Below are 96,734 nucleotides of genomic sequence, written 5' to 3'. Positions count from 1 at the left end.
GTCTATTGTTCCGTGCTGGGCGGCATAATGTTGCAGTCCAGAACGGAGAAACATGACGGCAAAGAGAGACAATGGGATGAAGGCTGACGAAGGTGGAAATAGCTGCCTGTGCCCTGTCTGCGGTTATGCCAACAATGAACCGCCTTGGAATGGCGAGCGTCCGTCATTCGAAATTTGCCCACGCTGTGGAATTCAATTTGGCTACGACGATTTTTGCGGGGGGAACGCACATCTTCGACCGTCCCTATACGAAAAATGGCGCGTAGCAGCTAAAAACCCACCCACCGGATAGGCCCCGGCCCTCTTACAGAGACACCGGGCGGCCTTTTAGTACCCGCACACCAGCCCCAGGCGGACCTGCTGCGTTTGACCCACAAGTCTGAAGTGGGGGTCTAAAACACCGGACGCTTCCGTGCTGCTAGGCTTAAAGCGGATTTAACCCAGCCGCGAGATCGCGGAGCTGACCGGGAAGCGCCACGACCATGTCATGCGTGACATCCGCCAAATGCTGGTGGAACTGTACGGGGAAACCGACCTCCCCAAATTTGGGGGCGTCTATCCAGGCGGAAACGGCGAGGTGCGCCCCTGTTTCCTCCTACCCAAGCGCGAGACCTTGATCCTCGTCTCCGGCTACAGCGTAGAACTCCGCGCCCGGATCATCGACCGCTGGCAAGAACTTGAAGCCCGGCAGGCCCCGGCCATCCGTAAGGACGGCGAGGTCAGCACTGTTACTGCGGTTCGTAAATTACACCCCGACGAGAAAGCCACAAAGCCGATTTGCGGCTATTCAGGACGCCGCGCGGCAATCGACCTACAGCACCGCCATGCGCCAGCTCTCGTCCTATGGGATGCCCGAAGCCGCCCAGGCGGTGTCCGACGCCCGGCACGTAAGCAACGCCGAGACGCGGGCCGCGATCCTCGACGCCCTCGCCCCAGTGCAACGGGCCAAGGTGCGCGCGCTACTCGGGGCGCAGCTGTACGGGCGATAAGGCTGCAAGCCGCTGCTATTGGTGCCCTTGGACGCTGCTAGTGGCGGCTGTTTTTTGGCCTGCTACAGGCGCTTAAAACCTGTGTGGAAGCTGTATGAGCAACTGTATGGGCATTCCATAATCAGATTGAATATTCCCTTGTCTTTTCAACAGCTTAATCATACATATGTGGATTGGTGTCCCCGGCGGGATTCGAACCCACGGCCCCAGGATTAGGAATCCTGTGCTCTATCCTGCTGAGCTACGGAGACAGTCCATGCGCGTGATTTAACCTATCCCAGGCCCGGGGCAAAGGCTAGGCGCGGCGCGGCCAGCGCGGCAACAGGGCCGAGGTGCGGGCTTGATAGGCGCGATAGGTCTCGCCCCGGCGCGCCAGCATCGCCGCTTCAACCGGCGGCACGCCGGTGAGGTAGCGCAGCACCAGAAACATCAGCACCGGCGCCACCAGCGCCAAGGCGGTTGCCGGTTGCGATGGCACGAAAGCGATCACCGGGTAGGCCAGCCAGCCAAGCGCCTCGAAGAAATAATTCGGGTGCCGGCACAGCGCCCACAGCCCGGCCTCGCAGATGCCCCCGGCATTGGCCGGGTTGGCCCGCCAAACCCGTAATTGGTTATCGGCCAAGGCCTCCCCGGCCAGGGCAGCCAGCAACACCGCCGCGCCCAGCACATCAGCCACCCGCAAACCCGGCGCCGGCTGCGCTGCGGCCAGATAAACCGATACCGCCAAAACACCCGAGACCGGCCCCTGCCCGATGATCAGCTTCAGCATCCGGCGCTGGAAGTCGGCACCGGCCTCCTGGCGCATCATGGCGTAGCGCGTATCCTCGGGGCCGGTGGCGACGCGCCAAACAACATACCCGCCCAGCCGCCCGGCCCAAATCAGTATCAGCGCCGCCAGTAGCACATGCCGCCAGAGCGCCCCAGGCGCGGCCAGCGCCACCCCGGCCAGGGCCAACCCGGTGGAAAACGTCCAGAACACATCCACCCACCCGGCATTGCCGACGGCGCGCTGCACCTTCCAGGCGACCAGCATCGCCAGCGTCACCACCACCGCGGCCGCCAGACAAAGGCTCACGGCACCGGCGCCAAGCGGTAATGGCTCACGCCCCAAGACTCCCCGCCGGCATGGCCGAACAACCCCGCCGTCGCCAGAAAGAATAACCGCCAGCGCCGCTCCCACACCGCCGCCTCCGGCCCGTACACATCGGCCAAAATCGTCCTGACCGCCCCGGCATTGGCGTCGTAATTGCGCAGCCAGCCGCGCGCCGTGCGTTGATAATGCGTACCGCTCCAGCGCCATTCGCGCTCCAGCGTGAACAGGTCGGGGAATTCTCCGATCAGCCCATGGCTGGGCATGATGCCGCCGGTGAAGAAATGCCGCGCGATCCAGTCGCCCTGGGCGGTATGGTCGAAGCGGTAGGGTCGAGTGGCATGCGCGAACACATGGATAAACAGCCGGCCATCCGGGCGCAGCCAAGTGCGCACACGCTCCAGCAAGCCGCGCCAATTCGCCATGTGCTCAAACATCTCCACCGACACCACGCGGTCGAAGCGCTGCTCAGGCGTGAAGCGGTTCATATCGGCGGTGATCACGCGCAGGTTTTGCAGCCCAAGCGCCGCCGCCCGTGCCTCGATATAGCGCCGCTGCGGCGCGGAGTTGGACACCGCGACGATCCGCGCGCGCGGGAAGCGCTCGGCCATGAACAGCGTCAGCGAGCCCCAGCCGCAGCCAAGCTCCAGAATCTCCTGCCCATCGGCAAGCTCCGCATGCGCCACACTCTCCTCCAGCGCGTGCAGCTCGGCCTCCTCCAAGGTTTCGGCCCCGGTTGGGTACAGGCAGCAGGAATATTTGCGGCGCGGCCCGAGGATCAGGCCAAAAAATTCGGGAGGCAGCTCGTAATGCTGGCGGTTGGCCTCGTCGGTATGCACGGCAATCGGGTGCGTCACCATGCCGCGCGCGAATTCCGTCTGCCCCGCCCCGCCACGGGACAATTGGCGGCGCGTGCGCGCCACCATGCGGTTGATCCCGAGGCTCAACAGCGCATCGGGCACGGGCAGGCGCTCCGCCGCCTGGGCCAGAGCGAGTCGTGTGTCAGCCATCAGCCATGCCTCCTGGTTGTGCGCCAGCCGCGCCAGGGCAGGCGCAACCCGCCCTCCAGCGCCGCCAGACAAATGCAGCCCTCGGGGTCGGCGGCGGGCTGATGCGCCAGATCATGATCGGCCTCGGCCATGTCGCCAGGGCCGTAATGGCCGGTGCTGTCGGTGAACCCGCCATGCAAAACCTGCGTGAACTCCGCCCCGCCATGGCTGTGCGGAATCACCCGCCGGCTGCCCCCCACGCGCAGCAGCATCACGTTTTCATTGGGGGCCCAAGGCAGGCGCACGCGGCTGTAGCGTATGCCCGGGCCGACCCACAGCCAGCGCCCGATTTCCGCTCCGTGCAGCGCGGCAGGCAGGCGGAGCCCGGCGGGCAAGCCGAGATCGGCTTGGCGCGGCGGCGCGGGCGGCTTCGGCGCCGGGGCGTCCAGCCGGTCCAGCACAGCGGCGAAGGCTTCAGCGGCCAGCGGCTCGGGTGCGAGCTCATCCAGCACCGCGCCGCCCAGCGCTTCCAGCCGGGCGAGTTCGGCGCGGCAGGCGCCGCAGCCCTGCACATGCGCGGCCACCACCAGGGCCTGCCCCGCGGGCAGGGTTCCGGCGGCATGGGCGAGCAAGGTCTCGGCGGATGGGTGATGGCGGATCATCGCACCTCCTCCAGCGCGGCGCGCAGCTTGGCCAAGGCCAAACGAATGCGCGATTTCACGGTGCCCAGCGGCAGGTTGAGCTCGCTGGCGATGGCGGCATGGGGCGTGTCGGAGAAAAACGAAAGTTTCACGATCTTTTGCTGTTCAGGGGCAAGTTGGCCGAGCGCGCCGCGCACGCGCGCCTCCCGCTCGGCGGTCAGGGTCAGGGTTTCGGCGCTGGGGGCAAGCTCATCCTCCGCCTCCTCGGGCTCCGGCGCGCCGGGCAGGCCGTGATTGCGGCGGGCGCGGTCGATGCGCGCATTGCGGGCGATGGCGAACACCCAGGTCGCCGGCGCGGCGCGGGCCGGGTCGAAACTCTCGGCCTTGCGCCAAAGCGAGAGCAACACCTCCTGCGCCACCTCCTCCGCCTCGCCCGGCTCCAACCCGGCGCGGCGCAGATACGCCTTCACCCTCGGCGCGAAATATTTGAACAGCGCGGCAAAGGCCTGCCTGTCGCGCGCGGTGGCCACGCGGCGGATCAGCATGGCCTGCGCCTCGGCATCGGGCGCCGGAGTATCCAGCGCCGTCACCGGCGGGGCGAGCGCCCGGCGCGCGGCCAGGCGTGGAAGGGGGGCATCTGGTGCATTCACGTTCCACTATACGCGGCGCCAGTTATTTTGGATCACCGGTTGATCCAATTCCCGCATGGCCTCGTATCAGAAATATGCCATTTTCGCCCGACACACCGCCCCGCCCCGCCTCCGCCCCGCTGCGCATCGCCGTGATCGGCGCCGGCATCTCCGGCCTCGCCTGCGCCTGGCTGCTGAGCACGCGCCACGAGGTGACGCTGTTTGAGGCCGCGCCGCGCCTGGGCGGGCACAGCCATACGGTGGCGGTCGATGGCGTGCCGGTCGATACAGGCTTCATCGTTTACAACGAGCCCGCCTACCCCAACCTCACGGCGCTGTTCGCGCATCTTAACGTCCCCACCCAGGCCAGCGAGATGTCGTTCGCCGTGTCGCTGCGCGGCGGCGATCTCGAATATGCCGGGTCGAACAAGCTGCGCGGCGTGTTCGCGCAGCCCGCCAACGCGCTGCGCCCGCGCTTCTGGTCGATGCTGCGCGACATGCTCCGCTTCTACCGCGAGGCGCCGAACGCGGCGGCGCGGCTGGGCGAGATCAGCCTGGGCGAATATCTGCGCGCGGGCCGCTATGGCGCGGCATTCCTCGAGGACCATCTCTACCCAATGATCGCGGCTGTCTGGTCCTGCCCGGCCGGGGCGGCGGGTGAGCTGCCCGCGGCGGCCTTCATCCGGTTTTGCGAAAATCACGGCCTGCTGAAACTCGCCGGGCGGCCGGTGTGGCGCACGGTCACGGGCGGCTCGCGCGAATATGTGGCGCGGCTGCGCGCGGCCTTCAAAGGCGAGGCGCGGCAGGCCACGCCGGTGAGCGCCCTGCGCCGCCTGCCCGGCGGGGTGGAGCTGCGCACCGCCAGCGGCGAGACCGCGCGGTTCGACCATGCGGTGCTGGCCTGCCATGCCGATCAGGCCTTCCGCCTGCTCGCCGACCCGAGCACCGCCGAGCGCGAGATCATCGGCGCCTTCCGCACCACGCGCAACGAGGCGCTGCTGCACACCGACGCCAGCGCCATGCCGCGCCGCCGCGCCGCCTGGGCCGCCTGGAACTATACGGGCGGTGAGGACAGCGTGTCCGTCACCTATTGGATGAACCGGTTGCAGCGCCTGCCCACGGCGCGGGACTGGTTCGTCACCCTCAACCCGGCGCGGGAGCCGCGCGGCGTGGCGTTGCGCCAAAGCTTCAACCATCCGGTATTCGACATCCCGGCCCTGCGCGCGCAATCGCGGCTCTGGGAGGTGCAGGGCGCCAGCCGCACCTGGTTCTGCGGCGCCTGGTGGGGAGCGGGGTTTCACGAGGATGGTTTGCAGGCCGGGCTGGCGGTAGCCGAGGCGCTGGGCGGGGTGCGCCGCCCGTGGCGTGTGCCCGGCGAGTCGGCGCGCATTCCCACCCCGCCGCCGGTCTGGCAGCGTGCGGCATGAGCGCGCTCTACCCCGTGCGGGTGACCCATACCCGCCTCCGCCCCCGCCACCACGCCTTGGCCTACCGCGTGCCCTACGTGCTGCTCGACCTCGACGAAACGCCCCGCCTGCGCTTGTTTTCGCGCGAGCGCTTCAACCTGTTCAGCCTGCCCGCGCGCGACCACGGCGCGGGCAGCGCGGATCTGCGCGGCTGGGTGGAGCAGCAACTGGCCGCCGCCGGGTTGGCCGAGGCGGGCGCGCGCATCACGCTGCTCGCCATGCCGCGCTGCCTCGGCCTTGGCTTCAACCCGCTCAGCCTGTTCTTCTGCCATGAGGCCAGCGGCGCGCTGCGCGCCGTGCTGTACGAGGTGAACAACACTTTCGGCCAGCGCCACACCTATCTCTGCCCTGTGGCGGCGGGCGCGGCCGCGCCGCTGCGCCAGGGGGCCGAGAAAATCTTCTACGTCTCGCCGTTCATGGACATGCAACTGCGTTACAGCTTCAGCCTGCAGCCCCCCGGCGCCGGGGTGGGGCTGCATATCGCGGTGGAGGATGCCGAAGGCGTGGTGCTGCACGCCACCCTGGCCGGCAAGCGCCAAGAGCTGACCGACGCCGCCCTGCTGCGCCTGGCGCTGACGCAGCCTTTTCTGGGGGTCAAAGTACTGGCCGCCATCCATTGGCAGGCCGTGAAGATCTGGCTGAAGGGCATCGCGCTGCGCCCGCGCCCGCCCGCCCCGGCGGCGCCGGTCAGCCTTGGCTATGCGGGAGAGAGGAAAGCCTGATGCACGAGATCGCCGAAGCCCTGCCTCTCGCCCCCACCGCCCGCACCGGGCTGCGCGAGGCCATGCTCCGCCGTGCCTTGGCCACGCTGCGCCACGGGCGGCTGCGCTGCACCACGCCCGAGGGGCGGCTGATCGAACAGCGCGGCCAGTTGCCCGGACCGGAGGCGGAACTCACCCTGCATGATTGGCGCATGCCCTGGGCGTTGCTGCTGCAAGGCCAGCCCGGCTTCGCCGAGGCCTATATCGACGGCGCCTGGAGCACCCCCGACCTCACCGCCCTGCTCACGCTGGGGGCGCTCAATTTCGCCGGCCCGGCCGCGCGCAGCCCGCTCTCCGCCCCGCTGCGCGCCCTGGGGCGCCTGCGCCACGCCGCCAACGCCAACACCCGCGCCGGGGCGCGGCGCAACATCATGGCGCATTACGATCTGGGCAACGAATTCTACCGCCTCTGGCTGGACCCGGAGATGCTGTATTCCTCGGCCCTTTATGAAACGCCGGAGGACACGCTGGAAACCGCCCAGGCGCGCAAGCTGGCGCTGATCGCGGACTGGCTGGCCGTGCCGCCGGAGGGGCGGGTGCTCGAAATCGGCTGCGGCTGGGGCGCGTTGGCACGGCATCTGGCGGCGGCGGGGGCGGATGTCACCGGCCTCACCATCTCCCCGGCCCAGCTCGCCCATGCGCGCCAAGTGATCCGCACAGCCGGGCTGGATGACCGCGCTAACCTCGCCCTGCGCGACTACCGCGACGAGACCGGCCACTATGACCGCATCGTCTCCATCGAGATGCTGGAGGCGGTGGGCGAGGCTTATTGGCCAAGCTATTTCCGCACCCTGCGCGCGCGCCTCAACCCCGGCGGGCGGGCGGTGCTGCAGGTCATCACCATCGCCGCCGAGCAATTCGCCGATTACCGGCGCAACGCCGATTTCATCCAGCGCCGCATCTTCCCCGGCGGCATGCTGCCGACCAAGGCGGGCCTCGCCGCGCAGGCCAGCCTGGCGGGGCTCAAACCCGGGCGCGTGCATCATTTCGGCGCCAGCTACGCCCGCACCCTGGCCGAGTGGCGCGCACGCTTCACCGCCGCCTGGCCAACGCTGGAGACGCTCGGCTTCGACACCCGCTTCCGCCGTCTGTGGAATTACTACCTCTGCTATTGCGAGGCGGGGTTCGCCACTGGGCGCGTCGATGTCGGGCTTTATGAATTTCTCGGCTGACGGAAACACCACATGACAACTTGGATCACCGCTTACATCGCCACCGCCCTGGCCTTTTTGGGGCTGGACGCCGTCTGGCTCGGCACCATGACTTCCCGGCTCTACAAGCCGCAACTGCAAGGGCTGCTGGCGGGACATTTCCGCCCCGGCCCGGCGCTGCTGTTTTACGCGCTGTATATCGCGGGCGTCGTCGGCTTCACCGTGCTGCCCGCCGGGCGGCCCAGCGAGGCGCTGCTGCGCGGCGGCGCGTTTGGCCTGGTGGCCTATGCCACTTACGACCTCACCAACCTCGCCACGCTGCGCGGCTGGCCGCTGGCGGTCACGGCGGCTGATCTCGTCTGGGGCACGCTGGCCACCGGCACCGCAGCGGCGCTCGGCTGCCTCGTGTGCCGCTGGCTGCTGCGGTGAGCGCGCCCCTGCCCTGGCGGCGCGTGGCGGTGCTGGGCGCGCGCGGCGCCATTGGCGGCGCGCTGGTGGCGCAACTCGCGGCGGGCGGGGCGGAGCGCGTCTATGCCCTGGCCCGCGGCACGCCCTGGCGCGAGGACGGCCCGCTCTGCCATGGCCCGGTGGATGTACTGGACGAAACCGCCCTGGCCGCCGCCGCCGCGCGGCTGGCGGACGAGGGGACACTGGACGCTGTGATCGTCGCCACCGGCGCGCTGCACGCGCCCGGCATGATGCCCGAGAAATCGCTGCGCGACCTCAACCTCGCCGCCCTGCAACAAGCTTTCACCATAAACTGCGCGGGGCCGGCGCTGGCCTTCAAACACTTCCTGCCGCTGCTGCCACGCCAGACGCCCGGCGTGATGGCCTCGCTCTCGGCCCGCGTTGGCAGCATCGGCGATAATCGCAAGGGCGGCTGGTACGGCTACCGCGCGGCCAAAGCGGCGCTCAACATGGTGGTCCGCTGCACGGCCATCGAGGCGGCGCGGCGCTACCCGCAAGCGGTAATCGCGGGCCTGCATCCGGGTACGGTGGACAGCCCGCTCTCGCAGCCATTCCAAGGGTTTGTCCCCGCCGGACAGCTCTTCACGCCGCAGCAATCCGCTGCGCGGCTGCTCGCCGTGCTGGCGCGGCTGAGGCCAGAGGATAGCGGCAAATGCTTCGCGCATGACGGCGCGGAAATTCCGCCCTGAGCGGATCGGATGGATGCGAAACGCTGGCGCGCCCTGATGGATTCGAACCATCGGCCCCGAGATTAGAAGTCTCGTGCTCTATCCAGCTGAGCTAAGGGCGCTTGGCCAAGCCCGCCCGTGGTAACGCGGGCGTTTTAATGCGTCCAGTTTTCCTTGCGGTCGGCGCGGAAATTATCGGCGTAAGCCTTGGGCTTGCGGGTGCGCGCCGGGGGGATCTCCAAATCGTACGGAATGCCATGGGCCTCGGCATACGCGATGGCGGCTTCCTGCGTCTCAAAGCTTAGGCGGATCTGCTGGCGCATATCGTCGGAGCCGGTCCAGCCCATCAACGGGTCGAGCACTTTGCGGCTCTCCGGCTCATATTCCAGCATCCAGCGATGCGTGCGCGCCATGCCGGACTGCATGGCGGATTTTGGCGGCAGATAAATACGTGCCCGCATATGATCGTCCTTCCAACTGGTCGGGGCGCCCGGATTCGAACCGGGGGCCTCTTGTACCCAAAACAAGCGCGCTACCAGGCTGCGCCACGCCCCGAACTTGTGCGCCGGGATTACCCGCCGCCAAACTGCTTGGCAATCACCTTATCGCCAACATTGATATCATCCGCCGCCGTGGCGCCCCCGGCCAGCTCCAGCACCGCCGCCACCGGCACATTGCTGGAGATGTTGCGCAGGCTATACGGCACCGTGTTTTCAGCAATGGTCTTCACCGTGCCGTCGGCGCCAATAAACACCATGTCCAGCGGCACGATGGTGTTCTTCATCCAGAATTCCTGCACCGATGGCGGGTCCACCGGAAACAGCATGCCCGTGCCCGCCGGCACCGCCGGACGGAACATCAGCCCATAGGCTTGCTCCTGCGGGGTCGCGGCGACCTCGACCGTGAAATCATAGGTCTTGCCATTATCCGCCTGTATGCTGAGCTTTTCAGTCGGCAATTGCGGCTGCGGGCCGGTCGGGTCGTCGTTCACCTGGGCCATCGCGGCGCCGCCAAGCAGCAGGCTGGCAGCCAGAACCGGAGCAAAAATCCTCATGCACCCCTCCATGCTGGCGCCTCTCTTGCCCGGCTGCGCGCGCCCTGGCAAGCATCGCCCTCGTGAACCGCGCCTTCCCCGCCCTGGTCCTGCTCGCCGCCTCGGTGCTCACGCGCCTGCCGGTCCTGCACCGCTCGGTGCTGGACTGGGATGAAAGCCTGTATTTCCTGATGGCGCAGCAATGGCGCCTCGGCCACCTGCCCTACACCACCATCTGGGACAACAAGCCCATCGGCATCTACGCCATTTTCGCGGCGTTCCAGGCGGTCATCCCCGGCGTGGCGGCGATGCGCGTGGCGAGCATGGCGTTCGTCGGGCTGCTGGCGGCCACCGTTTACGGCATCACCGCGCGCCTCACCGCCAGCCGCGCCGCTGCCTGGGTGGCTGGCGCGGCGCTGGTGCTGGGCTCGCTCTCCAATGACGGCCTCTCGGCCAATACCGAACTGTTCATGGCCAGCTTCACCGCGCTCGCCGTGCTGGCGGTGCTGGCCGAGGCGCCGGCCTGGGCCGCCGGACTGGCGCTGGGCTGCGCGGTGATGGTGAAGGAAGTTGCGGTGACCGAAGCCCCCTGCATCCTGCTTCTGCTGCTCTACCAGCGGCGGGACTGGCGGCTCGCCTTCCCCTTCGCCCTCGGCGTTGCGGCGCCTTTGGCGGCCATCCTCGCCCTGTATGCCGCCAATGGCGAACTGCCTCTGTGGTGGGCCTGCAACGTGCAGGCCAATCTGCGCCGGGCCGGGAGCACGTTCACGGCCAGCACCCTGCGCTGGGCGGCACAGACCCAGGCGGCGCGCTGGGGCGGGCTCTACGCTGCTTCCCTCGCATTGGCGGCGCTGGGGGCGCGGCGGCGGCGTCTGGCCCTTGTCTTCCCGCCGCTCTGGCTGCTTTGCGCCCTGGCCGGCGCCGCCGCCGCCAAGAGCTTCTACGACCATTACTTCCTGCAAGCCCTGCCGCCGCTCTGCGTCTGCCTCGGCGCGCTGTATGCGGCGCTGCCGCCGCGCCCAGTTTGGCGCGCAGCGCTGCTGCTGGCCGCGCTCGCCCTGCCCCTGCGCGCCGCCCAGCACGCGCTGCGCGACGCCACCGTGCCCGACACCGTCGCCACCGCGGGGGCCGACCTCGAAGCCCGACATCCCGCCAGCCTGTATGTGTTCGACAGCCAGCCAATCCTCTACGCGCTCACCGGCACCGCGCCGCCGACGCGCTATGTGCTGCCCTCGGTGCTGACCCGCAAATTGCTGCCTGGCGTGGCCGGGGTCGACGCCGTTGCTGAAATCACCCGCATCCTGGCCAGCCAACCTCAATTCATCGTCCGCCGCGCGCCAGCACCGCAGGACCCACTAACCAACCCCGCCGCCTATGCCTTGCTCGACGCGGCTCTGGCGCAAAATTACACGCTCTGGCGCAGCTATCCGGGTATTGCGGTCTATGCCCGCAAATAGAGCCTACCCCGCCAGCAGCCGCTCCAACCGCAGATAAGCCGCCTCAGCCTCCTCCGCGACGCGGCGCAGCTCGGCATGGCCAAAGTAGCGGTGCTCGCGCAACTCCTCCAGCGCCACGGGCAACCCCATGGCCCGCATGGTGCGCCCAATCTCGGCCATGCGCGCCGCCGTGGCCGCGCTCACCAGCTCCTCGCCGACAAATTCCAGCCCCATTTTGCTGCCCGCCGCCCAGCGCCGGCGGGCGTTGTAGGACGGACCAGAATTCATGTGCAGCACCAGCTCCTCGGGCAGGGTGAAGGCCGACCCGAGATCGACCATCGCGCCATTGGCGGATTCGTCGAGCACCAGACAATTAAACACGCTTTGGCTGATGCGGCCGCCGACCACCAGCTTGGCGCTCTTGATCACGGGTGAGCGCGGCGCCGCACGCCGTTCCGCCGGAACGCGGCGTGCAGCCGCCGCACCATCCTGCGTGCGCGAGTTCTGGAAGTTTTGTTCGAGCATATCCGTTCACCTTACCGAAATGTAAGGTAATGATCGCCTGAATTGATTAAGGGTCTCTTGCGATCGCGCCCCGGCCCGCCCGAACTGCACCTCCCTTGATCCACATCAATGCCCGGCGCGCGCCAAAGCGCCTAACCGCTGCGGAGTTTCGCATTCCGGACCCGGACCACCTACATGTCATATCTCGACCTTGAGGCCTTCCTGCAAGCGCCGATGGCCACTGAGCCGTTCCAATACAGCATTACCCAGGGCTTCATCCGCCCGGCAACGGCGCAGCTCGTGCGTGCCGATTTTCCCGAGATCGAACATTCCGGCCTGCTGCCGGTGGAGGCCACGCAGCCCGGCCCGCATTTCCGCGCCCTGATCAGCGAACTCACCGGCCCGGCCGTGACCGCCGCCTTCTCGCGCAAATTCGGCCTCGACCTCACCGGCCGCCCGACCATGGTAACCCTGCGCGGGCGCTGCGCCGAAAAGGACGGGCGCATCCATACCGACAGCGAGGCCAAGCTCGTCACCGCGCTGCTCTATTTCAACGAAAGCTGGGAAGCCCAGGGCGGCCGCCTGCGCCTGTTGCGCGGGCCGGATGACATCAACGACGCCATCGCCGAAGTCCCGCCTGATCTCGGCACGCTGGTCGCCTTCCGCCGGTCGGAGAAATCCTTCCACGGACATGAGCCCTTCGTCGGCGTGCGCCGCTACGTGATGATCAACTGGATGGCCTCGGGCCTCGCCGCCCAGCGCGAGCTGATGCGCCACAAGATCTCCGCCCAAGCCAAGAAGATGATGCATTATGCTTGATGCCACGCCCACGGCCGCGCATTTTCTGGCCAGCCTGGACGCCGCGCGCGAGGAACCCGCCCCCTACCGCCATTGGCTGCTGGACAACATGCTGCCCGACCGCATGGTGGAGCAAGTCGTCGCGCTGCCCCTCGCCCCGCCGCGGATTGAGGACACCCAAGGCCGGCGCGAAACCAACAACTCCACCCGCTGGTTCTTCGGCGCCGCGCAGCAGCGGGACTACCCGGTCTGCGCCGAACTCGCCGCCGCGCTGCAAAGCCCGGCGGTGGTGCAGAGGCTGGCGCAACGCTGCGCGGTCAACCTCAAGGGCAGCTATCTGCGCATCGAATACTGCCTGGATACGGACGGCTTCTGGCTGGAGCCGCACACCGATATCGGTGCCAAATTCTTCACCATGCTCATCTACCTCACCGACTCGGCGCCGGGCGAGAATTGGGGCACGGACATCTTCGCCTCGCCCGCCGCGCATGTCGGCGCCGCGCCCTTCCTGCGCAATCACGGGCTGATCTTCATCCCCGGCAGCGACACCTGGCACGGCTTCGTCAAGCGCAAGATCACCGGCATCCGCCGCTCGCTGATCGTGAATTACGTGACGCCGGAATGGCGCTCGCGCCACGAGCTGGCCTTTCCCGAAACGCCGATCGGCTAACCCCGCCGCTCAGACCGGAAGGGCGTGGGCAACCTCGTGCCACCCCTCCCAGATCATCTTCAGCGCCACATAAAAGATGATGGCGATGCCCACCCAGGCCAGCCAATGGAAGCGGGTGAGCAGCCGCGCCACCAGATTCGCCGCCAGCCCCATCAACCCGATCGAGAGCACCAGCCCCACCGCCAGCAGCACCGGATGCGCGCGCGCCACCCCGGCCACGCCCAAAACATTGTCGAGGCTCATCGAGACATCCGCCACGATGATGCGCCAGACCGCGCCGCGCAACGTCTGCACCGGGGCGTCGCTCAGCGTACCCGCCTCGCCGCCCTTCAGCTCGCGCGCGGTCTTCCAGGCCACCCAGAGCAGCAGCACGCCGCCCGCGAGCGTCAGCCCGATCACCGCCAGCAGCTGCACCACCACCAGCGCGAACAGGATACGGATCACCGTGGCCCCGATCGTTCCTGCCAGGATCGCCTTGCGCCGCTGCGCCGGAGCCAGCCGCGCCACCGCCAGCCCGATGACGATGGCATTATCCCCCGCCAGCACCAAGTCGATGAGTAGAATCTGCGCCAGCGGCACCAGCAGGGACAAAATATCCATGCCCTGCGCATAGGCGCGGGCTGCCCTGCCTTGTCAATGCCGGGGGACGGGGCTAGGGCGTGCCTGAATTTCCGCCGCTGAGGAGCCCGCCGATGATCCCCCGCTATACCCGCCCGCAAGCCGCCGCCATCTGGACCCAGGAGAACAAGTACAAAATCTGGTTCGAGATCGAAGCCCTGGCCTGCGAGGCGATGGCGCAATACGGCTCGATCCCCGAGGCCGCGGCCAGGACCATCCGCGAGAAGGGCGACGCCGCCATGGCCGTGTTCACGCCCGACGACACCGCCGAGATCGACGCCATCGAGGCCGAAACCCGCCATGACGTGATCGCCTTCCTCACCTGGCTGGCCAAGCGCGTGGGCGAGGATAGCCGCTTCGTGCATCAGGGTCTCACCTCGTCCGACGTGCTGGACACCTGCCTCGCCGTGCAGCTCACCCAGGCCGCCGACCTGCTGCTGGCCGATCTCGACCTCGTGCTGGCGGCGCTGAGGAAGCGCGCCATCGAGCATAAATACACCCTCACCATCGGCCGTTCGCACGGCATTCATGCTGAACCGACCAGTTTCGGCCTGAAGCTCGCTGGGCATTACGCCGAGTTCGCCCGCAACAAGCAGCGCCTGATCGCCGCGCGCGCCGAAATCGCCACCTGCGCCATCTCCGGTGCCGTCGGCACCTTCGCGCATGTCGATCCGCGGGTGGAGGAATACGTGGCCGAGAAGCTCGGCCTCGCCGCCGAGCCGGTCTCCACCCAGGTGATCCCGCGCGACCGCCACGCCGCCTTCTTCGCCACACTGGGCGTGATCGCCTCGGGCGTCGAACGTCTGGCCACCGAGGTGCGCCACCTGCAGCGCTCCGAGGTGCGCGAGGCCGAGGAATTCTTCCATGCCGGGCAGAAGGGCAGCTCGGCCATGCCGCATAAGCGCAACCCGGTGCTCTCCGAAAACCTCTGCGGCCTCGCCCGCCTCGTGCGCGCCGCCGTCATCCCCGCCATGGAGAACGTGGCGCTGTGGCATGAGCGCGACATCTCGCACTCCTCGGTCGAGCGCGGTATCGCCCCGGACGCCACGGTGACGCTGGATTTCGCCCTGGTGCGGATGGCCGGGATGATCGACAAGCTGACCGTCTACCCCGAGCAGATGGCCGCCAACGTCGAGAGCCTGGGCGGGGTGGTGCATTCCGGCGAGGTGCTGCTGGCGCTGACCAAGGCGGGCATATTGCGCGAGGACGCCTACCGGATCGTGCAGCGCAACGCCATGGCCACCTGGACGAAGCTCGGCCAGCCGGAGGCGAAGACATTCCGCGAAAACCTGCTGGCCGACCCTGAGGTGGCGGGCCGCGTCTCCGCCGCCGCGATCGACGCCGCGATGAGCGCCGAGATGCACCACGCGCATGTGGACACCATCTTCAAGCGCGTGTTCGGCTGAGCCGGCGATGCTGGTCGCGTTCCTGTTCGGCGGCGTGTTCGGTGCCTTCTTGCTAGCCCTGCTCATCGGCGGGATGGTCGGGATGGCCCGCAACGCCCCGCCACGCCGCCGCAAGCCGGCCAAAGCCGCGCACGCTGCCCCGCCCCAGGCGCAGCCGCAAGCCATCTGACGCCCCGTGACCGAGATCATCCATGACCACATGCTCGTCGATCCGGCACTGAAGGCCGAGATCGCGGCGCGTTGCCGGGCTGGGCAATTTGGCGATGACCCCGCCCAGGCGGTGCATGAGCTGGGCAGCCTCACCCTGCCCGACGGCACCACGCGGCGCGCGCATCTGCGCCACGCCGCCGATGCCGTGCTGCTCGACGATCACGGCCAGGTCGCGCTCATCACCCGTCTGCATAATCCCGGGCGCGGCAAGCTCGCCGTGCCGGGCGGGTTCATCGACGAGGTCAATGGCAAGGTGGAATCCTCGCGCGCCGCGGCGCTGCGCGAGGCGGTGGAGGAGACCGGCATCGCCCCCGCCCTGCTGGCCCAGGCCGAGATCCGCCAGATCGGCCACCGCCTCTTCGACCGCCCCTTCGACATACGCTGCGCCTGGAACAACATGCCCGGCACCGATATCCGCCAAGGCGAGTTCTTCACCGTCTCCACCCTGGGTTTCCGGGTGAAGCTGCGCGGCGATCTGCGCGAAATGGATTTGCAGGCGGGCGACGACGCGGGCGCGGTGCGGGTGCTGCCCATCGCCGCGCTGCGGCGCGAAGACTTCGCCGTGCCCGATCATCTGGACATGATCCTCGCCGCCGCGCGAGACTAAGCCATGTGCTCGATCATCCTGCGCCTCGCCCCCGAGGGCGTGTTCATCGCCGCCAACCGCGACGAGATGGGCAGCCGTCCCTGGGAGCCGCCGGCCGAATACTGGCCCGGCATCTGCGGCGGGCGGGATACGCTGGCCGGCGGCACCTGGCTGGCCGTCAACCGCGCCGGGGTCGCCGCGGCGGTGCTCAACCGCGAGGGCACGCTCGGCCCCGCGCCGGGCAAGCGCAGCCGGGGCGAGCTGCCGCTGCTGGCGCTGCGCGAGGCCAGCGCCGCGCACGCCGCCGCGGCCATCACGGGCCTGGATGCCGGGCAATACCGCGCCTTCAACATGGTGCTGGCCGATGCCGGCGCGGCCTATTTCATGCGCGGCCTTGGCGCCGGGCGACCCGAGGCGCTGCCCCTGCCGCAAGGGGTAAGCATGATCACCTCCGGCGAACCCAACGACATCACGATGCCCCGCATCGCCCGGCATCTGCCGCGCTTTGCGGCCGCGCCGGTCGCCGAGTGGGGGGCGCTGCTCGCCGATTCCTCCGGCGAGCGCGCGGCGCAGCTCAACATCCTGCCCCCCGATCCGGGCGGTTTCGGCACGGTGAGCGCCACGCTGCTCGCGCTGCCGGGCGGTGGCGTGCCCGCGCATCATTTCGCCGCCGGGCCGCCGCATCTCGCGCCATTCGTTCCGGTCTGCCGCTAACCCGCCCGGCTTGCCAAGCCCGGCACGCTGCTCCATGTCTGCCGCCAGGGGGGCGAAAATGATACGAATTCTGCTGTTGCTCATCTTTGTGCTGGCGCTGGCGGTGCCGTTCTTCAACCGCGCCGCGCCCAGCCTGTTCGGCTTTCCGTTCTTCTACTGGTATCAGCTGCTGGTCGTGCCCCTGGGCTCGGCGCTGATCTACATCGTCTACCGGGTGGAAGACCGCCAGCCCCGCAAGGAGGCCGAGTGATGCAGAACGCCACCGCCTCCATCGTATTTTTCGCGCTCGTCGCCGCGGTGTTGGTGCTCGGCTTCGCCGCCAGCCGCTGGCAGGCGGGCGGCAATCTCGGCCATATCGAGGAATGGGGCTTGGGCGGCCGGCGCTTCGGCACCTGGGTCTCCTGGTTCCTGATCGGCGGCGACGCCTATACCGCCTACACCTTCATCGCCATTCCGGCGCTGATGTTCGGCGCCGGGGCGGTCGGCTTCTTCGCCATGCCCTATACGGTGCTGATCTACCCGATCCTCTACGTCGTCTTCCCCCGGCTGTGGCGGGTGGCCAAGATCCGCGGCTACATCACCGGCCCGGAATTCGTACGTGGGCGCTACGGCAATCGCTGGCTGGCGCTGGCCATCGGGCTCACCGGCATCGTCGCCACCATGCCCTATATCGCGCTGCAGCTCGTCGGTATGCAGACAGTGATCGGCGCGCTCGGCCTGCCGGGGCATCTGCCGCTCATCGCAGCCTTCGCCGTGCTCGCCGCCTTCACCTGGACCGCCGGGCTGCGCGCCCCGGCGATGATCTCCATCGTCAAGGATCTGCTGATCTACCTCACCGTGATCGCGGCGGTCATCGTCATCCCGGCCGAGCTTGGCGGGTTTAGCGCCATCTTCGCCAAGGTGCCGGCGCAGAAATTGCTGCTCGCCGCGCCGCCGCCGGGCTCGGGCGGGGCCTATACGGGCTACGCCACGCTGGCGCTGGGCAGCGCCATGGCGCTGTTCCTCTACCCGCATACCATGACGGGCATCCTCTCCGCCGCCGGGCCGCGCGTGATCAAGCGCAATGCCGTGCTGCTGCCCGCCTATTCGCTGCTGCTCGGCCTGCTGGCGACGATGGGCTTCATGGCCATCGCCGCCGGGGTGAAGGCGATGCCGCAATTCGCCGGGGGCTTCGCAAAATACGGCGCCAGCTTCGCGGTGCCGGCGCTGCTGCTCAACGCCTTCCCGGCCTGGTTCGTGGGCGTGGCCTTCGGCGCCATCGCCATTGGCGCGCTGGTTCCCGCCGCGATCATGGCCATCGCCTCGGCCAACATCTTCACCCGTGACATCTGGACGCAATTCGTCCACGCCCCCTCGCAACAGGGCGAAACGCTGGTCGCCAAGCTGTTCGCCATCGTCACGGTGGTCGGGGCGCTGGCCTTCATCCTGGCCATCCCCGCCACTTACGCCGTGCAGTTGCAGTTGCTCGGCGGCATGTGGATCATCCAGACCTTCCCGGCCATCGTGCTCTCGGTGTTCACCCGCTTCTTCAACGGCTGGGCGCTGCTCGCAGGCTGGGTCGCGGGCATCGCCAGCGCCACCTGGCTGGCGGCGGCGAACCATTTCACCGGCTCCATCTGGGCCTTCCATGTGCTCGGCTTCACCCTGCCGAGCTACATCGCCTTCGCCACCGTGCTGCTCAATATCGTGGTCGCGGTGGTGCTCAGCCCGGCCTTCCACGCCATCGCCGATGACCGCGCCCGGGACGAAACCACCGCGCTCGATTATCTGTAACCGGCCCGGCGGCGGGGATCAGTCCACGATCCCCTCGCGCCCCTCGATCACCATCATGGTCGCGGTCAGAAACGCGACCAGCCGCTTACCGCCATTGCTGTCGGCGAACACCTCGGCCTGGGTGAGAATCAGTGGCCGGCGCGGCATAGGAATGACCAGCCCGGCCGCGCGGTGTATGCTGGGGTCCAACCCGGAGGAACGGCATGTCAGGCTACGCCACGCATGAAGTCCGCAACCAGCCGCCGCCGCTGGAGAATTTCAATGGCTGGGAAAGCGATGCGCCCCTGCGCGACGCGGTGGCTGCGTTTGGCGCGGGTTGGGCGGCGGAGCGCCTTGGCGCGTGCGGGGCGCGCATCGGCGCGGCGCATGTGCAGGAGCTGGCACGGCTGGCCAACCGCTACCCGCCGGAACTGCGCACATATGACCGCTACGGCCACCGCATAGACGAGGTCGCCTTCCACCCCGCCTGGCACGAATTGCTCAGGCTATTGCGGTCCGACGAGGTGCATGCGCTGGGCTGGACGGAGCCACGCCCCGGCGCGCAACTGGCCCGCGCCGCGCTTTCCTATCTCTGGGCGCAGGGCGAGGCCGGGGTGGGCTGCCCGGCGGCGATGACCTTCGCCGCGCTGGCGGCGCTGCGCCACGCCCCCGCCCTGCTGGCGGCGTTTCAGGACAAAATCCTCTCACCGCTTTACGACCCGCGCCCGCTACCGCCCGGGCAAAAGCGCGCGCTCACCGTGGCCATGGCGATGACCGAGAAGCAAGGCGGCTCGGATCTGCGGCAGATCAGCACCGAAGCCCGGCCACTCGGCGGTGGCTGGTATGCGCTTACCGGGCATAAATGGTTCTTCTCAGTGCCGGTGGCCGATCTGTTCCTCACCCTGGCGCGCACCGCGGCCGGGCCGACCTGCTTTCTGGCGCAAGGCTGGCGCGATGATGGCAGCCGCAACTTCCTGCGCCTGCAACGGCTGAAGGAGAAAGCCGGTAACCGCTCCAACGCATCGTCCGAGGTGGAGTTCAGGGGACTGGAGGCGCGCATCGTCGGCGAGGAAGGGCGCGGCATCGCCATCATGCTTGAGATGGCGCATCTCACCCGGCTGGAATGCGCGCTGGGCAGCGCCGGGCAAATGCGCCAGGCGCTGCGTCTGGCCCTGCACCATACCTGGTATCGGACCGCCTTTGGCCGCCGGCTGGTGGAGCAGCCCGCCATGGCCAATGTGCTGGCCGATCTGGCGCTGGAGAGCGAGGCCGCCACCTGGCTGGCGATGCGCGCGGCCGCCGCGCTCGATGCCGCGCCGCGCGATGAGGGCGAGCTGGCCCTGAGCCGCATCCTGGCGCCGCTGGCCAAATACTGGGTGTGCAAGCGCGCCCCGGTGATGATCGCCGAGGCGCTGGAATGCCATGGCGGCAACGGCTTCATCGAAGAGTTCGACATCGCCCGGCTGTATCGCGACGCGCCGCTGAACGGGCTGTGGGAAGGCTCGGGCAATGTCATCTGCCTGGATGTGATGCGCGCCCTCGCCCGCATGCCGCAAGGCGCGGCACTGCTGCGCGGCGAGATCGCCCGCGCCCAGGGCCTGCATCCGGCGCTGGACGCATGGCTGGCCACCCCGCCCCCCGCCGCCGAGGAGCGCGATGCCCGCCGCCTGACCGAAGAGCTTGCCCTGGCTCTGGCGGCGAGCCTGTTACTACGCCACGCGCCGCCCGCCATCGCCGCGGCCTATTGCGCCACACGGCTGGGGCGCAGGGGCGGGTCTGCGCTGGGCACGCTGCCCGGCGAGATCGACCCGGCGCCGATCATCCTGCGCGCCGCCGCCCGCGCGGGTTATTGATCCCGCCCCGCGGTTGCGCCTAGGGTGCGCCGCCGGCCGCCCGGCGCTCTCCATCGCCTTCGCCGGCCCTCCCGGGGGCTGGGTCTTTGCCGGAATACGCATGAAAATCCTCTTCGCCTTCGAGAATGTCCTGCCCAATGCCGAGGCGGATGCGGAAGTGTTCATCACCACGGCCCGCTACCTGGGCGCGCATTTGGAGACAAGCTGGCTGCATGTGCCGGTGGCGCGGGAAAATTTGGGCACCGCTACGGCGCTGGCGGGCATGCCCATTTTGCGCGCCTTCGCCCCGCTGCGCCCCGCCGCGCTGCGGCACTTCATGAGCGGGCTGACGATCGGGCTGCGCCGGGCGTTCCGGCAGGCCGATCTCGTTTACACGCGCAATCTCTGGGTCGCGTGGATGTCCATCCTCTGCGGCCAGCGCGTGGTGTTCGACCATTACCGCCCCTGGCCGGACCAGATTCCGCCGCTGCAACGCTGGCTCTACAAGCTGTTCTGCCACCCGCGCTTTCTCGGCAGCATCTGCCACTCGGAGTACACGCGCCGCAAATATATCGAGCTGGGCGTGCCGGCGGCGAAGCTGCGCTGTGTGCATAACGGCTTCGAGCCGCGGCGCTTCGCGGCGCCAATTCCGCTGGACGAAGCGAAGCGGCTGATCGGGGTGCCGGAGGACGCGAAAACCGTGGTCTACACCGGCCGCGTAAACCACAAGAAGGGGCTGGAGCTGGTGATCGAGGCGGCGAAGCGCCTGCCGCAGCTCACCTTCCTGTTCGTCGGCTCCTATGGCGAGGGGCCGGTCGAGGCCCTGGCCCGCGCCGTGCCGAATATCATCATCGTGCCCTGGCAAAGCGAGGCGACGCTCGGGCGCTATATCTACGCCGCCGATGTGCTGCTGATCCCACCCTCGTTGCAGCCTCTGGCCAAGTTCGGCTCCACCGTGCTGCCGCTGAAGCTGTTCTTCTATCTCGGCTCCGGTCGCCCCATTCTGGCAGGCAACACGCCGGATGTGGCGGAGGTGCTGAAAAGCGGCGAAACCGCCTTGCTCTGCCCACCAGATTCGCTGGACGCGCTGGTGGCCGGGCTGAAGGCGCTGACCGAGGATGACGCCCTGGCGGCGCGGCTGGCCGCGGGCGCGCGCGAGGACAACAAGAACTACACCTGGAGCGCCAGGGCGGAGAAAATCCTCGCCACCATCCAGGCCTGGCGGGCGGATGAGGCGACGCCCAAGCCCGGCCATTGGGGCGATGCTCAGGCCGGAATCTGGAAACGCGAATCGCGGCGCTGGTTCGCGCATTTCGCGCGCACGCGCTCGATCATCCTGCCGCCGGGGGGTTAACCAAGCACCCGCCGCGCGGCGCGGGCGGGCTTCCACCAGCGCAGCGCCGTGGCATCCAGCAGCGTCTCGCCGCGCAGCGTGCGCCAGCCCTCGCGCGGGCCGGGCGGCTGGGCGTAGAGCGTCTCTGCGGTCGGCCAGCGATGCAGGCGCGGCCAAGTCCAGACCCCATGGCGCAGGTAAACCCCGCGTAGCCGCCGGGCCAGCGGCAGATCCGGCGCCACGGCGCGCTTCTCCGCCCAGAGTGGCGCGGCGCCCAGGGTTTGCGCCAATGGCCAGGTGAGCGGCGCGGCATAGTTGGAGAACCACAGCCTGAACCCAAGCTCCCCCTGCAGGGCGGCGACGGCGCGATAGACCTGGATATGCTCGGGATGGCCGTATTCGCCCCAGGGATTATGGGTGTAAACCTCATCCGCCCCGGCCAGAAGCGGCCGCAGCCGCGCCACCAGGGCGACGAAATTCGCGTCATACCGCGTCTGCCCTTCGGCGCTGGAAATCGCAATGCCCGTCGGCGTGAGCGCGGGGTTTCGCCAATCCACCAGCTTGCGCGTGCCGCTCTCCGGCAGCGCCAGATACGCCAACGCCTTCAGCCCCAGCGCCGCCACCGCCCGCGCCCGCGCCGCCGCCATCCTGGGCTTGCCCAGCGCCGCGCCGAAGCACAGCACCACCAGATCGGCCCCGGCGAGCGCCGAACTCAGCCAGAGGATTTCATCATCCGGGTGCGCGGCGACGAGCACGGCGCGGCTCATGCCCCGCCCTCCAGGATTTCGTCGTAGAGATCCTCCAGCGCCGCGGTCTGGAGGCGGATGTCGAAACACGCTGCCGCCCGCGCCCGCGCCGCCGCGCCCATGCGCTGGCGCAGCACCGGATCGGCGAGCAGCGTGGCGAGGGCGGCGGCCAGCGCCTCCGGGTCGCGTTCAGGTGCCAGCAGCCCGGTCTCGCCCTCCGCGATGCCTTCCGGGATGCCGCCGACGCGCGAGCCCACACCCGGCACGCCGGTCGCGGCGGCTTCCAGCATCACCATGCCCAGCCCCTCCTCGCGCCCCGAATCCGTCCGCACGCTAGGCAGCGCCAGCACGGCGGCGCGGCGCATCCAGGCCAACACCTCGCCATGCGCCCGCGCCCCCAGAAACGCGACGCGCGGCGCGATGCCGGCCTCCCGCGCCAGCCGCTCCAGCGCGGGGCGCAGCTTGCCGTCACCGATGATCACCAGCCGAACGGCGGGGAATTGCGCGGCGATCCGGGCGAAGGCGCGGATCAAAAACGCCGTGCCCTTCACCTCCTCCAGCCGCGCCACATGCAGGATGACCGGTTCCTCCTCCGCCAAATCGCGCGGGGTGATGGCGCCGGTATCCACGCCGATATAATGCACGCGCACGCGCTCAGGCGGAAACCCCAGCGCCAGCAGCCGCCCGCGCAGAAAGCCCGAGGCGGCGAGGAACAGCGCTCCCCGCCGCGCCAATGCCCCGCGCCCCAGCGCGTAACGCGCCCAGGCCGGGTTGGCGAGCAGGCCGGGGGTGGAGAGCGTGGCGTCGAACCCATGAAAGGTAGTGAGCAGTGGCACGTCGAGCCTGGCGGCCAGCTTCAGGGCATACACGCCCTCAACGCCAAAATGGGCGTGGATCAGGGCCGGTTCGCGCCCCGCCAACAGGGTTAGATAGGGGCGCGGATCAGCGGAGAGCATGTGCCATGCGGCGGGCAGCAGCCGGGCGCGGGGCGTCCGGTCCTCCAGCGCCAGCACCTCCGCCCCGGCCGGGGCGGCGCCATAGCGCAGCCGGCCGAGATAAAGCGGCTGGTAGCGGCTAAGGCGCTGCGCCTGCTGGGCGATAAACGGTTCCGACAGCTTGAAGAGATTATGGCGGAAGATCCCGACCCTGCGCATCCGCCCTCCTTCGGCCTGGGGCGTGGCTACCGCGCCGCCGCCAAGCCCGGCGCCCCCGCCAGCAGCCCGAGCGCCTGCCCGACCTCGGCGAACAAAGCCACGGCGCGGTCGATCTGCGCCGGGGTATGCGCGGCGCTGACGCTGGAGCGCAGCAGCGCCAGCCCTTTCGGCGTGGCGGGCGGCAGGCTGACATTGGTGTATAGCCCGGCCTCCAGCAGCGCCGCCCAGAAGCCGAACGCGGCCTCCGGCGAGGGCATGATGGCGGAGACCACCGGGCTCGGCTCCGGCCCCAGCGCGAAGCCCAAAGCCTCCAGCCCGCGATACAGCCGCAGCGCGTTGGCGTTCAGCCGCGCCTGCAATTCGGGCTGGGCGCGCAGCTCGTGCAGGGCGGCCTCGGTGGCGGCGATCACGCCGGGCGGCAGCGAGGCGGTGAACATATACGGGCGGCTGACGACGCGCAGGATATCCGCGCCCTCCATGTCGGTGACGCAGAAGCCGCCGACCCCGCCCAGGCTCTTCGAGAAGGTGCCGACGATGAAATCGACATCCGCTTCCACCCCCTCCCGCTCCGCCAGCCCGCGCCCGGTCTCGCCCAGAACGCCGAGCGAATGCGCCTCGTCCACCACCAGATAAGCACCGTATTCGCGCTTCACCGCGGCGAATTCGCGCAAGGGGGCGGTGTCGCCCAGCATCGAATAAATGCCCTCGACGATGATCACCTTGTCGCCCGGCTCGTCCGCGAGGCGGCGCAACCGGTTGGCGAGATCATCGGGGCTGTTATGCCGAAAGCGCGTGACCTGCGCATAGCCGAGGCGCGAACCATCATAGATGGAGGCGTGGGAATCGGCATCGAGCAGCAGATGATCGCCCTTACCCGCCAGCGCCGAGATGATGCCGAGATTGGCTTGATAGCCGGTGGAGAAGACGAGGCCATGCCGCCGGCCGTAGAATTCGGCCAGCGCCGCCTCCAGCCGCTTATGCCCGCCATAGCTGCCATTGGCGATGCGCGAGCCTGTGGTGCCGGTGCCCGCGGCGCGCGTGGCCGCCACGGCCGCCTCCACCACCGCCGGGTCATAGGTCAGCCCCAGATAATTATTTGTGCCGAGCAGCAGCGTCTTGCGCCCGGCGATCAGCGCCTCGGTGGGTGAGAGCACCTCATCGAAAGTCACGTTGAACGGATTCGCGCCAGCCAGTTCCAGCTGGCGGTACTGCTCCGCCACCGGCGCGTATTTATCAAGCAGCGCCATGAGGTTACGCGGCTTGCTTGAGGCGCTGCACGGTGGCGATCAGATCCCCCAGCGTGACCACCTCGGCGATCTTGTCCAGCGGTACGGTGATGTCCAGCTTGTCCTCGATCTCCATCACGAAATCCATCACCGCGACGGAGTCGAGCCCCAGATCCTCGATGATATGGGTGGAGTCGGAGAGCGGACGGTCCTGAGGCAGGGCCGCGCGCAGCGTGCTGAAGATGGTCTCCCGGATTTCATTGGCCTGGTCAGACATGTGGCCCCGCGCAGCTCCTTTGCTGGTTCCTGCATGCCCATTTGGCGAAAGCCGCCCGGTGGCGGGCGCTGATGACAGTCATGCAAGAAAAACTATACAATTCATCTGCCTCTCTATTAAAGAGCGGGCACCGCGTTGTCACGGGCCTAATGGGCGGCTGAGCTCCTTGGCGCCTTGGGGGTGGCCGGCCATCTCAGACAGGCCGGAGAGAATTGGTTTGGCGTCTTGAATATAGACAGATATCTGCTTCGTGAGATCGCGCGGCCCTTCATCGTGATCTTGGCCATCCTGGCCACGTTGTTTGGCGGCTATGGCTTAGCGGGAATCCTGTCTGACGCCGTGAACGGCTTGCTGCCAATACATGTCATTGCCGCTCTCACCGGGCTGAAACTCCTGATCGCACTCGATGTGCTGATCCCGATCTCGCTGTTCATCGCCGTGGTGGCGGGGTTTGGGCGGTTGCAGGCCGATGGCGAGATCACCGCCATGCTGGCGCTGGGCATCGGGCCGCCCAGGCTCGTGCGCCCGGTGCTGGCGCTGGCCTTGGGGCTGGCGCTCGGGGTGGCTTGCCTCTCGGTATTCGCCCGCCCCTGGGCCTATGCCACCTCGCACGACATCTCCCGCCGCGCGGCCATCATGCTCAACGTGAACGCGATGGAGGCGGGCACCTTCTATGCCAGCGCCGATGGCTCGCGCGTCATCTTTCTCAGCCAGCGCGCCGGGCCGCACAGCCAGGCGCGGGGCGTGTTCGTGGCGCGGCGCAGCGGCGGGCATATCGAGGTGATCTTCGCCGACAACGCCGCCCCCGCAGCCCCCGATGCCAGCGGGCAGCGCAAGGTGCATCTCACCGGCGTGCATGTTTATGAATTCGACCGCGACAACCCGGGCAACGACCAGTCTCTGGAAGCCGCGGCATTGAACGTGACCCCCGATGGCACCGTTCCCGCCGCGCCCGGCTATAGCCCGGTGGCGGCAAGCACCGCGCATCTCATCGCCTCCGACCTGCCCGCCGATGTCGCCGAACGGCAATGGCGGTTCTCCACCGGCATTTCCACCCTGCTGCTGGCGCTGCTGGGCGCCCTGCTCAGCCGCGGCCGCCCGCGCCAAAACCGCCACGCGAAATTCGGCCCCGCCATTTTTGCCTATTCGGCCTATTACCTGCTCAGCACCACGGCACGAACCTGGGTGCAGCACGGCGCGGTCGGGCGGTTCCCCGGGCTATGGTGGGCGCCCGCCCTGCTGGCGCTGATTGTCGCGCTGCTCTGGTATGGTCCGGCGCTGCGCCGGCGCTGGCTCGCCCCGCCTGCCAACCCGCCCCGCCCCCGCCTTGCCCAGCCCGCCGGGAGCCGCGATGCTGCTTGACCGCTATATCGGCTGGACGGTAGGCCGCGCCTTCCTGCTCATCACCACCGGCCTGACGGCGCTGTTCAGCCTGCTCAGCTTCGTCGAGCAGCTGGGGCTCATCGGTCAGGGGCGCTACACGCTGCGCGACGCGCTGCTCTACACCCTGCTCACCGCGCCGGCCCGGCTGCTGCCAATCGCGCCCGTCTCCATGCTGCTGGCCACGCTGCTGGGGCTGGGCGGGCTTGCCAGACACTCCGAACTCACCGCCTTCCGCAGCTTCGGCGTGTCGCAGGCGCGCCTCATCGGCGCCGTGGTGCGCCTATGCCTGCCCATCATCCTGGCCCTGTTCATAATCGCGCAATTCATCATTCCGCCCGCGCAGCAGGCGGCCCAGCGCCAACAGGCGGCGGCGCTGGGCGACGCGCTCTCCGGCCTCTCCAATGGCGGCTTCTGGGCCCAGAAAAACGGCGTGTTCCTCAACGTGCAGAGCTTCGCGGGCGGGGCCGACCTGCGCGGCGTGGCGATCTTCACCTTCGGGCCGGATGGCGGGCTGCAAAGCCTGATCGAGGCCGACACCGCCGCCCCGCAACCCGACGGCACATGGGCGCTCAGCGGCATCACCCGCGATACCATCACCAACGGCCAGCCGGTGGCCGACAAACCAGCCAGCCTGATCTGGCAGCCTTTTCTCTCCAGCAAGCAGTTGCAGCTCCTGGCGATCCCGCCCCAAACCATGCCGCCGCTCGCCCTCTACGCCTATGTGCGGCAGTTGAAACACCTGCATCAGGCGGCGCTGCTCTATGAGCAAGCCTTCTGGAGCATGGTGGCGGTTCCGCTATCGCTGATCGGCATGGCGCTGATCGCGGGGCCTTTCGTGTTTGGGCCGCAGCGCGCGGGCGGGGCGGGGCGGCAGCTCGTGATCGGTGCGCTGCTCGGCATGGTGTTTCTCCTGGCACAGGAGATCACCGGCTATGCGGGGCTGCTGCTGGCGCTGAACCCGGCGGTGTCGGCACTGGCGCCGTCTTTGCTGCTCTTGGCGCTGGGCGGCTGGCGGCTGACGCGCGAACTTAACTGACGCGCACGCGCGCCAAAAAGGCGCGGTATTGCGCCCGCTGCGCCTTGAGCAACAGGAGCAGAAGGGCGCTGAAGCCGAAGATTTCGAACAGGAAATACAACGCCGGCAGCTTCAATAGCGCCGCGATGCAGATCCCGAGCGTACGGTAATTGGCGCAGAGCACGCCCCAGCGGCGCACCAGCGGCGCGAAAGCTTCGCGGTAGGCGGCGCGCAACCCGGCCTCGCGCGCCGGCTGAGCCGCCAGCACGGCGCTGAACGCCGCGTGGAATTCCGCCGCCCCGCCAGCGGCCCAAAGCTGCACCCGCGCATAGAGGTGATGCAGATGCCCGGCGACTCCCTGGGGCATGGCGTCCAATTTGGGCAAGGCGGCGGATTGCCGCCCCCAGCCCCAGAAATTGTAATCCTGCCGCTGCATCTCATACGCCGCCGACTGCACCGCATGCGCCACGCCCGACACCGCCACCAGCACCCAGGCCCAGCCGCCCAGCGTGGCGCTCATCGCCACCGCCAGCCCGGCATAAACCGCGGTGAAGGTCACGTAGTCGCAGATACCGTCCAGCACCTTGCCGAGTTCGGAGTAACTCTTGGTCAGCCGCGCGAGTTGGCCATCGGCGCCATCCATCACATGCCAGGCGAGCATCAGCAGAAAGCCGAGGCCCGCGCTCCATGTCTGCCCATAAAACCGGTAGGCGAGCCCGGCCAGAATGCCGCAGCCCATGCCGATCAGCGATACGGCATTGGGCGTAACCCCGAGCTTGGCGAAAACCGGCACCAGCCGCGCCGAAATCGGATGGATGAAATAGAGGTTGGTCGGGTCCTCGATCTCATAGGTGCGCCGCACCGGGTCGGCCCCGGCCAGCCCGGCGGCGTCGCTCATGGTCAGAGGCGGCCTTCGTCCAGCAGCGCCTCGGCCTTGCCGAAGGCGATCGGGTCGTCCACATCCACCCAGAGCCGGTCGCCGATGTCGAACACCCGCGCCTTGCCCCATTCGGCCAGCACGTTCATCGCGCCGGAGATGCTGTCATCGCCGCGCGCCTGAGATTCCTCCAGCGCCTCGAACATCACGGGCGTGCAGCGGAACACCCCGGTGTCGAAGCAATTAAAGTCCCGGATGACCTTACCGATATGCATGAGGCGCTCGCCCTCGCATTTCACGCGGGTTACGTCCTCGGGGTCGTTCAGCGGGTTGGTAATGTTGAAATCCACGCCCAGCGTCACCGTGTCCGGCTCCTGCGGGGCCTCGATCAGGCGGCGCAAAATCTCCGGGTCGACCAGATGGTCGCACATGGTGAGCAGAAACGGCTCATCCAGATATTGCTTGGCGGAGAGCACGGACACACCGTTCGCCCGGTCCCAGGCGCGGTTGAAGATACGGGTGATATGGATACCGGCGCGGCGGGAGAATTCCCCCAGCCGCTCCTGCAACTGCTCCGCGCGATAGCCGGTGACGACGATGAACTCGTCAATCCCCGCGCGCGCACCGTTGGCGATGACGCGCTCAATCAACGGCACACCGCGAATGGGGATCAGCGGCTTCAGCTCGCCCTTCTCACGCAGGCGTGTGCCCTGCCCGGCGGCGACGATCAGGCACTTCATTCGGCGGCGGTCACCGCCAGCGCCGGACGGGTGCGGATGAACGCCTCCGTCATCTCATAGGCCACGTCGTCGGTGTATTGCACCGGCGGATGCTTGCAGAAATACGCGCTCGGCCCGGCCAGCACGCCGCCAATGCCGTTCTCCAGCGCCAGCTTGCAGCAGCGGATCATGTCGATCACCACGCCAGCGGAGTTCGGGCTGTCCTGCACCGAGAGGCGCAGTTCCAGATCCATCGGCACGTCGCCGAACAGCAGCCCTTCCATGCGGATGAAGCAGATCTTGTTGTCGTTCTGCCAGGGCACGTAATCGGACGGGCCGATATGGATATTCTCGTTCTCCATCCGCGTCTTGGCCACCGACTGCACCGCCTCGGTCTTCGACTTCTTCTTGGAGGCCAGACGGTCCTGGTTCTTCATGTTCAGGAAGTCGGTATTGCCGCCGGTGTTGAGCTGGTAGGTGCGCAGCAGTTTCACGCCGCGCTTGGCGAAAATATCGGTCAGCACGCGGTGGGTGATGGTGGCGCCAAGTTGGGATTTGATGTCATCGCCGATGATCGGCAGCCCGGCCGCGGCGAAGCGGTCGGCGAACGCCTTATCGCTGGCGATGAACACCGGCATGTTGTTGATGAAGCCGCACCCGGCCTCCAGCGCGCATTCGGCATAGAAGCGCGCCGCCTGCTCGGAGCCGACCGGCATGTAATTCAGCAGCACATCGGCCTTGCTGTCCTTCAGCAGGGCGACGATCTCGGCCTTGCTCAGCTCGCGGGCGTCGGCGCGGACGAAGGTGCGGTCCTCGTCGTAATTCGCCATATGCTCGGAGATGCCGTCCAGCACCTGGCCCATCTGCACGGTCACGCCGCAATCGGGGATGTCGGCCTGGAACACCTTGGTGCAGTTCGGCTTGGCGAAGATGGCGCGGTTCACGTCCTGGCCGACCTTGCGGGCATCCACGTCAAACGCCGCCACCACCCGGATGTGGTTCGGCTGATAACCGCCGATCTCGGTGTGCATGAGGCCGACCACGCCATCGGCGCAACGCTCCGGCGTGTAATAATAGAGCCCCTGAATCAGGGAGCTGGCGCAATTGCCGATCCCTGCGATCGCAATGCGGATGCCGCCGTTCTTCGCCATCTTCAACCTCGTCTATCTCAAAATTCTGCCCGCGGGCAGCATGTCCTCACAGCCCCTGGCCCTAGAGAAAGCTACACGTCACGGCTCTCGACGGACTGCGGGAAAATCGGGGTGAATCCGAACTCTGCGCGGTAAGTTAAGTCAGCGTGGTACCGCTTTCCGCCATGTGTCGCAAGTGTTACACGCTGGCGAGGTCCGGCAGCAGCTCGCAGACCAGCGCGCTGTAAAGCTGGGTTTGCCGGTGGGCGCGCACATAATCAGGGCTGATCTGCGCCACATAAGGCTTGGTGCGGACCGAGCCATACCAATGCACGATCCGCGTCTCGGGCCGCAGCGCCTGGCGCAGGGCGGCGGCGGCATTGCGGCAGGAGCGGAACCAGTGCTCCGAGATTTCCGGGGCGAAGGGGTAGAAACAGGGCGGCGCATGGATGGCGAGGTCCGGCATTGGCGAGGCGGCCAGCAACGCCTGATAAAGATCCGGCCCCAAAGCATAGGCCCCATGCGCTTGCTGCTCAGGCAATGCAGCCATCTCGCGTAGAGCGGCGACGATCAGAGGGGCGCCGGCCTCTGCGCCCATCACCGCATTATTCACGGCCGGTACATACCAGCCCTCCACTTTACGGAATGCACGCCATCCGCCGGGAGTCAGACGCAATAGCTTGCGCAGCACGTCGAGCCCCAAATGCCGCCCCCAGACCAGCGGCGAGCGGGAATGATAGACCCAGTGCGGCCACACGATCCGCTCTGCGCCCATGAACTGCCGCGCCACCAATAAAGGCATCAGGGGGGCAACGGTGAGAGTATCGACATCCAGATAAATGCCGCCTTGCTGGTGGAGAATCGCGGCCCGCAAAATATCGGCTTTTTGAGCCGGACTTTGCGCACGCCCATACAACCCGCTCAACGCCTCGCCCAGCCCCAACTCAGCCCCCACCGGCCCAAGCAGCGCCGCGGGGTCCAGCCGCGCCAGCCGCACGCCGGGCGCGGCGCGCAAGGCTTGCGTTTCCGGCCCGTCCGCCAGCTCGTCCGTATGGTGCAGGATCACCTCATCCACTCCGGCATGGCGGGCGGCGGAGAGCACGGCGAACACATATGCCCAGGGAAAATGCTGACCAATCCAGCAGAAATGCACGCGCTTCGGAATGGCCATGACAGGGTGCCCAAATGTTACGTTGCGCGGCTGCTAGGCGGCGGCGCGCGGCACTGTCAAGCACCCATGCGGGCAAGCCATTGCCATTCCACCGCGACTCTGTTAGCGGCGGCGGATGGCTGCCATTGTAACTTCCAGGCAATATGACTGAGCCGACCCCGACTCGTCACGCGGGGCTGGTGAAGCGTCTCGCCGATTTCGGCACCATCGCCGAGGCCCTGGACTATGCCGCCCAAGGCCCAACCGGGCTTAATTTCTACTCCGGCAAGGGGGTGCTGACCGAGGCATTGCCCTACGCCACGCTGCGCACCCAGGCCAAAACCCTGGCGCGCCGCCTGCTCGGCGCGGGGCTGAAGCCTGGCCAGCGCGTCGGCCTGCTGGCCGAGAGCGACGGTGATTTCGCCCGCGCCTTCTTCGCCTGCCAATATGCCGGGCTGGTGCCCGCGCCGCTGCCCCTGCCCGCGGCCTTTGGCGGCAAGGCGGGGTATATCTCCTTCCTGCGCCGGATGATCCAGGCGGCCGACGCGCATGCCGTGTTCGGCCCCGCGGTGCTGGCCGAATGGCTGGCCGAGGCGGTGGACGGGCTGGACCTGCGCTGCTCCGGCACCATCGCGGCGCTTGATGCCGCGCCGATGGTGCCCGAGGCCGATCTGCCCGCGCCTGAGTCGCTGGCTTATCTGCAATTTTCCTCCGGCAGCACGCGGTTTCCGCTGGGCGTGGCGGTCACACAACCGGCCTTCATGGCCAACGCCCATTACATGGCCAAATACGGGCTGCAGGTGAATGATGACGACCGCTGCACCACCTGGCTGCCTTATTATCACGATATGGGGCTGGTCGGCTTCCTGCTGATGCCGATGGCGTGCCAGCTCTCGGTCGATATCCTGCCGACGCGCGAATTCGCGCGCCGCCCGCTGCTCTGGCTCTCGCTCATCACGCGCAACAAGGGCAGCATCTCGTTCAGCCCGTCCTTCGGCTACGAGCTTTGCACCCGCCGTGCGAAAACCGCCTCGACCGAGGGCATCGACCTCGCCTCCTGGCGCCGGGCAGGCATTGGCGGAGACATGATCCGCCCCGCCGTGCTCACCCGCTTCGCCGCGCGGTTTGCCGAAAACGGCTTCAACGCCGCCGCCTTCATCCCCTGCTACGGCATGGCGGAGGCAACCCTCGCCCTCAGCTTCAGCCCGGACGGCCAGGGCGCGAAGGAAGACGCGGTGGACGGGCTGGCGCTGGAACACGAGCACATCGCCGTGCCCGCCGATGAGCACAGCGAGCGCGTGCGCCATTTCGTGGTCTGCGGGCGAATGCTGCCGGCGCACGAAATCGAGGTGCGCGGCGATGATGGCGCGTTGCTGCCTGAGCGCGCGGTTGGCCGCATCTTCGTGCGCGGGCCCAGCCTGATGCTCGGCTATTTCGGCGCCCCGGAGGAGACCGCGCGCGTGCTCTCCCAGGATGGCTGGCTGGATACCGGGGATCTCGGCTACCTCACCAACGGGCAGATCGTGATCACCGGGCGGGCGAAAGACCTTATCATCGTCCATGGCCGCAATGTCTGGCCGCAGGACCTGGAATGGGCCGCCGAGGCGGAAATCCCGTCGCTGCGCAGCGGCGATGTCGCGGTGTTTTCCGTCGATACCGGCGAGGAGGAGGAGGTCGTCGTGCTCGTCGAATGCCGCCTCACCGCCCCCGCCGCGCGCGAGGCACTGGCCATGGAACTCACCAATTTCTTCCGTGGCCGCCAGGGTCTGGAGACGCGCGTGGTGCTGGTGCCGCCGCATAGCCTGCCGCAAACCTCCTCGGGCAAGCTCAGCCGCTCGCGCGCCCGGCTGATGTATCTGGAGGGCGCCTTCGAGCCCCGCGCTGCCGCCACCGCGGCGGAATGAGCCAAGCACCGCTCGCCGCCGTCACGGGCGGCACGGGGTTTCTGGGGGTTCATCTCGTTACCGCCCTGGCGCAAGCCGGGTTCCGCCTGCGCCTGCTGGCGCGGCGCGCCCCTGCGCATCCCGCGTTCACGGGCCTCACCTTCGCGACATTGCGCGGCAGCCTGGAGGATGAAGCCGCCCTGGCCGAGCTGGTGCGCGGCGCGGATGTGGTGATCCACGCGGCGGGGGTGATCAAGGCGCATCACCACGCCGCCTTCCTACGCGCCAACCGCGACGGCACGGCGGCCATGGCGCGGATGGCGACACAGATTGCGCCAGAGGCGAAATTCATCCTGATCTCCTCGCTAGCGGCGCGGGAACCGGAACTCTCCGGCTACGCCTTCAGCAAGCAGGCGGCGGAGGCGGAGGCGCGGCAGGGCCTCCAAGCCGCGCGGCTGGCGATCATCCGCCCACCCGCCATCTATGGGCCATGGGACAAGGAAACCCTGGCACTGTTCAAGGCCAGCCTGCGCCCGGTGGCGCCGCTGCTGGGCAACGGCAAGGCCGCCGTGATCCACGCGCAGGACGCGGCGGGCGCCATCGCCGCCCTGGCAGGCGAAAAATTTCGCCCCGGCCTGTTCAGCCTCGCGGATGAACACCCGGAGGGCTACACCCTGCGCGCCCTGCTGGAGGAAGCCGCCCGCGCCACGGGCGGAAAACCGCGCTTTCTGCGCCTGCCCGCCGGGCTGGTGATGGCGGCCGGGCTCGCATCCGAATTATGGGGCAGGACACGCGCCACGCCACCGATCTTCACACGCGGCAAGGCGCGGGAGATTTTGCACCCGGACTGGTCGGTGCGGCCCGATGAGCTGCTGCCGCGCGAGATTTACACGCCGCGCTTCGGGCTGGCCGAGGGGTTTGCGCACACCGCCGCGTGGTACCGGGCGGCGGGCTGGCTGCGCTAGCTCAGACCGCCGTCTCGTACACCCGGTAGGTTTTGTACGCCTTGGCGTCGAGGCTCTCGATCATCCGGCGCATCGGCATGTTGTCCTCGAGGATCCAGGACAGCTCGATATGGGTAAAGCCCATCTGCAGCCCCTCGCGGCGGACCATGTCGATCATCAGATAGGGCAGCAGGCTGCCGATCATGTCCTTGGCGGCGGCGCGGCGCACGCCCATCAGCGGCACGCGCGCGGTCTTCACCCCCGCCACCTTCAGCCGCCAGAGCAGCTTGGCCCAGCCGAAGGGCAGCAGCTTGCCGTCCAGCCCCTTGATCGCCTCGTTTAGATTCGGCAGCGCGATCATGAACGCCACCGGCTCGCCATCGCGCTCGACCAGGCTGGTCATGCGCGGGTTGAGCAGCGGCTTCAGCGATTTGGCGAGGTAATCGGTCTCCGCCTCGGTAAGCGGGACAAAGCCCCAATTATTCGCCCATGCATCGTTGAAGATGGCGGTGACGTTGCGGATTTCCTCCTTGATCCGCTTGAGGTCGAGCGGGCGCACCGTGACCCCCGGCGGCAACGGGCGAGAGAGCAGGCGGCGCACGCTGGCGGGCAGCTCCACCCGCGTGTCGTACAGATAAGCGAAGACATCCTTGGCCTTGACCAGCCCCAGCCCTTCGAGCCGCGCGCCGACATAGGGCCGGTCATGCGGCATCAGCAGCATTGGCGGCGTGTCGAAGCCATCCACCAGGGCGCCGGTTTCCTCGTTGATATTGAGGTTGAACGGCCCCTGCATGCGCGTCATGCCGCGTTCGCGCAGCCAGGCGCGCGCGGTGTCGAGCAATGCCGTGAAAATCTCGGGATCATCCTCGGCCGCCAACATGCCGAACATGCCCGGCGCGTCGGGCCTGAGCGAAAGCGCCAGCTTGTCGATCTGCGCGCTGATGCGCCCAACATCGCGCCCATCGCGCACCGCCAGCCAAAACTGCGCCTCGGCATGGCCGAAAAACGGGTTCTTCGGCCCCAGCGCCTCCTCGCGCTCCATATGCAGCGGCGCGATATAGGCCGGGTCGCCGCAGTGCAGCCGCTCGGGTAGCAGGATGAAGCGCTTCAGTTCTTTCTTGCCGGAAACCGGGATGATCTCGATCTTGCTCATCAGGCCGCGCGCCCCCTCTGCTCCGTCATGGCGCCGGGGGGCTTGTCGCGCGGCGGGGCGCCGGTCAGTTCCATCACCCAGGGGAAACGTGCCGCCTCATCGAGGTCATAGCCCAGGTTGAACACGGTCGGGCTTTTCGGGCAGTCCTTGGCGTTCGGGTGATACGTGCCAAGCATCTTGTCGGGCAAAAAGCTGACGATGCCGTAATTCACCGTCTCGCTGTGGAAATGGTGCAGCAGATGGTCGCGCTTGAGCCGCTGCACGAAGGCGTTTTTCGGCTTGTAGTTGAGGTGCTGGATGCAGTGAAAGAATTCATATACGCAGGTGGTGATGAGCGCCGTGGCGAAGGCCGCCGCCGCGCCGGTCCAGCCCGCCAGGGCGTAGCCGATTGGGCCGGTGATGAGCGCCATGGTCGGGATGGTGTTGAGCGGATCGCCAAACAGCACTTCCAGCTTATGCGGGTCCTGGTGATGGTCGAAATGGATGCGCTTCCACAGCCCCGCGCTCCAGCGCATGCGGTAGAGCCAGCGCCCATGCAGCACATAGCGGTGCAGCCCATACCAGACCAGCGGATAGACGATCAGTACCGCGAGCGCCGGCATCGCGATCTCCAGCCCGCGCCGGGCCTCCAGCACCGCATAAGCGCCAGCAAGCAGCGCCAGTGCCACGTAAAGATTGATGGCGGGATAGGTGAGATACGCCACCCAGAGTTCGGGCAGCGTCATCCGCCCCAGATCATAGCTGCGGCCATGCCAGGCCCGGCCCCAAACGAATTTCTTTGCCATCGCCTTATTTCGCCCAGGCCCCTGAAAATTTTGAAGAATCTCGGGAAAATGCCAGCCAGTGCCAGCCCGCTTTGCATAGCATGCGGGGTCCGGCCAAGGCAAACCACCCCCCGGCGCGCCTGGGCCTCTGGCGGCTGGCGCGCGAACAGCGGTATAGCGAAACCCGGCCACGGGCCGGTTTGTAAGGAGTATCATTCTGGACAGCGAGGTTCCCTCGATCATCCGCACGGTCTGGCGGGCGCTGTATCTGCGCCCGCGCCACCCCCGCCCCCGCGGACGCCCGGCCGATCCGCGCCGGATTTTGGTGGCGCCGCATCTGCGGCTTGGCGACGCGCTGATGGTGACGCCGCTGCTGGCCAAGCTGCGCGCACGCTACCCCGCGGCGGAGATCGTACTCATCACCCCGCTGCCGATGATGCCGCTCTACGAGACGCGCCCTTACGGCGTGATCGCCTGGCCCTATCATCCGCGCCAGTTCGAGACCGTGGCGGCGATGCTGCGCCAGGACGGCTTCGACCTCGCCATTCTGCCCGGCGACAACCGGCATAGCTGGCTGGCACGGGCCTTGCGGGCGAAATGGATCGTCGCCCATGCGGGGGACAGCCCAGTGGTGAAGAGCTGGCCGATCGATGAATTGGTCGAATACCCCCAGACGCCAACCGCCACCGGCGAAATCTTCTCGGCCCTGGTGCCGGGGCCGGAGCCGGAAGCCTTCACGCCGGGGGACTGGCCAAAGCCAGCCTGCACGCCCTTTGCGCTGCCCGCCCGCCCCTATGCGGTGCTGCATGCCGGCGCCAGCACCCCGTTGAAATTCTGGCCCGCGCAAAACTGGCGGCAATTGGCGCAATGGCTTGGCGCGCAGGGGCTGGACGTGGTGTGGAGCGGCGGGCCGGGCGAAGACGGGCTGGTGCGCGAGATCGACCCGGAGGGGCAACACCAATCCTATGCCGGGCGGCTTGATCTCGCCCAAATCTGGCACCTGATGGCGCAAGCGCGCCTGTTCGTCTCGCCCGATACCGGGGTCGCGCATCTGGCCCGTCTGACCGGCGTGCCCGCCGTGGCGCTATTCGGGCCGGGCGCCCCTGCCCTGTTCGGCCGGGGCAAATTCTGGCGGAACACGCCCTGCGCCGAGGTGATGGTCGAGGATATGCCCTGCCGCGATCAGGACGATCTGTTCAAGCGCCGCCGCCCTTGGATCCGCCGCTGCGGCCGCGCGCCCCGGCAGTGCCACTATAACGCGCGCTGCATGGCCGGGCTCGGCGTGGCGCAGGTCATCACGGCCATCGGGCGGCTCTGGGCCGCTCACGAGACCTTGGCGGCGGCTGAGGGGCGCTGAATGGACGCGCCCCCTCCGGCACAGCCCGGCGCCGATGCCACGGCGCATCACCGCCGGCATCTGGCGCGCGGCTTCAACTGGCTGGGCGGCGCCACGCTCGTCGCCAAAATCACCGATTTTTCCACGATCATCGTCGTCCTGCTGTATCTCACGCAGCAGCAGGTCGGCATCGGCTCGCTGGTCATCTCCTTCGGCATGATGATCGAGGCCTTTGACGGGCTGGGCACGGGCGACGCCATCGTGCAGGCGCAAGAGCTTAGCCATCGCCATCTGCAATCGCTGTTCTGGTACATTCTCGGGATCGCGGTGATCGTCTCCGGCCTCACCCTGGCCGCCGCGCCGCTGGTGCAGATGTTCTACAACGTGCCGGGCATGGCGGCGTATTTCATCGTCATCGCGCTCAAGCAGCCGATCGTCGGCGGCGCCGTGATCCCGATGGCGCTGCTGAACCGTGAATTGCGCTACGAGCGCATCGCCGCCATCAACGTCGCCTCAACCTTCGGCGCCGCGCTCACGCGCCTGGTCATCGCATTGCTGGGCGGCGGCGCCTGGGCACTGGTTGGCAGCTTTTTGGCCAGCGGCGTGTTCATCCTGGCTGGCAGCTTATGGGCCAGGCCGTTCCGCCCATCGCTGCGCTTCTCCCTGGCCGAGATCCGGCCGCTCGCGCATTTCGGCCTGCGCTCGGCCACAGCCCATATTTCCGACCAGATCTTCAAGAATATCGACTATCTGCTGGTCGGCTGGTTCTACGGGCCGACCCCGCTGGCGCTGTATCGCGTGGTGTTCGATCTGGCGATGGAACCGGCGATGGCCGTGGGCACGCTCGTCAACCGCACGGCGCTGCCAGTCTTTGCCCGCGTGGCCGCGGTGCCCGCGCATCTGCGCGAGGCGCTCTTATGGTCGCTGCAACGGCTGACCACGCTGGTCGCGCCATTCATGGCCGCGCTGATGCTGGTGGCGCTGCCGCTGACCTCGCTGCTGCATGACAGCCAGGGCCATAGCTACGCCGCGGGCGCCTTGCCTTTGCAGATCCTGGCCGCAGCGGCCATCCTGCGCGTGACCTCGCAATTACTGCCGCCGGTGCTGCTCGCCTCCGGCAAGCCGGGCACCGCCGCCAGCCTCTCCACCATCACGCTGACAATGCTCACCCTCGGCATTCTGGCGGTCGGGTTCAGCTGCCATACGCAGATCGGGCTGATCGCCGTGGCCAGCATCTGGTTCGCCGTCTATCCGCCGCTGCTGGCCTGGGGGGCGCATTATCTGTGGCGGCATTGGCAGATCACGCTCGCCCAGCTGCTGCGCCCATTCCTGCCGCCCGCCATCGGCATCGCCGCCATGGTGGCGATGGCCTCGGCGCTGCGGCTGCTGCCCTGGGGCGATGCGCCCGTGTTCCGTATCGCCAGCGTGGTGATGGCCACCGGCCTGACCTATGCGGGGCTGCTGCTGCGCAACCGCCACCCGCCAGCCCTGGCCAAAGCCGCCGCCAGCTTGGCGGGAACCTGGTCGGCGCTCCGGCGCGGGGTGAAATCGGGCCCGCGCTGAGCCGCGCCCAGCATGGTCCGGGGGGCTTTCGCCCTCCCGCCGCGCTCAGAAGATTTTATTGATGATGTCTTCGCCGATGCCAAACCCGGCGCCCATTTCCAGCGCCCGGCCGAAGCCGGAATTGAGGAACGCGCCCAGCAGCCCGCCTTGCTGCGGCTGCGCGTAACCCTGCGGCGGATAACCGCCCTGCTGCGGATAACCTTGCGGCGCGCCCCAAGGCGATTGCGGCATGGCCTGCGGCACTGATTGCGGCACAGGCTGCGCGGCCAACATGTTGTGAATCGCCTGCAACAGATTGGCCACCTGATCCTGCTCAGCCTTGATCGCCAGCGCGACGCCACGCAGATCGAGCAGCCATTCCCGCGCGTCCATGTTCCCGGCCTGCGCCGCGGCTTGCAGCTTCTGGGCCAGCCCCTGCAACTCGCCCACCGTCTGCTGTGAGCGCGTCTGCAACTGGCCGTACTGATTGTCGATGGTCTGGATATCCATTGATGACCCTCCTTTTCGAGGGTCATTATGTACCCGATTGCGGCGGGATTCCGGCGCGAAGATGTGTTTCGTTCGGTAACGCCGGACTTACTTGCGCTTCGCCGCGAACTCCCGGCAGGCCTCGCCAAAGGCGTTGAACAGGCGCAGCCGGTCGGGGAAATGGGTCACTTCCCACTCGGGATGCCATTGCACGGCGATGGCGAAGGCTTTCGCGCCTTCCACGCGCACGGCCTCGATGGTCCCGTCCGGCGCCATCGCCTCCACCGCCAAGCCGGGGGCGAGCTGGTCGATCGCCTGGCCGTGCAGCGAGTTCACCTGGATTTCCGCCGCGCCGAGCAGATGCGCCAGCTCGCCGGTGAGCGACACGCCGTGCTTGAGATCGAAGCGGTGCTCGCCCTCGGGTGAGCGGTGGTCGAGGCGGCCGGGGATCTTGTGGACCTCCTGATACAGCGTGCCGCCCAGGGCCACGTTCAGCTCCTGCAGGCCGCGGCAGATGCACAGGATCGGCATGCCCATATCCAGCGCCGCGCGGATCATCGGCAGCGTAGTGGCGTCGCGGTCGGGGTCGTGGTCGTCGGGGGTGGCGTCGAAATCCGCGCCGTAGCGCATCGGCGCCACGTTGGAGGGCGAGCCGTTGAACATGATGCCGTCGAGGCGCTCCAGCAACGGCAGCATCGCCTCGCCCTCGGGCGGGATCAGCACCGGCATGGCGTTGGAGGCCGCCACCAGCGCGGCGCCATAACGGGCCGGGGTGGCATGCTGGACATAGCCCGACACGAATTTGGTGCAGGCGGGAATTCCGATGAGATTGGGTCTGGACATGTTTTCTTGATCACTCCGCAGGACTGAAGCTTAAGCTGGGGCGCCTGCGCGCCGCAAGCAGCGCCACGACGGCGCAACCCAGCATCGCGAATGCCATGGGGCGGGAGGTGCCATCGGCCAGCACGCCCACGGCCAGGCCGGCGATGGCGCCGCCCGTATATTGCATGGTGCCGAGCAGGGCCGCCGCGCTGCCCGCATGGGCCTGGTGCCGCGACAGCGCCCCCACCATGGCGCAGGGTGTGAGCAGCCCGAACCCGATCTCCGCGATCAGCAACCCGCCCGCGATGGGCAGCGCCCCGAACGGATGCAGCGCCAACCCGGACAAATAGAGCGACGCGGCAAGCTGCACCGCCACGCTGGCGGTGATCACCGGCGCCAGGCCGAAGCGGTTCACCAGGAGCGGGTTGATCTGGCTGTAGGCGATATAGGCGGTGGAGTTGACGCCGAACAGCAGCGCGTAGCCGGCGCTGCTCCAATCATATTCACCGATGAAGATCTGCGGCGTGGCGGCCAGATAGGCGAACAGGCAGGCCGAGGTGGCGGCGCCGATCATCGCGTGGCTGAGGAACGCGGGCTCGCGGAAAATATGCACATAGCGCAGCAGCACCGCCCCGGCGCCGATGAGCGTGCGCCGCTCGCGCGGCAGCGTATCGGGCAGATAGCGCCAGGCCAGCACCACCGCCACCACGCCATAGAGCGCGCAAACGGCGAAGATCACCCGCCAGGAAAGCCAGCCCACCACCGCCGCGCCCAGCATTGGCGCGGTGATCGGCGCCACGCCCATCACCAGCATCAGCTTGGAGAACAACTTCGCCGCCTCCGGCCCGTCGGCCAAGTCGCGCACCATGGCGCGCGGGATCACCGTGCCCGCCGAAGCCCCGAGCGCGGTGAGAAAGCGGAACACCACCAGCGAGGACACGCTCCAGCTCAGCCAGCAGCCAATGGTGGCGAAGGTGTAGAGCACCAGCCCGGCGAGCAGCGGCACGCGCCGCCCCAGCCGGTCGGAGAGCGCGCCCTGCGTCATCTGGCCGATGGCAAGGCCGACGAAATAGGCCGCCAGCGAATATTGCGGGGCAGCCGCGTTGTGGAACTCGCGTGCGATCTGCGGAAAGGCCGGCAGATACATGTCGGTCGAGACCGGCCCGATCGCGATCAGAAACCCGAGCAGCAGCGGCAATCTGGTGGTAACGCGGCGGACCATGAGCCAGCTTTACCGGGGCGCCACGCCCGCGGCCAGAGCGCAAAACCGCAACCGAGCCTTGCCCGCGCCGCCACCTCGCGCCAATCCGGTTTAACTTCGCGCGCCTTTGTTGTAGGCGTGAGACATGACACGCACATCCGAACTCAGCCGCAAAACCTCCGAGACCGACATCCTGATCCGGCTCAACCTCGACGGCACGGGCAAGGCCGATATCAACACCGGCATCGGCTATTTCGACCACATGCTGAGCGCCTTCGCCCGGCATGGTCTGTTCGACCTCACGGTGCAGGCCAAGGGCGATTTGCATATCGACGCGCATCACACAGTCGAGGATGTCGGCATCGTGTTCGGCCAGGCGCTGTGCAACGCGCTGGGCGCCAAGCGCGGCATCCAGCGCTTCGGCCATGCCGTGGTGCCGATGGACGAGGCGCTGGTGGAAGCGGCGCTCGACCTCTCTGGCCGCGCCTTCGTCGTCTGGAATGTGAGCTTCGAGCGCCCGATGCTGGGGCAGATGGACACCCAGCTCGTCGAGGAATTCTTCCGCGCCCTGGCCGGCAACGGGCTGTTCAACCTGCATGTCATCCAGCGCGCTGGGCATAACGCGCACCACGTGGCCGAGGCCTCGTTCAAGGCCGTCGGCCGGGCGCTGCGCGCGGCCGTGGCCATCGAGCCGCGCGTGGCCGGTGAGATCCCCTCGACCAAGGGCGTGATCTAACCCCATGCTCGTCACCGTCATCGATTACCAGAGCGGCAATCTCGCCTCCGCCGCGCGCGGGCTGGCGCTCGCCGCCACGCTGCGCGGCATTGCCGCCGATGTGCGCATCACCGCCGACCCCGATCTCGTGGCCAAGGCCGACCGCATCGTGCTGCCCGGCCAGGGCGCCTTCCCCGATTGCGCGCGCGGGCTCGCCAGCGTTAGCGGGCTGGAGGAGGCGATGCTCGGCCGTGTCGCCCAGGGCGCGCCGTTTCTGGGCATCTGCGTCGGCATGCAGCTGATGGCCGAGCGCGGGCTGGAGCATGGTGTCACCCAGGGCTTCGGCTGGGTCCGGGGCGAGATCGCGCCGATGCAAGTCGGCAATGCCCGGCTGCCGCATATGGGCTGGAACGAGCTGCGCTTCACCCCCGGCGCGCATAAGCTGTTGGAGGGGCTGCAACCCGGCGACCACGCCTATTTCGTGCATTCCTACGCGCTCACCGGCGGGCGGGCCGATCAGATCATCGCCACCACCGATTATGAGGGCGATGTCGTCGCCATGGTCGCCACCGGCAACATGGCGGGCACGCAATTCCATGCCGAGAAGAGCCAGCAGGTGGGGCTGCGCATCCTCGGCAACTTCCTCACCTGGGAGCCCTGAACGGGCCGCAGCCCCGGGGGGAAACGCCATGATCAAAAAGACGCTCCTGAGCCTGGGGTTCCTGGCCGCGCTAGTCTATGCCAGCATCTGCGGCTACCTGCTGCTCAACCAGAACCGGCTGCTCTATGTGGGCACCGCCCTGGCGCCGCATGACGCCCCCATCGCCCTGCCCCCGCTCACCGACGCCGCCGGGCACACGATCGGCTGGATCGACGCCCCCGCTGGCACGCCGGTGGGCACGGTGCTGTATTTCCACGGCAATAACGAGGAAGCCTGGGCCGCCGCCAAGAATTACGGCCCGTTCTTCACCGCCCGCGGCTGGCGCGTGGTGTTCGTCGAATATCCCGGCTACGACATCCGCGCCGGTAAAATCCCGCGCCATGACACCGTGATCGCCGAGGCACGGGCCCTGGCGCGGCGCATCCAGCAGGCCTATCCCGGCACGCCTTTCTTCATCGCCGGCAATTCGCTGGGCGCGGGCATCGCCGCCCAGGCCGCGTCGGCGGCCGATCCGGCGCGGGTGATCCTGTTCGTGCCGTGGGACCGGATGAGCGCCGTGGCGCAGGAGCGCTACCCCTATGTGCCGGTGCGCCTGCTGCTCGATGCCGATGGCACCGACTATGATTCCTGCGCCGCCCTGGCCAAGCTGAGCGCGCGCGTGTTCATCGTCTATGCCGGGCAGGATCATACGATCCCCCCGCATCACGCGCAGGCGCTGGCGGCCTGCCTGTCGCTGCCACCGGCGCAGGTCGTCGCCCTGCCCGAAGCCGGGCATGACGACTGGGACACCCAGCTCTCCGCCGCGCAATGGACCGCCCTGCTCGCCCCGCCGCAAAATGCGCCGGGCGGCTTGATCGCGGGCGGAGATGAGGCCAAGAGGCAACCGTGAGCCAAGCTTTACCCCCACCCACCACCCTGGTTGCCGAACGCCTCGAACGCTTCGAGGACGAGACCGATCTGCACGCTTTGGCCGAGGCCGCCACGGCGGCGATCCTCGATGGCGGCGGCTTTGGCTGGGTGCGCCCGCCCAAGGCCGCGGTGGTCGAGCAATATTACCGCGGCGTGCTGCTGGTGCCCGAGCGCGAGCTGATCGTTGGGCGCATGGACGGCATGGTATATGGCGCCGCGCAGCTGCAGAAACCGTCGCGCAACAACGAGGCCCAGGCCTTCGCCGCGCAGATGATGCACCATTTCGTCGCCCCCTATGCGCGCGGCCATGGCTTGGCGCGGATCATTCTGCGCAAGGCCGAGGAACGGGCGCGCGCGCTCGGCTTCGCGGTGCTCAACCTGGATGTGCGCGACACGCAAAAAGGCGCGATCTCGCTCTACGAATCGGAAGGCTTCATCCGCTGGGGCACGCACCCGGCCTATGCGCGCATCCGTGGGGCGATCGTGCCCGGCCATTTTTATTATAAGTTCCTGAAATGACCCTCACCCTTTACCCCGCCATCGACCTCAAAGACGGCCATTGCGTGCGCCTGCTGCGCGGCGAGATGGACCAGGCCACCGTGTTCGGCACCGATCCGGGCGCGCAGGCCGCCGCCTGGCAGCGCGCCGGGTTCGCCTGGGTGCATGTGGTGGACCTCAACGGCGCCTTCGCCGGCAAAACGGTGAACGAGGACGCGGTGAAGTCGATCCTCGCCCATGTCTCAATCCCGGTGCAGCTCGGCGGCGGCATCCGCGACATCGCGGGGGTCGAGCGCTGGCTGGCGGCGGGCATCACCCGCGTCATCCTGGGCAGCGCCGCGGCCAAAAACCCGGCCCTGGTGCGCGAGGCGGCGAAGCTGTTTCCCGGCCGCGTGGTGGTGGGCATCGACGCCAAGGGCGGCATGGTGGCCACCGAGGGCTGGGCCGAGACCTCGGACATCCCCGCCCCCGAACTGGCCAAGCGCTTCGAGGATGCCGGCATCGCCGCCATCATCTACACCGATATCGCGCGCGACGGCATGAAGACCGGGCTGAACCTCGGCGAGACCAAGGCACTGGCGCGGGCGGTGAACATCCCCATCATCGCCTCGGGCGGCGTCGCCTCGGTGGCGGATATCGTGGCGCTGAAGGCCGCCGCGGCAGAGCAGCCCAACCTCAACGGCACCATCCTCGGCCGCGCGCTGTACGATGGCTCCCTCACCCCGGCGGAGGCCCTGGCCGCATGCTGAAACTGCGCGTCATCCCCTGCCTCGACGTGAAGGATGGCCGCGTCGTCAAAGGCGTGAATTTCGTCTCGCTGCGCGACGCCGGAGACCCGGTGGAGCAGGCCGTGGTCTACGACGCCGCCGGGGCGGATGAGCTGACCTTCCTCGACATCACCGCCTCCTCCGACAACCGCGACACGATTCTCGACGTGGTGCACCGCACGGCGGAGAAGGTGTTCCTGCCGCTCACCGTGGGCGGGGGCATCCGCTCGGTGGCCGATATGCGCCGCCTGCTGTTGGCCGGGGCGGATAAATGCTCGATCAACTCCGCCGCCATCGCGCGGCCCGAGTTGGTGAAGGAAGCCGCCGAGAAATTTGGCAGCCAATGCGTGGTCGTGGCCATCGATGCCCGCCAGAGCGCCCCCGGCAAGTGGGAGGTGTTCTCGCATGGTGGGCGCACCAATACCGGGCTCGACGTGCTGGAATGGGCCAAGCGGATGGAGGCCTACGGCGCGGGCGAGATCCTGCTCACCTCGATGGACCGCGACGGCACCGGCAAGGGCTTCGACCTCGAATTACTGCGCCGGGTGTGCGATGCGATTCGCCTGCCGGTGATCGCCTCGGGCGGAGTCGGCACACTGCAGCATTTCGTCGAGGGCGCGCAGGCCGGGGCCACCGGGCTGCTGGCGGCGAGCGTGTTCCATTTCGGCCAGTTCACCATCGCCCAGGTGAAGCAGGCTTTGGCGGCGGCTGGCTTGCCGGTGCGCCAGCCCCGCGCGATACTGCCCGCGTAAGGAGTCTGTTATCCGCCATGGCCAAAAAAGCCGCCAAAACCACCCAGACCACGCCGAAGAAGAAGCTCGCGGCCAAACCCGCGCCGGTGAAGCGCGCGGTGCGGGTGCCACCGCCGTTCGACGCCCCGGATGCGCGGGTGCTGGACCGGCTCTGGGCCACCGTGCTCTCACGCAAGGACGCCGACCCCAATCAGAGCCATTCCGCCCGCCTGCTCTCGCGCGGCACCGAGAAGGTGGCGCAGAAATTTGGCGAGGAGGCTGTGGAATGCGTGATCGAGGCCGTCGCTGGCAAGACCACGGCGCTGATCGGTGAGAGCGCCGATGTGCTGTATCACCTGATGGTTCTGTGGGTGAATGCCGGGCTGCGCCCCGAGCAGGTCTGGGCCGAACTCACCCGGCGCGAGGGCATGAGCGGCATCGCCGAAAAAGCGGCGCGCAAGCCGCTGGCGCTCGGCCTCCCCACCAAGAAGATCCCCTGAGGAGACTCCGCATGGCCTATGACGAGAACAACATCTTCGCCAAGATCCTGCGCGGCGAGATCCCCTGCACGAAGCTCTACGAGGACGAATACGCCCTCGCCTTCCCCGATATCCGCCCGCAGGCGCCGACCCATGTGCTGGTGATCCCCAAAGGCAAATACATCTCCATCGCCGATTTTGGCGCCAAGGCCAGCCCCGCGGAGATGACCGGCTTCTTCCGCGCCGTCAGCCTGGTGGCGAAGCAGCTGGGCGTCGAGGATACCGGCTACCGGCTGATCTGCAATGCCGGGCCTGACAGCCTGCAGGAAGTGCCGCATTTCCACGCTCATATCCTGGGCGGGCGGGCGCTCGGACATCTGCTCGTTCCCGGCTGATGGCCAAAGGCTCGCCCTTCGAGGTCTTCCGGACGTTCCTCGTCCTGGGCCTAACCTCGTTTGGGGGGCCGATCGCGCATCTCGGCTATTTCCGCCGCGAATTCGTGGAAAAGCGCGGCTGGATGAGCACCGAGGAGTACGGCGCGCTGCTGGCGCTCTGCCAGTTCTTGCCCGGCCCAGCCTCATCACAGACCGGGTTCTGCATCGGGCTGAACCGGGCCGGACTGCTCGGCGGCGTGGCCGCTTGGCTCGGCTTCACCCTGCCCTCGGCGCTGCTGATGGCGGCTCTGGCCCATTACGCGGCACTGTTCCAGGGCCATCCCTTGCTGCATGGCGTGCTGCACGGGTTGCAGCTGGCGGCGGTGGCGGTGGTGGCGCAGGCGGTGTGGCTGATGGCCCGGAGCCTCTGCCCGGACACACCACGGCGCGCCCTGGCGCTGTTGGCCACGGCGATTCTGGCCATCTTTCCCGATACGGGCGGGCAGGTGCTGGTGCTGGTCATCGGCGGTGTCATCGGCTGGCTGGCGCTCGACGACTCCAGCCTCGTGCGGCACCGCGAGACGCGCCGCCTCGCCCGCGAATGGCCTGACGCGCAACGTGAATTACGGTTGCACGGCCCCGCTTTGCTGGCTGTGGCGCTGTTCGGCCTCTTGCTGCTGGCCGCGTTCATCGTCCCGGCCTCGGGGCCGTGGGCGCTGGCCGGGGCGTTTTACCGCTCCGGCGCGCTGGTGTTTGGCGGCGGCCATGTGGTGCTGCCGCTGCTGCGCGATGCCGTGGTGGTGCCCGGCTGGGTCTCGCCGCCGGTGTTTCTGGCCGGATACGGCGCCGCCCAGGCCGTGCCGGGGCCGCTCTTCACCGTCGCCGCGTTTCTCGGCGCCGTCAGCGCCGGCTACAAAGGCGCCGCCATCGCCACGGTGGCGATCTTCCTGCCTGGATTGCTCATCGTCTCCGGCGCTTTGCCCTATTGGCAGCAACTGCGCACACGCCCGCATATCGCCGCGGTGATGAAGGGGCTGAACGCCGCCGTCGTCGGGCTATTGGGCGCGGCCTTCATCAACCTGCTGACCCTGAGCACCGTGCGCAGCCTTTGGGATTTGCCGATCGCGGCCGGGGCGCTGCTGCTGCTCACCGCCGGACAGGCGAGGCCAATCCTGGTCGTGGCATTCTGCGCCGCGGCGGGAGCCGCGCTTTAAGCGGCGAACTGGATGACCTCGCGCACCAGCGGGTAAATCTCATTCTGCCAACGCTTGCCTGAGAACACGCCATAATGGCCGACGCCGGTCTGCACGTGGTGGCGCTTGAGGGTGGGGCGCAGCCCCTTGCACAGATCGAGCGCCGCCATGGTCTGGCCGAGGCCGCAAATATCGTCGCGCTCGCCCTCGACGGTGAACACGAAGGTCTTCTTGATCAGCTCCGGCCGTACCCGGCGGCCGCGATAATACAGCTCCCCGGTGGCCAGCTCGTGCCTCATGAAGATGCGCTCCACGGTCTCCAGGAAGAATTCCGCCGGCAGATCCATCACCGCCAGATATTCATCATAGAATTCGCGGTGATTGGTGGCGGTTTCGTAGTCCTCGGTGGCCAGGGAGCGGAATTGCCGGACATGCGCGCCGATATGCTTGTCGAGATTCATCGACATGAAGGCGGTGAGCTGCATGAAGCCCGGATACACCCGCCGCCCGGCGCCACGGTAGCGCCACGGCACGATGCCGATCATCTTGTCCTCGAACCAGCGTATATCCTTGCTCTTGGCCAGCACGTTGACACGGGTGGGGTTGCGGCGCGTGTCGATCGGCCCGGCCATCAGCGTCATGCTGCGCGGGGTGGCGGGGTTGTTATCCTCCGCCATCACCGCCACAGCGGCCAGCACCGCCACGGTCGGCTGACAAACGCCCACCACATGGGCGCGCGGCCCAAGCTGCTCAAGAAAGCGGATCACATGCTCGACATATTCATCGAACCCAAACCGCCCGGCGGAGAGAGGAATGTCCCGCGCATTGTGCCAGTCGGTAATGTACACGTCATGGTCGCGCAGCAGGGTCTCCACCGTGTTGCGCAGCAAGGTGGCGAAATGCCCGGAGAGCGGCGCCACCACCAGCACCTTGGGCTGCTGGCGGGCGCAATCCTTCTTGAAGTGCAGCAGCGTGCCGAACGGCGTGGAGAACACCGACTCCTCGCGCACCGCCACTTCCTCGTTACCGATCAGGACGTTGCGGAACCCGAAATGCGGACGGTCATGGGTGGTGCCGGCGTAGCCGAAGACCTCAAGCGCGGCAGTGACATGGCGCAGCATCAGCCCGTAGGGCGATTTTGGCGTCACCGCACGCAACAAACGGCCCGTATGCCGCGCCACCTTGCGCCACGGATCCACAAAATCGGCTTGCGCCTGATAAAGCTGGTAAATCATACTTTTAATCTTACCCCAAAGCGGTATCCTGCCGCTTAACGGGGGATAACTCCCATTGTACGGCGGAATCCGGTTTGTTAATCATGGGTTCATTTGAGCAAAAAAGAAAGGGCGAACATGGCTGAGGCGACTTTGCTGATTAGCAGCAAGAACTATTCCTCCTGGTCGCTGCGCGGGTTCCTGCTGGCCAAGCTCTCCGGCCTTTCCTTTACGGAAGAACGGGTTTCGCCCGATGACCCACGCGCCCGCGAGGAGCTGCTGATGCGCTCTTCGTCCATTTTGGTGCCCTGCCTCATTCATGGCGATGTCACGGTTTGGGACACTATCGCCATCGCCGAATACCTCAACGAGCTTTACCCCGAAGCGCATATGCTGCCCGCCGATACGGTGGCGCGCGCTCGTTGCCGCTCCATCTCGGGCGAGATGCATTCCGGCTTCGCGGCGCTGCGCTCCTCGCTGCCGATGAATCTGCGCTTCCGCAAGCCGGGCTTTACCGTCTGGTCCTCGGCGCAGTCGGATATCGACCGCATCACCGCGATCTGGCGCGATTGCCTGACCACCTGGAAAGGTCCGTTCCTGTTCGGCCATCAGCCGACCATCGCCGATTGCATGTATGCCCCCGTGGTCACCCGGTTTCAGTCCTACGACGTCAATGTCGGCCCGCTTTGTCAGGAATATTGCGACACCATCCTGTCATGGTCGCCCCTGAAGGAGTGGATCGCCGACGCCAAGGACGAGCCGCAGGAAATCATCGAACTCGACCTGGATTTCTGACCCGGACACCTCTTTGATCTACGCAAAACGAGGTTTTTTCAAGGCCTCGTTTTCAAGATTTCGTCACAATCTGGTGTGCTGGCTACACGTCTTCGCGCTCGGCCCGCACCAGCACCTCGCGCTTGCCGACATGGTTGGCCGGGCTGACGATGCCGTCGCGCTCCATCTGCTCGATCAGCTTCGCGGCGCGGTTATAGCCGATGGTCAGGCAGCGCTGCAGATAAGAGGTGCTCGCCTTGCGGTCGCGCGCCACGATGGCCACGGCCTGGTCGTAGAGCGCGTTTTCTGAGCTGGTGTTGCCACCCACCGCCCCGGCGGGCATTGCCGGGCCTTCCTCGTCCTCGGCCGGCTCCGTCACCTCGTCGAGATAGGCCGGCTCGCCCTGCTCGCGCAGATACTCCACCACCGCCTCCACCTCCTGGTCGGAGACAAACGGCCCGTGCACGCGGGTAATGCGCCCGCCGCCCTGCATGTAGAGCAGGTCGCCCTGCCCCAGCAGCTGCTCCGCCCCCTGCTCGCCCAGGATGGTGCGACTGTCGAATTTCGAGATCACCTGGAACGAGATACGGGTGGGGAAATTCGCCTTGATGGTGCCGGTGATCACGTCCACCGAGGGGCGCTGCGTGGCCATGATCACGTGAATGCCCGCCGCGCGCGCCTTCTGCGCCAGGCGCTGCACGCAGATCTCGATCTCCTTGCCCGCGACCAGCATCAGATCGGCCATTTCATCGATGAACACGACGATGAAGGGCAGCGGCTCGAGCGCCAGCGGCTGCTCCTCGAACACCGGCTTGCCGGTCTCCGAGTCGAAGCCGGTCTGCACCCGGCGCGTCACCACCTCGCCGCGGGCGCGGGCTTCGTTCACCCGCTCATTGTATCCGGCGATGTTGCGCACCGCGAGCTGGCTCATGGCGCGGTAGCGGCGGTCCATCTCGCGCACCACCCATTTCAGCGCCGCCACCGCCTTTGGCGGCTCGGTCACCACCGGGGTGAGCAGATGGGGGATGCCGTCATAGACCGAGAGTTCGAGGATTTTCGGGTCGATCAGGATCAGCCGGCATTGCTCGGGCGAGAGCCGGTAAAGCAGGCTGATGATCATCGCGTTCACACCCACCGACTTGCCGGAGCCGGTGGTGCCCGCGATCAGCAGATGCGGCATGCGGGCGAGATCGGCGACCACGGGCGCGCCCGAGATATCCTTGCCCAGCGCCAGGGAGAGCGCGCCGTGCTGCGTCTCCCACAGCGAACTGCCGAGCAGTTCGGAGAGATACACGGTCTCGCGCTTAGCGTTCGGCACTTCGATGCCGATGACATTGCGCCCCGCCACCACGGCGATACGCACGGCGATGACCGAGAGCGAGCGGGCGATATCCTCGGCCAGCCCAACCACGCGGGCGGAACGGATGCCGGGGGCGGGCTCCAGCTCATACAGCGTGACCACGGGGCCGGGGCGAATTTCCACGATCTTGCCCTGCACGCCGTAATCCTGGAGCACGGTTTCGAGCAGACGGGCATTGTTCTCCAGCGCTTCCTCCGAGGGGCCGGTGCCTGAGCGTTGCGGCGCCGGGCGCAGCAGGTCGAGAGAGGGCAGCGCCCAGCTTTCGGGCAGAGGCAGGCGCTCCTGCCGCAAGGCCGGGCGGACCGGGGCCACCGGCTTCACCGCCACCGGCCGGGCCTGCGGCTGCGGCGCCACGGGGGCGGAAACGGGCAGCATCGGCGCGGCGAAATCGGAATCGTCGTCATCATCCTGCGGCGCGGGCACCCAGGCGCTATGCGATGCGCTCTGCTGCTCGGCCGCGCTCTGTAGCACGCTCAACCAGGAGGACACAGCCTCCGCCCCGCGCCGCCCCTGCTCCACCGAAGCCGCCGCCGCGCGTGCCGCGCGCTGCCCGCCCGCGCGCCATTCGCCGGGGCTGATACCCAGCGCGTAGCCAAGGCACCCCAGCCCGAGCACGAGCGAAACCGCCATGGCAATGGCGACGAACAGATGGCCGCTGGCGGCGCGCAGCAGCAGCCCAGCGAGGATATCACCCGCCGCGCCCCCCGGCCCGGCCGCGGTCGGCCAGGCTGTGGCGGGGCCGGGAATCGTCTTGATCGCCAGCGCCAGGGCCATCGCCAGCAATGGCATGCCCAGCGCGCCGAAAGCGAGGCGCGTCTTCAGCCGCCCAATGCCGCCACCCGCGCCAAGCCGGTAGGCCCAGGCCAGCAGCATGAGCGCCGGCATCGCCCCCGCCGCGCCGAAGCCCTGCAGCAGCAGATCGGCCAGGAACGCCCCTGGCGGCCCGGCGAGATTGGTGGTCGACGCGCCGCTCGCGGTGTCAAACGACGGATCAGCCGGATTATAAGTAAACAGCGCCAGCAGTAGCGCGAGCGCGAGCAGGGCCAGAAACAAGCCCGAGAATTCAGCCATGCGCCGGCGCAACTGCGCGCGCATGGCCGGAGAGATCAGCCGCTGGGCCCCAAGATCAACCGCCATGTCTGCGATTATACTTGGCAGGCGCTGATTCTGAAAGTTTTTTGCTGGCGCGCGCCACCTCCCGCCTCACCCGGCATGGAGGGCGGTGAAGGCGTATAGCGCAAAATCGCGGGCATGCAGACGCTCGATGCGCTGGCGAACAGCGGCCGACACCTCGCTCACCTCGCGCTTTCCGGTCTTGTTCTCCCACGGGAAGGCGAGCGGCTTGCCCATTTTCTCCGACAACCCGGCGGCGAATCGCTCCTTCCGCTCCAGCACCCCGGCATGGAACACATGATCGGCGAAGAAGGCTGCCAGCGGCTGCGCGCCATCCCAGCCGAGAAAAGTGCTGGCGATGTTGCCATAGACATCCGCATGCTCCAGGAGCCAGTCGAGATACCCCTCCAGGCTGTAGCGCCCTGCCATCTTCGCGCTCAGCCCGGAATCGAAGCGCCGCCAGGGCAAACGGCGCAGATAGCCCTCGCGCGCGTAATTATAGTCGGACACCGCCCGCGCCACCGGATCGCGCAGCAAGGTGATGATCCGGCCCGGCTGGTGGATGAGGCGCTGGATCTCCGGGTAGGAGAAATGCCCGCCGTCGATCAGATCGCCCGGCTTCGCCTCGCGGTTGATCAGCGCAATGGCCCGCGCCAGATCGGGCTGGCCGTAGAGCCGCCGCGTCACGCGCCTTTGCGAGCGGCGCAGGCGCCAAGCCTGGAAGCGCGAGAGGCTGGCATCCAATTCGGTGAGCTTCGGCACCTCGAACACGCGGTGCCCGGCAAAGGCGGCATCCAGCAACTGCCTCAGGCTGGAGCTGCCGCTCTTGGGCACACGGATACAAAACACCACGAAATCCAGTACACTTTCCTCCCCTTCGCCACCTCCCGGCGCGCCGCTGGCGGCGGCGCAGCAAGGAAAAAGCTGGTTCGGACCGGGATAGGGGATGGTTCGCGGGTTGTCGACCCAAACGCCGGCGCCTACGGCGCGGCCTTGGCCAGCAGCGTGAAATTCACGGTGACGTTGAGCCCGACATAATCGCCGCTCGTCCATTGCCCCTGCCCCACGCCGTAATCAGTGCGGGTCAGGCTGATCTGCCCCTTGGCGGTGGCGGTGGCGCCCGACACGTCGAGGGTGAAGGGCAGCGTCACCGTCTGGCGCACGCCGCGAATGTCGAGCGTGCCGGTGGCGGTGAATTTATCGCCACCCAGGCTGGTGAAGCCGGTGGCCTCGAACACCGCCTGCGGGAAGGCGCCGGCATCAAACCAATCGGCGCTGGGCATGGCTTCGTCGCGCTGCGTGTCGCCCGAGGCGGCGCTGGCGGTGTCGATGACGATGCGCACATGGGCGGCTTGCGGATGCGCCGGATCGTAGCTGATGGCGGCGTTCCACTTGGCGAAATGGCCGGTGAAGGCAGCGCCGGTCTCGGTGCCGGAGAAGCTCAGCGTGGAGCCGGGCTGCATCGTCCAGGTCGCGGCGGCGGCGGGTGAGGCCGCCAGCAGCAGGGCAGGAAGCAGGAAACGGCGCATAGGGTTACTCCTTGAATAGCGGCAGCATGCGGCGCAGCATGCCGTCACGCAGCAGGAAGTGGTGGCGCAGGGCCGCCAGCGCATGCAGCCCCACCAGCCCAAGCGCGCCATAGGCCAGCCAGGCATGCGCATCCTCGGCCCAGGGCTCGATGGCCGCCTTGTCGGCCAGGGCGGAGAGCCAGGGCAGATCCGGCCAGGGGAGCAGCCCATACAGCACGGTGGGGATGTTGTAGGGCGAGAGCGAAACCACGGCCCACCCGGTGAATGGGATGGCCAGCATCGCCAAATAAAGCAGGTGATGCGCACCCGTGGCGGCCTTGCGCTCCAGCGCGGGCATGGTGGCGGGCAGCGGCGGCGGCCTATGCGTGAGCCGCCAGAGCACCCGCGCCGCCACCGCGAACAGGATGGTGATGCCGACGGATTTATGCAGCTGGTAGATCACGAATTTCAGATGGATGGGCAGATGAAAGCTCGCCATCCACCAGCCCACGCCGATCTGCGCCAGGATGCCCAGCGCGATCACCCAATGCAGGGTGATCGCCACGGCATCGTAACGCGCCTTGTTCACTGCACGAAGGCGGCGCTGATCGTCAGCGTCACCTCATCGCCGATCAGCGGCACATAGGTCGTCTGGTTGAAATCCGAGCGCTTCAGCGTGCCGGTGGCATTGAAGCCGACCGTGTACTGCTTCGACAGCGGGTTGATGCCCGCGGCGTTGAAGCTCACCTTCAGCGTCTCCGGCTTGGTCACGCCGTGGAAGCTCAGCTCGCCGGTCACCAGCGCGGTGTCCTTGCCGGTGCGCACCACCTTCTCCGACTTGAACTCGATGGTCGGGTATTTGGCGGTGTCGAACCATTCCGGCGAGTTCAGCTCACCGTCCAGCTTGGTGTTGGTGGTGCTCACCGAATTGGCCGGGATGGTGATATCAAACGCGGTCTTGGCCAGATCCTTGGGGTCCAGGGTGAGCGAGCCGGTGACGCCGGTGAAATTGCCGTACCAGGTGGTGAAACCCATGTGGGAGACCGCGAACAGCACGCGGGTATGGGTGGGCTCAACCGTATAGGCGCCGGGCTTCACATCGGCCGGGTTGGTGTCGGGCGCGGTGGCTTGGGCGAAGGCGGCGGCGGGGGCCAGGCTCAGGGCCAGGGCCAGGGCGGTACGCTTCATGTGCTTATGTCCTTTGGGGTGAGGGTGATCAGGCCAGGGCCGCGATCGCGGCTTCGGCGGTGGCGATGGCGGCGGGCTTGAGGTCCGGCACGGCCACGCCCTCGGCGCGGACAACGGTGATGTCGGTCAGGCCGATGAAGTTGAGCGCCGCGATCAGGTGCGATTCCTGGTGCTCCATCGCCGCCGCCGGATTACCAGGGCTGTAGAGCCCGCCGCGCGAGGAGGCGATGATCACCTTCTTGCCCGCCGGCACCAGCCCGATTGGGGCGCCGTTTTCGCCGTATTTGAAGGTCTTGCCCGCGACCAGGATGCGGTCGATCCACGCCTTGAGCTGGCTGGGGATGCCGAAATTATACATCGGCGCGCCGATCACGATGACATCGGCGGCAAACAGCTCGTCGAGGAACGTGGCGCCGGTGGCGATGTCGGCCTGCACCGCGGCGTCGGCGGGCGGATGCCCGAACATGGCGCCGATATGCGCGGGCGAAAGATGGCGCACCGGCGAAGCCGCGAGGTCCAGGTGACGCACCTCCAGCCCCGAATGCAGGGCGCGCTGGCGCGCCACGATCTCGGCGGTGAGTTTGCGGGAGACGGAATTTTCGCCCAGCACGGACGAGTCGATATGCCAAAGCCTCATGGGATCACTCCTGTTAAGCGCCGTTTTCCGGCGTGACGGCGTGTAATTAAGGCTGTGCGTCCCCCTAAAGAAGCCTATATAAAAATATGGATACCATCTGTTTTACCGATAGGACGCTCCGATGCTCGAAGGTGTGACCGTTGACCAGCTCCGCATGTTCATCGCCGCGGCGGAATTGCAGAGCTTCTCCGCCGCTGGGCGGCGCCTCAACCGTGCGCAATCGGTCATCAGCCAGGCCATCGCCACGCTGGAGGGGCAGTTGGGCGTGACGCTGTTCACCCGAACCGGGCGGTTTCCGGAGTTGACCGAGCAGGGCAAGCTGCTGCTGGCCGATGCCAAGGCGGTGACCGCCAGCCTCGCGGCGCTAAAGGCGCGGGCCAAGGGCATGGCGGCCGGGCTAGAGCCGGAGCTGGCCGTGGCGATCGACGTGATGTTTCCGATGAGCCTGCTCACCCGCGCCGCCGCCGCGTTTGGCGAGCATTTCCCCACCACCCCGCTGCGGCTTTATGTCGAGGCGCTGGGCGGCGTGGCCAAGGCGGTGCTGGAGGGCCAATGCGGGCTGGGCATCATGGGCTCGCTGCCGCTCAGCTCGCCCTCGCTGGTCACTGAGCGGCTACTGCCGGTGCAGATCGTGTTCGTCGCCGCCCCCGGCCACCCGCTGGCGCAACTCGGGCGCGGCATCACGGCCGAGGATCTGGCGGCGCATGTGCAACTCGTGCTCACCGACCGCACCGATCTCTCCAAGGGCCGGGAGTTCAGCGTGATGTCACCGCGCAGCTGGCGGCTGGCGGATATGGGGGCGAAACACGCCTTTCTGCTCGCCGGGCTGGGCTGGGGCGGGATGCCGCTGGAGATGGTGGCGCGCGACCTGCGCGAGGGCGCGCTGGTGGAGCTCACGCTGCTCGACACCTCGCCGCGCGTGCAGATGGCGATGTCCGCCGCCTATCGCGCCGACGCCCCGCCAGGGCCAGCGGGGCGCTGGTTTGTCGAGCAACTCAAGCACCATGCGGGACGGCAGGACCGCCCCGGCTGAGGTTCACATCGCGGCCAGGGCGGCGCTGTCGGGCAGGTAGGTGCGCAGATAGGCCTCGATCTGGTCGCTGTCTTCGTCGATCGCCGCGGCGGCGACATAGCCATCCGGGCGGCCGAGCCAGATCGTGCGCGGGCTGATCGGCGCGCGCAATTCCGGCTCCAACAGGGCGGCGAAGTCCCGGCGCAGCCGGTCCACACGCGGGCCGGGGGCGGCAAACAGGGCGAAGCGCGGGGCATTGCCGCTGCCAAGCGGTGGCTCGTCGGGCCGCGGGGGCAGGCGCTCGCCGGGGCCGGGGCCGGGCAGCGCCCGGTCATTGGTGCCATTGATCGGGCTGTGGCGGTAGCCGTGCGAGACCTCGCTCACCGTCTCCGCCAGGGCCTTGCGCGCCGGTTCCATGCCGAAAAACAGGCCGCCGAACAGGTTGCGGGCGAATTGCAGGGTCGGGTTCTTCAGCATCGCCAGCGCGGCGGCGCGATCGAGTTCATTGACCACCGCATCCGCCACGGCGTGGCGCTCGGCGTTATAGCTTTCGAGCAGCGCCTCGGCATTGGCGGCGCCGCGATAGACCAATGCCAGCTTCCAGGAGAGGTTGACGGCATCATGGATGCCCATGTTCAGCCCCTGGGCCCCGACCGGGTTGTGCAGATGCGCGGCGTCGCCAGCCAGAAACACGCGCCCCACGCGATAAGTCGAGATGTTGCGCTGATGGATGCGGAAGGCGGAGAGCCAGACCGGATCGGAGACGGTGACGCCGCCGGGGCCGCGCGCATCCATCATCGCCTGCACCTGCGCCAGCGTCGGCGGTTCGGGGTGCTCGCCATGCACATCGTGCAGATCGCCCACCACACGGTAGCGGCCGGATGGCAGCGGGAAGATGCCGAAGAACCCATCCTCATGCCAGAAGGAATGCAGTTCCGTCGGCGCGCCGTCGAACCCTTGCAGCGTCACATCCGCCAGCAGCCAGTCGCTCTGCTGCGCCGGGCCGGAGGAGGACAGGCCAAGAGCCTTGCGCACAACGCTGCCGCCGCCGTCGCAGCCAACGAGATAGGCGGCCTCGACCACCTCCTCGCGGCCATCCGCATGCTGCAACGTGACGCGCACATGGTCCGGGCCGCTGGTGAAACCCGCGAGCGCGGTGCCGAACTCGACCCGGCCGCCCAGCGCCTCTAGCTGCGCGGTGATCAAGCGCTCGGTCTCCGCCTGCGGCAGCATCAGCGCATAAGGATGGGTGCTGTCGACCTCCGATAATTCGATGCGGCCGATGCGCTTGGCCCCGGCCAGCAGGTTCACCGCGTCGATCTTGCGCCCAGCCGCGATCAACTCGCCGCCCAGCCCGGAGCGGTCGAGCAATTCCAGCGTGCGGGTCCACAGAAACAGCGCGCGGGACTGCCCGGAAGGCTGTGCCGCCTTTTCGATGATGCGCACCGGCACGCCGTAGCGGCACAGCGCCGCGGCCATGCTCAACCCCACTGGCCCCGCCCCAACCACCAGAACCTCGTTGCTCATGAAACTATTCCCCCCTGACCACCGCCACGCCATGCGGCGGCATGCCTTTGCTAAGGATAAGCCTGGGCACGCGGCAAGATCTTGTCTTTGACCTGGATCAACCCGCCCCGCGCCTAGGCGATGGAGCGGCGCACCATGAAGGTCGCGGCGATGAGCAGCACCAGGGCGATGAGCGCCATCGGCCAGGATTGCGCCAGCACCACGCTGGCGGGCAAGGCCTCCAGGAACATCCCGCGCGCGATCACCAGCATGTAGCGGATCGGGTCGAGCAGGCTGAGCAGCTGCATGGCGCGCGGCATGTTCTCCACCGGCGTGGCGTAACCCGAGATCATCACCGCCGGGGCGACGAACACGAACACCCCCAGAATCGCCTGTTGCTGGGTGCGGGTGAACGCCGAGATCGCCAGCCCCACCCCGACCCCGGCCAAGCTGAACAGCGCCGTGCAGAACTCAAACACCGGCAGATTGCCTTTGAACGGCAGGCCAAACAGGACCAGCGCGGCGACCAGCACGATATTCGCCTCCAGCAGCCCGACGATGAGCGAGGGGATCGCCTTGCCGAGCATGATCTCTGCCGGGCGCAGCGGCGTCACCAGCATCTGCTCATACGTGCCCAGTTCGCGCTCACGCGCCAGCGAGAGCGCGCTGACCATCGTGGTCATGATCAGCGACAGGATGGCGACCAGCCCCGGCAGGATGAACCAGCGGCTTTGCAGCTCCGGGTTGAGCAGGTCGGTGAGCTCGATATCCACGGGCGGCGGCGTGTCCGGGTGCAAGCTGGCGGCATAGGCGGCGGTGATCTCGGCGGCGTAATTGCCGATCAGCAATGCGGTGTTGGAGCGCCGGGCGTCGATCAGCAATTGCACATGCGCGGCGCGCCCGGCCAGCATGTCGGCCGAGAAATCCTGCGGGACATGCAGCACCGCTGCGGCGGTCTTGGATTCCAGCATGTGCTGCGCCTGGGCGGGGCTGAATACGTCGGGCGCCGGGGCGAAGGCGGGCGAACCGGAAAACCCGCGGATATACTCGGCCGATTGCGCGCCGAGATCCTCGTTCCAGACGGAGAGCGGCACATGCGAGACATCGTAGGTCGCCGCGTTGGCGAAAATCACCACCTGGATCAGCGGCGGGATCAGCATGACGAAGCGGGTTTTACGGTCCGACCAGAGGGAGATCAGTTCCTTGATCACGAGGGCAATGATGCGGGCGAGCATGGCGGGTCAGTCCAGACGGCGATGGGTCACGGCCAGCGTGGCGGCGACGGTGAGCGCCGCGGCGATGGCCAGGCCGCAGAGATTGGGCAGCAGCACCGACCAGACATCGCCGGCGAGGAACAGCGTCTGCACCGCCGCGACGAAATAGCGCGCCGGGAACACATAGGTCAGCCATTGCAGCCAGCGCGGCATGGAGGCGATGTCGAACAACATGCCCGAGAGCATGATCGCCGGCAGCATGGTGGTGATGAAGGCGAGCTGCGCGGCGACGAACTGGTTGCGCGCGAGGGTGGAGATGAACAGCCCCTGCGCCAGGGTGAAGACCAGAAACAGCGCGGCGGTGAGCCCCAGCGCCCCGAGGCTGCCATGCAGCGGCACCCCGAACACGAACACGGTGATGAGCACCGACATCGCCATCGAGCCCATGCCCAGCACGAAATAAGTGCCCAGCTTGGCGCCTACCAGCTCGCCCATGGCGGCGGGCGAGGCGAGCATGGATTCCATCGTCCCGCGTTCCCATTCGCGCGCCACGATCAGCGCGGTGAGCAGCGTGCCGGTCATCGACATGACCAGCGCGATCACCCCGGGCACGATGAAATCGGTCGAGCGCAGCTGCGGGTTATACCAGTAGCGGGTTTCCAGCACCGGGCCGCCGCCGGGGGTGAGAGCGCGCTCGGTCGCCACATCTTGCAACCAGACGCTGAACGCGCCAGTGACATAGCCCTGCAACAGCCGGGCGGTGTTGGGGTCGGTGGCGTTCACCGCGAGCTGCGCGACCGCGGGCCAGCGCGCAGGGCGGGCCAGCTTCGCCGCGAAATCCTGGCGCAGGGTGAGAATGCCGCGCACCTCGCCCTGCTCCAGCGCGCGCCGCGCGGCTTGCCCGCTCGGCGCCCATTCCACCGCGAGATAGGGCGAGGCATCCAGCGCCTGTTCGATGCTACGCGTCGGCGCCGCCCCGGCCTCGACCACCACGGCGAGTTTCATGCGGTGCGCATCCAGTGACAGGCCGAAGCCGTTGATGATGAGCAGGATGAAGGGCAGCAGGAAGGCGATTAGCAGCGCCGAGGGATCGCGCAGGATCTGCCAGACCTCCTTGCGGACCAGGCCGCGCAGCCTTTGCAGGCGCGGGCTCATGCGGCGGCGCCGTCGATGAGGGAGATGAAGGCGTCTTCCAGGGTCGGGTCCGGCAAGTCCGGGCTGCGCACGCTGGCGCGCAGGGCGGCGGGCGTGTCGGTGACCAGCACCCGCCCGGCATTGATGATGGCGAGCCGGTCGCAATACTCCGCCTCATCCATGAAATGGCTGGTGACGAGCACGGTGACACCGCGCGCCGCCAGCTCGCCGATGCGCGCCCAGAAGGCGCGGCGGTTGAGCGGATCGACGCCCGAGGTTGGCTCGTCGAGAAACAAAATCTCCGGCTCGTGCAGCAGCGCCGCGGCCAGGGAGAGGCGCTGCTTGAGCCCCAGCGGCAGCGCCCCGGCCACATTGCCTGCCACCGCGTCCAGCTCGAACCGCGCCAGCGCATCGGTGATCGCCCGTTGCCGCGCCGCCCCGCGCAGCCCGTAGCTGCGGGCGAAGAAATCCAGGTTCTGGCGCACCGTCAGCTCGCCATAGAGCGAGAATTTTTGCGCCATGTAGCCGAGCTTGGCGCGCGCCTCGGCGGCGGCGGTGAGCAGGTTTTGCCCAGCCACCAGGGCGCTACCCGCGCTCGGGCGCAGCAAGCCGCAGAGCATGCGGAAGGTCGTGGATTTACCCGCCCCATTCGGCCCGAGCAGGCCGAAGATCTCGCCCCGCGCGATGGAGAAGCTGACATGATCGACCGCCACGAAATCGCCGAACCGGCGGATCAGGTCGCGCACCTCGATCACCGCGCCATCCGGCGGCGGCGGCGCGGCGGGTGGTGGCGGCGCTGGCGGGTCGGGCGGCGTGGCGGCGAGCAGGCGGTCGATGAATCCGTCCTCGAAGCGCGGCGGCACCAGGCTGGTCTCACTGCCGCCAAGCAGCGCCGCCGCGGGCGGGGTGGCGCCGGGGGCGAGCACCAGGCGCAGGCTGTCGCCCTGCACCAGCGCATCGAGCACGCCGGGCAGCGTCTTGGCCAGCGCCACGGCGCGGCGGCGCTGCGCGGCCGGCAGCGTCACCCGGCACACCCGCCCGGCCAGCGGCGCCAGAAACTCTGCAGGCGGCGCCGCCGAGAGCAGCCTGCCCTCATGCAGCAGCAGCACCTTGGCGCAGCGCTCGGCTTCGTCGAGATAAGAGGTCGCCCACACCACGCCCATCTCGGCGCCTGCCGCCTTCGCCTCCGCCATCATGCGCTCGACGATGCGCCACAGCTCCCGGCGCGAGGCCGGGTCCACGCCGACCGAGGGTTCGTCGAGCAGCAGCAGCCGGGGGCGGGCCAGCAGCGCGCAGGCGAGGCCGAGCTTCTGCTTCATCCCGCCCGAGAGCGCCCCGGCCTGGCGCGCGGTGAACGGCGCGAGGCCGGTGAATGAGAGCAGCATGGCGCTGCGCTGCGCGCGCGCGGCGTCGCGCAGCCCGTGAAGATCGGCGAACAAGGCGAGGTTTTCGCCGACCGTGAGATCCTCATAAAGCCCGAAACGCTGCGGCATGTAGCCGATGAACGGATGCGCGGCGGCGGCGGCCATGGCCATGTCATGCCCCAGCACCTCGACCCGCCCGGCGCTCGGCCGCAGCAGCCCGGCCAGATGCCGCAGCAGCGTGGTCTTGCCCGCGCCGTCAGGCCCGACGACGCCGGTGATCACCCCCGGCGCGATCTCGGCGGTGATATTGTCGAGTGCCCTGGCCCCGCCCGCCTTGCCAGGGAAGACATGGCTCAGCCCCTCGGTGCGGGCGAGCGCGGTCATGGCAGCGTCACGGTCACCGGCATGCCCTGGCGCAGCCCGTCATCGGCGTCGCTCACCCGCACACGGAAGCGATAGACAAGCTGCGTGCGCAGATCGGGCGTCTCCACCGTCTTGGGCGTGAATTCAGCCACCGGCGACACATAGCCAATGATGCCGTGATAGATCTTGCTGCCCGGCGTGTCGGTGGTGATGGTCACTTTCGTTCCCGGCGCGACGCGCCCCAACATGGTCTCGGGCGCGAAGGCGCGCACCCAGGTCTCCGCCGTGTTGGCAAGCGAATACACGGTGTTGGTGGGCAGCACGACGGTGCCGGGCTCGATCACGCGGGTCATCACCACCCCATCCACCGGGGCGTAGAGTTTGGTGTCGTCCTCCCCGGTCTGCGCCAGCGCGACCTGGGCCTCGGCCTCCTGATAAGCGGCGCGGGCGGCATCGATTTCCTGCTTGCGCGGGCCGTTGATCAGCTCGGTCAGCTGCGCCTGGGCGCCGTCCTGCTGCGCCTGGGCGGAGTCCAGCGCCATGCGGGCGTTATCCAGCGTTTGCTGCGGCGTCGCGCCACGGCCGATCAGCGCCTGCTGCCGGGCATAGGAGGCCTTGGCGTTGGCAAGCTGCGCCTTGGCGGCGTCGAGCGCGGCGCGGGCGCGGTCGATATCCTCATAGCGCGAGCCGGCGAGCAACAGGTTGAGCTGGGCCTTGGCGGCATCGCGGCGGGCCTCGGCCAGGGCCAGGGCGTTGGCATAGGTGGCGTCGTCCAGCGTGGCCAGAAGCTGCCCGGCCTTCACCTTGTCGCCCTCCTGGCAGAGCATCTGGCTCACCCGCCCCTCGGCGTTGAAGGCGAGGTCCACCTGGCGGATCTCGACATCGCCGTACAGCGTGTTGGTTTCGCCGCCAGGGGCAAGCAGCCACCAGCCCCCCAGGGTGATGACGGCCACCGCCGCGACGAGCAGGATGTATTTACGCCTCGCTTGCATGCCCTATGCCTCCTGCCCCGCCCGATAGCCGCGCCGCCGCCGCCGCACATTGACCCTGATCAATGCCTTTGGCGAGCGGCGGCTTGACGCGAGCGGCTCCGGCGTGCCTCCCTCGCGCCATGTCACCCGCCCCGCCCCTGCTGGCCGACGCCCCGGACGCACGGGAATGCCCGCAATGCGGCCAGCTTTGCCGGCTGGGACCGCGCCGCCCCGGCATGGTGGCCGAATGCCCGCGCTGCGCCGAGCCGCTATGGCGGATGCGTCAGTTCGATGCCAGCTTCCCTTTGGCCTGCGCGATGGCGGCGCTGCTGTTTTACCTGTTCGCCCTCGCGGCCCCGTTTCTCGAAATCGAGGCCTATGGCCGCTTCGCCCAGGCGCGGCTGGATACCGGCCCGGCCCAGTTGCTGGCCCAGGGTTGGGGGCTGGTGGCGGCGCTGGTGTTTGGCGTCACCCTGCTCGCGCCCGCGGCCAAGCTCGGCATCTTGCTGCTCGCCCTGGGCGGGCGCCACAGCCTGCCGCCGCGCCTGCTGAAGGCGGCGCTGCGCTGGTACCGGCCGCTCTCGCCCTGGGCGATGCTGGATGTGTATCTGCTCGGCTTTCTCGTCGCCTATACGCGGCTGACCGGCATGGCGAGCGTGCATCTCGACACCGCGCTCTACGCCCTGATCGGCTGCATGCTGGCCACCGCCGCCGCCGATGGCAGCCTGGACCTGGAAGGGCTGTGGCGCGCGCTGGACCAGCGCGACACCCCGCCCCCGCCCGGCGTGGGCGATGAAATAATCGGCTGTGAGGCGTGCGGACTGCTCAACCATGCCACGGCGGAGGGTGAGCAATGCCGGCGCTGCCACGCGCCGCTGCGCCGGCGCAAGCCGCACAGCATCAGCCGCGCCTGGTCGCTGGTGCTGGCGGCGGCGCTGCTCTATGTCCCGGCCAATCTTTATCCCTTCATGGTCGTCACCCAGCTGGCGCGCACGCAGAGTTTCACCATCATGCACGGCATTGTCGAACTAGCCCAGGCGGGGCTATGGCCGCTGGCACTGCTGGTGTTCTTCGCCAGCATCACCATCCCGCTGGCGAAACTCCTGATCATGGTGGTGATCCTGGTGACGACGCAGCTGCGCCGCCCGACGCTGCTGCCGCTGCGCGCCCGCGCGTACCGGATCATCGATTTCGTCGGCCGCTGGTCGATGATCGACGTGTTCATGGTCTCGATCCTGGCGGCGCTGCTGCGCTTCGGGCAATTCGCAAATGTGCGCGCCGATCTCGGCGCCTCCTGCTTCGCCGCGGTGGTGGTGCTGACGATCTTCGCCGTCAACGCCTTTGACCCGCGGCTGATGTGGGACGCGCTGGACGCAGCGCAGGAGCCAAGCGCATGAACGAGACCACGCCTCCCCCAGCCGCGCCGCCGCCGCGCGCCAGGCTGCGCCGCCCGCGCTTTCAGTTCGTCTGGCTGATCCCGATCATCGCCGCGATGATCGCGGGCTATCTCGGCTACCGCACGCTCATCGAACAGGGGCCTCTGCTCACCCTCACCTTCGACACCGCCCAGGGGCTGGAGGCCGGGCAAACCCAGCTCAAGTTCAAGGACGTGGCGCTTGGCACGGTGGAGAGCATCGACCTCGCCAAGGATAACAGCCATGTCATCGTCAAGGTGCGGATGAACCATGTCGGGGCGCGCTTCCTGACCAGCCATGCGCGTTTCTGGGTCGAGCGCCCGCGCCTGAATTTCGCCGACACATCAGGCTTCGAGACGCTGGTTTCGGGGGCCTATATCTCTGTCGATCCCGGCCCGCCCGGCGGCGATTACCAGGATAATTTCATCGGCCTCGAACAGCCGCCCGGGGTGCGCTCGGACGAGCCGGGCAGCACCTTTGTCCTCACCGCCAGCCGCATCGGCTCGCTGCAATCGGGCTCGCCGGTGTTTTACCGCGATGTCGCGGTGGGCGAAGTGCTGGGCTATGATCTGGGCGACGGGCTCGGCCCGGTGAAGATCAGCGTGTTCATCCGCGCGCCGTTCGACAAGCTGGTCCGCCCCGATAGCCGGTTCTGGAATTCCTCGGGCATCGCGCTCGGCATCCAGGGCGGGGTGCTGCAAATGCAGCTGCAATCGGCACAGGCGCTGCTGGCGGGCGGCATCACCTTCAACGTGCCGCCCGCGGCGATGAGCGAGGCGCCCAGCCCGAGCGGGTCGAGCTTCACGCTCTACGCCTCGCACCAGGAGGCGGACGCCGCCTCCTACCGCACGCAGATCCCGCTGGTCGCCTATCTGCGCGCCGATGTGAACGGCCTCACCCCTGGCGCGCCAGTCAACATGCTCGGCATTCAAGTGGGCGATGTCACCGATGTGAGCCTGCAGATCAACCCCGCCACGGGCGCCGCGCAAGTGCGCGTGGGCATGCAGGTGCAGCCCGAGCGGGTCTTCGCCCTGACGCGGGCACAGCCGGGCCTCGACCCCGAGGCGGTGTTCCAGCACCTCGTCGACCAGGGCATGCGGGTGGAATTGGCCTCGGCCAGCTATGTCACCGGGCAGAAAATGATCGCGCTGGATTACGTCGCCAACGCCGCCCCCGCCAAGGTGACACGCGAAAACGGCGCGCTGGTGTTGCCGGTGCAGCCCGGCGGGCTGGATCAGGTGATGGCCAATGCCGCTGATATCACCACCAAGCTGGACCAGGTTCCGTTCGCGCAGATCGGCGATAACCTCAACAAGCTGCTGGCCACCGCCAATGGCACGCTGGGCGGCAAGGCGGCGCAGGAAAGCCTGGCCCAGCTCGCCGCCACGCTGAAGAGCGCCAACACCACGCTGCAAAACCTCAACCAGGGCTTCGGCACGGATTCTGATTTCCAGCGCAATATCCAGCAGGTCTTGCAGGAGACCGATGATACCATGCAGTCGCTGAAGGCGCTCACGGATTATCTCAGCCGTAATCCGCAGGCGCTGTTGCTGGGGAGAAAGAGCCAATGAACCGCCGCGCCTTCGCCCTGTTGCTGGGCGCCAGCCTCGCTGGCTGCGCCGCCCCCGCGCCACGCTATTACCGCCTCGCCGCCGTGCCGGGCGCGGTGCGCGCGGGCGGGGGCCGGCGCATCGGGGTGCGCAATGTCGGCATCCCCGGCGATTTGGACCAGACCGCCCTGCCCCAGCCCGGCAGCGCCTATGAGTTGAACAGCGACGCCAACACCGTATGGGCATCGCCGCTGGTGGGGATGCTGCAAAACGTGATGGTGCGGGACCTCGCCCAGCGCCTGCCGGGGGATACCGTGCTGGAGGATGGCGGGGCGATCGGCGCCGTGCCGGATGTGTATGTCGAGATTCAGGTGCTCCACTTCGCGCCGGATGCCGCCGGGGTGGTGACGCTGCAGGCGCAGCTCGGCCTGCGCCCCGCCGCCGCCGCGGCGTTCACACTGCGCGACTTTACCGCGAGCGCGCCGGGCGGTACCACGCCGGAGGGGCTGGCCGCGGCGATGAGCACGCTCTGGGGCCAGGCGGCGGACGCCGTGGCGGCGCTGCTCTAAACCGCCTCGGCGACGAAGCTGGCGGTGTCGATCGTGAAGCTGCCATCGGCGGCGACGGCGAAATGCGCCCTCACCGCCTCCGGCGCTCCGGTTTGCAGCGCGCGGATCGCGGCGCGGAACTCAAGCGCCGTGCTGGTGCGCGCCGTCCAACTGGCGAAATCGAGCGGCAGGCGGCGCGCGGTGAAGCCGCGCAGGGCGAACCCGGCGCGGGAGAGTTCCGCCGCCCATTCCGCCACGCTGTAATTGCGCACATGCGAGGCGTCGCGCAGCAACTCCATGGTTTGCAGATGCGTGTCCAGCACCGGCGCGGCGGGGGCGGTGGTGTCGATGAACACCGCCAACGCGCCGGGCTTGGCGACACGCCGCGCCTGGCGCAGCCCGGTGGCGAAGTCCCGCCAGTGATGCGCGCTGAAGCGGCTTAGCACGGCGTCGAAATCCGCGTCCGGGAAGGGCAGCGCCTCGGCCGCCGCGTTGGCGGTGGTGATGTTGGGCAGGTTCCGCCGCGCGGCCTCGCGCGCCACCTCGTCGAGCATTGGCGGGGTGACATCCGCCGCCACCACCTCGCCCGCATGCGGCGCGGCGCGATAGCTGACATGCCCACCGCCGCAGCCAAGGTCAAGCACGCGGCCAAAGCCGCGCCCCGCCAGCAAGGCCGCGACCTCGTCGAGATCCGCCCCCTGGGCATGCACCGCGCTGGCGACATAGGCGCTGGCGCGGGGGCCGTAATGGCGGGCAGTGAAATCCTCTTCGGTCATGGTCAACCCTTTTCTGGCAGAAAGCGCGGCGCGGCGCGGGCCACCGCGTCGGCGATGAAGTCGCAGGTGACGCGGATGCGGGCCAGTTCGCGGATATCGGAGGGCACCAGCATCCAGAAGCTGCGGATCAGCCGGATCTCCTGGCGCAGCACACGGGTGAGCCGGGCATCGCCATCGGCCAGGAAGCAGGGCAGAATGCACAGCCCCGCCCCGGCGGCGGCGGCCATGTGCTGGGCGATGAGGTTGGAGCAGCGCAGCTTCGGCTCGATCCCCTTACCGATGGCGGGGACATAATCCAGCTCCGGCGCGAACAGCATGTCGTCGATATAGGAGATGAACGGCAGGCGGGCGATGTCCTCGGCGCTGCGCACGAGCGGGGCCAGATCGGCCGCCGCGTAGAGGCCCAGCTCGTAATCGGTGAGCTTGCGCGCATGAATGCGCCCATGCGCCGGGCGCGAGAGCATAATGGCGATGTCGGCATCGCGCTTGGAGAGCGAGAAGCCGCGCGGGGTGGCGGCGAGGTCGATTTGCAGATTAGGCTGCGCGGCGGCAAGGCGGCCGATCTCGGGGGCGAGGAAGAAGGTGCCGAACCCATCCGGCACGCCGATGCGCACCAGCCCGGAGACCTGCGCGCGCTCGCGCCCGGCATCGGATTGGATGGCCAGCACCGTGCTCTCCATCGTCTCCGCCTGGCCGAGCAGATGCTCGCCCTGGCGGGTGAGCCGGTAGCCGGAGAGCTGGCGCTCGAACAGCTTGGTGCCCAGAGCCGCCTCCAGCGCCGTGAGCCGGCGCGACAGGGTGGAATGGTCGATGCCCAGCCGCCGCGCCGCGCCCGTGAGCCGCCCGGTGCGCGCCACGGCGAGGAAGGATTGCAGCAAATCCCAATCGAGCGTCTGGTTCATGTGAATTTTTGCACAACGGTTTTGAAAATTAGAGCCTATGACTGTGCGTGAATTCGTGCAAGCTGTGGGCAAGATCGTGGAGGAACCAAACCATGCGTGAAATCGGACATTTCATCGGCGGCAAGCGCGTACCCGGCACGTCCGGCCGCTTTGCCGATATTTTCAACCCCTCGACCGGCGCCGTGCAGGCCAAGGTGGCGCTGGCCTCCAAGGCCGAGCTGCGCGCGGCGGTGGAGAACGCCCGCGACGCGCAGATCGGCTGGGCGGCGACCAATCCGCAGCGGCGCGCGCGCGTGCTGATGAAGTTCCTGGAACTGATCCAGAAGGAATATGACGAGCTGGCGGCGATGCTGGCCTCGGAGCATGGCAAGACGATCCCCGACGCCAAGGGCGACATCCAGCGCGGGCTGGAGGTGGTGGAATTCGCCATCGGTATCCCGCATCTGCTGAAGGGCGAGTACAGCGACTCCGCCGGCACGGGCATCGACGTGTATTCCATGCGCCAGCCGCTCGGCGTGGTGGCGGGCATCACCCCGTTCAACTTCCCGGCCATGATCCCGCTGTGGAAAGCCGCCCCGGCGCTGGCCTGCGGCAATGCGATGATCCTGAAACCCTCGGAGCGCGACCCCAGCGTGCCGATGCGCATCGCCGAGCTGTTCCTTGAGGCCGGGCTGCCGCCGGGCGTGCTGAACGTGGTGAATGGCGACAAGGAGTCGGTGGACGCGATCCTCGATGATCCCGACATCAAGGCGGTGGGCTTCGTTGGCTCCACGCCGATCGCGCATTACATCTACCACCGCGCGGCGGAGACCGGGAAGCGCGCGCAATGCTTCGGCGGCGCCAAGAACCACGCCATCATCCTGCCGGATGCGGATATGGACCAGACCGTGGATGCGCTGATCGGCGCCGGGTATGGCTCGGCCGGTGAGCGCTGCATGGCGATCTCGGTGGCGGTGCCGGTGGGCGAAGGCACCGCCGAGCGGCTGGTGCAGAAGCTGATCCCGCGCGTGGAGAATCTAAAAATCGGCCCCTCGACCGATGGCACCGCCGATTACGGCCCGCTGGTGACCGCCCAGGCGCTGGCGCGGGTGGAGGATTACATCAGGATCGGCGTCGAGGAAGGCGCGAAACTCGCCGTCGATGGCCGCGGCTTCAAGCTACAGGGCTATGAGAACGGGTTCTTCATCGGCGGCTCGCTGTTCGACCACGTGACCCCGGAGATGCGCATCTACAAGGAGGAGATCTTCGGCCCCGTGCTCTCGGTGGTGCGCGCCAAGACCTACGAGGACGCGCTCGCCCTGGCCACCAACCATGAATACGGCAACGGCACCGCGATCTTCACCCAGTCCGGCGATGCGGCGCGCGATTTCGCGGCCCGCGTGCAGGTGGGCATGGTCGGCATCAACGTGCCCATTCCGGTGCCCATCGCCTACCACACCTTCGGCGGCTGGAAGCGCTCGGGCTTTGGCGATCTCAACCAGCACGGGCCGGATTCCATCCGCTTCTATACCAAGACCAAGACGGTGACGGCGCGCTGGCCCAGCACCAACAAGGATGGCGCGAGCTTCGTCATCCCCACCATGTCGTAAAGCAGGGAGGCACGGGGAATGGATTTTCTGCCGTCTGAGGAACAGGCCGCGATCCGCGATATGGCGGAGGGCTTCGCGGCCGAGGAACTCGCCCCGTTCGCGGTGGAATGGGATCAGGCGAAGACCTTCCCCGTGGAGACGTTGCGCAAGGCCGCCGCTCTGGGCCTTGGCGCGATCTATACGCGTGACGATGTGGGCGGCTCGGGGCTGGGCCGCCAGGAGGCGGTGATGGTGTTCGAGGCCCTGGCCAAGGGCTGCCCCTCTGTCGCCGCCTATCTCTCCATCCATAATATGTGCGTGTGGATGATCGACCGCTTCGGCAATGACGAACAGCGGCAAAGCTATATCCCGGCGCTCGCCAGCATGGAGCATCTGGCCAGCTATTGCCTCACCGAGCCGGGGGCGGGCTCGGATGCCGGGGCGCTGCGCACCCGCGCGGTCCGCGATGGCGATGATTATGTGTTGACCGGGGAGAAGCAATTCATCTCCGGCGCCGGGGCCAGCGACATCTATGTGGTGATGGCCCGCACCGCCGATGCCGGGGCGCGCGGCATTTCCGCCTTCATCGTCGAGAAGGGGATGGCGGGGCTGTCCTTCGGCGCCAATGAGAAGAAGATGGGCTGGAACGCGCAGCCCACCCGCACCGTCACCTTCGACGGCGTGCGCGTGCCCGCCGCCAATCTGCTCGGGCTGGAGAATAAGGGCTTCAACATCGCCATGGCCGGGTTGGATGGCGGACGGCTGAACATCGCCGCCTGCTCGCTCGGCGGCGCCCAGGCGGCGTTCGACAAGGCGGTGGAGTACATGGGGCAGCGCAAGGCCTTCGGCGCGGCGCTGCACGAGTTCCAGGCGCTGCAATTCCGCCTCGCCGACATGGCGACAGAGCTGGAGGTGGCGCGCACCTTCCTCTGGCGCGCGGCGGCGGCGCTGGATGCCAAGACCGACGACGCCACCCGGCTCTGCGCCATGGCCAAGCGCTTCGTCACCGATGCCAGCTTCGACATCGCCAACCAGGCACTGCAACTGCATGGCGGCTACGGCTATCTCGCCGATTACGGCATCGAGAAGATCGTGCGCGATCTGCGCGTGCACCAGATCCTGGAAGGCACCAACGAGATCATGCGCGTGATCATCGCGCGCGGCATCACCGCCAAGAGCTGAGAGGAAACACTGAATGTCCGAAAGCCCCGACATTCTGGTCGAGACCGTGGGCGCGCTGGGGCGCGTGCGGCTGAACCGGCCCAAGGCACTCAACAGCCTGACGCTGGAGATGATCAAGCACCTCGCCGCCGCGCTGAAGCGCTTCGAGGCTGACCCGGCCGTGGGGGCTGTGCTGGTGACCGGCGAAGGCGAGCGCGGATTGTGCGCGGGCGGGGATATCCGCGCCCTGTATGAGCGCGGCCCGCGCGACATCGGCTTCGGCGGGGAATTCTTCCGCGATGAATACCGGATGAACGCGCATATCGCCGCCTATGCCAAACCGTATGTCGCGATCATGGACGGCATCACCATGGGCGGGGGCGTTGGCATCTCGGCGCATGGCAGCGTGCGGGTGGTGACCGAGCGCACGCGCATGGCGATGCCGGAGACGGGCATCGGCTTTTTCCCCGATGTCGGCGGCACCTGGCTGCTCAGCCACGCTCCCGGCGAGATTGGCACCTTCATGGGCCTGACCGGGGATGGTTTCGGCGGCGCGGACGCGATCTACGCCGGGTTTGCCGATCATTTCGTGCCAAGCGACAGGCTGCCCGCGCTGTATGAGGCCCTGGCCACCCTGCCCGCCACCGCCACGCTGGCGGATGTGCGCGGCGTGGTCAGCCGCCTTGCCGAGACTGTGCCGGCGCCGATGGCCGCGCACCGCGCCGAGATCGACGCCGCCTTCGCGCATGACGAGGTGGAGCAGATCGTGGCGGCGCTCAAGGCCTCGGGCTCCGCGTTCGCGCAAAAGACCCTTGCCGTGATGGCGCAGAAATCGCCCACCAGCATGAAGGTGACGCTGCGGATGCTACGCCTGGCGCGGCATGACGAGAGCCTGAAGGACAGCCTGGAGCGCGAATTCGCCGCCACGCATTCGGTGCTGGCCTCGGATGAGTTTTATGAGGGCGTGCGCGCGGCGGTGGTGGATAAGGACCGCACCCCGAAATGGCGCCCGGCCACACTGGAAGAGGTGAGCGCCGCCACCGTGGAGGCGTATCTGCGCAATAGCCCTGACAGACTTTTCTGAAATTTACACACAGGAGGACAACATGGCGGAAAAAATCGCCTTTATCGGCCTGGGCAATATGGGCCTGCCGATGGCTGGCAATCTGATGAAAGCGGGTTTCGACGTCACCGGCTTCGACCTTGCCCCCAATGCCGAGGCGGCGGCCGCGGCGCAGGGGGTGAAATTCGCCGCCAGCGCCGCCGCGGCGGTGGAACATGCCAATGTGGTGATCACCATGCTACCCGCGGGCAAGCACGTGCTCTCGGTGTGGGGCGAGCTGACGCAGGTGGCGCGGCCCGGCACGCTGTTCATCGATAGTTCGACCATCGACGTGGAGAGCGCGCGCAAGGCGCACCAGCTCGGCACCGGGATGGGTATGCTGACGCTGGACGCCCCGGTTTCTGGCGGCACCATGGGGGCGGCGGCGGCCACGCTCACCTTCATGGTCGGCGGCTCGGCCGCGGCCTTCGCCAAGGGCGAGGCGGTGTTGCAGAAAATGGGCAAGCGCCTGGTGCATTGCGGCGATGCCGGGGCCGGCCAGGCGGCGAAGATCTGCAACAACATGATCCTCGGCATCTCCATGGCCGGGGTGGCGGAAGCCTTTGTGCTCGGCGAGCGCCTCGGCCTCTCGCATCAGGCGCTGTTCGATGTCGCCTCCACCTCCTCCGGCCAGTGCTGGGCGCTGACCACCAATTGCCCGGTACCCGGGCCGGTGCCCGCCTCGCCCGCCAACCGCGACTACAAGCCGGGCTTCGCGACCGCGCTGATGCTGAAGGATCTGCGCCTGGCGCAGGAGGCCGCGATCAGCGCCGGTGCCTCGAGCCCGATGGGCGCGCAGGCGGCGGCGCTGTACAGCATCTTCGAGAAGCTCGGCCATGGCGGCGAGGATTTCTCGGCCATCATCAACTTCTTCCGCGGCGCCGAAGGCAAATAAGCCCGCTCTGAGGCGGCATCGGCTCTGGCCGCTGCCGCTTCGTTTTCTGCCCCCCGATGCCGCCGGATTGATTTTGCGCAAGGCCGCCCTGGCCGCCACGCGCTAGAAGCACGGCAACGACAAGGACAGGAAACGCGCCATGAGCACCACCCAAGCGGACCCTGGTGTCCATTCCGAAGTTGGCAAGCTGCGCGAAGTGCTGGTGCATCGGCCGGATCTCAGCCTTACCCGCCTCACCCCCGGCAACTGCCATGAGTTGCTGTTCGACGATGTGATCTGGGTGAAAAAGGCGCGGCAGGAGCATGATGCCTTTGTCGACACGCTGCGCGAGCGCGGGGTGGCGGTGGTGGAATTCGGCCAGGCCCTGGCCGAGACCATGACGCACAAACCGGCGCGGGACTGGCTGCTCGACAAGCGCCTGGGCACGGCGGACAGCGCCACCGGCACCGATGCCGAGCTGCGCGCCTGGCTCGACGAGATGAACGCGACACAGCTCGCAGCATATATGATCGGCGGCATCGCGCGGGCGGAGTTGCCGTTCACCCCGCATTCGCTGTTCGGCATGACCCGCGCGGCGCATGAATTCGTGTTACCTCCGCTGCCCAACCAGCTCTTCACGCGCGACACCTCCTGCTGGAGCGGCAATGGCGTGTTCATCAACCCCATGCACTGGCCCGCGCGCCAGCAGGAAGCCGCGAATGTGGCCGCCGTGTATGGCTTTCATCCGCGCTTCAAGGGCGCCAAGTTCCACAAATATTTCAACGCCGCCGAGGAGCAGGCCGGGCCGCTCAGCCTGGAGGGCGGGGATTTCATGCCCGTCGGCCATGGTGTGGTGCTGATCGGCATGGGTGAACGCTCCACCCCGCAGGCGGTAACGCAATATGCGCGGCGGCTCTTCGCGCACAAGGCGGCGGAGCGGGTGATCGCGGCGCTAATGCCGAGCGACCGCTCCTTCATGCATCTCGACACCGTGTTCTCCTTCTGCGACCGCGATCTCGTCACCATCTATCCCGACGTGGTGCACAGGCTGCGGCCCTTCTCGGTTTATCCTGACGCCAACGAGAGCGGCATCCGGATCGTCGAGGAGACCGGCAGTTTTCTCGACGTCGTCGCCAGCGCCTTGGGGCATGCCAAGCTGCGGGTGATCGAGACGGGCGGTGATTCCTATGAGGCCGAGCGCGAGCAATGGGATGATGGCAACAACGTATTCGCCCTCGAACCGGGCGTGGTGATCGCCTATGACCGCAATGTTTACACCAACACGCTGCTGCGCAAGGCCGGGGTGGAGGTCATCACCATCGAGGGTGCGGAGCTGGGGCGCGGGCGCGGCGGGGCGCATTGCATGACCTGCCCGATCCGGCGCGACGCAATCTGAGGGAGATACGGGAATGGTACATCTGCGCGGACGCTCGGTATTGTCGCTGGAGGAATTCACCGCCGGCGAAATTCTCGAACTGCTTAAGCTGGGCGCTGAACTAAAGGCCGCCAAGCGCGGCGGTTATGAGGTGCAACGCCTGCGCGGCAAGACCATCGCGCTGATCTTCGAGAAGGACTCCACGCGCACGCGCTCGGGCTTCGAGGTCGCGGCTTATGACCAGGGCGCGCATGTCACCTATATGGGCCCCGGCGGCAGCCATATCGGCCACAAGGAGAGCGTGAAGGACACCGCGCGCGTACTCGGGCGGATGTATGACGCAATCGAGTTCCGCGGCTTCGCGCAGGCGGATGTGGAGACGCTCTCGAAATATTCCGGCGTGCCGGTGTATAACGGGCTGACCGATGCCGCGCACCCGACCCAGGTGCTTGCCGATTTTCTGACCATGCCTGAATTTTGCAGCAAGGGGCTGCAGGATATCAAATTCGCCTTCATGGGCGATGGGCGTAACAACATGGCGCTGTCGCTGGCGATGGGGGCGGCGAAGCTGGGCATGCGGATGAAAATCGGCGCGCCGGAATCGCTCTGGCCCGCCCCGGAATATATCGCGCGGCTGCACACCATCGCGGCGCAGAGCGGCGCGGAAATCGGCTTCGAGGCCGATCCGCAAAAAGCCGTCGAGGGGGCGGATTTCCTCTATACGGATGTCTGGCTCTCGATGGGCGAGGATGAGCATCTCTGGGGCGACCGCATCAAGCTGCTGATGCCCTATCAGATCAACGCCGCGCTGATGGCGGCCACCGGCAACCCGGCGGCGAAGTTCATGCATTGCCTGCCCGCCTTCCACAACACCGAGACCAGCGTGGGCCGGGAGATTGAGAAGCGGCACGGCATTACGGCCATGGAGGTGACGGAGGAGGTGTTCGAGTCCGGGGCCTCCATCGTGTTCGACCAGGCGGAGAACCGCATGCACTCGATCAAGGCGATCCTCGTCGCCACCCTGGCGTGATGCATATCGTCACGGCCCTGGGCGGCAACGCGCTGCTGCGCCGGGGCGAGGCGCTGAGCGAGGCAGCACAGCATGAGAATGTGCGGCAGGCGGCGGTGCAGCTCGCGGCGCTGACGGCGCGGGGGCACCATGTCACCCTCACCCATGGCAACGGCCCGCAGGTGGGGCTGCTGGCCTTGCAGGCCGAGGCCGGGCCGAAAGGGGCGGCGCAGGCGCTGGACAGCCTGGACGCCGAGAGCGAAGGCTGGATCGGCTATCTGCTGGAGCAGGAGCTGGCCAACGCCCTGCCGCCCGAGGCGGAGATCGCGACGCTGCTCACGCGCATCGAGGTGGCCGCCAACGACCCGGCCTTCGCCAAACCGAGCAAGCCGATCGGCCCGGTCTATGACGAAGCCACCGCGCGGCAACTGGCGGCGGACCGCGGCTGGGCGGTGGCGCCGGACGGCCAATATTGGCGCCGCGTGGTGCCCTCACCCGCGCCGGTCCGGCTGCTGAACACGGGCAGCATTACCCGCCTCACCCAGGCGGGGGTGTTCGTGATCTGCGCGGGCGGCGGCGGCATTCCGGTGGCGCGGGATGCGGCGGGCCAATGGCGCGGGGTGGAGGCGGTGATCGACAAGGATGCCTCGGCCGCGCTGCTGGCGGCCGAGATCGGCGCCGACATGCTGCTGATGCTCACCGACGTGCCCGCCGTGTATCTGAATTATGGCACCCCGGCCCAGACGATATTGCGGCAGACCTCGCCAGGGGCGCTGGCGGCGCATGATTTCGCCGCCGGCAGCATGGGGCCGAAAGTGCGGGCGGCCTGCGCCTTTGTGCGCGCCACCGGGCGGACCGCCGCGATCGGCCGGCTGGAGGAGGCGCAGGCGATCGCTGCCGGCGAGGCGGGGACGATCGTACGGCCGGATTAGACCTTGGCTTCGTCCAGCGCCGCGCGCAGGCGGGCGGCCAGTTCGGGATTCTCGCCGCAGAGCAGGCGCCACACGGGCCGCGCCGCGCCAGTGATGGTGACATCGACATAGTAATCGTAGAAGCCGCTATCGCGCTTTTCGCCATGCGTATGGTCGACAACGGCGCTGAACGGCACCACCGCCGATTGCAGCTTGCCATCCTCGCGCACAGCGATGAACACCAGCTTGCGCGCGCGGTCCAGCGCGAGGCCAACGCCCTCGGCGAAGAAGCTGATATCCTGGCTGAAGCCCTGCCCGGCTTGGCGGGTTAGCTCCTGTTCCAGCGCGTGCAGCGTCTGGCGGGCGCTGGAATTTTTAACCCAGCTCGCCATGCCCGTGTACCAGCGCGTGGGCAGCATGAAGATAGCCGAGAAAATGAAGGTGAGGATCAGCAGCGTCCAAAGCAGCGTCATGCGACAAATCTCTTCCCGCGTGAAATGATTGCGCCGCCATAGCCCCAGCGCGGCGCCGAGGCAACCAGAGGCGTTGGACGGCGGCTGGCATGCGCCTATGATCTGAAAAAACGAGGAGGAGAGCGCCGATGCGAACCGTCTACAGTGCCGATCATCTGCTGCACCAAAGCCCGGGCGAGCTGCTATTTGGCGAATTCGTGCCTGCCTTCGAGAAACCGGAACGCGCCGAATTGGTGCTGAACCGCGTGCGCGAGGTGAAGCTGGGCGACGTGATCGCGCCCCAGCCATGTCCGCTGGACGCCATTACCCGGATCCACGCGCCGGGGCTGGTGGACTTACTGCAAACCGCGCACCAGGAATGGCTCGGCATGGGGCGGAGCGGCGCCGCCTACCCCTATACTTGGCCGGCGCGGGGGATGCGCGCGGACAGGGCGCCGCAGACGCTGGACGGGCGCCTCGGCTTTTACAGCTTCGATTGCGGCACCCCGATCACGGCGACCACATGGCAGGCGGTGAAGACCTCGGCCGATGTGGCGCTCACGGGCGCGAACTTGCTCAATACCGGGGAGCGCGCCGCGTTTTCGCTCTGCCGCCCGCCGGGGCATCATGCGGGCTCGGATCATTACGGCGGCTATTGCTTCCTCAACAACGCGGCCATCGCGGCGCAGAGGCTGCGTGATGACGGCGCTGGACGCATTGCCGTCCTCGATATCGATTACCATCATGGCAATGGCACGCAGCAAATCTTCTACGGCCGCAATGATGTGCTGTTCGTCTCGCTGCATGGCCATCCTGACCAGGAATACCCTTACATGCTCGGCTTCGACGATGAGATGGGCGCAGGGAGGGGCGAGGGATTCAACCTGAATTTTCCGCTGCGCTGGGGCACGGAATGGCCCGCTTACGAGGCCGCGCTCACCGCCGGGCTGGAACGCATACGGGCCTTTGGGCCGGAGGCGCTCGTGGTGTCGCTCGGGGTCGATACGTACAAGGACGATCCGATTTCCCATTTCAAACTCGAACACGAACATTTCACCCGGATCGGGGCGATGATCGGCGCCCTGGGCAAGCCAGCGCTCTTCGTGATGGAGGGCGGCTATGCCGTGGCCGAAATCGGGATCAACGCGGTGAACGTGCTTGCCGGGTTCGAAGGGGCGTAAAATAAAAAGGCCCGGGGTTTCCGGGCCTTTTGTCGCACCGGCGCGTTGGCGCCGGCGCTATGCGGTTCACCCTCAGGCGGCGAACTGGTTCATGGTGTTGTGTACGCCGCCAGCCTTCAGCGCGGCCTCGCCAGCGAAATACTCCTTGTGATCGTCGCCGATATCGGAGCCGGACATGTTCTGGTGCTTCACGCAGGCGATGCCCTGGCGGATCTCCTTGCGCTGCACGCCAGCCACGTAGCCCAGCATGCCCATCTCGCCGAAATACTCCTTGGCCAGATTGTCGGTGGACAGGGCCGCGGTGTGGTAGGTCGGCAGGGTGATGAGGTGGTGGAAGATGCCCGCGCGCTTCGCCGCATCACGCTGGAAGGTGCGGATCTTGTCGTCGGCCTCGAGCGCCAGCGGGGTGGCGTCGTAATCCACGCTCATCAGCTTGGCGCGGTCATAGGCGGAGACATCCTTGCCCGCATCCTTCCATGCATCATAGACCTGCTGGCGGAAGTTCAGCGTCCAGTTGAAGGACGGCGAGTTGTTGTAGGCCAGCTTGGCGTTCGGCCACACTTCGCGGATCTTGTCCATCATGCCGGCGATCTGCTCGATATGCGGCTTCTCGGTCTCGATCCACAGCAGGTCGGCGCCGTTGTTCAGGGCGTTGATGCAATCCAGCACGCAGCGCTCGGCCCCGGTGCCGGGACGGAACTGATACAGGTTGGAAGGCAGACGCTTCGGACGCAGCAGCTTGCCGTTGCGGTTGATGATCACGTCGCCATTATGGGCGGCGTCGGCCTGCACTTCCTCGCAATCCAGGAAGGCATTGTACTGGTCGCCAATATCGCCCGGCTCCTTGGAGAAGGCGATCTGCTTGGTCAGACCAGCGCCCAGGCTATCGGTGCGGGCGACGATCACGCCGTCCTCAACGCCCAGTTCCAGGAAGGCGTAGCGCAGGGCGCGGATCTTCTGCACGAAATCCTCGTGCGGCACAGTCACCTTGCCGTCCTGGTGACCGCATTGCTTCTCGTCGGAGACCTGATTCTCGATCTGCAGGGCGCAAGCGCCCGCCTCGATCATCTTCTTGGCCAGCAGATAGGTCGCCTCGGCATTGCCAAACCCGGCGTCGATATCCGCGATGATGGGCACGACATGGGTCTCGTAATTGTCGATCTTGTGCTGGACTTCTTTCTGCTTGGCGATGTCGCCAGCGGCGCGGGCGGCGTCCAGATCGCGGAACAGCATGCCCAGCTCGCGCTGGTCGGCCTGGCGCAGGAAGGTGTAGATCTCCTGGATCAGCGCCGGGACGGAGGTCTTCTCGTGCATCGACTGATCGGGCAGCGGGCCGAACTCGGAACGCAGGGCGGCGACCATCCAGCCGGAGAGGTAGATGTAGCGGCGCTTGGTCGAGCCGAAATGCTTCTTGATGGAGATCATCTTCTGCTGGGCGATGAAGCCGTGCCAGCAGCCGAGCGACTGGGTGTAGTTCGCGGGATCGGCGTCATAGGCCGCCATGTCCTCGCGCATGATCTTGGCGGTGTAGCGGGCGATATCCAGGCCGGTGGCGAACCGGTTTTGCAGGCGCATGCGCGCCACCGACTCGGGGCTGATGCCGTCCCAAGTGCCGTTTTTGGACTGGATAAGCTGAGAAACCTGCGAAATATGGTCTTGATAGGACATCTTCGTCTTCCGTCGGGTTGGGAGGGGAGCTTGTTGCGACGCAACATACTCATACAAACTCACGACCCGATTAGGGAGAGGAAAATGTCCTCGAAAAGGTCTTCAAACTGCAAAAACACTGTAATTGTGTAAATACGTTTACAAGCCCGCGGCCGTAAAAGGCAAAGCTTTTACAATCGCGGGCCTGCAAAACGGGCTTATTCGCCGCGCCACACGCCTTTGCGCTTCTCGGCGAAGGCGGCCATGCCCTCTTGCTTGTCGGCGGTGGCGCAGAGGCCGTTGAACAGGCGGCGCTCGAAATGGATGCCCATGCTCAGACTCGTCTCGAACGCGGCGTTCACCATTTCCTTATTGGCGATGGTGGCGAGCGGCGGCATGGCGGCGATCGCCTGGGCCTGCTTCATCGCCTCCTCCAGCAGCTTATCGGCCGGCACCACCTCGGCCACCAGCCCGGCGCGCTCGGCCTCGATGGCGTCCATCATGCGCCCAGTCAGGCACATCTGCATCGCCTTGGCCTTGCCGACGGCGCGGGTCAGGCGCTGGCTGCCGCCCATACCGGGGGCGACGCCCAGCTTCACCTCGGGCTGGCCGAATTTCGCGGTGTCGGCGGCGATGATATAATCGGCCATCATCGCCAGCTCACAGCCGCCGCCAAGCGCGAAGCCGGCGACCGCGGCGATCCAGGGCTTGCGGGTGGCGACAACAGCGTCAAACCCGGCGAAGAAGTTCTGCGCGTACATGGCGGAGAAGCTCATGGGCTGCATCTCCTTGATGTCCGCCCCGGCGGCGAACGCCTTCTCCGACCCGGTGAGCACCAGGCAGCCCTGCGTGGAATCGGCGTCGTAAGCGGCCAGAACGGCCATCAGATCGCGCATCACCTGCGAATTCAGGGCGTTGAGCGCATGCGGCCGGTTCAGGCGGACCAGGGTGACGGCGCCGTGGGTTTCAACGAGCAGGGTTTCATAGGCCATGGAAATCTCCAAAGTCGTTATCGGTTGCGCGCCCTTTTAGCACGGTTGCGGAAAATGCCACCCGGCCGGCCGGGCCTTCACAGCGCGCCTTCAGCGCCGCACAATCGGGGCATGGATACGCTGATCACCAACATGCTCTGGCTCTTGCTGGCGGCTACGGCCGTCGCCATCGTCGCTCGGCGCCTGCGCCTGCCTTATACGGTGGGGCTGGTGCTGGCCGGGGTGGGGCTGGCGCTGGCGCGGGTGAATTCCGGCATCGCGCTGACGCATGACATCATCTTCAACGTCATCCTGCCGCCGCTGCTGTTTGAGGCGGCGGTCAACATCCACTGGCAGGAGCTGCGCCGCGATGGCGCGCCGGTGGCCGTGCTGGCGCTCGCGGGCACGGTGCTGGCCGCCGCGGTGGTGGGGGCGGGCATGGTGGCCGGGCTAGGCTGGCCAGTGGGGGCGGCGGCGCTGTTTGGGGCGCTGATCGCGGCGACCGACCCGGTGGCGGTGATCGCCATGTTCAAGGACAACCAGGTGAGCGGGCGGCTGCGCCTGTTGGTGGAGGCGGAAAGCCTGTTCAACGACGGCGCCGCGGCAGTGCTGTTCAGCCTGGTGCTGGCCTGGGTGCAGCCGGGGGCTGGCCCGGCGCTTGGCCCGGCCGCGATGGCGCTGAACCTGGGGTGGACGGTGGCGGGGGGCGTCGGCATCGGGCTGGGGGTAGCGGCGCTGATGCTGGCGCTGGCGGGGCGCTTCACCGACCATCTGGCGACGGCGGCCCTCACCACGGTCGCGGCCTATGGCTCGTTTTTGGCCGCCCAGCATGCGGGCTGCTCCGGGGTGCTGGCCACCGTCACGGCAGGTCTGGTGATCGGCAATCTCGGGCTGCTGAGCAGCGGCGCGCATAGCCATCTCTCGGCGCAGGAGCGGGAGTTCATGCTGGCGCTGTGGGAGTTCATCGCCTACCTCGCCAATTCGCTGGTGTTTCTGCTGATCGGTCTGGCGGTGGGGGCGATGCGCATTCCGCTGCCGGCGGTAATGGCGCTGCTGGGCATCATCGCGCTAGTTTTGGCGAGCCGGGCGCTCACCGTGTATCCGCTCTGCCGGATTTTCACTGGCACGCGCTGGGCGGTGCCGCTGCGCACGCAACATATTTTGTGGTGGGGCGGGCTGCGCGGGGCGCTGGGTTTGGCGCTGGCGCTCTCGTTACCGCCCACCCTGCCCTTTCGTGACGATATTCTCACCGCCACCTTCGCGGTGGTGACGTTCTCGGTGGTCGGCCAGGGGCTGACGATGCCCCCGCTGCTGCGCGCGCTGCGCTTCATCCCGCGCCGATAAAAAACCGGCGGCTGGTGAGGACACCAGCCGCCGGGGTGTTGAGGCTCAGGTCACCACGGTGAGGAAGCGCTCGTTCAGTTCGCGCTCATAGTAGAAGATGCCCTTACCGATCTGGCGCTCATCCCACACGCGCATCGGGTTGTCGGGGTAGTAGTCGTAGCCACCCGTGAACACCTCGTTACGATTACCCGAGGGATCGAAGAAATAGATCGTCTGCCCCTGGGTGATGCCATGGCGCGTCGGCCCGATATCGAGCGACATCTCGTAGCGCGCGATGATGTCCGCCGCATGCCCCACCGCGTTCCAATTTTCAAGCTGGAAGGAGATGTGGTGCAACTTGCCGGGCTCCGGGTGCTTCACGAAGGCGATGTCATGCGCCTTCATGCCGGCGGTGAGCCAGATGCCGATGGTGCCGTCGGGCGTATCGACACGCTCGGCGACCAGGAAGCCGAGCACGTTGACGAAGAATTCCTCGACCGCGTCGATCTCCGGACCGTAGAGGAGGACGTGGTCGAAGCGCTTCGGTGCCATGCCGTGCGGCTCGTAGTTCCACAGCTCGGGGTTGATGACCTGCGGCTTCGGATCGGATTGATCGGCATGCGCGTAGAGCTCGATGCGATGCCCCGAAGCAACGGAAAAACCAATGCGGCGGCCGATGCCCGGCTGCTCGCCCGCCGGAACGTGATCCACCGCCACGCCCGCCGCTTTGATCTTCGCCTCGAACGCGTCGAGATCAGCGTCGCTACGGACCTTGAAGGCCACGACATCGATGCCCGCGGCCTCGGCTTTCCGCAGCACGACGCTGTGGTGGTCAAACTCGAACGCGGATTTCAGATAGATGCGGCCATCCGCACCTTCCGTCACCTTATCGAGGCCGATGCGGTCGATATAGTGGGTTAGCGCGGCTGGCATGTCGAGCACACGAACCTGCACGAAGCCAGGCCGCAAAATGCCTGTATGAGCCATTGTTTACTTACTCCCCAGTTAAAATCAGGACGTTTCAGAAGGGAACGTCATAATGAAAAGCATTCTCACCTAGTGTGACCAAATTTGCAACGCTTGCCAGACCACGAATCCCGCGCATATCTCTAAAAATGCCGCTTCGGATCAGGAAAAATCCGCCTGTGGCCGGGAGGTATCTGATGGAACTGCGTCATCTCCGCTATTTTGTCGCCGTCGCGCATGAGCGTAATTTCACCCGCGCGGCCGAGCGGCTGCATATCGCGCAGCCGCCGCTGAGTCGGCAGATTCAGCAGCTTGAGGATGAGCTCGGCCTGCAATTGTTCGAGCGTGAGAGCCGCCCGTTGAAAACCACCGAGGCTGGCAGGCTGTTTCTCGAACAGGCCATCCAGATTCTTGAACGCGTGGACGCCGTGCGGACGATGATGAAGCGCCTTAAGGAAACCGGGCGTCCGCGCTTTGTCATCGGCTTCGCCGCCTCCACCATGTATGCCGCGCTGCCCAATCTGATCCGCCGTTTCCGCGCCGCCGCGCCCGAGGTGGAACTGAGCCTGGTGGAAATGGTGAGTTATGAGCAGATCGCCGCGCTGAAGGAAGGGCGGATCGATGTCGGCTTCGGGCGCATCCGCCTCGATGATCCCGCCGTGCGGCGCGATGTTCTGCGCAACGAGCAACTCGTGCTGGTGCTGCCGGTGAAACATCCGCTGGCGGCGGCGCAGGGGCCGGTGAGCCTTGCCGATCTCGCGCAGGAGCCGCTGGTGATCTACCCGCGCGAGCCGCGCCCGAGCTATGCCGATCAGGTCATCTCGCTGTTCCACGATCGCGGGCTGGAGCCGAACATTGTGCATGAGGCGCGCGAGTTGCAGACCGCCATCGGGCTGGTGGCGGCGGAGACGGGCTGCGCGATCGTGCCGATTTCGGTGGCGCGGCTGAAGCGCGACGATATCGTCTATCGCGAACTCGACGATCCTTCCGCCACTTCGCCGATCATCATGAGCCGCCGCGCGGGCGACATGTCCGAACTTCTCGCGTTGATGTCGCAGACAATCCTCGACACCTACCGGGAATGGGGGCTCCCCACCCCCGCCGGGCTCGAGGATTGAGCGCGTCTCAGCCACGGTCGCCGCCGCCAACGGGCAGCGTCACGCCGGTGATGTAGGAGGCCTCATCGGAGGCGAGGAACAGGATCGCGTTCACCTGCTCGCTGATCGTGCCGTAGCGATGCATGAAGCTGCTTTGCACGGTCTGGTCGATGAGCTGCTGATACCAGATTTTCTCCTGCTCGGTGCGGTCTTCGCCACCGCGCGGAATGCGCCGGGGTGGTGCCTCGGTGCCGCCCGTGGCCACCGCGTTCACGCGGATGCCCTGCTGGGCATATTCCCAGGCGAGATTCACGGTCATCGCGTTCACCCCGCCCTTGGCCGCGCCATAGGGCACGCGCATCAGACCGCGCGTGGCGATGGAGGAGACGTTGACAATCGCTCCGCCGCCCCCAACCAGCATGTGCCCCAGCACGGCATGGCAGCCCCACAGCGTGGGAAACAGCGAGCGGCGGATTTCCGCGCTGATCTGCTCCGGCGTGTAATGCTCGTAAGGCATGGACCAGATGGTGCCGCCAACATTGTTGACCAGCACGTCGATGCGCCCATGGGCCGCCATGGCGGCATCCATCACGGATGCCGCGCCGGCGTATTCCTCGAGATCAGCGAGCACGGTCATCGCGTTTTCGCCAGCTTCTTCGCGTGCTTCCTCGACGATCGGCGAGCGGTCGGCCATGACCACGCGCGCGCCCTCGGCCACCAGACGCAAGGCCACATCGCGGCCAATGCCCTGGGCCGCGCCGGTGACGACCGCGACCTTGCCCGCGAAACGGCCAGGCCAGAAAGCGGGTGTGCTCATGCCGCCTTGTCCGACGGGGAGCTGGGGTTGAACTTCTCGTAATGGAAGCTCACCGGCGTCACGCCCGTATCGGTGAAGTATTTGCGCACGGCTTCCACCATTGCCGGCGGGCCGCACAGATACACGTCCACATCGCCGCCATTGATATGCTCAGGCAGCAAATGCTGCGTCACATAGCCCTTGCGCGGATAGGCGCTGGCGGGGTTGGCGATGCAAGCCTCCCAGGTGAAGCCCGGAATCTTGGCCGCGAATTCGTCGAGCGCCGCGGTTTCGACCAGATCTTCGTCGTTGGTCACGCCATAAACCAGATGCACCTTCTGCGCGGGCGGGTTCGCCTCCATATAGGCCAGCATCGAGAGCATCGGCGCCAGCCCCGTGCCTCCCGCGAGCATCAGCACCGGACGGGCGATCTCGCGCAGGAAGAAGCTGCCCGAGGGACCGATGAAATTCACCTCGTCGCCCGGCTTGGCCTGGCTCGCGATGAACGTGCTCATCAACCCGCCTGGAATGTTGCGGATCAGGAAGCTGGCGATATCCGCGCCAGGGGCGGAGCTGAAGGAATAGGCGCGGTACTGGCCCGTGCCCGGCACCTCGATATTCACATACTGCCCCGGCAGAAATTTCACGGGCTCGGTGAGCTTGAGCGTAAAGGAGATGGTGGTCGGCGACAGCTTGTTGACCACCTCCATCACCGCTTTCTGCTTCACCGGCCCGGTTTTGCAGGCGGAGGAAGGGACCGGCACGCGCAACACGAGATCCGATTTCGGCCGCATCTGGCAGGTCAGGGCAAAGCCCTTCGCCGCCTCTTCATCGGTCAGCGCATCCTCGATATACGATCCGCCATCGTACTTGCCGGACTCACAGAAGACCTTGCAAGTGCCGCAGGCGCCATCGCGGCAATCGATCGGGATGTTGATCCCGGCGCGATAGGATGCGTCGGCCACCGTGTCGGTAGCCGGACAATTGATGAAGCGTGTTACGCCATCCTCAAAGTTCAGGGCGACCCTGAATGCCATGATACCCTCCCTCCCCAGGTCAGATATGATAAATGTCGACGACTTGATGAATATAGTCGTTCTTCAGCACGACTTTCTTATTCGTAATCCGCGGCTCTGGTCCAGAGATATCGAGTGTATAGAACGAGGCGCCGAAGAAGGTGTCGGTCATCTTGTAGCGATGGCTCAGCGTGAACCAGTTGAAGCGCAGCTTCACCTGGTTGCCGGCCTGCTCCAGAATCTCGACATTGGAGACGTTATGCGAGGTGCGCGGCTCAGGCATCGAGGCGGAGGAGCGCTCGGTGCGGATGCGGAAGACACGATCTTCCAGACCGCCGCGGTTCGGATAGTAGATCAGCGAGATCTGCCGCTGCGGATCGGTGACCAGCGAGTCATCCTCTTTCCACGACGGCATCCAGAACTCGACATTCGGCGCGTACAGCTCCAGCCAGGCATCCCAGTCCCGGTCATCGAGAAGACGCGCTTCCTTGTACAGGAACCCCTGCACCTGTTCGATCGTGATCATATGTTTCTTATCCCATGTTTATTGCCCCCGGCGGGCCGCGATGCACGGCGCCGCACGGTGGGTGATGAAGGTGAGAGGGGTTACTCGGCGTCGGCTTCGAACTCGCCGTCCAGCGCCGTGTTCATAACATCCAGCCAGTAGCGGTGCTGCTCGACATACAGCCCCTCATCCTCGGTGCGTACGCCGCTCAGCAGCGGCTTCAGCCCGATCAGGTTGGCCGTCTCGTCCGGACCCTTGACCCAGTGCTTGGCGCCGCGGGAGAGATCGTTCCACGCCGCCGCGCGGCCGCCGAAGCCTTCCTGCGAGGCGCGGAACTCTTCCAGATCGTCCGGGGTCGCCATGCCCGAGGCGTTGAAGAAATCCTCGTACTGGCGGATGCGGTGGGCGCGGGCCTCGGGGCTCTCCCCCTTCGGCGCGATGCAGTAGATTGTCACCTCGGTCTTATCGACCGCCAGCGGACGCAGGATGCGGATCTGCGAGCTGAACTGGTCCATGAGGTAAACATTGGGGTAGAGGCACAAATTGCGCGAGCGCAGCACCATCCAGTCAGCCATCGCCTGACCGAACTTGGCGGCGTATTCCTCGCGGCGCGACCAGTTGGGGCGGTCTTCCGGGTTGGCCCAGTTGGTCCAGAGCAGCATGTGGCCATGCTCAAAAGAGTACGAACCACCGCCGGTGCGGGCCCAGCCGCCAGCCGACATCGCGCGGATGCCGTCATCACGCTCCAGCTCCTTACGGCGGCCGGTGGTGGCAGCGTAGTTCCAGTGCGTCGCGGTGACGTGATAGCCATCGGCGCCGTTCTCGGCCTGCAACTTCCAGTTACCGTCATAAACATAGGTGGAGGCGCCTTCGAGCACTTCCAGCCCTTCCGGCGACTGGTCGACAATCATGTCGATGATCTTCGCGGCCTCGCCCAGATGCTCGGCCAGCGGCTTCACGTCGGGGTTCACGCTGCCGAACAGGAAGCCGCGATAGCTCTCGAAACGCGCCACCTTGGTCAGGTTGTGCGAGCCATCGGTGTTGAAATTATCGGGATAGCCAGCGTTCTCGGGGTCCTTCACCTTCAGCAGCTTGCCGGAGTTGTTGAACGTCCAGCCATGGAACGGGCAGGTGTAAGTGCCCTGGTTGCCACGCTTGCGCCGACAAAGGGTCACGCCGCGATGCGCGCAGGCGTTGATGAAGGCATTCAGCTCGCCCTGGCGGTTGCGGGCGATGATGATCGGCTGGCGGCCGATATAGGTGGTGAAATAGTCGTTATTGTTCGGGATCTGGCTCTCATGGGCCAGGAACACCCAGTTGCCCTCGAAGATGTACTGCATCTCGAGCTCGAACAACTCAGGATCAGTGAACATGTCACGGCGGCAGCGGTAATGTCCGGTGGCGGGGTCGTCCTCGAGCACGACGCCAAGAGGTGAAGGAGAAACATCATCCAGCATAGCTGCGTTTCCTTGGTTGCTTTTGTTGCGCGAAGGCCGGGCGTAGCTTACTCCCCGGAACCGGCTTGTGGATAGTTTTTCGACACCGACGAGTCCAAGACTGAGTATATATATTTCCATACCTTATAGATATGACAACTACATCACCTTCCAGCCGCTCGGCCGGTTTGTCGCATCCCGGAAAACACGCTATGAAACCGCTCCACATTCCGCCTGGATGGCCGAAAAATGCCCGACCTCTCTGAGAATTTTTTCAAGTCCCGCTTGGCTGCCGGGGAGACGCTGATCGGCCTGTGGCTGACCCTGGCCGACCCGTATTGCGCCGAGATTTGCGCCGGGACGGGCTTCGATTGGGTATTGATCGACGGCGAACACGCCCCCAACGACCTGCGCAGCGTGCTGGGGCAGTTGCAGAGCATCGCCCCCTACGGCACCGAGGCCGTGGTCCGCCCGCCCGCGGGGCACCCGCACCGCATCAAGCAGTTGCTCGATATCGGCGTGCGCAGCCTGCTGATCCCGATGATCGAGACCGCTGAACAGGCCGCGGCGATGGTGAGCGCCGTGCGCTACCCGCCTGCCGGGGTGCGCGGCGTCGGCAGTTCCATCGCCCGCGCCGCGCGCTGGGGCCGCATTGGCGATTATCTTGCGCATGCCGATGCCAGCATCTGCCTGCTATTGCAGGTGGAGTCTGCCACAGCCTTGGAGAATCTCGACGCGATCCTGGCCGTGCCGGGGGTGGACGGCATCTTCATCGGCCCGGCTGATCTCTCCGCCTCGCTCGGCTATCTCGGCGCGCCAGACCACCCGGAGGTGCAGGCGAAGATCCAGGACGCCATCGTGCGCATCCGCAAGGCGGGCAAGGCGGCGGGGATTCTTACCTCCGACGAGACGCTGGCACAGAGCTATATCGAGGCGGGGTGCGGCTTCGTCGCCGTGGGTGTGGACGCCACGCTGCTCGCGCGCGGCACCGAGCGTCTGGCCCGGCGCTTCAAGCCCGGCGCTGGCCCAGACGTGCCCACCGGCACCGTCTATTAAGGCCGGTCGCCGCGCGCAATGCTTGGTCATATCGTTTCGGTCCTTTTCCCACTCTTCACGATCAGCGCGCTGGGCTATCTCGTCGGCCGCCGCCTCAAGCCCGACCTCAGCACCACCAACCGGCTGAACATGGATGTATTCACCCCTGCCCTGGTGTTCAGCGCCATGGCCGGGAAGGATTTCCATATCCTGCAATTCCTCGCCTTGGCGTTAGGGGCGCTGGTCATCGTCATGGGCAGCGGCATCGCGGGATGGGGGATCGCGCGCGCGCTGCGGATCGACCCGAAAACCCTGGTGCCGCCGCTAATGTTCAATAATTGCGGCAATCTCGGCCTGCCCGTGGCGGTGCTGGCGTTCGGCCCGCAAGCCCTGGCGCCAGCGATCATGACGTTTCTGGTCTCCAACATCACCCAGTTCTCGTTCGGCACCTGGCTGCTCGACCATGAAACGCGGCTCGCGGGCATATGGCGCTCCCCCTCCATCCTGGCCTCGATCGCGGGCCTCGCCGTCGCTCTTTCGGGGCAGTCGCTCTGGCCACCGCTGCTGATCTCGGTGAAAATGCTGGGCGATATCTCGATCCCGCTCATGCTGTTCGCGCTCGGCGCGCGGCTGGCGGATTCGCAAATCCGCTCGATCGGCTACGGGGTGCTGGGCGCGGTGCTGCGGCCGGTTTTGGGCATGGCGCTGGCCTGGGCGGTGCTGCTGGTGCTGCCGCTGCCGCCGCAGCAGCGCGCGCTGCTGATCATCTTCGGCTCGCTGCCGCCCGCGGTGCTCAACTATATTTTCGCCGAGCGCTACAACCAGGAGCCGGACAAGGTGGCCTCCATGGTGCTGATCGGCAATCTTGCCTCGCTGATCTTCCTGCCGATCGCGCTGGCGATCACGCTGCGTTAGGCAAAAACAAAAACGGCCCGGTTCGCACCGGGCCGTCCATGGTTACTTTCCGCTCTGCCTTAGAAGCGGGTGGTCAGGCGAACATCGAAGAAGTCGCCAGCCACTTCGCTGGTGGTCGCGAAGCTGTGGTTCCACAGCGCGGTCACACCGACACCGCCGGGGAACTGGTAACCCACGATCGGGCCAATGCCGTAGTTGCGGGTGATGGAGCCCGGAACGTGCTTGCCGTTGAACGTATCCTTGGAGATCTGGTTCTCCTGCTCACCGCCCACACCCATCGTCCATGCACCGATGGTCTTGGTGATTGTATAGTCAGCCGAGAATTCCGGCGCCGAGCGATAATTGTAACCGGGCGCGCGGGTGGAATCGATCGGGAAGGCCATATGCAGACCAGCGCTCACATTCCAGCCATCAGACAGCCAGCTGAAGCCCAAATCCGGCTGCATGGTGGTGTAGCCATTGCCCGACGGCGCGCCGCCATTGGTGAGCTTGCCCTGCACCAGATCAGCCATCGTGTTGGTGGCGTCATCCAGCAGGATGGTCAGGCCAGCCTTCACGAACAAATTGTTCGGCAGCGACCAGGACAACATGCCCGGCACCAGCACGGTGTTGTAGATGCCGAGATTGCCACCGCCACCACCGAGGTTGTGCTGAAGCGGCTGGAAGCTCGTGTAATCGAAGGGCTGGCCGATCGCCGCGGCGTAATCACCGCCCAGGATCTTGATGCCGGGCACCCACAGCACGATGGGAACTTCGACCAGCGCATTCAGATGCGTGCCGGGGATCTTGTTGCCAGCGGCATCATATTTGCTGTAGCTAGCCCAGTAATTGTCCAACTCGCCATAAACGCCGGGCGGCGGCAGCGCGCCAGCCGGAACACCCTCGAACACGCCACGCAGATACGGATCCCACAGCTCTTCGGCCTTGGCGTAGCTGGCAGCCAACATCGACCCGGTCACGGCCAGCGCCATGGTGCTCGTCAGGAGCTTAAGTTTGATAGACATTTTGTATCTCCCTGTTTTTTGCCCGCTCTCCCAGAGTATCTCGGGCAGTTGTCGAATGTCCCGTTTTGTTACACCGCCACTTTATGTTTGGCGGTCAGCTGAGCAGGAAGCAGCTGTTTTCTGATCACAAGTGGAACGACAAAAGCTCCTCGGAGACTTCAGTCTCCGTGAAAACCCAAGTATTCAGCTTGTTTATAGCGTTTTGAACAAAGGACTCCTCGTTGATTTCTTTTCATCATTGGCGGTGAGGAAGCGCTCCGTCAAGATGTGCTTTTCAAACAGCCGACCACGCATGAGCGTGTTCACGCAGGCCTCGATCATTACCGGCGGACCGCAAAGATACGCGGTCAGACCTTCAAACAATCCATCGTAAAGCTGCACGGCGACATCATGCACGAAGCCGCGCGCGCCACTCCACTCAGAATCCTCGGGCTCCGAGGATAAGGCGGGAACGTAACGGAAGTTCGGATGCTTTTTGGACAGCGCCTCGAACTCATCATTACCGTAGAGATCAGCCCTGGCGCGGACACCGTGGATCAGCGTGATCGGCTCCGCATAATTCTCGGCCAGAAGGTCGATGATCATCGAGCGCGGGCTCGACACGCCAGTACCGCCCGCGAGGAACAGCAACGGCCCGCCACGTGATTTGCGCACGAAGAAACGGCCATAGGGGCCAGAAATATTCAGCTTATCACCTTCCTTCATCACCTGATGGATGTAGGTTGTGCCCTTGCCGCCCGGCAGCAGCCGGATCTGCAGATCGACAACGCCATTTTCCGAAGGCGGGTTGGCGATGGAGAAGGCGCGCGTGCCATCAACGCCCGGGAGCGTAACGTTGACATACTGCCCAGCCTGGAAGTCGATGCTCTTGCCTTCCAGGCGCAGGCGCACCCCTTTCACATCATGCGTCAGGTTGTCGAGCTTTTCGACCGTCACGGCGAAATCCTGAATCGGAATCCGGCGCTGATCCGGGTCCTCATCGATATCCGCCTCGATCGTGGCATCGCTTTTAAGCCGCGCTGAACAAGCCAGTGTCTTGCCCTCGTTGCGCTCAAAATCCATCAGCGCAAAGCTGGAGGCATCGGCGTGATCGACTTCGCCATCGACGACTTCGACCTTGCAGGTGCCGCAAAGACCATGGCCACAGGCATAAGGGAGATAAATGCCCTGGCGCAAGCAAGCGTCGAGGATGGTCTGCCCCTCCTCGACCTCGATGGTCTCGCCCACCGGTTCAACGGTCAGCTGGTAGCTCATAAGCGAATTCCGTCTCTGTTAGGAAAAGGCCACGCCGGACAATCCGGGTGTCCAGAACCGCACCAGCGACTTGTGGTGCATGCCGTTTGCTTCAAGCGAAGCATCGAAGTCAGGAGTCTTCTTCTCGCCGTCGATCATCCATTCCGCCTTCGACCAGTCGATCTTGCTGGCGTCAGGGTGCGCGGCGTAATGCGGGGCGATCACCTCGCTAACCAGCGCGCCGAACGGCATGACTGGCGGCAGCGGAAAGGCGATGGCCGAGCAGAAGGAGAGATGCTCCTCCCAGTGCACATAGACCAGCATATTGCCATGGAAATTCTTCAGCGGGTCGCGGGGCTCGACCTTGGATTCGTAATCAGGCGCAAGCGCAATAATGGACATTCATTCCTCCTCGGGAGACGCATGGCACGCGCGGTGCCATGCGTGTTCTTATTTCTTTAACCGGCCTGACGGAGCTTTTCCGCGTGCCATTCATTCCACAGCTTCTCATCCGGCGAGCCGACATAATCCATGTTATCGGCACCGACATTCATATGATACCACTTCAGAACATCTGGCACCGTGGCGCCACCGCAATTGCCCTGGAAGATCTGATGCACAGGCAGCCAGGCCTGCACAAACTTCTCGGGCTCATCACAGAAAATGTCCTTACAGCCATCCGAGCAGAAGTGATACGTGTCACCCTTGTACTGCGTGGAGCGGAAGCAGATCGTGGTCGGATCGCCGGGCTCGGTATACGCCATGGGGATCTGGCAGGTCTGGCAAAGCTGCGGCAGCGCCGGGTTGTAGAAGCGCTTGCCTTCCTTCTCCATCTTCGCCCACATCTCCCAGCGCGGACGATAATATTTATCGAACGTGTTGGGATATTTCTCGGACAGCCAATCCAGATGCTCATTATCCGGCATCCAGGTGTGGAACGCCGCGGCATGGGTGTACTGGTAGAAGACCGCCCAATTCTGGTGCGAGATATGCTCGGCTTCCGCCGTGGCGATATCAGCATATTTTGGCATCTTCAGACCATAACGGCCGAGATCCTGGAACAGCGCGCCACCGGCTTCGACGAAGTAGATGTCCCAGGCTTCCTTCCAGCTCATCACCTTCTTGGGCAGCATGTAGTCCATCATCATGGCCACGATGCCCAGCAGGCGATGGCCGCGCCAGAACCACTTGTCTACCCATTTCTGCACGATCGGCAGGTTGTCCGGGTGCTGCTCAAGCAGGAACTTGATAATCTCAATGCCCAGCGTCATGTGGCGGCTCTCGTCCGACTGCGCGGAGAAGCCGAAGGTCACGGTCGACATGTCACCGTTATAGGCGGCGCCGGACATGAAGGGCACGAACAACAAGTTGGTCAGCAAGTATTCAAACGCGAAGCCGATCGCGATCATAAACTCGAACGGCCCGGCTGAGCGCGCGTCGTCGAAGAACGATTTCGGCACCGAGAGGTACCACACGCGGTCATGCATCAGCGGCCACTCGGCGATGCCATCGAAATACTTGTTGTAGTGGCTGATCGTATGCACCTGAGTCTGCAGGTGGCGCAGCTCGTCGAGCGACTGCATCTGCGCCGCGACGCGCGCACCCGCACCGCGCAGATGGCGGCCCGTGAAGGCGAAGCCGCGATGCGCCTGATACTCCTCAGGCGAGATGCCGGTGAGGAACAGCTTCAGAACGTTTGCATAACGGCCATCCGAGATCGTGGTCTGGCCATTATTCTGCGCGAAGCTGTCCAGCACGGCGTAGAGCTTGCGCTCCTTCTCGGCCTGGAACTTCCAGTAGGAATCCATGGTCAGGCGGAACGGATCTTCCCAGGCCGACCAATCCTTGATCTTGATCCCTTCGAAGGAGTCGTAGGGGAACACCTTGTCCATCGGCTGGTAGGTTGTTTCCCAGTCCAGCCCGCGCGTCAGGTATTCATAACGCTGCCGTAAAGCAAGCTTCTTGGTACCGCTCATGTTTTGTTTCCTCTACGTTTAATTCTCAGTGGCGCCAGCTCAGCGTGAAATGATCATCATCCTCGTCGAGGTTACCGGCCATGGAGACCAGCACGAGCTGGATCTCCTGCGGATCCCACGGGCGCCCGAGGCGCTCTTCGACGGAAGCGCGGTTGACCGTGATCTTGCCGTCGCAATCGAGCTTGACGGCGCCCGGCATGTTCAGCACACGCACGCCCGGATTGTCCGCCATGATCGCATCGATGATGGGGCGGGCGTCGTCATTTTGCATGAGGGTGATGGAGGCGACTTGAGCCATTTCCGTTTCCTTTCCTTAAACCGCGAGGCCGAGGCTGGCGGCCTTCTTCAGGGCCTCGGCCCCGGCGGCGGCGGCGGCGGCGCCGTCATCATTCAGCAGCGCGGCGGAGAGCGGCTTGGCCGCCGCGGTCGCGCGCGCAATCCAGGTCTTGGCCCACTCAGAAACCAGCGCCTTGTTGGCGTCGGATTCAGCGGCGACCGTCTTGATCACGGAATCGCTCCACCGCGCTTCCTCGGCGTGCCAGTCATTCATGAACTCGGTCAGCAGCGCGATCGGCATCGCCGCGTCGGTCCAGGCCGCTTCAGCCTTCTTGTACATGAATGGCAGGAGCACACCGTTCACGCCCAGCGCTTGCGCCACGAACAGATGGAACCAGTCGCGCTCGACGAAGGTATCCTCGATCAGGCGGCGGATCTCCTGCCAGGCGGCATCGTTCAGCCAGGTCTGCTTGGCCTCATCCAGCGTCGCGCCGGTCTGGCCGTCGAGCAGCAAGCCGATGCGGCTGACATACTGCGCCATGCCGAGGTGATCGCCCGCCGAGAAGATGCACGGCGCGGTGACGGCCGTGCCATAGCCACGCTGGGTCATCTCAGCCATGTTCATGTTGCTGCCCCAATGCAGATGGCGCACCGGCAGCAGCCCGCGGCGGATGGCCGCCTGCGCCTGCGCGGAGGCCTTGGTCAGCAGCCCGCGCTCATCCACGAACGCGAAATTCTTCTCGGCCGCCTGGTTCATGTTGGCGCGGGCAATGTTGTAGGTGGAATAATAAAACTGCCGTGGATCCAGCGGCTTGTACCAATCCGCCATCACCACCGCGGTCTTGCGGGTGTCGTAGTGCCAGTATTCCGGCTCCCAGAGCGGCTTGTAATGGAAATTCTCGGTGGCTTGCACATCGAGCGTGGCCTCCTGATAGCGCGAGGCAGGCTTGTCCGCGCCGAGGCGGCGGGCGACATGCGCAAACGTGTTGCGTTTCGGCTCAAGGTCGATGGTCTTAATCTGTACGGTCATACGTATCCTCTCCGTGGAGCACCCGCGGCGCCCCGGCTTGTTGTCATTGCTTCAGTCGGTGAAAATTTTAGCGCTCCGGGCGGCGCAACAGCCCGGGCTGCCCGGCACGCCAAGCCATCCGGTCCAGCTCGGCCGCGACGGCGTCCGCCGGCGGCAGGATGGTCGCGTGGCGTGCCTCGCAAAATTCCTTAAAAGCCTGTAGCGGCAGGATCAGTTCGACCGAGAGATCCTCGTCTCCCAGGCTGAACTCAAACTCCACAAATCGGCCAGAGCGCGTCCCCAGCACACGGACGAAAGAAGAATTGCTTTCCGCAGAACCTTCCGGCTCTCGCCCCCCTGACGGGTTCCGGCTTGCCATCCTTAAGACCTCCTCCTCATCGTGCGGTGCGCTCTTCTTTATCGCGCCTCTCGCACAGTTTCGTCTCTACGGGTGTTTTTCTCGTACGTCAATTATAATTTCGAGATTTTCAAAAACTTCCATATACCCACATTCGCCGATCAAGCCGATAGGATTATTTTGCGCCGCTGCAATGCACGCGCGTCACCATCAGCATCAGCTCGCCAGCACCTTCGACATGACAGACAGCGTCCGCTCGATATGCTCTCCAGCCACCCTGCAGGCGAGGTCGGCGTCACGCGCCAGCGCCGCTTCAAAGATCGCCTTGTGCTCGGCGTGCACGTCGCGCGACACCTTGCGGTTGACCAGCGAGATGCGCCGGTACCGCTCGGATTGCTGGAACAGCACCCCGTAAAGATGATTCAACCAGCGTGACGGACAGGCACTGATGAGCGCCTGGTGGAATTCGCGGTTGCGCAGCTCGAACTCGTCTTGCGGGATCTCCGGCGAGGTCAGCAGCCGCGCCTCGGTCTTGGACAGGCGGTGATACGCCGCCACCACGCGCCCTTCCCAGGCATCGTCGCCGCAGCGGATCGATTCGCGCAGCGCCTCTTTCTCAAGAAAAACCCGCGTGCGCGTGAGATCGGCCAGATCCTCAATCGAGACCGGCGCCACCCTGAAGCCCTTCTGTTCCTCGGAGGTGACCAGCGCCTCGCCCACCAACCGGGTTAGCGCCTCGCGCAGCGTGCTGGCGCCAAAGCCGTAGCGCTTGCGCAGCATTTCGAAGCGCAGCTTGGTCTCCGGCGCCAGCGCGCCGATCAGAATCTCGTGGCGGATGGTTTCGTGCGCGGCTTCCACCAAGCTGCGCGCGGTCCCCACTTTAGGGGCTGCGACCGGGGCCGACGTCACATTGGTATCCATAAATCTGGTCACTCCAGGCATATTCTTGGTTGCGGCCCCGGCCAGCGCCAGCCCCGCCATCATTTCCTCGGAAAATACGATTTTTACAAATCTAAATGCAAGCAACATAAAAAATCAACACTCTTCGCATGTGCAGCAATTTTACAGTTTTCACGAAGTTCCCAAAAATCTCGAAATTATTATTGA

Annotated in this window: 102 protein-coding genes, 3 tRNA genes and 1 pseudogene (1 of these 106 running past the window's edge); 51 read left to right on the top strand and 55 right to left on the bottom strand. The window is 66.6% G+C overall.

Features of this window, described 5'->3' with window-relative positions; genetic code table 11:
- Nucleotides 1-451: 451 nt before the first annotated feature.
- Both LI953_RS04160 and LI953_RS04155 read left to right on the top strand, forming a co-directional pair.
- A pseudogene (locus tag LI953_RS04160) lies at nucleotides 452-670 on the top strand (Rha family transcriptional regulator); the annotation flags it as partial.
- Between the two features lie 154 nt (nucleotides 671-824).
- Nucleotides 825-989: a hypothetical protein gene (locus LI953_RS04155; RefSeq protein WP_227074773.1), complete on the top strand. Its 165-nt coding sequence runs from the start codon at nucleotides 825-827 to the stop codon at nucleotides 987-989.
- Between the two features lie 174 nt (nucleotides 990-1,163).
- Here the strand turns inward: LI953_RS04155 and LI953_RS04150 are convergent.
- The 5 genes from LI953_RS04150 to LI953_RS04130 all read right to left on the bottom strand — a co-directional run bounded on the left by LI953_RS04150 (nucleotide 1,164) and on the right by LI953_RS04130 (nucleotide 4,359).
- Nucleotides 1,164-1,240 (bottom strand) — tRNA-Arg (locus LI953_RS04150).
- Nucleotides 1,241-1,284: 44 nt separating this feature from the next.
- Complete coding sequence (locus tag LI953_RS04145) at nucleotides 1,285-2,064, bottom strand: DUF1295 domain-containing protein (protein WP_227074772.1); 780 nt, start codon at nucleotides 2,062-2,064, stop codon at nucleotides 1,285-1,287.
- A complete protein-coding gene (locus LI953_RS04140; RefSeq protein ID WP_227074771.1) occupies nucleotides 2,061-3,089 on the bottom strand; it encodes a cyclopropane-fatty-acyl-phospholipid synthase family protein in 1,029 nt (342 codons plus the stop codon). The genes LI953_RS04145 and LI953_RS04140 overlap by 4 nt, the downstream gene beginning before the upstream one ends.
- On the bottom strand, nucleotides 3,089-3,730 hold the full coding sequence (locus tag LI953_RS04135) for a ChrR family anti-sigma-E factor (RefSeq protein ID WP_227074770.1): 642 nt from the start codon (nucleotides 3,728-3,730) through the stop codon (nucleotides 3,089-3,091). Before LI953_RS04135 ends, LI953_RS04140 begins: the two co-directional genes overlap by 1 nt.
- Nucleotides 3,727-4,359 carry a sigma-70 family RNA polymerase sigma factor gene (locus LI953_RS04130; RefSeq protein WP_227074769.1) on the bottom strand — a complete coding sequence of 211 codons (633 nt, stop codon included), beginning with the start codon at nucleotides 4,357-4,359 and terminating at the stop codon, nucleotides 3,727-3,729. The genes LI953_RS04135 and LI953_RS04130 overlap by 4 nt, the downstream gene beginning before the upstream one ends.
- 74 nt (nucleotides 4,360-4,433) lie before the next feature.
- Between LI953_RS04130 and LI953_RS04125 the strand changes: the two genes are divergently transcribed.
- Genes LI953_RS04125 through LI953_RS04105 form a run of 5 tightly spaced genes read left to right on the top strand, consistent with a single transcriptional unit; the run spans nucleotide 4,434 to nucleotide 8,873 of the window.
- Entirely contained in the window at nucleotides 4,434-5,765 is a 1,332-nt protein-coding gene (locus LI953_RS04125; RefSeq protein ID WP_227074768.1) for an NAD(P)/FAD-dependent oxidoreductase, read from the top strand.
- Complete coding sequence (locus LI953_RS04120; RefSeq protein WP_227074767.1) at nucleotides 5,762-6,526, top strand: DUF1365 domain-containing protein; 765 nt, start codon at nucleotides 5,762-5,764, stop codon at nucleotides 6,524-6,526. The genes LI953_RS04125 and LI953_RS04120 overlap by 4 nt, the downstream gene beginning before the upstream one ends.
- Nucleotides 6,526-7,737, top strand: coding sequence for a cyclopropane-fatty-acyl-phospholipid synthase family protein (locus LI953_RS04115; protein WP_227074766.1), 1,212 nt, complete (start codon nucleotides 6,526-6,528; stop codon nucleotides 7,735-7,737). The genes LI953_RS04120 and LI953_RS04115 overlap by 1 nt, the downstream gene beginning before the upstream one ends.
- 12 nt (nucleotides 7,738-7,749) lie before the next feature.
- On the top strand, nucleotides 7,750-8,145 hold the full coding sequence (locus LI953_RS04110; RefSeq protein ID WP_227074765.1) for a DUF2177 family protein: 396 nt from the start codon (nucleotides 7,750-7,752) through the stop codon (nucleotides 8,143-8,145).
- On the top strand, nucleotides 8,124-8,873 hold the full coding sequence (locus tag LI953_RS04105; protein ID WP_227074764.1) for an SDR family oxidoreductase: 750 nt from the start codon (nucleotides 8,124-8,126) through the stop codon (nucleotides 8,871-8,873). The genes LI953_RS04110 and LI953_RS04105 overlap by 22 nt, the downstream gene beginning before the upstream one ends.
- A 24-nt stretch (nucleotides 8,874-8,897) precedes the next feature.
- Here the strand turns inward: LI953_RS04105 and LI953_RS04100 are convergent.
- The 4 genes from LI953_RS04100 to LI953_RS04085 all read right to left on the bottom strand — a co-directional run bounded on the left by LI953_RS04100 (nucleotide 8,898) and on the right by LI953_RS04085 (nucleotide 9,906).
- Nucleotides 8,898-8,974, bottom strand: a tRNA-Arg gene (locus tag LI953_RS04100).
- A gap of 33 nt (nucleotides 8,975-9,007) precedes the next feature.
- Nucleotides 9,008-9,313 (bottom strand): ETC complex I subunit, encoded by a 306-nt coding sequence (locus tag LI953_RS04095; RefSeq protein WP_227074763.1) that lies wholly within the window; start codon nucleotides 9,311-9,313, stop codon nucleotides 9,008-9,010.
- A 17-nt stretch (nucleotides 9,314-9,330) separates the two neighbouring features.
- Nucleotides 9,331-9,407, bottom strand: a tRNA-Pro gene (locus LI953_RS04090).
- Nucleotides 9,408-9,423: 16 nt separating this feature from the next.
- Nucleotides 9,424-9,906: a DUF192 domain-containing protein gene (locus tag LI953_RS04085; RefSeq protein WP_227074762.1), complete on the bottom strand. Its 483-nt coding sequence runs from the start codon at nucleotides 9,904-9,906 to the stop codon at nucleotides 9,424-9,426.
- Between the two features lie 62 nt (nucleotides 9,907-9,968).
- Between LI953_RS04085 and LI953_RS04080 the strand changes: the two genes are divergently transcribed.
- Complete coding sequence (locus LI953_RS04080; protein WP_227074761.1) at nucleotides 9,969-11,342, top strand: glycosyltransferase family 39 protein; 1,374 nt, start codon at nucleotides 9,969-9,971, stop codon at nucleotides 11,340-11,342.
- A 3-nt stretch (nucleotides 11,343-11,345) separates the two neighbouring features.
- On the opposite strand, the gene LI953_RS04075 is transcribed toward LI953_RS04080, so the two are convergent.
- Entirely contained in the window at nucleotides 11,346-11,846 is a 501-nt protein-coding gene (locus LI953_RS04075; protein WP_227074760.1) for a hypothetical protein, read from the bottom strand.
- Between the two features lie 174 nt (nucleotides 11,847-12,020).
- Between LI953_RS04075 and LI953_RS04070 the strand changes: the two genes are divergently transcribed.
- On the top strand, nucleotides 12,021-12,644 hold the full coding sequence (locus LI953_RS04070) for a 2OG-Fe(II) oxygenase (RefSeq protein WP_227074759.1): 624 nt from the start codon (nucleotides 12,021-12,023) through the stop codon (nucleotides 12,642-12,644).
- Complete coding sequence (locus LI953_RS04065) at nucleotides 12,637-13,293, top strand: 2OG-Fe(II) oxygenase (RefSeq protein WP_227074758.1); 657 nt, start codon at nucleotides 12,637-12,639, stop codon at nucleotides 13,291-13,293. The genes LI953_RS04070 and LI953_RS04065 overlap by 8 nt, the downstream gene beginning before the upstream one ends.
- Nucleotides 13,294-13,302: 9 nt before the next feature.
- Here LI953_RS04065 and LI953_RS04060 read toward each other — a convergent pair whose 3' ends face one another.
- Complete coding sequence (locus LI953_RS04060) at nucleotides 13,303-13,893, bottom strand: YjbE family putative metal transport protein (RefSeq protein ID WP_227074757.1); 591 nt, start codon at nucleotides 13,891-13,893, stop codon at nucleotides 13,303-13,305.
- Between the two features lie 92 nt (nucleotides 13,894-13,985).
- Between LI953_RS04060 and purB the strand changes: the two genes are divergently transcribed.
- From purB to mctP, 6 genes are read left to right on the top strand one after another with little or no spacing between them, the layout of a single operon-like run.
- A complete protein-coding gene (gene purB, locus LI953_RS04055; RefSeq protein WP_227074756.1) occupies nucleotides 13,986-15,317 on the top strand; it encodes an adenylosuccinate lyase in 1,332 nt (443 codons plus the stop codon).
- Nucleotides 15,318-15,324: 7 nt separating this feature from the next.
- Nucleotides 15,325-15,486, top strand: a complete 162-nt coding sequence (locus LI953_RS04050; protein ID WP_227074755.1) for a hypothetical protein — start codon at nucleotides 15,325-15,327, stop codon at nucleotides 15,484-15,486.
- 6 nt (nucleotides 15,487-15,492) lie between these two features.
- Nucleotides 15,493-16,134 carry an NUDIX hydrolase gene (locus LI953_RS04045; protein ID WP_227074754.1) on the top strand — a complete coding sequence of 214 codons (642 nt, stop codon included), beginning with the start codon at nucleotides 15,493-15,495 and terminating at the stop codon, nucleotides 16,132-16,134.
- Between the two features lie 3 nt (nucleotides 16,135-16,137).
- Nucleotides 16,138-16,827, top strand: coding sequence for an NRDE family protein (locus LI953_RS04040; protein WP_227074753.1), 690 nt, complete (start codon nucleotides 16,138-16,140; stop codon nucleotides 16,825-16,827).
- Nucleotides 16,828-16,885: 58 nt separating this feature from the next.
- Nucleotides 16,886-17,077: a DUF3311 domain-containing protein gene (locus LI953_RS04035; protein ID WP_227074752.1), complete on the top strand. Its 192-nt coding sequence runs from the start codon at nucleotides 16,886-16,888 to the stop codon at nucleotides 17,075-17,077.
- The gene (gene mctP, locus LI953_RS04030; protein ID WP_227074751.1) at nucleotides 17,077-18,600 is read left to right on the top strand and encodes a monocarboxylate uptake permease MctP; all 1,524 of its coding nucleotides are present in this window, start codon (nucleotides 17,077-17,079) and stop codon (nucleotides 18,598-18,600) included. The genes LI953_RS04035 and mctP overlap by 1 nt, the downstream gene beginning before the upstream one ends.
- A gap of 18 nt (nucleotides 18,601-18,618) precedes the next feature.
- Here mctP and LI953_RS15395 read toward each other — a convergent pair whose 3' ends face one another.
- Entirely contained in the window at nucleotides 18,619-18,747 is a 129-nt protein-coding gene (locus LI953_RS15395) for a hypothetical protein (protein ID WP_255643046.1), read from the bottom strand.
- Nucleotides 18,748-18,803: 56 nt separating this feature from the next.
- On the opposite strand from LI953_RS15395, the gene LI953_RS04025 reads away from it, so the two are divergent.
- Nucleotides 18,804-20,432, top strand: a complete 1,629-nt coding sequence (locus LI953_RS04025; RefSeq protein WP_227074750.1) for an acyl-CoA dehydrogenase family protein — start codon at nucleotides 18,804-18,806, stop codon at nucleotides 20,430-20,432.
- Nucleotides 20,433-20,532: 100 nt separating this feature from the next.
- Nucleotides 20,533-21,765, top strand: a complete 1,233-nt coding sequence (locus tag LI953_RS04020; protein WP_227074749.1) for a glycosyltransferase — start codon at nucleotides 20,533-20,535, stop codon at nucleotides 21,763-21,765.
- On the opposite strand, the gene LI953_RS04015 is transcribed toward LI953_RS04020, so the two are convergent.
- From LI953_RS04015 to LI953_RS04000, 4 genes are read right to left on the bottom strand one after another with little or no spacing between them, the layout of a single operon-like run.
- Nucleotides 21,762-22,511, bottom strand: coding sequence for a PIG-L family deacetylase (locus tag LI953_RS04015; protein WP_227074748.1), 750 nt, complete (start codon nucleotides 22,509-22,511; stop codon nucleotides 21,762-21,764). The two genes, LI953_RS04020 and LI953_RS04015, sit on opposite strands and share 4 nt — an antisense overlap.
- Complete coding sequence (locus tag LI953_RS04010) at nucleotides 22,508-23,644, bottom strand: glycosyltransferase (protein WP_227074747.1); 1,137 nt, start codon at nucleotides 23,642-23,644, stop codon at nucleotides 22,508-22,510. The genes LI953_RS04015 and LI953_RS04010 overlap by 4 nt, the downstream gene beginning before the upstream one ends.
- 26 nt (nucleotides 23,645-23,670) lie before the next feature.
- Nucleotides 23,671-24,891 carry a serine palmitoyltransferase gene (spt, locus tag LI953_RS04005; RefSeq protein ID WP_227074746.1) on the bottom strand — a complete coding sequence of 407 codons (1,221 nt, stop codon included), beginning with the start codon at nucleotides 24,889-24,891 and terminating at the stop codon, nucleotides 23,671-23,673.
- Nucleotides 24,892-24,895: 4 nt separating this feature from the next.
- Nucleotides 24,896-25,147, bottom strand: coding sequence for an acyl carrier protein (locus LI953_RS04000; RefSeq protein WP_227074745.1), 252 nt, complete (start codon nucleotides 25,145-25,147; stop codon nucleotides 24,896-24,898).
- 225 nt (nucleotides 25,148-25,372) lie between these two features.
- Between LI953_RS04000 and lptF the strand changes: the two genes are divergently transcribed.
- Both lptF and lptG read left to right on the top strand, forming a co-directional pair.
- Nucleotides 25,373-26,509, top strand: coding sequence for an LPS export ABC transporter permease LptF (gene lptF, locus LI953_RS03995; protein WP_227074744.1), 1,137 nt, complete (start codon nucleotides 25,373-25,375; stop codon nucleotides 26,507-26,509).
- Complete coding sequence (gene lptG / locus LI953_RS03990) at nucleotides 26,499-27,566, top strand: LPS export ABC transporter permease LptG (RefSeq protein ID WP_227074743.1); 1,068 nt, start codon at nucleotides 26,499-26,501, stop codon at nucleotides 27,564-27,566. The genes lptF and lptG overlap by 11 nt, the downstream gene beginning before the upstream one ends.
- Here the strand turns inward: lptG and LI953_RS03985 are convergent.
- The 4 genes from LI953_RS03985 to LI953_RS03970 form a co-directional block, all read right to left on the bottom strand.
- A complete protein-coding gene (locus tag LI953_RS03985) occupies nucleotides 27,559-28,443 on the bottom strand; it encodes a CDP-alcohol phosphatidyltransferase family protein (RefSeq protein ID WP_227074742.1) in 885 nt (294 codons plus the stop codon). The genes lptG and LI953_RS03985 overlap by 8 nt on opposite strands.
- A gap of 2 nt (nucleotides 28,444-28,445) precedes the next feature.
- Nucleotides 28,446-29,162 (bottom strand): NTP transferase domain-containing protein, encoded by a 717-nt coding sequence (locus tag LI953_RS03980; protein ID WP_227074741.1) that lies wholly within the window; start codon nucleotides 29,160-29,162, stop codon nucleotides 28,446-28,448.
- Nucleotides 29,159-30,292, bottom strand: a complete 1,134-nt coding sequence (locus LI953_RS03975) for an inositol-3-phosphate synthase (protein WP_227074740.1) — start codon at nucleotides 30,290-30,292, stop codon at nucleotides 29,159-29,161. The genes LI953_RS03980 and LI953_RS03975 overlap by 4 nt, the downstream gene beginning before the upstream one ends.
- 178 nt (nucleotides 30,293-30,470) lie before the next feature.
- Nucleotides 30,471-31,442 carry a glycosyltransferase gene (locus LI953_RS03970; RefSeq protein WP_227074739.1) on the bottom strand — a complete coding sequence of 324 codons (972 nt, stop codon included), beginning with the start codon at nucleotides 31,440-31,442 and terminating at the stop codon, nucleotides 30,471-30,473.
- 143 nt (nucleotides 31,443-31,585) lie between these two features.
- On the opposite strand from LI953_RS03970, the gene LI953_RS03965 reads away from it, so the two are divergent.
- Nucleotides 31,586-33,325 (top strand): fatty acyl-AMP ligase, encoded by a 1,740-nt coding sequence (locus LI953_RS03965; protein WP_227074738.1) that lies wholly within the window; start codon nucleotides 31,586-31,588, stop codon nucleotides 33,323-33,325.
- Nucleotides 33,322-34,269, top strand: a complete 948-nt coding sequence (locus LI953_RS03960) for an NAD(P)-dependent oxidoreductase (protein ID WP_227074737.1) — start codon at nucleotides 33,322-33,324, stop codon at nucleotides 34,267-34,269. The genes LI953_RS03965 and LI953_RS03960 overlap by 4 nt, the downstream gene beginning before the upstream one ends.
- 1 nt (nucleotide 34,270) lies before the next feature.
- Here the strand turns inward: LI953_RS03960 and LI953_RS03955 are convergent, their stop codons facing one another.
- Complete coding sequence (locus tag LI953_RS03955) at nucleotides 34,271-35,401, bottom strand: dATP pyrophosphohydrolase (protein ID WP_227074736.1); 1,131 nt, start codon at nucleotides 35,399-35,401, stop codon at nucleotides 34,271-34,273.
- Nucleotides 35,401-36,186, bottom strand: coding sequence for a sterol desaturase family protein (locus tag LI953_RS03950; protein WP_227074735.1), 786 nt, complete (start codon nucleotides 36,184-36,186; stop codon nucleotides 35,401-35,403). The genes LI953_RS03955 and LI953_RS03950 overlap by 1 nt, the downstream gene beginning before the upstream one ends.
- Nucleotides 36,187-36,490: 304 nt before the next feature.
- Between LI953_RS03950 and LI953_RS03945 the strand changes: the two genes are divergently transcribed.
- Nucleotides 36,491-37,522 carry a glycosyltransferase family 9 protein gene (locus tag LI953_RS03945; protein WP_227074734.1) on the top strand — a complete coding sequence of 344 codons (1,032 nt, stop codon included), beginning with the start codon at nucleotides 36,491-36,493 and terminating at the stop codon, nucleotides 37,520-37,522.
- A complete protein-coding gene (locus tag LI953_RS03940) occupies nucleotides 37,523-39,064 on the top strand; it encodes an oligosaccharide flippase family protein (RefSeq protein ID WP_227074733.1) in 1,542 nt (513 codons plus the stop codon).
- Nucleotides 39,065-39,109: 45 nt separating this feature from the next.
- On the opposite strand, the gene LI953_RS03935 is transcribed toward LI953_RS03940, so the two are convergent.
- The 3 genes from LI953_RS03935 to LI953_RS03925 form a co-directional block, all read right to left on the bottom strand.
- On the bottom strand, nucleotides 39,110-39,553 hold the full coding sequence (locus LI953_RS03935; RefSeq protein ID WP_227074732.1) for a hypothetical protein: 444 nt from the start codon (nucleotides 39,551-39,553) through the stop codon (nucleotides 39,110-39,112).
- Between the two features lie 87 nt (nucleotides 39,554-39,640).
- Entirely contained in the window at nucleotides 39,641-40,375 is a 735-nt protein-coding gene (locus LI953_RS03930) for a gamma-glutamyl-gamma-aminobutyrate hydrolase family protein (RefSeq protein ID WP_227074731.1), read from the bottom strand.
- A gap of 10 nt (nucleotides 40,376-40,385) precedes the next feature.
- A complete protein-coding gene (locus LI953_RS03925) occupies nucleotides 40,386-41,576 on the bottom strand; it encodes a multidrug effflux MFS transporter (RefSeq protein ID WP_227074730.1) in 1,191 nt (396 codons plus the stop codon).
- 124 nt (nucleotides 41,577-41,700) lie between these two features.
- Between LI953_RS03925 and hisB the strand changes: the two genes are divergently transcribed.
- Genes hisB through chrA form a run of 9 tightly spaced genes read left to right on the top strand, consistent with a single transcriptional unit; the run spans nucleotide 41,701 to nucleotide 47,903 of the window.
- Complete coding sequence (gene hisB, locus LI953_RS03920) at nucleotides 41,701-42,291, top strand: imidazoleglycerol-phosphate dehydratase HisB (protein ID WP_227074729.1); 591 nt, start codon at nucleotides 41,701-41,703, stop codon at nucleotides 42,289-42,291.
- Between the two features lie 4 nt (nucleotides 42,292-42,295).
- Nucleotides 42,296-42,931 (top strand): imidazole glycerol phosphate synthase subunit HisH, encoded by a 636-nt coding sequence (gene hisH, locus LI953_RS03915; RefSeq protein ID WP_227074728.1) that lies wholly within the window; start codon nucleotides 42,296-42,298, stop codon nucleotides 42,929-42,931.
- 28 nt (nucleotides 42,932-42,959) lie between these two features.
- Nucleotides 42,960-43,820 (top strand): alpha/beta hydrolase, encoded by an 861-nt coding sequence (locus LI953_RS03910; RefSeq protein WP_227074727.1) that lies wholly within the window; start codon nucleotides 42,960-42,962, stop codon nucleotides 43,818-43,820.
- On the top strand, nucleotides 43,817-44,359 hold the full coding sequence (locus LI953_RS03905) for a GNAT family N-acetyltransferase (protein ID WP_227074726.1): 543 nt from the start codon (nucleotides 43,817-43,819) through the stop codon (nucleotides 44,357-44,359). Before LI953_RS03910 ends, LI953_RS03905 begins: the two co-directional genes overlap by 4 nt.
- Nucleotides 44,356-45,087, top strand: a complete 732-nt coding sequence (hisA, locus tag LI953_RS03900) for a 1-(5-phosphoribosyl)-5-[(5-phosphoribosylamino)methylideneamino]imidazole-4-carboxamide isomerase (RefSeq protein ID WP_227074725.1) — start codon at nucleotides 44,356-44,358, stop codon at nucleotides 45,085-45,087. Before LI953_RS03905 ends, hisA begins: the two co-directional genes overlap by 4 nt.
- Nucleotides 45,081-45,857 (top strand): imidazole glycerol phosphate synthase subunit HisF, encoded by a 777-nt coding sequence (hisF, locus tag LI953_RS03895; protein ID WP_227074724.1) that lies wholly within the window; start codon nucleotides 45,081-45,083, stop codon nucleotides 45,855-45,857. The genes hisA and hisF overlap by 7 nt, the downstream gene beginning before the upstream one ends.
- Nucleotides 45,858-45,874: 17 nt before the next feature.
- Nucleotides 45,875-46,336, top strand: coding sequence for a phosphoribosyl-ATP diphosphatase (locus tag LI953_RS03890; RefSeq protein ID WP_227074723.1), 462 nt, complete (start codon nucleotides 45,875-45,877; stop codon nucleotides 46,334-46,336).
- A gap of 11 nt (nucleotides 46,337-46,347) precedes the next feature.
- Nucleotides 46,348-46,710 carry a histidine triad nucleotide-binding protein gene (locus tag LI953_RS03885; protein ID WP_227074722.1) on the top strand — a complete coding sequence of 121 codons (363 nt, stop codon included), beginning with the start codon at nucleotides 46,348-46,350 and terminating at the stop codon, nucleotides 46,708-46,710.
- A complete protein-coding gene (chrA, locus tag LI953_RS03880; RefSeq protein ID WP_227074721.1) occupies nucleotides 46,710-47,903 on the top strand; it encodes a chromate efflux transporter in 1,194 nt (397 codons plus the stop codon). Before LI953_RS03885 ends, chrA begins: the two co-directional genes overlap by 1 nt.
- On the opposite strand, the gene LI953_RS03875 is transcribed toward chrA, so the two are convergent.
- Complete coding sequence (locus tag LI953_RS03875; protein ID WP_227074720.1) at nucleotides 47,900-49,117, bottom strand: polyhydroxyalkanoate depolymerase; 1,218 nt, start codon at nucleotides 49,115-49,117, stop codon at nucleotides 47,900-47,902. The genes chrA and LI953_RS03875 overlap by 4 nt on opposite strands.
- 117 nt (nucleotides 49,118-49,234) lie before the next feature.
- On the opposite strand from LI953_RS03875, the gene LI953_RS03870 reads away from it, so the two are divergent.
- Entirely contained in the window at nucleotides 49,235-49,891 is a 657-nt protein-coding gene (locus tag LI953_RS03870) for a glutathione S-transferase family protein (protein ID WP_227074719.1), read from the top strand.
- Nucleotides 49,892-49,973: 82 nt separating this feature from the next.
- Here the strand turns inward: LI953_RS03870 and LI953_RS03865 are convergent, their stop codons facing one another.
- The 6 genes from LI953_RS03865 to LI953_RS03840 all read right to left on the bottom strand — a co-directional run bounded on the left by LI953_RS03865 (nucleotide 49,974) and on the right by LI953_RS03840 (nucleotide 55,676).
- Nucleotides 49,974-52,367: a DNA translocase FtsK 4TM domain-containing protein gene (locus LI953_RS03865; RefSeq protein ID WP_227074718.1), complete on the bottom strand. Its 2,394-nt coding sequence runs from the start codon at nucleotides 52,365-52,367 to the stop codon at nucleotides 49,974-49,976.
- Nucleotides 52,368-52,433: 66 nt separating this feature from the next.
- On the bottom strand, nucleotides 52,434-53,177 hold the full coding sequence (locus LI953_RS03860; protein ID WP_370635752.1) for a sulfotransferase domain-containing protein: 744 nt from the start codon (nucleotides 53,175-53,177) through the stop codon (nucleotides 52,434-52,436).
- Between the two features lie 146 nt (nucleotides 53,178-53,323).
- Nucleotides 53,324-53,872: a YceI family protein gene (locus LI953_RS03855; protein ID WP_227074716.1), complete on the bottom strand. Its 549-nt coding sequence runs from the start codon at nucleotides 53,870-53,872 to the stop codon at nucleotides 53,324-53,326.
- Between the two features lie 4 nt (nucleotides 53,873-53,876).
- Nucleotides 53,877-54,440: a cytochrome b gene (locus LI953_RS03850; protein ID WP_227074715.1), complete on the bottom strand. Its 564-nt coding sequence runs from the start codon at nucleotides 54,438-54,440 to the stop codon at nucleotides 53,877-53,879.
- On the bottom strand, nucleotides 54,437-55,039 hold the full coding sequence (locus tag LI953_RS03845) for a YceI family protein (RefSeq protein ID WP_227074714.1): 603 nt from the start codon (nucleotides 55,037-55,039) through the stop codon (nucleotides 54,437-54,439). Before LI953_RS03845 ends, LI953_RS03850 begins: the two co-directional genes overlap by 4 nt.
- A gap of 28 nt (nucleotides 55,040-55,067) precedes the next feature.
- Complete coding sequence (locus LI953_RS03840; RefSeq protein ID WP_227074713.1) at nucleotides 55,068-55,676, bottom strand: FMN-dependent NADH-azoreductase; 609 nt, start codon at nucleotides 55,674-55,676, stop codon at nucleotides 55,068-55,070.
- A gap of 121 nt (nucleotides 55,677-55,797) precedes the next feature.
- Here LI953_RS03840 and LI953_RS03835 point away from each other — a divergent pair, with 121 nt between their 5' ends.
- The gene (locus LI953_RS03835) at nucleotides 55,798-56,709 is read left to right on the top strand and encodes a LysR family transcriptional regulator (RefSeq protein WP_227074712.1); all 912 of its coding nucleotides are present in this window, start codon (nucleotides 55,798-55,800) and stop codon (nucleotides 56,707-56,709) included.
- 3 nt (nucleotides 56,710-56,712) lie between these two features.
- On the opposite strand, the gene LI953_RS03830 is transcribed toward LI953_RS03835, so the two are convergent.
- The 5 genes from LI953_RS03830 to LI953_RS03810 form a co-directional block, all read right to left on the bottom strand.
- Nucleotides 56,713-58,215: an FAD-dependent monooxygenase gene (locus LI953_RS03830; protein ID WP_227074711.1), complete on the bottom strand. Its 1,503-nt coding sequence runs from the start codon at nucleotides 58,213-58,215 to the stop codon at nucleotides 56,713-56,715.
- A gap of 113 nt (nucleotides 58,216-58,328) precedes the next feature.
- Entirely contained in the window at nucleotides 58,329-59,429 is a 1,101-nt protein-coding gene (locus tag LI953_RS03825; RefSeq protein ID WP_227074710.1) for an ABC transporter permease, read from the bottom strand.
- Between the two features lie 6 nt (nucleotides 59,430-59,435).
- Nucleotides 59,436-60,563 (bottom strand): ABC transporter permease, encoded by a 1,128-nt coding sequence (locus LI953_RS03820; protein WP_227074709.1) that lies wholly within the window; start codon nucleotides 60,561-60,563, stop codon nucleotides 59,436-59,438.
- On the bottom strand, nucleotides 60,560-62,290 hold the full coding sequence (locus LI953_RS03815) for an ATP-binding cassette domain-containing protein (protein WP_227074708.1): 1,731 nt from the start codon (nucleotides 62,288-62,290) through the stop codon (nucleotides 60,560-60,562). Before LI953_RS03815 ends, LI953_RS03820 begins: the two co-directional genes overlap by 4 nt.
- Nucleotides 62,287-63,261, bottom strand: coding sequence for an efflux RND transporter periplasmic adaptor subunit (locus LI953_RS03810; RefSeq protein WP_227074707.1), 975 nt, complete (start codon nucleotides 63,259-63,261; stop codon nucleotides 62,287-62,289). The genes LI953_RS03815 and LI953_RS03810 overlap by 4 nt, the downstream gene beginning before the upstream one ends.
- 119 nt (nucleotides 63,262-63,380) lie before the next feature.
- On the opposite strand from LI953_RS03810, the gene LI953_RS03805 reads away from it, so the two are divergent.
- Genes LI953_RS03805 through LI953_RS03795 form a run of 3 tightly spaced genes read left to right on the top strand, consistent with a single transcriptional unit; the run spans nucleotide 63,381 to nucleotide 66,774 of the window.
- The gene (locus tag LI953_RS03805) at nucleotides 63,381-64,637 is read left to right on the top strand and encodes a paraquat-inducible protein A (RefSeq protein WP_227074706.1); all 1,257 of its coding nucleotides are present in this window, start codon (nucleotides 63,381-63,383) and stop codon (nucleotides 64,635-64,637) included.
- Nucleotides 64,634-66,226, top strand: coding sequence for an intermembrane transport protein PqiB (locus LI953_RS03800; RefSeq protein ID WP_227074705.1), 1,593 nt, complete (start codon nucleotides 64,634-64,636; stop codon nucleotides 66,224-66,226). Before LI953_RS03805 ends, LI953_RS03800 begins: the two co-directional genes overlap by 4 nt.
- A complete protein-coding gene (locus LI953_RS03795) occupies nucleotides 66,223-66,774 on the top strand; it encodes a membrane integrity-associated transporter subunit PqiC (RefSeq protein WP_227074704.1) in 552 nt (183 codons plus the stop codon). The genes LI953_RS03800 and LI953_RS03795 overlap by 4 nt, the downstream gene beginning before the upstream one ends.
- Here the strand turns inward: LI953_RS03795 and LI953_RS03790 are convergent.
- Entirely contained in the window at nucleotides 66,771-67,529 is a 759-nt protein-coding gene (locus LI953_RS03790; protein WP_227074703.1) for a class I SAM-dependent methyltransferase, read from the bottom strand. The two genes, LI953_RS03795 and LI953_RS03790, sit on opposite strands and share 4 nt — an antisense overlap.
- 2 nt (nucleotides 67,530-67,531) lie before the next feature.
- Nucleotides 67,532-68,431: a LysR family transcriptional regulator gene (locus tag LI953_RS03785; protein ID WP_227074702.1), complete on the bottom strand. Its 900-nt coding sequence runs from the start codon at nucleotides 68,429-68,431 to the stop codon at nucleotides 67,532-67,534.
- Nucleotides 68,432-68,523: 92 nt separating this feature from the next.
- Here LI953_RS03785 and LI953_RS03780 point away from each other — a divergent pair, with 92 nt between their 5' ends.
- The 7 genes from LI953_RS03780 (at nucleotide 68,524) to arcC (ending at nucleotide 76,452) form a co-directional block, all read left to right on the top strand.
- On the top strand, nucleotides 68,524-70,020 hold the full coding sequence (locus LI953_RS03780) for a CoA-acylating methylmalonate-semialdehyde dehydrogenase (protein WP_227074701.1): 1,497 nt from the start codon (nucleotides 68,524-68,526) through the stop codon (nucleotides 70,018-70,020).
- Between the two features lie 18 nt (nucleotides 70,021-70,038).
- Complete coding sequence (locus tag LI953_RS03775) at nucleotides 70,039-71,181, top strand: acyl-CoA dehydrogenase family protein (protein WP_227074700.1); 1,143 nt, start codon at nucleotides 70,039-70,041, stop codon at nucleotides 71,179-71,181.
- A gap of 13 nt (nucleotides 71,182-71,194) precedes the next feature.
- Nucleotides 71,195-72,244: an enoyl-CoA hydratase/isomerase family protein gene (locus tag LI953_RS03770; RefSeq protein ID WP_227074699.1), complete on the top strand. Its 1,050-nt coding sequence runs from the start codon at nucleotides 71,195-71,197 to the stop codon at nucleotides 72,242-72,244.
- Nucleotides 72,245-72,266: 22 nt separating this feature from the next.
- Nucleotides 72,267-73,157, top strand: coding sequence for a 3-hydroxyisobutyrate dehydrogenase (gene mmsB / locus LI953_RS03765; protein WP_227074698.1), 891 nt, complete (start codon nucleotides 72,267-72,269; stop codon nucleotides 73,155-73,157).
- A gap of 139 nt (nucleotides 73,158-73,296) precedes the next feature.
- The gene (gene arcA / locus LI953_RS03760; RefSeq protein ID WP_227074697.1) at nucleotides 73,297-74,532 is read left to right on the top strand and encodes an arginine deiminase; all 1,236 of its coding nucleotides are present in this window, start codon (nucleotides 73,297-73,299) and stop codon (nucleotides 74,530-74,532) included.
- 13 nt (nucleotides 74,533-74,545) lie between these two features.
- The gene (gene argF / locus LI953_RS03755) at nucleotides 74,546-75,541 is read left to right on the top strand and encodes an ornithine carbamoyltransferase (protein ID WP_227074696.1); all 996 of its coding nucleotides are present in this window, start codon (nucleotides 74,546-74,548) and stop codon (nucleotides 75,539-75,541) included.
- A complete protein-coding gene (gene arcC, locus LI953_RS03750; RefSeq protein ID WP_227074695.1) occupies nucleotides 75,541-76,452 on the top strand; it encodes a carbamate kinase in 912 nt (303 codons plus the stop codon). Before argF ends, arcC begins: the two co-directional genes overlap by 1 nt.
- Here the strand turns inward: arcC and LI953_RS03745 are convergent.
- A complete protein-coding gene (locus LI953_RS03745; RefSeq protein ID WP_227074694.1) occupies nucleotides 76,449-76,904 on the bottom strand; it encodes a hypothetical protein in 456 nt (151 codons plus the stop codon). The two genes, arcC and LI953_RS03745, sit on opposite strands and share 4 nt — an antisense overlap.
- Before the next feature lie 128 nt (nucleotides 76,905-77,032).
- Here LI953_RS03745 and LI953_RS03740 point away from each other — a divergent pair, with 128 nt between their 5' ends.
- Nucleotides 77,033-78,064: a histone deacetylase family protein gene (locus LI953_RS03740; RefSeq protein ID WP_227074693.1), complete on the top strand. Its 1,032-nt coding sequence runs from the start codon at nucleotides 77,033-77,035 to the stop codon at nucleotides 78,062-78,064.
- Nucleotides 78,065-78,136: 72 nt separating this feature from the next.
- Here LI953_RS03740 and LI953_RS03735 read toward each other — a convergent pair whose 3' ends face one another.
- Nucleotides 78,137-79,732: an isocitrate lyase gene (locus LI953_RS03735; protein WP_227074692.1), complete on the bottom strand. Its 1,596-nt coding sequence runs from the start codon at nucleotides 79,730-79,732 to the stop codon at nucleotides 78,137-78,139.
- 197 nt (nucleotides 79,733-79,929) lie between these two features.
- Nucleotides 79,930-80,703, bottom strand: coding sequence for an enoyl-CoA hydratase-related protein (locus tag LI953_RS03730; protein WP_227074691.1), 774 nt, complete (start codon nucleotides 80,701-80,703; stop codon nucleotides 79,930-79,932).
- 111 nt (nucleotides 80,704-80,814) lie between these two features.
- Between LI953_RS03730 and LI953_RS03725 the strand changes: the two genes are divergently transcribed.
- A complete protein-coding gene (locus tag LI953_RS03725) occupies nucleotides 80,815-82,026 on the top strand; it encodes a sodium:proton antiporter (protein ID WP_227074690.1) in 1,212 nt (403 codons plus the stop codon).
- Nucleotides 82,027-82,071: 45 nt separating this feature from the next.
- On the opposite strand, the gene LI953_RS03720 is transcribed toward LI953_RS03725, so the two are convergent.
- Nucleotides 82,072-82,992 (bottom strand): catechol 2,3-dioxygenase, encoded by a 921-nt coding sequence (locus tag LI953_RS03720; RefSeq protein WP_227074689.1) that lies wholly within the window; start codon nucleotides 82,990-82,992, stop codon nucleotides 82,072-82,074.
- 176 nt (nucleotides 82,993-83,168) lie between these two features.
- Between LI953_RS03720 and LI953_RS03715 the strand changes: the two genes are divergently transcribed.
- Entirely contained in the window at nucleotides 83,169-84,089 is a 921-nt protein-coding gene (locus tag LI953_RS03715) for a LysR family transcriptional regulator (protein ID WP_227074688.1), read from the top strand.
- A 7-nt stretch (nucleotides 84,090-84,096) separates the two neighbouring features.
- Here the strand turns inward: LI953_RS03715 and LI953_RS03710 are convergent, their stop codons facing one another.
- The 4 genes from LI953_RS03710 to benA all read right to left on the bottom strand — a co-directional run bounded on the left by LI953_RS03710 (nucleotide 84,097) and on the right by benA (nucleotide 87,842).
- Nucleotides 84,097-84,885 carry a 1,6-dihydroxycyclohexa-2,4-diene-1-carboxylate dehydrogenase gene (locus LI953_RS03710; RefSeq protein WP_227074687.1) on the bottom strand — a complete coding sequence of 263 codons (789 nt, stop codon included), beginning with the start codon at nucleotides 84,883-84,885 and terminating at the stop codon, nucleotides 84,097-84,099.
- Nucleotides 84,882-85,901, bottom strand: coding sequence for a benzoate 1,2-dioxygenase electron transfer component BenC (gene benC / locus LI953_RS03705; protein WP_227074686.1), 1,020 nt, complete (start codon nucleotides 85,899-85,901; stop codon nucleotides 84,882-84,884). The genes LI953_RS03710 and benC overlap by 4 nt, the downstream gene beginning before the upstream one ends.
- Nucleotides 85,902-85,920: 19 nt before the next feature.
- Nucleotides 85,921-86,406: a benzoate 1,2-dioxygenase small subunit gene (gene benB / locus LI953_RS03700; RefSeq protein ID WP_227074685.1), complete on the bottom strand. Its 486-nt coding sequence runs from the start codon at nucleotides 86,404-86,406 to the stop codon at nucleotides 85,921-85,923.
- 80 nt (nucleotides 86,407-86,486) lie between these two features.
- Nucleotides 86,487-87,842 carry a benzoate 1,2-dioxygenase large subunit gene (gene benA / locus LI953_RS03695; RefSeq protein ID WP_227074684.1) on the bottom strand — a complete coding sequence of 452 codons (1,356 nt, stop codon included), beginning with the start codon at nucleotides 87,840-87,842 and terminating at the stop codon, nucleotides 86,487-86,489.
- Nucleotides 87,843-88,070: 228 nt separating this feature from the next.
- Here benA and hpaI point away from each other — a divergent pair, with 228 nt between their 5' ends.
- Both hpaI and LI953_RS03685 read left to right on the top strand, forming a co-directional pair.
- The gene (hpaI, locus tag LI953_RS03690) at nucleotides 88,071-88,877 is read left to right on the top strand and encodes a 4-hydroxy-2-oxoheptanedioate aldolase (protein ID WP_227074683.1); all 807 of its coding nucleotides are present in this window, start codon (nucleotides 88,071-88,073) and stop codon (nucleotides 88,875-88,877) included.
- A gap of 18 nt (nucleotides 88,878-88,895) precedes the next feature.
- On the top strand, nucleotides 88,896-89,771 hold the full coding sequence (locus tag LI953_RS03685) for an AEC family transporter (protein ID WP_227074682.1): 876 nt from the start codon (nucleotides 88,896-88,898) through the stop codon (nucleotides 89,769-89,771).
- A 59-nt stretch (nucleotides 89,772-89,830) separates the two neighbouring features.
- Here LI953_RS03685 and LI953_RS03680 read toward each other — a convergent pair whose 3' ends face one another.
- The 8 genes from LI953_RS03680 to LI953_RS03645 all read right to left on the bottom strand — a co-directional run bounded on the left by LI953_RS03680 (nucleotide 89,831) and on the right by LI953_RS03645 (nucleotide 96,548).
- Nucleotides 89,831-90,775: a transporter gene (locus LI953_RS03680; RefSeq protein ID WP_227074681.1), complete on the bottom strand. Its 945-nt coding sequence runs from the start codon at nucleotides 90,773-90,775 to the stop codon at nucleotides 89,831-89,833.
- Between the two features lie 192 nt (nucleotides 90,776-90,967).
- The gene (locus LI953_RS03675; protein WP_227074680.1) at nucleotides 90,968-92,029 is read right to left on the bottom strand and encodes an NADH:ubiquinone reductase (Na(+)-transporting) subunit F; all 1,062 of its coding nucleotides are present in this window, start codon (nucleotides 92,027-92,029) and stop codon (nucleotides 90,968-90,970) included.
- A gap of 18 nt (nucleotides 92,030-92,047) precedes the next feature.
- Nucleotides 92,048-92,410, bottom strand: coding sequence for a phenol hydroxylase subunit P4 (locus LI953_RS03670; protein ID WP_227074679.1), 363 nt, complete (start codon nucleotides 92,408-92,410; stop codon nucleotides 92,048-92,050).
- A 56-nt stretch (nucleotides 92,411-92,466) separates the two neighbouring features.
- A complete protein-coding gene (locus LI953_RS03665; RefSeq protein ID WP_227074678.1) occupies nucleotides 92,467-93,984 on the bottom strand; it encodes an aromatic/alkene/methane monooxygenase hydroxylase/oxygenase subunit alpha in 1,518 nt (505 codons plus the stop codon).
- A gap of 25 nt (nucleotides 93,985-94,009) precedes the next feature.
- A complete protein-coding gene (locus LI953_RS03660; RefSeq protein ID WP_227074677.1) occupies nucleotides 94,010-94,282 on the bottom strand; it encodes an MmoB/DmpM family protein in 273 nt (90 codons plus the stop codon).
- A gap of 15 nt (nucleotides 94,283-94,297) precedes the next feature.
- Nucleotides 94,298-95,290, bottom strand: coding sequence for a hypothetical protein (locus LI953_RS03655; protein ID WP_227074676.1), 993 nt, complete (start codon nucleotides 95,288-95,290; stop codon nucleotides 94,298-94,300).
- 67 nt (nucleotides 95,291-95,357) lie between these two features.
- Nucleotides 95,358-95,648, bottom strand: coding sequence for a phenol hydroxylase subunit (locus tag LI953_RS03650; protein ID WP_227074675.1), 291 nt, complete (start codon nucleotides 95,646-95,648; stop codon nucleotides 95,358-95,360).
- Between the two features lie 195 nt (nucleotides 95,649-95,843).
- Nucleotides 95,844-96,548: an FCD domain-containing protein gene (locus LI953_RS03645; RefSeq protein WP_227074674.1), complete on the bottom strand. Its 705-nt coding sequence runs from the start codon at nucleotides 96,546-96,548 to the stop codon at nucleotides 95,844-95,846.
- Nucleotides 96,549-96,573: 25 nt separating this feature from the next.
- Here LI953_RS03645 and LI953_RS03640 point away from each other — a divergent pair, with 25 nt between their 5' ends.
- Nucleotides 96,574-96,734: the 5' portion of a hypothetical protein gene (locus LI953_RS03640; RefSeq protein WP_227074673.1), read on the top strand. It continues 52 nt past the right edge of the window; only the first 161 of its 213 coding nucleotides appear in the window; its start codon is at nucleotides 96,574-96,576; the stop codon falls past the right edge of the window.

It is taken from the genome of Acidocella sp. KAb 2-4, assembly GCF_020567705.1.
In the GTDB taxonomy this organism is placed as follows: domain Bacteria; phylum Pseudomonadota; class Alphaproteobacteria; order Acetobacterales; family Acetobacteraceae; genus Acidocella.
Note: the sequence above shows the minus strand (reverse complement) of the source record. Positions and strands in the feature narration are given on the sequence as shown.

Excerpts from the sequence above, each read along its gene's own strand:
- LI953_RS04010 (WP_227074747.1), bottom strand. The coding sequence starts at position 23,644 with ATGCGCAGGGTCGGGATCTTCCGCCATAATCTCTTCAAGCTGTCGGAA.
- LI953_RS03830 (WP_227074711.1), bottom strand. The coding sequence starts at position 58,215 with ATGAGCAACGAGGTTCTGGTGGTTGGGGCGGGGCCAGTGGGGTTGAGC.
- LI953_RS03870 (WP_227074719.1), top strand. The coding sequence starts at position 49,235 with ATGGCTGAGGCGACTTTGCTGATTAGCAGCAAGAACTATTCCTCCTGG.
- LI953_RS04120 (WP_227074767.1), top strand. The coding sequence starts at position 5,762 with ATGAGCGCGCTCTACCCCGTGCGGGTGACCCATACCCGCCTCCGCCCC.
- LI953_RS03655 (WP_227074676.1), bottom strand. The coding sequence starts at position 95,290 with ATGACCGTACAGATTAAGACCATCGACCTTGAGCCGAAACGCAACACG.
- LI953_RS03800 (WP_227074705.1), top strand. The coding sequence starts at position 64,634 with ATGAACGAGACCACGCCTCCCCCAGCCGCGCCGCCGCCGCGCGCCAGG.
- LI953_RS04020 (WP_227074749.1), top strand. The coding sequence starts at position 20,533 with ATGAAAATCCTCTTCGCCTTCGAGAATGTCCTGCCCAATGCCGAGGCG.
- LI953_RS03790 (WP_227074703.1), bottom strand. The coding sequence starts at position 67,529 with ATGACCGAAGAGGATTTCACTGCCCGCCATTACGGCCCCCGCGCCAGC.
- hpaI (WP_227074683.1), top strand. The coding sequence starts at position 88,071 with ATGCCCGACCTCTCTGAGAATTTTTTCAAGTCCCGCTTGGCTGCCGGG.
- LI953_RS04075 (WP_227074760.1), bottom strand. The coding sequence starts at position 11,846 with ATGCTCGAACAAAACTTCCAGAACTCGCGCACGCAGGATGGTGCGGCG.
- arcC (WP_227074695.1), top strand. The coding sequence starts at position 75,541 with ATGCATATCGTCACGGCCCTGGGCGGCAACGCGCTGCTGCGCCGGGGC.
- benB (WP_227074685.1), bottom strand. The coding sequence starts at position 86,406 with ATGATCACGATCGAACAGGTGCAGGGGTTCCTGTACAAGGAAGCGCGT.
- LI953_RS04110 (WP_227074765.1), top strand. The coding sequence starts at position 7,750 with ATGACAACTTGGATCACCGCTTACATCGCCACCGCCCTGGCCTTTTTG.
- lptG (WP_227074743.1), top strand. The coding sequence starts at position 26,499 with ATGCTGCTTGACCGCTATATCGGCTGGACGGTAGGCCGCGCCTTCCTG.
- LI953_RS03930 (WP_227074731.1), bottom strand. The coding sequence starts at position 40,375 with ATGTCCAGACCCAATCTCATCGGAATTCCCGCCTGCACCAAATTCGTG.
- LI953_RS03840 (WP_227074713.1), bottom strand. The coding sequence starts at position 55,676 with ATGAGGCTTTGGCATATCGACTCGTCCGTGCTGGGCGAAAATTCCGTC.
- LI953_RS04085 (WP_227074762.1), bottom strand. The coding sequence starts at position 9,906 with ATGAGGATTTTTGCTCCGGTTCTGGCTGCCAGCCTGCTGCTTGGCGGC.
- LI953_RS03845 (WP_227074714.1), bottom strand. The coding sequence starts at position 55,039 with ATGAAGCGTACCGCCCTGGCCCTGGCCCTGAGCCTGGCCCCCGCCGCC.
- LI953_RS03770 (WP_227074699.1), top strand. The coding sequence starts at position 71,195 with ATGTCCGAAAGCCCCGACATTCTGGTCGAGACCGTGGGCGCGCTGGGG.
- LI953_RS04125 (WP_227074768.1), top strand. The coding sequence starts at position 4,434 with ATGCCATTTTCGCCCGACACACCGCCCCGCCCCGCCTCCGCCCCGCTG.
- LI953_RS03950 (WP_227074735.1), bottom strand. The coding sequence starts at position 36,186 with ATGGCAAAGAAATTCGTTTGGGGCCGGGCCTGGCATGGCCGCAGCTAT.
- LI953_RS03745 (WP_227074694.1), bottom strand. The coding sequence starts at position 76,904 with ATGACGCTGCTTTGGACGCTGCTGATCCTCACCTTCATTTTCTCGGCT.
- LI953_RS03780 (WP_227074701.1), top strand. The coding sequence starts at position 68,524 with ATGCGTGAAATCGGACATTTCATCGGCGGCAAGCGCGTACCCGGCACG.
- LI953_RS03835 (WP_227074712.1), top strand. The coding sequence starts at position 55,798 with ATGCTCGAAGGTGTGACCGTTGACCAGCTCCGCATGTTCATCGCCGCG.
- LI953_RS04135 (WP_227074770.1), bottom strand. The coding sequence starts at position 3,730 with ATGATCCGCCATCACCCATCCGCCGAGACCTTGCTCGCCCATGCCGCC.
- LI953_RS04065 (WP_227074758.1), top strand. The coding sequence starts at position 12,637 with ATGCTTGATGCCACGCCCACGGCCGCGCATTTTCTGGCCAGCCTGGAC.
- LI953_RS03970 (WP_227074739.1), bottom strand. The coding sequence starts at position 31,442 with ATGGCCATTCCGAAGCGCGTGCATTTCTGCTGGATTGGTCAGCATTTT.
- LI953_RS03740 (WP_227074693.1), top strand. The coding sequence starts at position 77,033 with ATGCGAACCGTCTACAGTGCCGATCATCTGCTGCACCAAAGCCCGGGC.
- LI953_RS03825 (WP_227074710.1), bottom strand. The coding sequence starts at position 59,429 with ATGCTCGCCCGCATCATTGCCCTCGTGATCAAGGAACTGATCTCCCTC.
- LI953_RS03935 (WP_227074732.1), bottom strand. The coding sequence starts at position 39,553 with ATGGATATCCAGACCATCGACAATCAGTACGGCCAGTTGCAGACGCGC.
- LI953_RS03965 (WP_227074738.1), top strand. The coding sequence starts at position 31,586 with ATGACTGAGCCGACCCCGACTCGTCACGCGGGGCTGGTGAAGCGTCTC.
- LI953_RS04035 (WP_227074752.1), top strand. The coding sequence starts at position 16,886 with ATGATACGAATTCTGCTGTTGCTCATCTTTGTGCTGGCGCTGGCGGTG.
- LI953_RS03855 (WP_227074716.1), bottom strand. The coding sequence starts at position 53,872 with ATGCGCCGTTTCCTGCTTCCTGCCCTGCTGCTGGCGGCCTCACCCGCC.
- LI953_RS03805 (WP_227074706.1), top strand. The coding sequence starts at position 63,381 with ATGTCACCCGCCCCGCCCCTGCTGGCCGACGCCCCGGACGCACGGGAA.
- LI953_RS03960 (WP_227074737.1), top strand. The coding sequence starts at position 33,322 with ATGAGCCAAGCACCGCTCGCCGCCGTCACGGGCGGCACGGGGTTTCTG.
- LI953_RS04095 (WP_227074763.1), bottom strand. The coding sequence starts at position 9,313 with ATGCGGGCACGTATTTATCTGCCGCCAAAATCCGCCATGCAGTCCGGC.
- arcA (WP_227074697.1), top strand. The coding sequence starts at position 73,297 with ATGAGCACCACCCAAGCGGACCCTGGTGTCCATTCCGAAGTTGGCAAG.
- LI953_RS04000 (WP_227074745.1), bottom strand. The coding sequence starts at position 25,147 with ATGTCTGACCAGGCCAATGAAATCCGGGAGACCATCTTCAGCACGCTG.
- LI953_RS04040 (WP_227074753.1), top strand. The coding sequence starts at position 16,138 with ATGTGCTCGATCATCCTGCGCCTCGCCCCCGAGGGCGTGTTCATCGCC.
- LI953_RS03815 (WP_227074708.1), bottom strand. The coding sequence starts at position 62,290 with ATGACCGCGCTCGCCCGCACCGAGGGGCTGAGCCATGTCTTCCCTGGC.
- LI953_RS03730 (WP_227074691.1), bottom strand. The coding sequence starts at position 80,703 with ATGGCCTATGAAACCCTGCTCGTTGAAACCCACGGCGCCGTCACCCTG.
- hisA (WP_227074725.1), top strand. The coding sequence starts at position 44,356 with ATGACCCTCACCCTTTACCCCGCCATCGACCTCAAAGACGGCCATTGC.
- LI953_RS03725 (WP_227074690.1), top strand. The coding sequence starts at position 80,815 with ATGGATACGCTGATCACCAACATGCTCTGGCTCTTGCTGGCGGCTACG.
- LI953_RS03775 (WP_227074700.1), top strand. The coding sequence starts at position 70,039 with ATGGATTTTCTGCCGTCTGAGGAACAGGCCGCGATCCGCGATATGGCG.
- LI953_RS04025 (WP_227074750.1), top strand. The coding sequence starts at position 18,804 with ATGTCAGGCTACGCCACGCATGAAGTCCGCAACCAGCCGCCGCCGCTG.
- purB (WP_227074756.1), top strand. The coding sequence starts at position 13,986 with ATGATCCCCCGCTATACCCGCCCGCAAGCCGCCGCCATCTGGACCCAG.
- LI953_RS03820 (WP_227074709.1), bottom strand. The coding sequence starts at position 60,563 with ATGAGCCCGCGCCTGCAAAGGCTGCGCGGCCTGGTCCGCAAGGAGGTC.
- mctP (WP_227074751.1), top strand. The coding sequence starts at position 17,077 with ATGCAGAACGCCACCGCCTCCATCGTATTTTTCGCGCTCGTCGCCGCG.
- LI953_RS03910 (WP_227074727.1), top strand. The coding sequence starts at position 42,960 with ATGATCAAAAAGACGCTCCTGAGCCTGGGGTTCCTGGCCGCGCTAGTC.
- LI953_RS04060 (WP_227074757.1), bottom strand. The coding sequence starts at position 13,893 with ATGGATATTTTGTCCCTGCTGGTGCCGCTGGCGCAGATTCTACTCATC.
- LI953_RS03940 (WP_227074733.1), top strand. The coding sequence starts at position 37,523 with ATGGACGCGCCCCCTCCGGCACAGCCCGGCGCCGATGCCACGGCGCAT.
- LI953_RS03975 (WP_227074740.1), bottom strand. The coding sequence starts at position 30,292 with ATGGCGAAGAACGGCGGCATCCGCATTGCGATCGCAGGGATCGGCAAT.
- LI953_RS03710 (WP_227074687.1), bottom strand. The coding sequence starts at position 84,885 with ATGAGCACACCCGCTTTCTGGCCTGGCCGTTTCGCGGGCAAGGTCGCG.
- chrA (WP_227074721.1), top strand. The coding sequence starts at position 46,710 with ATGGCCAAAGGCTCGCCCTTCGAGGTCTTCCGGACGTTCCTCGTCCTG.
- LI953_RS04115 (WP_227074766.1), top strand. The coding sequence starts at position 6,526 with ATGCACGAGATCGCCGAAGCCCTGCCTCTCGCCCCCACCGCCCGCACC.
- spt (WP_227074746.1), bottom strand. The coding sequence starts at position 24,891 with ATGGCGCTGCTTGATAAATACGCGCCGGTGGCGGAGCAGTACCGCCAG.
- LI953_RS03980 (WP_227074741.1), bottom strand. The coding sequence starts at position 29,162 with ATGAAGTGCCTGATCGTCGCCGCCGGGCAGGGCACACGCCTGCGTGAG.
- LI953_RS15395 (WP_255643046.1), bottom strand. The coding sequence starts at position 18,747 with ATGCCGCGCCGGCCACTGATTCTCACCCAGGCCGAGGTGTTCGCCGAC.
- hisH (WP_227074728.1), top strand. The coding sequence starts at position 42,296 with ATGCTCGTCACCGTCATCGATTACCAGAGCGGCAATCTCGCCTCCGCC.
- hisB (WP_227074729.1), top strand. The coding sequence starts at position 41,701 with ATGACACGCACATCCGAACTCAGCCGCAAAACCTCCGAGACCGACATC.
- LI953_RS03650 (WP_227074675.1), bottom strand. The coding sequence starts at position 95,648 with ATGGCAAGCCGGAACCCGTCAGGGGGGCGAGAGCCGGAAGGTTCTGCG.
- LI953_RS03720 (WP_227074689.1), bottom strand. The coding sequence starts at position 82,992 with ATGGCTCATACAGGCATTTTGCGGCCTGGCTTCGTGCAGGTTCGTGTG.
- LI953_RS04050 (WP_227074755.1), top strand. The coding sequence starts at position 15,325 with ATGCTGGTCGCGTTCCTGTTCGGCGGCGTGTTCGGTGCCTTCTTGCTA.
- LI953_RS03985 (WP_227074742.1), bottom strand. The coding sequence starts at position 28,443 with ATGAGCGACGCCGCCGGGCTGGCCGGGGCCGACCCGGTGCGGCGCACC.
- LI953_RS03685 (WP_227074682.1), top strand. The coding sequence starts at position 88,896 with ATGCTTGGTCATATCGTTTCGGTCCTTTTCCCACTCTTCACGATCAGC.
- LI953_RS03785 (WP_227074702.1), bottom strand. The coding sequence starts at position 68,431 with ATGAACCAGACGCTCGATTGGGATTTGCTGCAATCCTTCCTCGCCGTG.
- LI953_RS03795 (WP_227074704.1), top strand. The coding sequence starts at position 66,223 with ATGAACCGCCGCGCCTTCGCCCTGTTGCTGGGCGCCAGCCTCGCTGGC.
- LI953_RS03810 (WP_227074707.1), bottom strand. The coding sequence starts at position 63,261 with ATGCAAGCGAGGCGTAAATACATCCTGCTCGTCGCGGCGGTGGCCGTC.
- benA (WP_227074684.1), bottom strand. The coding sequence starts at position 87,842 with ATGCTGGATGATGTTTCTCCTTCACCTCTTGGCGTCGTGCTCGAGGAC.
- LI953_RS03665 (WP_227074678.1), bottom strand. The coding sequence starts at position 93,984 with ATGAGCGGTACCAAGAAGCTTGCTTTACGGCAGCGTTATGAATACCTG.
- LI953_RS03715 (WP_227074688.1), top strand. The coding sequence starts at position 83,169 with ATGGAACTGCGTCATCTCCGCTATTTTGTCGCCGTCGCGCATGAGCGT.
- LI953_RS04070 (WP_227074759.1), top strand. The coding sequence starts at position 12,021 with ATGTCATATCTCGACCTTGAGGCCTTCCTGCAAGCGCCGATGGCCACT.
- argF (WP_227074696.1), top strand. The coding sequence starts at position 74,546 with ATGGTACATCTGCGCGGACGCTCGGTATTGTCGCTGGAGGAATTCACC.
- LI953_RS03890 (WP_227074723.1), top strand. The coding sequence starts at position 45,875 with ATGGCCAAAAAAGCCGCCAAAACCACCCAGACCACGCCGAAGAAGAAG.
- LI953_RS03955 (WP_227074736.1), bottom strand. The coding sequence starts at position 35,401 with ATGAGCAAGATCGAGATCATCCCGGTTTCCGGCAAGAAAGAACTGAAG.
- LI953_RS04155 (WP_227074773.1), top strand. The coding sequence starts at position 825 with ATGCGCCAGCTCTCGTCCTATGGGATGCCCGAAGCCGCCCAGGCGGTG.
- LI953_RS03885 (WP_227074722.1), top strand. The coding sequence starts at position 46,348 with ATGGCCTATGACGAGAACAACATCTTCGCCAAGATCCTGCGCGGCGAG.
- LI953_RS03865 (WP_227074718.1), bottom strand. The coding sequence starts at position 52,367 with ATGGCGGTTGATCTTGGGGCCCAGCGGCTGATCTCTCCGGCCATGCGC.
- LI953_RS03680 (WP_227074681.1), bottom strand. The coding sequence starts at position 90,775 with ATGTCTATCAAACTTAAGCTCCTGACGAGCACCATGGCGCTGGCCGTG.
- LI953_RS04015 (WP_227074748.1), bottom strand. The coding sequence starts at position 22,511 with ATGAGCCGCGCCGTGCTCGTCGCCGCGCACCCGGATGATGAAATCCTC.
- benC (WP_227074686.1), bottom strand. The coding sequence starts at position 85,901 with ATGGCATTCAGGGTCGCCCTGAACTTTGAGGATGGCGTAACACGCTTC.
- LI953_RS03875 (WP_227074720.1), bottom strand. The coding sequence starts at position 49,117 with ATGATTTACCAGCTTTATCAGGCGCAAGCCGATTTTGTGGATCCGTGG.
- LI953_RS03735 (WP_227074692.1), bottom strand. The coding sequence starts at position 79,732 with ATGTCCTATCAAGACCATATTTCGCAGGTTTCTCAGCTTATCCAGTCC.
- hisF (WP_227074724.1), top strand. The coding sequence starts at position 45,081 with ATGCTGAAACTGCGCGTCATCCCCTGCCTCGACGTGAAGGATGGCCGC.
- LI953_RS04140 (WP_227074771.1), bottom strand. The coding sequence starts at position 3,089 with ATGGCTGACACACGACTCGCTCTGGCCCAGGCGGCGGAGCGCCTGCCC.
- LI953_RS03925 (WP_227074730.1), bottom strand. The coding sequence starts at position 41,576 with ATGGTCCGCCGCGTTACCACCAGATTGCCGCTGCTGCTCGGGTTTCTG.
- LI953_RS03675 (WP_227074680.1), bottom strand. The coding sequence starts at position 92,029 with ATGAGCTACCAGCTGACCGTTGAACCGGTGGGCGAGACCATCGAGGTC.
- mmsB (WP_227074698.1), top strand. The coding sequence starts at position 72,267 with ATGGCGGAAAAAATCGCCTTTATCGGCCTGGGCAATATGGGCCTGCCG.
- LI953_RS03660 (WP_227074677.1), bottom strand. The coding sequence starts at position 94,282 with ATGGCTCAAGTCGCCTCCATCACCCTCATGCAAAATGACGACGCCCGC.
- LI953_RS03645 (WP_227074674.1), bottom strand. The coding sequence starts at position 96,548 with ATGGATACCAATGTGACGTCGGCCCCGGTCGCAGCCCCTAAAGTGGGG.
- LI953_RS03670 (WP_227074679.1), bottom strand. The coding sequence starts at position 92,410 with ATGTCCATTATTGCGCTTGCGCCTGATTACGAATCCAAGGTCGAGCCC.